General features: G+C 60.5%; 98 protein-coding genes and 1 tRNA gene (1 of these 99 only partly in view). 47 read left to right on the top strand and 52 right to left on the bottom strand.

Going from position 1 to position 115,343, the window contains the following annotated elements:
• Positions 1 to 669: the 5' portion of an EamA family transporter gene (locus QU606_RS05615; protein ID WP_168232169.1), read on the bottom strand. The gene continues 180 nt to the left of window position 1, outside the view; the window shows 669 of its 849 coding nt (coding positions 1-669); it begins with the start codon at positions 667 to 669; its stop codon lies beyond the left edge, outside the window.
• A 404-nt stretch (positions 670 to 1,073) separates the two neighbouring features.
• On the opposite strand from QU606_RS05615, the gene QU606_RS05610 reads away from it, so the two are divergent.
• The 12 genes from QU606_RS05610 (at position 1,074) to QU606_RS05555 (ending at position 15,675) form a co-directional block, all read left to right on the top strand.
• Positions 1,074 to 1,322 carry a hypothetical protein gene (locus QU606_RS05610; RefSeq protein ID WP_024072765.1) on the top strand — a complete coding sequence of 83 codons (249 nt, stop codon included), beginning with the start codon at positions 1,074 to 1,076 and terminating at the stop codon, positions 1,320 to 1,322.
• Between the two features lie 241 nt (positions 1,323 to 1,563).
• Complete coding sequence (locus QU606_RS05605; protein WP_024072766.1) at positions 1,564 to 2,145, top strand: alpha/beta hydrolase; 582 nt, start codon at positions 1,564 to 1,566, stop codon at positions 2,143 to 2,145.
• A gap of 49 nt (positions 2,146 to 2,194) precedes the next feature.
• On the top strand, positions 2,195 to 3,121 hold the full coding sequence (locus QU606_RS05600) for a sigma 54-interacting transcriptional regulator (protein WP_024072767.1): 927 nt from the start codon (positions 2,195 to 2,197) through the stop codon (positions 3,119 to 3,121).
• A gap of 126 nt (positions 3,122 to 3,247) precedes the next feature.
• Positions 3,248 to 4,030 (top strand): MetQ/NlpA family ABC transporter substrate-binding protein, encoded by a 783-nt coding sequence (locus QU606_RS05595; RefSeq protein WP_024072768.1) that lies wholly within the window; start codon positions 3,248 to 3,250, stop codon positions 4,028 to 4,030.
• A 492-nt stretch (positions 4,031 to 4,522) separates the two neighbouring features.
• Entirely contained in the window at positions 4,523 to 5,188 is a 666-nt protein-coding gene (locus QU606_RS05590) for an amino acid ABC transporter permease (RefSeq protein WP_024072769.1), read from the top strand.
• On the top strand, positions 5,169 to 5,828 hold the full coding sequence (locus QU606_RS05585) for an amino acid ABC transporter permease (RefSeq protein ID WP_024072770.1): 660 nt from the start codon (positions 5,169 to 5,171) through the stop codon (positions 5,826 to 5,828). The genes QU606_RS05590 and QU606_RS05585 overlap by 20 nt, the downstream gene beginning before the upstream one ends.
• Positions 5,825 to 6,601 carry an amino acid ABC transporter ATP-binding protein gene (locus QU606_RS05580; protein ID WP_024072771.1) on the top strand — a complete coding sequence of 259 codons (777 nt, stop codon included), beginning with the start codon at positions 5,825 to 5,827 and terminating at the stop codon, positions 6,599 to 6,601. The genes QU606_RS05585 and QU606_RS05580 overlap by 4 nt, the downstream gene beginning before the upstream one ends.
• Complete coding sequence (locus QU606_RS05575) at positions 6,598 to 7,449, top strand: transporter substrate-binding domain-containing protein (protein ID WP_102625447.1); 852 nt, start codon at positions 6,598 to 6,600, stop codon at positions 7,447 to 7,449. The genes QU606_RS05580 and QU606_RS05575 overlap by 4 nt, the downstream gene beginning before the upstream one ends.
• Positions 7,450 to 7,763: 314 nt before the next feature.
• On the top strand, positions 7,764 to 8,867 hold the full coding sequence (locus QU606_RS05570) for an efflux RND transporter periplasmic adaptor subunit (RefSeq protein ID WP_193690060.1): 1,104 nt from the start codon (positions 7,764 to 7,766) through the stop codon (positions 8,865 to 8,867).
• Positions 8,864 to 9,934 carry an efflux RND transporter periplasmic adaptor subunit gene (locus QU606_RS05565; RefSeq protein WP_193690061.1) on the top strand — a complete coding sequence of 357 codons (1,071 nt, stop codon included), beginning with the start codon at positions 8,864 to 8,866 and terminating at the stop codon, positions 9,932 to 9,934. Before QU606_RS05570 ends, QU606_RS05565 begins: the two co-directional genes overlap by 4 nt.
• Positions 9,931 to 12,975, top strand: coding sequence for an efflux RND transporter permease subunit (locus QU606_RS05560; RefSeq protein WP_150095504.1), 3,045 nt, complete (start codon positions 9,931 to 9,933; stop codon positions 12,973 to 12,975). Before QU606_RS05565 ends, QU606_RS05560 begins: the two co-directional genes overlap by 4 nt.
• Positions 12,976 to 13,500: 525 nt before the next feature.
• Positions 13,501 to 15,675, top strand: a complete 2,175-nt coding sequence (locus tag QU606_RS05555) for a glycoside hydrolase (protein ID WP_277378972.1) — start codon at positions 13,501 to 13,503, stop codon at positions 15,673 to 15,675.
• Between the two features lie 107 nt (positions 15,676 to 15,782).
• On the opposite strand, the gene QU606_RS05550 is transcribed toward QU606_RS05555, so the two are convergent.
• The 12 genes from QU606_RS05550 to QU606_RS05495 form a co-directional block, all read right to left on the bottom strand.
• A complete protein-coding gene (locus tag QU606_RS05550) occupies positions 15,783 to 16,409 on the bottom strand; it encodes a bifunctional 2-polyprenyl-6-hydroxyphenol methylase/3-demethylubiquinol 3-O-methyltransferase UbiG (RefSeq protein ID WP_102625442.1) in 627 nt (208 codons plus the stop codon).
• Between the two features lie 325 nt (positions 16,410 to 16,734).
• Positions 16,735 to 17,379, bottom strand: a complete 645-nt coding sequence (locus tag QU606_RS05545; RefSeq protein ID WP_102625441.1) for a methionine ABC transporter permease — start codon at positions 17,377 to 17,379, stop codon at positions 16,735 to 16,737.
• Positions 17,369 to 18,484, bottom strand: a complete 1,116-nt coding sequence (locus tag QU606_RS05540) for a methionine ABC transporter ATP-binding protein (RefSeq protein ID WP_304998189.1) — start codon at positions 18,482 to 18,484, stop codon at positions 17,369 to 17,371. Before QU606_RS05540 ends, QU606_RS05545 begins: the two co-directional genes overlap by 11 nt.
• Entirely contained in the window at positions 18,481 to 19,296 is an 816-nt protein-coding gene (locus QU606_RS05535; protein ID WP_150095396.1) for a MetQ/NlpA family ABC transporter substrate-binding protein, read from the bottom strand. The genes QU606_RS05540 and QU606_RS05535 overlap by 4 nt, the downstream gene beginning before the upstream one ends.
• Positions 19,297 to 19,309: 13 nt before the next feature.
• Positions 19,310 to 20,701 (bottom strand): LLM class flavin-dependent oxidoreductase, encoded by a 1,392-nt coding sequence (locus tag QU606_RS05530; protein ID WP_304998188.1) that lies wholly within the window; start codon positions 20,699 to 20,701, stop codon positions 19,310 to 19,312.
• Positions 20,701 to 21,894: an SfnB family sulfur acquisition oxidoreductase gene (locus tag QU606_RS05525; protein ID WP_069075023.1), complete on the bottom strand. Its 1,194-nt coding sequence runs from the start codon at positions 21,892 to 21,894 to the stop codon at positions 20,701 to 20,703. Before QU606_RS05525 ends, QU606_RS05530 begins: the two co-directional genes overlap by 1 nt.
• Before the next feature lie 24 nt (positions 21,895 to 21,918).
• Positions 21,919 to 23,160: an SfnB family sulfur acquisition oxidoreductase gene (locus tag QU606_RS05520; protein WP_024072783.1), complete on the bottom strand. Its 1,242-nt coding sequence runs from the start codon at positions 23,158 to 23,160 to the stop codon at positions 21,919 to 21,921.
• Between the two features lie 187 nt (positions 23,161 to 23,347).
• Complete coding sequence (locus QU606_RS05515) at positions 23,348 to 24,133, bottom strand: hypothetical protein (protein ID WP_024072784.1); 786 nt, start codon at positions 24,131 to 24,133, stop codon at positions 23,348 to 23,350.
• 377 nt (positions 24,134 to 24,510) lie between these two features.
• Positions 24,511 to 25,257, bottom strand: a complete 747-nt coding sequence (tcyN, locus tag QU606_RS05510) for an L-cystine ABC transporter ATP-binding protein TcyN (RefSeq protein ID WP_024072785.1) — start codon at positions 25,255 to 25,257, stop codon at positions 24,511 to 24,513.
• Positions 25,258 to 25,260: 3 nt separating this feature from the next.
• The gene (tcyL, locus tag QU606_RS05505) at positions 25,261 to 25,926 is read right to left on the bottom strand and encodes a cystine ABC transporter permease (protein ID WP_032884921.1); all 666 of its coding nucleotides are present in this window, start codon (positions 25,924 to 25,926) and stop codon (positions 25,261 to 25,263) included.
• Positions 25,926 to 26,720 (bottom strand): cystine ABC transporter substrate-binding protein, encoded by a 795-nt coding sequence (gene tcyJ, locus QU606_RS05500; RefSeq protein WP_024072787.1) that lies wholly within the window; start codon positions 26,718 to 26,720, stop codon positions 25,926 to 25,928. Before tcyJ ends, tcyL begins: the two co-directional genes overlap by 1 nt.
• 279 nt (positions 26,721 to 26,999) lie before the next feature.
• Positions 27,000 to 27,995, bottom strand: a complete 996-nt coding sequence (locus QU606_RS05495) for a D-cysteine desulfhydrase (protein WP_304998187.1) — start codon at positions 27,993 to 27,995, stop codon at positions 27,000 to 27,002.
• A gap of 166 nt (positions 27,996 to 28,161) precedes the next feature.
• Between QU606_RS05495 and epsC the strand changes: the two genes are divergently transcribed.
• The 4 genes from epsC to mgrA all read left to right on the top strand — a co-directional run bounded on the left by epsC (position 28,162) and on the right by mgrA (position 34,157).
• On the top strand, positions 28,162 to 29,088 hold the full coding sequence (epsC, locus tag QU606_RS05490; RefSeq protein WP_041160815.1) for a serine O-acetyltransferase EpsC: 927 nt from the start codon (positions 28,162 to 28,164) through the stop codon (positions 29,086 to 29,088).
• A 424-nt stretch (positions 29,089 to 29,512) separates the two neighbouring features.
• The gene (betT, locus tag QU606_RS05485; protein WP_172831369.1) at positions 29,513 to 31,474 is read left to right on the top strand and encodes a choline transporter BetT; all 1,962 of its coding nucleotides are present in this window, start codon (positions 29,513 to 29,515) and stop codon (positions 31,472 to 31,474) included.
• 187 nt (positions 31,475 to 31,661) lie between these two features.
• On the top strand, positions 31,662 to 33,011 hold the full coding sequence (locus QU606_RS05480; RefSeq protein ID WP_304998186.1) for an OprD family outer membrane porin: 1,350 nt from the start codon (positions 31,662 to 31,664) through the stop codon (positions 33,009 to 33,011).
• Between the two features lie 108 nt (positions 33,012 to 33,119).
• The gene (gene mgrA, locus QU606_RS05475) at positions 33,120 to 34,157 is read left to right on the top strand and encodes an L-glyceraldehyde 3-phosphate reductase (RefSeq protein WP_304998185.1); all 1,038 of its coding nucleotides are present in this window, start codon (positions 33,120 to 33,122) and stop codon (positions 34,155 to 34,157) included.
• A 61-nt stretch (positions 34,158 to 34,218) separates the two neighbouring features.
• Here mgrA and QU606_RS05470 read toward each other — a convergent pair whose 3' ends face one another.
• The 9 genes from QU606_RS05470 to QU606_RS05430 form a co-directional block, all read right to left on the bottom strand.
• The gene (locus QU606_RS05470) at positions 34,219 to 35,421 is read right to left on the bottom strand and encodes an ImmA/IrrE family metallo-endopeptidase (RefSeq protein ID WP_304998184.1); all 1,203 of its coding nucleotides are present in this window, start codon (positions 35,419 to 35,421) and stop codon (positions 34,219 to 34,221) included.
• 3 nt (positions 35,422 to 35,424) lie between these two features.
• A complete protein-coding gene (locus tag QU606_RS05465) occupies positions 35,425 to 36,102 on the bottom strand; it encodes a hypothetical protein (protein WP_304998183.1) in 678 nt (225 codons plus the stop codon).
• Between the two features lie 111 nt (positions 36,103 to 36,213).
• Positions 36,214 to 37,050: a taurine dioxygenase gene (gene tauD / locus QU606_RS05460; protein WP_150292030.1), complete on the bottom strand. Its 837-nt coding sequence runs from the start codon at positions 37,048 to 37,050 to the stop codon at positions 36,214 to 36,216.
• An 11-nt stretch (positions 37,051 to 37,061) separates the two neighbouring features.
• On the bottom strand, positions 37,062 to 37,898 hold the full coding sequence (tauC, locus tag QU606_RS05455; RefSeq protein WP_102625251.1) for a taurine ABC transporter permease TauC: 837 nt from the start codon (positions 37,896 to 37,898) through the stop codon (positions 37,062 to 37,064).
• On the bottom strand, positions 37,895 to 38,674 hold the full coding sequence (tauB, locus tag QU606_RS05450) for a taurine ABC transporter ATP-binding subunit (protein ID WP_304998182.1): 780 nt from the start codon (positions 38,672 to 38,674) through the stop codon (positions 37,895 to 37,897). Before tauB ends, tauC begins: the two co-directional genes overlap by 4 nt.
• Positions 38,675 to 38,692: 18 nt before the next feature.
• Positions 38,693 to 39,670: a taurine ABC transporter substrate-binding protein gene (tauA, locus tag QU606_RS05445; protein WP_024072796.1), complete on the bottom strand. Its 978-nt coding sequence runs from the start codon at positions 39,668 to 39,670 to the stop codon at positions 38,693 to 38,695.
• Between the two features lie 245 nt (positions 39,671 to 39,915).
• Complete coding sequence (gene gshA, locus QU606_RS05440; RefSeq protein WP_069075036.1) at positions 39,916 to 41,499, bottom strand: glutamate--cysteine ligase; 1,584 nt, start codon at positions 41,497 to 41,499, stop codon at positions 39,916 to 39,918.
• Between the two features lie 214 nt (positions 41,500 to 41,713).
• Entirely contained in the window at positions 41,714 to 42,097 is a 384-nt protein-coding gene (locus QU606_RS05435; RefSeq protein WP_024072798.1) for a PaaI family thioesterase, read from the bottom strand.
• Positions 42,097 to 44,421 (bottom strand): Tex family protein, encoded by a 2,325-nt coding sequence (locus QU606_RS05430; RefSeq protein WP_304998181.1) that lies wholly within the window; start codon positions 44,419 to 44,421, stop codon positions 42,097 to 42,099. Before QU606_RS05430 ends, QU606_RS05435 begins: the two co-directional genes overlap by 1 nt.
• Positions 44,422 to 44,779: 358 nt before the next feature.
• Between QU606_RS05430 and ompR the strand changes: the two genes are divergently transcribed.
• Together ompR and QU606_RS05420 are read left to right on the top strand one after the other, a co-directional pair.
• Positions 44,780 to 45,520, top strand: coding sequence for a two-component system response regulator OmpR (gene ompR / locus QU606_RS05425; protein WP_024072800.1), 741 nt, complete (start codon positions 44,780 to 44,782; stop codon positions 45,518 to 45,520).
• 117 nt (positions 45,521 to 45,637) lie between these two features.
• On the top strand, positions 45,638 to 46,951 hold the full coding sequence (locus QU606_RS05420; protein WP_024072801.1) for an ATP-binding protein: 1,314 nt from the start codon (positions 45,638 to 45,640) through the stop codon (positions 46,949 to 46,951).
• A gap of 91 nt (positions 46,952 to 47,042) precedes the next feature.
• Here the strand turns inward: QU606_RS05420 and rimK are convergent, their stop codons facing one another.
• The 3 genes from rimK to QU606_RS05405 are packed head-to-tail and all read right to left on the bottom strand — an operon-like array spanning position 47,043 to position 49,220.
• Positions 47,043 to 47,948, bottom strand: a complete 906-nt coding sequence (rimK, locus tag QU606_RS05415) for a 30S ribosomal protein S6--L-glutamate ligase (protein ID WP_024072802.1) — start codon at positions 47,946 to 47,948, stop codon at positions 47,043 to 47,045.
• A complete protein-coding gene (locus tag QU606_RS05410; RefSeq protein ID WP_172831368.1) occupies positions 47,945 to 48,409 on the bottom strand; it encodes an ATP-dependent zinc protease in 465 nt (154 codons plus the stop codon). The genes rimK and QU606_RS05410 overlap by 4 nt, the downstream gene beginning before the upstream one ends.
• A gap of 31 nt (positions 48,410 to 48,440) precedes the next feature.
• Complete coding sequence (locus QU606_RS05405; protein WP_304998180.1) at positions 48,441 to 49,220, bottom strand: EAL domain-containing protein; 780 nt, start codon at positions 49,218 to 49,220, stop codon at positions 48,441 to 48,443.
• Positions 49,221 to 49,336: 116 nt separating this feature from the next.
• On the opposite strand from QU606_RS05405, the gene QU606_RS05400 reads away from it, so the two are divergent.
• The gene (locus QU606_RS05400) at positions 49,337 to 49,744 is read left to right on the top strand and encodes an RNA-binding S4 domain-containing protein (RefSeq protein ID WP_024072805.1); all 408 of its coding nucleotides are present in this window, start codon (positions 49,337 to 49,339) and stop codon (positions 49,742 to 49,744) included.
• Positions 49,745 to 49,793: 49 nt separating this feature from the next.
• On the opposite strand, the gene QU606_RS05395 is transcribed toward QU606_RS05400, so the two are convergent.
• Complete coding sequence (locus QU606_RS05395; protein ID WP_024072806.1) at positions 49,794 to 50,597, bottom strand: phosphatase PAP2 family protein; 804 nt, start codon at positions 50,595 to 50,597, stop codon at positions 49,794 to 49,796.
• Positions 50,598 to 50,723: 126 nt separating this feature from the next.
• On the opposite strand from QU606_RS05395, the gene hslO reads away from it, so the two are divergent.
• On the top strand, positions 50,724 to 51,626 hold the full coding sequence (gene hslO / locus QU606_RS05390) for an Hsp33 family molecular chaperone HslO (protein ID WP_024072807.1): 903 nt from the start codon (positions 50,724 to 50,726) through the stop codon (positions 51,624 to 51,626).
• Between the two features lie 179 nt (positions 51,627 to 51,805).
• Positions 51,806 to 53,347, top strand: a complete 1,542-nt coding sequence (locus tag QU606_RS05385) for a phosphoenolpyruvate carboxykinase (protein ID WP_024072808.1) — start codon at positions 51,806 to 51,808, stop codon at positions 53,345 to 53,347.
• Positions 53,348 to 53,403: 56 nt separating this feature from the next.
• On the opposite strand, the gene QU606_RS05380 is transcribed toward QU606_RS05385, so the two are convergent.
• The 4 genes from QU606_RS05380 to QU606_RS05365 all read right to left on the bottom strand — a co-directional run bounded on the left by QU606_RS05380 (position 53,404) and on the right by QU606_RS05365 (position 56,276).
• A complete protein-coding gene (locus QU606_RS05380; RefSeq protein ID WP_304998608.1) occupies positions 53,404 to 54,255 on the bottom strand; it encodes a DMT family transporter in 852 nt (283 codons plus the stop codon).
• An 88-nt stretch (positions 54,256 to 54,343) separates the two neighbouring features.
• A complete protein-coding gene (locus QU606_RS05375) occupies positions 54,344 to 54,700 on the bottom strand; it encodes a DUF1493 family protein (RefSeq protein WP_017848567.1) in 357 nt (118 codons plus the stop codon).
• A gap of 806 nt (positions 54,701 to 55,506) precedes the next feature.
• Positions 55,507 to 56,106, bottom strand: a complete 600-nt coding sequence (locus tag QU606_RS05370; protein ID WP_024072811.1) for a putative adenosine monophosphate-protein transferase Fic — start codon at positions 56,104 to 56,106, stop codon at positions 55,507 to 55,509.
• Complete coding sequence (locus QU606_RS05365) at positions 56,106 to 56,276, bottom strand: YhfG family protein (protein ID WP_003236014.1); 171 nt, start codon at positions 56,274 to 56,276, stop codon at positions 56,106 to 56,108. The genes QU606_RS05370 and QU606_RS05365 overlap by 1 nt, the downstream gene beginning before the upstream one ends.
• Before the next feature lie 175 nt (positions 56,277 to 56,451).
• Between QU606_RS05365 and QU606_RS05360 the strand changes: the two genes are divergently transcribed.
• The 3 genes from QU606_RS05360 to QU606_RS05350 all read left to right on the top strand — a co-directional run bounded on the left by QU606_RS05360 (position 56,452) and on the right by QU606_RS05350 (position 60,305).
• Positions 56,452 to 57,627 (top strand): tetratricopeptide repeat protein, encoded by a 1,176-nt coding sequence (locus QU606_RS05360; protein ID WP_024072812.1) that lies wholly within the window; start codon positions 56,452 to 56,454, stop codon positions 57,625 to 57,627.
• A 285-nt stretch (positions 57,628 to 57,912) separates the two neighbouring features.
• Positions 57,913 to 59,850 (top strand): ATP-dependent DNA helicase RecQ, encoded by a 1,938-nt coding sequence (locus tag QU606_RS05355; RefSeq protein WP_304998179.1) that lies wholly within the window; start codon positions 57,913 to 57,915, stop codon positions 59,848 to 59,850.
• Positions 59,851 to 59,873: 23 nt separating this feature from the next.
• Complete coding sequence (locus QU606_RS05350; RefSeq protein WP_193690072.1) at positions 59,874 to 60,305, top strand: thioesterase family protein; 432 nt, start codon at positions 59,874 to 59,876, stop codon at positions 60,303 to 60,305.
• A gap of 127 nt (positions 60,306 to 60,432) precedes the next feature.
• On the opposite strand, the gene QU606_RS05345 is transcribed toward QU606_RS05350, so the two are convergent.
• The 4 genes from QU606_RS05345 to QU606_RS05330 all read right to left on the bottom strand — a co-directional run bounded on the left by QU606_RS05345 (position 60,433) and on the right by QU606_RS05330 (position 65,282).
• On the bottom strand, positions 60,433 to 60,909 hold the full coding sequence (locus QU606_RS05345) for a YMGG-like glycine zipper-containing protein (protein ID WP_017848563.1): 477 nt from the start codon (positions 60,907 to 60,909) through the stop codon (positions 60,433 to 60,435).
• 203 nt (positions 60,910 to 61,112) lie between these two features.
• A complete protein-coding gene (locus QU606_RS05340) occupies positions 61,113 to 63,461 on the bottom strand; it encodes an FdhF/YdeP family oxidoreductase (RefSeq protein WP_024072815.1) in 2,349 nt (782 codons plus the stop codon).
• Positions 63,458 to 64,297, bottom strand: coding sequence for a formate dehydrogenase accessory sulfurtransferase FdhD (fdhD, locus tag QU606_RS05335; RefSeq protein WP_024072816.1), 840 nt, complete (start codon positions 64,295 to 64,297; stop codon positions 63,458 to 63,460). Before fdhD ends, QU606_RS05340 begins: the two co-directional genes overlap by 4 nt.
• Positions 64,298 to 64,394: 97 nt before the next feature.
• Entirely contained in the window at positions 64,395 to 65,282 is an 888-nt protein-coding gene (locus QU606_RS05330) for a LysR family transcriptional regulator (RefSeq protein WP_024072817.1), read from the bottom strand.
• Positions 65,283 to 65,414: 132 nt separating this feature from the next.
• On the opposite strand from QU606_RS05330, the gene lysM reads away from it, so the two are divergent.
• Complete coding sequence (lysM, locus tag QU606_RS05325) at positions 65,415 to 65,855, top strand: peptidoglycan-binding protein LysM (RefSeq protein ID WP_024072818.1); 441 nt, start codon at positions 65,415 to 65,417, stop codon at positions 65,853 to 65,855.
• Positions 65,856 to 65,903: 48 nt separating this feature from the next.
• Here lysM and yrfG read toward each other — a convergent pair whose 3' ends face one another.
• The gene (yrfG, locus tag QU606_RS05320) at positions 65,904 to 66,566 is read right to left on the bottom strand and encodes a GMP/IMP nucleotidase (RefSeq protein ID WP_304998178.1); all 663 of its coding nucleotides are present in this window, start codon (positions 66,564 to 66,566) and stop codon (positions 65,904 to 65,906) included.
• 87 nt (positions 66,567 to 66,653) lie between these two features.
• On the opposite strand from yrfG, the gene nudE reads away from it, so the two are divergent.
• A complete protein-coding gene (gene nudE, locus QU606_RS05315) occupies positions 66,654 to 67,220 on the top strand; it encodes an ADP compounds hydrolase NudE (protein WP_024072820.1) in 567 nt (188 codons plus the stop codon).
• Positions 67,217 to 68,053, top strand: coding sequence for a 3'(2'),5'-bisphosphate nucleotidase CysQ (cysQ, locus tag QU606_RS05310; protein WP_024072821.1), 837 nt, complete (start codon positions 67,217 to 67,219; stop codon positions 68,051 to 68,053). The genes nudE and cysQ overlap by 4 nt, the downstream gene beginning before the upstream one ends.
• An 81-nt stretch (positions 68,054 to 68,134) precedes the next feature.
• Here cysQ and QU606_RS05305 read toward each other — a convergent pair whose 3' ends face one another.
• From QU606_RS05305 to rfbB, 7 genes are read right to left on the bottom strand one after another with little or no spacing between them, the layout of a single operon-like run.
• Entirely contained in the window at positions 68,135 to 68,590 is a 456-nt protein-coding gene (locus QU606_RS05305) for a YiiD C-terminal domain-containing protein (RefSeq protein ID WP_041161075.1), read from the bottom strand.
• 26 nt (positions 68,591 to 68,616) lie between these two features.
• Complete coding sequence (locus tag QU606_RS05300; RefSeq protein ID WP_024072823.1) at positions 68,617 to 70,002, bottom strand: sigma-54 dependent transcriptional regulator; 1,386 nt, start codon at positions 70,000 to 70,002, stop codon at positions 68,617 to 68,619.
• Positions 69,999 to 71,807 carry an ATP-binding protein gene (locus QU606_RS05295; protein ID WP_069075029.1) on the bottom strand — a complete coding sequence of 603 codons (1,809 nt, stop codon included), beginning with the start codon at positions 71,805 to 71,807 and terminating at the stop codon, positions 69,999 to 70,001. Before QU606_RS05295 ends, QU606_RS05300 begins: the two co-directional genes overlap by 4 nt.
• Positions 71,808 to 71,843: 36 nt before the next feature.
• A complete protein-coding gene (gene rfbD / locus QU606_RS05290; protein ID WP_304998177.1) occupies positions 71,844 to 72,725 on the bottom strand; it encodes a dTDP-4-dehydrorhamnose reductase in 882 nt (293 codons plus the stop codon).
• On the bottom strand, positions 72,722 to 73,267 hold the full coding sequence (gene rfbC / locus QU606_RS05285; RefSeq protein WP_069075027.1) for a dTDP-4-dehydrorhamnose 3,5-epimerase: 546 nt from the start codon (positions 73,265 to 73,267) through the stop codon (positions 72,722 to 72,724). The genes rfbD and rfbC overlap by 4 nt, the downstream gene beginning before the upstream one ends.
• Positions 73,264 to 74,139, bottom strand: a complete 876-nt coding sequence (rfbA, locus tag QU606_RS05280; RefSeq protein WP_069075026.1) for a glucose-1-phosphate thymidylyltransferase RfbA — start codon at positions 74,137 to 74,139, stop codon at positions 73,264 to 73,266. Before rfbA ends, rfbC begins: the two co-directional genes overlap by 4 nt.
• Positions 74,136 to 75,218: a dTDP-glucose 4,6-dehydratase gene (gene rfbB, locus QU606_RS05275; protein ID WP_193690075.1), complete on the bottom strand. Its 1,083-nt coding sequence runs from the start codon at positions 75,216 to 75,218 to the stop codon at positions 74,136 to 74,138. The genes rfbA and rfbB overlap by 4 nt, the downstream gene beginning before the upstream one ends.
• Before the next feature lie 151 nt (positions 75,219 to 75,369).
• Between rfbB and QU606_RS05270 the strand changes: the two genes are divergently transcribed.
• The 4 genes from QU606_RS05270 to QU606_RS05255 all read left to right on the top strand — a co-directional run bounded on the left by QU606_RS05270 (position 75,370) and on the right by QU606_RS05255 (position 82,125).
• Entirely contained in the window at positions 75,370 to 78,279 is a 2,910-nt protein-coding gene (locus QU606_RS05270) for an aminotransferase (RefSeq protein ID WP_304998176.1), read from the top strand.
• Positions 78,280 to 78,401: 122 nt separating this feature from the next.
• Positions 78,402 to 79,508 carry an agmatine deiminase gene (gene aguA / locus QU606_RS05265; protein WP_024072830.1) on the top strand — a complete coding sequence of 369 codons (1,107 nt, stop codon included), beginning with the start codon at positions 78,402 to 78,404 and terminating at the stop codon, positions 79,506 to 79,508.
• A 234-nt stretch (positions 79,509 to 79,742) separates the two neighbouring features.
• Positions 79,743 to 79,958 (top strand): hypothetical protein, encoded by a 216-nt coding sequence (locus QU606_RS05260; protein WP_024072831.1) that lies wholly within the window; start codon positions 79,743 to 79,745, stop codon positions 79,956 to 79,958.
• A gap of 880 nt (positions 79,959 to 80,838) precedes the next feature.
• Positions 80,839 to 82,125 (top strand): OprD family porin, encoded by a 1,287-nt coding sequence (locus QU606_RS05255; RefSeq protein ID WP_069075046.1) that lies wholly within the window; start codon positions 80,839 to 80,841, stop codon positions 82,123 to 82,125.
• Between the two features lie 73 nt (positions 82,126 to 82,198).
• Here the strand turns inward: QU606_RS05255 and QU606_RS05250 are convergent, their stop codons facing one another.
• Positions 82,199 to 84,328 (bottom strand): M48 family metallopeptidase, encoded by a 2,130-nt coding sequence (locus tag QU606_RS05250; RefSeq protein ID WP_102625649.1) that lies wholly within the window; start codon positions 84,326 to 84,328, stop codon positions 82,199 to 82,201.
• 1,062 nt (positions 84,329 to 85,390) lie between these two features.
• Between QU606_RS05250 and QU606_RS05245 the strand changes: the two genes are divergently transcribed.
• Complete coding sequence (locus QU606_RS05245; protein ID WP_304998175.1) at positions 85,391 to 86,689, top strand: hypothetical protein; 1,299 nt, start codon at positions 85,391 to 85,393, stop codon at positions 86,687 to 86,689.
• A gap of 3 nt (positions 86,690 to 86,692) precedes the next feature.
• Positions 86,693 to 87,277, top strand: coding sequence for a hypothetical protein (locus QU606_RS05240; RefSeq protein ID WP_304998174.1), 585 nt, complete (start codon positions 86,693 to 86,695; stop codon positions 87,275 to 87,277).
• Positions 87,278 to 87,358: 81 nt separating this feature from the next.
• Here the strand turns inward: QU606_RS05240 and QU606_RS05235 are convergent, their stop codons facing one another.
• Both QU606_RS05235 and QU606_RS05230 read right to left on the bottom strand, forming a co-directional pair.
• On the bottom strand, positions 87,359 to 87,634 hold the full coding sequence (locus QU606_RS05235; RefSeq protein WP_038998267.1) for a hypothetical protein: 276 nt from the start codon (positions 87,632 to 87,634) through the stop codon (positions 87,359 to 87,361).
• Positions 87,631 to 88,611 carry an integrase domain-containing protein gene (locus QU606_RS05230; RefSeq protein WP_304998173.1) on the bottom strand — a complete coding sequence of 327 codons (981 nt, stop codon included), beginning with the start codon at positions 88,609 to 88,611 and terminating at the stop codon, positions 87,631 to 87,633. The genes QU606_RS05235 and QU606_RS05230 overlap by 4 nt, the downstream gene beginning before the upstream one ends.
• A 1,127-nt stretch (positions 88,612 to 89,738) precedes the next feature.
• Here QU606_RS05230 and QU606_RS05225 point away from each other — a divergent pair.
• The 3 genes from QU606_RS05225 to QU606_RS05215 are packed head-to-tail and all read left to right on the top strand — an operon-like array spanning position 89,739 to position 92,177.
• Positions 89,739 to 91,217: a GNAT family N-acetyltransferase gene (locus QU606_RS05225; protein WP_200889127.1), complete on the top strand. Its 1,479-nt coding sequence runs from the start codon at positions 89,739 to 89,741 to the stop codon at positions 91,215 to 91,217.
• Complete coding sequence (locus QU606_RS05220; protein WP_065946692.1) at positions 91,177 to 91,644, top strand: ASCH domain-containing protein; 468 nt, start codon at positions 91,177 to 91,179, stop codon at positions 91,642 to 91,644. The genes QU606_RS05225 and QU606_RS05220 overlap by 41 nt, the downstream gene beginning before the upstream one ends.
• Positions 91,641 to 92,177, top strand: coding sequence for an ATP-binding protein (locus QU606_RS05215; RefSeq protein WP_065946691.1), 537 nt, complete (start codon positions 91,641 to 91,643; stop codon positions 92,175 to 92,177). The genes QU606_RS05220 and QU606_RS05215 overlap by 4 nt, the downstream gene beginning before the upstream one ends.
• Before the next feature lie 200 nt (positions 92,178 to 92,377).
• On the opposite strand, the gene QU606_RS05210 is transcribed toward QU606_RS05215, so the two are convergent.
• Together QU606_RS05210 and QU606_RS05205 are read right to left on the bottom strand one after the other, a co-directional pair.
• Complete coding sequence (locus QU606_RS05210; protein WP_304998170.1) at positions 92,378 to 93,700, bottom strand: integrase arm-type DNA-binding domain-containing protein; 1,323 nt, start codon at positions 93,698 to 93,700, stop codon at positions 92,378 to 92,380.
• A 172-nt stretch (positions 93,701 to 93,872) separates the two neighbouring features.
• Positions 93,873 to 93,948, bottom strand: a tRNA-Thr gene (locus QU606_RS05205).
• 164 nt (positions 93,949 to 94,112) lie between these two features.
• Here QU606_RS05205 and QU606_RS05200 point away from each other — a divergent pair.
• The 11 genes from QU606_RS05200 (at position 94,113) to bcsQ (QU606_RS05150) (ending at position 110,689) form a co-directional block, all read left to right on the top strand.
• Positions 94,113 to 94,508: a hypothetical protein gene (locus QU606_RS05200; protein WP_304998169.1), complete on the top strand. Its 396-nt coding sequence runs from the start codon at positions 94,113 to 94,115 to the stop codon at positions 94,506 to 94,508.
• A gap of 636 nt (positions 94,509 to 95,144) precedes the next feature.
• On the top strand, positions 95,145 to 96,167 hold the full coding sequence (gene bcsQ, locus QU606_RS05195; protein ID WP_370531088.1) for a cellulose biosynthesis protein BcsQ: 1,023 nt from the start codon (positions 95,145 to 95,147) through the stop codon (positions 96,165 to 96,167).
• Positions 96,164 to 98,383: a UDP-forming cellulose synthase catalytic subunit gene (gene bcsA, locus QU606_RS05190; protein WP_024072836.1), complete on the top strand. Its 2,220-nt coding sequence runs from the start codon at positions 96,164 to 96,166 to the stop codon at positions 98,381 to 98,383. Before bcsQ (QU606_RS05195) ends, bcsA begins: the two co-directional genes overlap by 4 nt.
• Entirely contained in the window at positions 98,380 to 100,647 is a 2,268-nt protein-coding gene (gene bcsB, locus QU606_RS05185; protein ID WP_024072837.1) for a cellulose biosynthesis cyclic di-GMP-binding regulatory protein BcsB, read from the top strand. The genes bcsA and bcsB overlap by 4 nt, the downstream gene beginning before the upstream one ends.
• Positions 100,644 to 101,840: a cellulose synthase complex periplasmic endoglucanase BcsZ gene (bcsZ, locus tag QU606_RS05180; protein ID WP_024072838.1), complete on the top strand. Its 1,197-nt coding sequence runs from the start codon at positions 100,644 to 100,646 to the stop codon at positions 101,838 to 101,840. The genes bcsB and bcsZ overlap by 4 nt, the downstream gene beginning before the upstream one ends.
• Positions 101,822 to 105,661 carry a cellulose biosynthesis protein BcsC gene (locus QU606_RS05175; protein ID WP_024072839.1) on the top strand — a complete coding sequence of 1,280 codons (3,840 nt, stop codon included), beginning with the start codon at positions 101,822 to 101,824 and terminating at the stop codon, positions 105,659 to 105,661. The genes bcsZ and QU606_RS05175 overlap by 19 nt, the downstream gene beginning before the upstream one ends.
• Positions 105,662 to 105,678: 17 nt before the next feature.
• Positions 105,679 to 106,344, top strand: coding sequence for an SGNH/GDSL hydrolase family protein (locus QU606_RS05170; RefSeq protein WP_024072840.1), 666 nt, complete (start codon positions 105,679 to 105,681; stop codon positions 106,342 to 106,344).
• Positions 106,344 to 107,009 (top strand): cell division protein FtsQ, encoded by a 666-nt coding sequence (locus QU606_RS05165; RefSeq protein ID WP_069075100.1) that lies wholly within the window; start codon positions 106,344 to 106,346, stop codon positions 107,007 to 107,009. The genes QU606_RS05170 and QU606_RS05165 overlap by 1 nt, the downstream gene beginning before the upstream one ends.
• 17 nt (positions 107,010 to 107,026) lie before the next feature.
• A complete protein-coding gene (locus QU606_RS05160; protein WP_024072842.1) occupies positions 107,027 to 108,442 on the top strand; it encodes an MBOAT family protein in 1,416 nt (471 codons plus the stop codon).
• A gap of 12 nt (positions 108,443 to 108,454) precedes the next feature.
• A complete protein-coding gene (locus QU606_RS05155) occupies positions 108,455 to 109,579 on the top strand; it encodes a cell division protein FtsQ (protein ID WP_304998168.1) in 1,125 nt (374 codons plus the stop codon).
• A 177-nt stretch (positions 109,580 to 109,756) separates the two neighbouring features.
• On the top strand, positions 109,757 to 110,689 hold the full coding sequence (gene bcsQ, locus QU606_RS05150; RefSeq protein ID WP_069075098.1) for a cellulose biosynthesis protein BcsQ: 933 nt from the start codon (positions 109,757 to 109,759) through the stop codon (positions 110,687 to 110,689).
• A 241-nt stretch (positions 110,690 to 110,930) separates the two neighbouring features.
• Here the strand turns inward: bcsQ (QU606_RS05150) and QU606_RS05145 are convergent, their stop codons facing one another.
• The 5 genes from QU606_RS05145 to QU606_RS05125 form a co-directional block, all read right to left on the bottom strand.
• Entirely contained in the window at positions 110,931 to 112,118 is a 1,188-nt protein-coding gene (locus tag QU606_RS05145; RefSeq protein ID WP_304998167.1) for a methyltransferase, read from the bottom strand.
• Positions 112,099 to 112,788 (bottom strand): ABC transporter permease, encoded by a 690-nt coding sequence (locus QU606_RS05140; protein ID WP_041161076.1) that lies wholly within the window; start codon positions 112,786 to 112,788, stop codon positions 112,099 to 112,101. Before QU606_RS05140 ends, QU606_RS05145 begins: the two co-directional genes overlap by 20 nt.
• 38 nt (positions 112,789 to 112,826) lie before the next feature.
• Positions 112,827 to 113,522, bottom strand: coding sequence for an ABC transporter permease (locus tag QU606_RS05135; protein ID WP_024072847.1), 696 nt, complete (start codon positions 113,520 to 113,522; stop codon positions 112,827 to 112,829).
• A 74-nt stretch (positions 113,523 to 113,596) separates the two neighbouring features.
• Positions 113,597 to 114,349 carry an ABC transporter substrate-binding protein gene (locus tag QU606_RS05130; protein WP_024072848.1) on the bottom strand — a complete coding sequence of 251 codons (753 nt, stop codon included), beginning with the start codon at positions 114,347 to 114,349 and terminating at the stop codon, positions 113,597 to 113,599.
• A gap of 13 nt (positions 114,350 to 114,362) precedes the next feature.
• The gene (locus QU606_RS05125) at positions 114,363 to 115,136 is read right to left on the bottom strand and encodes an ABC transporter ATP-binding protein (protein WP_024072849.1); all 774 of its coding nucleotides are present in this window, start codon (positions 115,134 to 115,136) and stop codon (positions 114,363 to 114,365) included.
• Between the last annotated feature and the right edge of the window lie 207 nt (positions 115,137 to 115,343).

Raw genomic sequence — 115,343 nt, 5'->3', positions numbered from 1 at the left:
GCCGTAGGAAGTGAGGTAAAAAACGCCGCCCATTACGCCGACTTTCCAATGGTTGCGAATGGCCTCTGCGAATTCCAGACGTTTCTTGAAAAACGCCAGCGCCGGAATCGGAATGCTCTGGAATACCGTCAGATAGATGATGTATTGCAGCACCGTCTCACTGGCTCTGACACCTTTGGCATCCACCACTGTGTAGGACGCGATGAAAGCACCTGCGCACACCGCCATCAGGATTGGTTTGAACATACGCGCGGACATCCTGCGCACGAATGTCAGGCTGATAATGCCTACGCAAATCAGCAACACCCCCGCCATGGCATGAAACGATAGCTGCTCGTGCAGCAGGAAATAGGAAAACAGCGCGACTAAAACCGGTGGCACCCCGCGCATGACCGGGTAGACCTGCCCAAAGTCGCCGGTTTCATACGCTTTGATCAGAAACAATCGATAGGCCGTGTTGAGCACCACGGAAACCAGCACGTAGCCCCACACCTGCAGGCTTGGCGCATTCACCAGCGGCAGTGCCGCCAGGCAGATCAGCAACGCCGTACCATCGACCATGGCCAAGGTCATGAAGCGACTGCTCCCCGCCCGGACGACCGCGTTCCAGGTGGCGTGCATGAAGGCGGAGATCAAAACAAGGGTGATCGCGATGTTGGAGTTGTCCATGGGGCTCGAGCGGGGGAGGAAATGAAGGCGGCTATTTAACGCAGTCATGTGCCATGGTCAGAAGCGAAAGCTCGTCAGTGCTGCCATTAAAAACCGTCATGGTTTGTAAAGGGCCAGCAAGCCGTGTCCCTTTAAATTGCAGGACGTTTCCGAGACAATCCCCGCCGCCTTGTGACTGTTGGAATGGATGGCTAGTCTTCGGCCCGTCGCTGGTTTTCAGCGATCGGGTTTAGCAGCCTGAGTTCAATAGGCACACGGTTCACATCCGCGTTTATGGTGGCTGTGCGTGGGGCACCCTCGGGTGCGCTGGTGTTCCTATTGGCCAGTCTGCTAACCCGCGTACAGCTGCCACCTATCGTTTAGCAGCGTTAGTGGTCGCTCCCGTGTTCAATAGGAGTTACACCATGACCAAAGCACTTCCCGACCCACCCGTTGACTGCCTTGTCGCCAACGAAAACCTCAGTTTCGAAGACGCCCAACTTTATATCGCTCACCTGATCCGCAGCGCCTCGGCCACCGTATGGGACTGTTGTGAGCACCTGCAGCCGCACGACCGCGCGAAAGTCCATGCGGTGTGGCATTTGCTGGAAATGGCCAAGACCGTGGTGGATCGCACCATCGACTGCATGCCTCGTACCAATCACGTCATCTAAAACCACTGCAAGTTGAATGTGAAATCGAGTCAATGTGGGAGGGGGCTTGCCCCCGATAGCGGTCCGTCAGCTAAAAATAGGTGGCTGACCCACTGCCATCGGGGGCAAGCCCCCTCCCACATTTTGATCTCATGCAGGCTTGGTTTTTTGGTTATTAATAAATAGCTTCTTATTCCTTAACGAATATAACCCTCGTCCCTATACTGTCCGACAACGTTAAACGCTGCAGGAGGGCACACCCATGCACAGCGAGTTGATTCGTTATCTGATCGTGCCGGGCTGGCAAGGATCGCCAGAAGATCATTGGCAAAGTCACTGGCAGAACAGCCTGCCCAACAGCGCACGCGTGGAGCAGGCCGATTGGCTCACGCCGCGCCGTGAAGACTGGGTCGCCGCGCTGGCCGAGGCGATTGCCGCCGACAGCACGCCGGTGATTCTGATCGCCCATAGCCTGGGCTGCATCACCGTGGCCCATTGGGCGGCCACTGCCCCGGTGCAGTTCCTGCGGCAGGTGCGCGGTGCCTTGCTGGTGGCCCCGGCGGACGTCGAACGTCCGGCGTGCTCGCCTGCCCTGCGCAACTTTGCGCCGATCCCGACCGACCTGTTGCCGTTTCCCAGCCAGGTGGTCAGTTCCGATAACGACAGCGCCGTCAGCGCCCCCCGGGCCCTGGAATTGGCCCGCAACTGGGGGGCCGAAGCCGGCATTCTCTCGGGGGCCGGGCATATCAATGTGAAGTCCGGTCACCAACGCTGGGAGCAAGGCTTCGCCTACCTGTATCGCTTGCAAAGCCGCCTCGAACATCACGCCCGGCGCACTGCCTGATATTTTTTAAACGCCCCGTCCCTGAGCGGATTTGGGGCGGGAGCCTGCCATGAGCCTGCATGAAACCTTCGGTCAGCCCCTGCTGACCTTCCCCGACGCCGAAAAAAGCCCGCTGAGCATCCGCGCCAAGGCGCTGGTGTTTGTCGACCCGCGTTCGCGGCAACTGCGCGAAGAGCTGGAAAACCTCGCCCCCCGTGCCTTGCCCGTATTGATTCGCGGCGAGACCGGTAGCGGTAAAGAGCTGCTGGCGCGGCATATCCATCGTGGTAGTGATCGTGCCGGGCTGTTTGTCTCGGTCAATTGCGGCGCCATCAGCCCGACCTACGCCGATGCCGAGTTGTTCGGCTACGCTGCCGGCGCTCACAGCGGCGCGGCGAGCAGCCGTGCCGGCTGGTTCGGGTCGGCCAATGGCGGCACCTTGTACCTGGATGAAATCGGCGATTTGCCGCTGCCGATCCAGGTCAAGTTGCTCGCCGCCCTGGAAAACCACGAAGTCACTCGCGTCGGTGCGCATCAGCCAAGCCCGGTGGATGTGCGCCTGGTAGCAGCCACCAGCATCGACCTGGCCCAAGCCGTGGCTGCCGGCAAGTTTCATGAGCGGCTGTTCCATTACCTGAGCGAAGGCCAGCTGGAATTGCCGGCATTGCGCGAGCGGGTCGGCGATATCCTGTCCCTGGCCGAGTACTTCCTCGGTATCTACAGCCAGCGCCTGGACCTGCCGGTGCCGTTGATCAGTGACGCCGCCCAGCGCGTATTGGAACACCACAGCTGGCCGGGCAATACCCGCGAGTTGGAGAACGTCATTCACTTTGCGCTGCTGGTCAGCAGCGGCGATGAGATTCTGCCGGAGCATCTGAATCTGCCCGTGGCCGGTTCGCCCCTTGAACAGGTGCAGCGAATATTCGATAACGCCAGCCCCGCCGAGCAGGAAACCTTGCGCCGCTTTCTACATGAACAAAATGGAATATCAACGTGAATAAAAGATATTGTTCGGGAATAAAAAATCTAGGTATTGTCGCTTGCATGCCGCGATAGCACTTCGCTGGCACTTCTCATCAAAACGGTCGTCAGAGACGCCCCGCAATTCCAATAAGGACACTGCATGAAAAAGGTTCTGTTGTTTACCGCACTGGCGGCTGCCCTGACTGCAAGCTTCGCCCAGGCCAACGAAAAACTGGTGGTGGCTGCCACTCCGATCCCGCACGCGGAGATCCTTGAGCTGGTCAAGCCGACCCTGGCCAAAGAAGGCGTGGACCTGGAAATCAAAGTCTTCACCGACTACGTTCAACCCAACACTCAAGTGGCCGAGAAGCGTCTGGACGCCAACTACTTCCAGACCCTGCCGTACCTGGAAAACTTCAACAAGGGCAAGGGCACCAACCTGGTCACCGTGATCGGTGTGCATGTTGAACCCATCGGTGGCTACTCGAAAAAGATCAAGAATATTTCCGAGCTCAAGGACGGCGCCACCGTTGCCATCCCGAACGAAGGCTCCAACAGCGGTCGTGCCCTGTTGCTGTTGCAAAAGAATGGTCTGATTACGCTCAAAGACCCGACCAACGCGCTGTCCACGCCGAAAGACATCAAGGACAACCCCAAGCACCTGAAATTCAAGGAGCTGGAATCGGCCCTGCTGCCACGTGTGCTGGACCAGGTCGACCTCGATGTGATCAACACCAACTACGCCCTGGAAGCTGGCCTCAACCCAGCGAAAGACGCGCTGATCATCGAAGACGCCAAGTCGCCTTACGTGAACTTCCTGGTGGCTCGCCCGGACAACAAGGACAGCGCCGCTATCCAGAAATTGGCCAAGGCGCTGACCAGCCCGGAAGTCAAAGCTTTCATCGAGAAGAAGTACAACGGCGCAGTCGTGCCAGCGTTCTGATGTAAGCCCAAACCCCTTCAAGGTTTCAACGCCGACGGCTACTACAGCGTCGGCGTTTTTTATGCCTGGAATTTGGAATGCAATAAAAACTGTGGGAGGGGGCTTGCCCCCGATGGCGGTATGTCAGTCACAGAGGCATTGACTGAACCACTGCTATCGGGGGCAAGCCTCCTCCCACATGGGATCTACGGTGTTTTAGAGATCCCGGCTATTGATCGCCCTGCGCAACGCCACCAACCATTTCACCAGCTCCTGCGGATCAATCGGCTTCGCTTTGTTCATTGTTCATTCCTTCGAAACACAGACCCCCCAACCATAGCCGTCACTTGGAAAACCCGCGAATCCGGCGGTTATCTTTTTGGGTGATATCAATATGCTATTTCGGTATTTAAATTTTATTTTTTATACCTTTAGAGTTCGCGCTACCCGGCGTTACCCACGCCGGCCTGGACGGCACTCGCTGCATTACCCCTGCGGCGTCATGGACTCAAGATGACCTTCGATTTCGCTTTTATCCTCAGCACCCTGCCGGCGTTTTTCAAAGCCGTGGGGGTGACGCTGCAAGTGGGCCTGATCGCCATTGCCACCTCGCTGTTGGTGGCGCTGATCAACGCCGCCTTGCTGGTGTTTCGCACGCCTTACCTGTCGCGCCTGGTTGGGCTCTATGTGGAGTTGGCGCGTAACACCCCGCTGCTGATCCAGCTGTTTTTTGTGTACTTCGCCCTGCCGGCCCTGGGCTTCAATATTTCCGGGTTTTGGGCGGCGATCATCACCATGACCTTCCTCGGCGGCGCCTACCTCACCGAAGTGCTGCGCGCGGGCGTGGAAGCGGTGCCGCTGGCGCAGGTCGAATCGGGCAAATCCATCGGTCTGTCCGACTGGCAGTTGCTGCGCCATGTGATCCTGCCCCAGGCCGGCATCCTCAGCCTGCCGGCGCTGTTCGCCAATTTCATCTTCCTGCTCAAGGAGACCACCGTGGTCTCTGCCGTGGCGGTGCCGGAGATTCTCTACACCACCAAGAGCTACATCGCTCTCTACTACAAGACTTACGAAATGCTCGCCGTGCTGACGCTGATTTGCGTGCTGCTGTTCCTGCCGTTGTCGCTGCTGCTCAGCCGCCTGGAAAGGAGGCTCCAGCATGGCCAGTTCGGGTCTTGAATTGTTGTGGGTGTCGCTGCCGCAACTGGGTAAGGGCGCTGCGCAAACCCTGTCGATTTCCTTTCTGAGCATCGCTTTCAGTACGGTCGGCGGGGTGCTGTACGGCGTGTTGCGCACGTTGAATCAAACGGTGATCAATGGGCTGCTGCGCATTTACCTGGAGCTGTTCCGTGCGATCCCGGTGCTGGTGTGGCTGTACCTGCTGTTTTTCGGCCTGCCGATTTTCTTCGGCCTGAGCATTCCGAGTTTCTGGTGCGCGGTGTTGGTGCTGTCGCTGTGGGGCGCCAGCGAGGTGGGCGAAGTGGTGCGCGGCGCTTTGCATTCGCTGCCCCGTGGCCAGCGCGAGGCGGGCTTGTCGATTGGCCTGTCCGCCCCGCAGCTTTACGGCTACGTGCTGCTGCCCCAGGCCCTCAAGCGCATGACGCCGCCGACCATCAACGTCTACACGCGCATCATCAAGACCAGCTCCCTGGCGGTGCTGATCGGTGTGGTGGACGTGATCAAGGTGGGCCAGCAAATCATCGAGCGCACCTATGAGTCGGTGTTGATCTACGGCGCGCTGTTCCTGTTTTTCTTCTTCATCTGCTACCCGTTGTCAGCCGCCTCCAAGCTGCTGGAACGGCGCTGGGGCCAAGCATGAGCGCACTGATCGAGTTCCGGGGTTTCAATAAGTTCTTCGGCGACCAGCAGGTGCTCAAGGGCATCGACCTGAGTGTGCAAAGCGGCGAAGTGGTGGTGATCCTCGGCCCCAGCGGCTGTGGCAAAAGCACGTTGCTGCGCTGCCTCAACGGCTTGGAAGCAGCCCATAGCGGCAGCCTGCGGTTTGCCGGCAAGGAGCTGCTGGCTAAACACACGGATTGGCGCCAGGTACGCCAGGATGTGGGCATGGTGTTCCAGAGCTACCACCTGTTCCCCCATATGAGCGTGCTCGACAACCTGCTGCTCGGCCCGCTGAAAGTGCAAAAGCGCGAGCCCCGCGAAGCGCGCGCCCAGGCAGAAAAACTGTTGGACCGCGTCGGCCTGGCCGACAAGCGCGACGCCTACCCGCGCCAGCTTTCCGGCGGCCAGCAGCAACGCATCGCTATCGTCCGTTCGTTGTGCATGAACCCCCAGGTCATGCTGTTTGACGAAGTCACCGCCGCCCTCGACCCGGAGATGGTCAAGGAAGTGCTGGAAGTGATCCAGGGCCTGGCCCGCGACGGCATGACCCTGCTGATCGTCACCCACGAAATGGCCTTCGCCCGCGCCGTGGCCGACCGCGTGGTGTTCATGGAGGCCGGTCGCATCCTCGAACACAACACCCCCGAAGAATTCTTTACGAACCCGCAAACCGCACGCGCGCAGCAGTTCCTGGAGAAGTTCTCCTTTGTTTCAACACTGCCCAAGAAAACCCAGGAACTGGAGCTGATATGAAAAAGTTACTGCTGCCACTGTTTGCCGTTGCCTTACTGGCCGGCTGCGATAAAAAGGCCGAAGAGCCCGCTAAACCTGCCGCCGCCGTGAGTTACATCGACAAGATCAAGGCGCGCGACAAACTCATCGTTGGCGTGTTCACCGACAAACCACCGTTCGGCTTTGTTAACGAAGCCGGGCGCTACGTCGGCTTCGATACCGACATCGGCCGCCGATTCGCCAAGGACTTGCTCGGCGATGAGAACAAAGTCGAATTCGTCGCCGTCGAGCCGGCCAGCCGTATTCCCTTCCTGCAAAGCGACAAGGTCGACCTGATCCTCGCCAACATGACCGTGACCCCGGAGCGTAGGGAAGCGGTGGACTTCACCAACCCCAACCTGAAAGTCGCGGTACAGGCCCTGGTGCCCAACGACAGCCCGGTCAAGAGCCTGGATGACCTGGCTACCCGTACCACCATCGTTACCACCGGCACCACGGCCGATATCTGGCTGACCAAGAACCACCCGGACTGGAAACTGCTCAAGTTCGAGAAAAACTCCGAGTCGTTGCAGGCGCTGTCGGCCGGGCGTGGCGATGCGTACGCGCAAGACAACCTGGTGCTGTTCAGCTGGGCCAAGCAGAACCCGGGCTACCGCGTGTTGGAACAGAAACTCGGCGACGAGGCCCCGATCGCGCCAGCGGTGAAGAAGGGCAATATCGAATTGCGTGACTGGGTGAATGCCGAGTTGGCGAAGCTGGGTGAGGAGAAGTTCTTGCTCAAGTTGTATGACCAATATGTGCGCAAAGAGCTGAGCGACGATACCAAGCCTGAGAGTGTGATTGTCGAAGGCGGGAAGTGGCAGGGGTGATGCTGCGCTGACTGTTTTACCGCTATCGCAGGCAAGCCCTAATGCCGTTCAGTCAGGGCTTTTTTGTAGGAGCGAGCTTGCTCGCGAAGAACTCACAGGCGCCGCGCTCATTCAGGAAATACGCGTTATCGTTGACGTTTTTCGCGAGCAAGAACTAGGCGTCCCCCTCGCTCCTACAGAAGGCGATGTGCGCTTAACTGACCGGCGTTAGGTCAAACCCCCTCAATACGCCTTCCCCATGCAGAAAAGGAACCCTGATCTAAGCTCACAGTCGCATACACACTGGCATATCGCATCGCGCACAAGGAGTCCGCATGGGCGGTCGTATTTCCATCTGTATGGTCGGCATGGGTTTGGCGGTGTTGCTGAGTGGTTGTGGTCAGGAAAAAACCGAACCCAAGCAGCATTCCCGGGTGTTTGTGCAAACCGTGCAACCCGCGGATTTCGCTGCGGCCGTCACGCTGACCGGTGATATCCAGGCCCGTGTGCAAACCGATTTGTCCTTCCGCGTGGGCGGCAAGATCATTCAGCGCATGGTGGACGTGGGCGACCGGGTCAGCGCCAAGCAAGTGCTGGCCAAGCTCGATCCCAAGGACTTGCAGACCAACGTCGATTCCGCCCAGGCCCAGGTCGTGGCCGAGCAGGCGCGGGTCAAGCAAGCCGCCGCGGCCTTCGTGCGCCAGGAAAAGCTCTTGCCCAAGGGCTACACCAGCCGCAGTGAATATGACAGCGCCCAGGCCGCGTTGCGCAGCAGCCAAAGCGCCTTGGCCGCTGCCCAGGCGCAGCTGGCCAACGCTCGCGAGCAATTGGGCTACACCGCCCTGGTCGCCGAAGCGCCTGGGGTGATTACCGCACGCCAGGCGGAAGTGGGCCAGGTGGTGCAGGCCACCGTACCGATCTTCAGCCTGGCCCGCGACGGCGAGCGTGACGCGGTGTTCGACGTGTATGAATCGTTGCTGGTGGAACCGGCCAATGATGACGTGATGACGGTCAAGTTGCTGGATAAACCGCACGTGCAGGCCACCGGTAGAATCCGCGAGACCACCCCCGCGGTGAACGCTGCCAGCGGTACCTTGCAGGTGAAGATTGCATTAAACACGTTGCCCCAGGGCATGGACCTGGGCGCCGTGGTCAGCACCACTCTCCATGCCCCGGCCAAGGCCAGTATCGAACTGCCATGGGCGGCGCTGACCAAAGACCTCAGCGAACCCGCCGTATGGCTGGTGGACGGCGACGGCAAGGCGCAGTTGCACAAAGTCAGTGTGGCGCGTTACCTCACCGGCAAGGTGATCATCAGCGACGGCCTCAAGGGTGGCGAAAAAGTCGTGGTGGCGGGCGGGCAATTGCTGCACCCCGGCATGCAGGTCGAGATCGCCCAGGCGCCGGACTCGGCGCAGGCCCAGGGCGTGCAACCATGAAGCACCTGACGGTTGTCCTCATCGCCGGCCTGCTGCTCGTGGGGTGCTCCAAGCAGGAACCGCCGCCCGAGCCGGTGCGCCCGGTGCTGTCCATGGAAGTGAAATCCGAAGACCAGGAAACCTTCGGCCGTTTCGCTGGCACCATCCAGGCGCGCTATGAAAGCAACCTCGGCTTTCGTGTTCCCGGTCGCATCGCCCGGCGCGCCGTGGATGTGGGCGCCGAAGTGGAGAAAGGTGCCGTGCTCGCCGTGCTCGACCCCACCGACCAACAAAACCAACTGCGCGCGGCCCAGGGCGACCTCGCGCGCGTCCAGGCGCAATTTATCAACGCCCAGGCCAATGCCCGGCGCCAGCAAGCGTTGTTCAACCGTGGCGTCGGCGCCCAAGCCCAATTGGATGCGGCCCAGACTGACCTGAAAACTACCCAGGCCAGCCTCGACCAGGCCCAGGCCACGGTCAACCAGGCCAAGGACCAGCTCAACTATGCCGAACTGCGCACCGACCATGGCGGCATTGTCACCGCCTGGAGCGCCGAAGCCGGCCAGGTGGTCAGCGCCGGCCAGCAAGTGGTGACCCTGGCCCGCCCGGACGTCAAGGAAGCGGTGATCGACCTGCCCGCCGGCCTTGCCGAGCGCCTGCCGCCGGACGTGGTGTTCCTGGTCGCCGGGCAGCTCGACCCCAGCATCAACACCACCGCCACCGTGCGCGAGATCGAGCCCCAGGCCCAGAGCGCCACGCGTACCCGTCGGGCGCGGCTGACCCTGGCCGAAACACCGCCCGCGTTCCGCCTTGGCACGGCGATCAGTGTGACCTTGAGTTCGACCATCGCCCCACGTATCGAGTTGCCCCTGAGCGCCTTGCAGGAAGTCGATGGCAAGACCCGCATTTGGCTGCTCGATACCCACAGCCAGACCGTGCAACCGCGCGACATCACCGTGCTTAGCCGTGACGCTGACAGCGCCTTGCTCAACGGCGGCGTCAACCCCGGCGAGCGTATCGTCACCGCCGGCGTGAACAGCCTGAAACCCGGGCAGAAAGTCAAAATCGACGAGGACAGCCCGCGATGAAAGGGAGCTTCAACTTATCCGACTGGGCCCTCAAGCATCAGTCCTTCGTCTGGTACCTGATGTTCGTCGCGCTGCTGATGGGCGTGTTCTCCTACCTGAACCTGGGCCGCGAGGAAGACCCTTCGTTCACCATCAAGACCATGGTGATCCAGACCCGCTGGCCGGGTGCGACCCAGGAAGAAACCCTCAAGCAGGTGACCGACCGCATCGAGAAAAAACTCGAAGAGATCGACTCTCTCGACTACGTGAAAAGCTACACCCGGCCTGGAGAGTCCACGGTGTTCGTGTTCCTCAAGGACACCACCAGCGCCAAGGCGATCCCCGAGATCTGGTACCAGGTGCGCAAGAAGCTCGACGATATTCGCGGCACCTTCCCCCAGGGCCTGCAAGGGCCGTCGTTCAACGATGAATTTGGTGATGTGTTCGGCTCGGTGTATGCGTTTACCGGCGATGGCCTGTCGATGCGCCAACTGCGCGATTACGTGGAGCAGGTGCGCGCCGAGATCCGCTCGGTGCCGGGGTTGGGCAAGGTCGAGATGATCGGCCAGCAGGATGAAGTGATTTACCTGAATTTCTCCACGCGCAAACTGGCGGCCCTGGGCATTGACCAGCGCCAGGTGGTGCAGAGCCTGCAATCGCAGAACGCCGTAACGCCCGCTGGGGTGATCGAGGCTGGGCCGGAGCGGATTTCCGTGCGCACCTCCGGGCAGTTTGCTTCGGAAAAAGACCTGGCCGACGTGAACCTGCGGCTCAATGATCGCTTCTATCGCCTGGCGGATATCGCCGAGATCACCCGCGGTTACGTCGACCCGGCGCGGCCGATGTTTCGCTTCAACGGCAAGCCGGCCATCGGCCTGGCTATCGCCATGCAGAAGGGCGGCAATATCCAATCGTTCGGTGAGGCCCTGCACACGCGCATGGACGAGCTGACCGCCGACTTGCCCGTGGGCGTCGGCGTGCACAAGGTCTCCGACCAGGCCGAAGTGGTGGAAGAGGCCGTCGGCGGCTTTACCAGTGCGCTGTTCGAAGCGGTGATCATTGTCTTGGTGGTGAGCTTTATCAGCCTCGGCCTGCGTGCCGGGCTGGTGGTGGCGTGTTCGATCCCGCTGGTGCTGGCGCTGGTGTTCGTGTTCATGGAATACAGCGGCATCACCATGCAGCGTGTGTCGCTGGGCGCGTTGATCATCGCCCTTGGCTTGTTGGTGGACGACGCGATGATCACCGTGGAAATGATGATCACACGCCTGGAAAAAGGCGAAACCAAGGAACAGGCGGCGACCTACGCGTACACGTCCACGGCATTCCCCATGCTCACCGGCACGCTGGTGACCGTGGCCGGCTTTGTCCCGATTGGCCTGAACGCCAGCTCGGCGGGGGAGTACACCTTCACCCTGTTCGCGGTCATTGCGGTAGCGATGCTGGTGTCGTGGGTGGTGGCGGTGCTGTTTGCGCCGGTGATTGGCGTGCATATCCTCAGTGCCAATGTGAAGCCCCATGGCAACGAACCGGGGCGCATCGGCCGCGCGTTCAATGGCGGTATGCTCTGGGCCATGCGCAACCGTTGGTGGGCGATCGGCATCACCGTGGCCCTGTTTGCCGCGTCGGTGTTTTCCATGCAGTTCGTGCAGAACCAGTTCTTCCCGTCGTCGGACCGCCCGGAAATCCTCGTCGACCTCAACCTGCCGCAAAACGCCTCGATCAATGAAACCCGCAAGGCGGTCGATCGCCTCGAAGCCATCATCAAGGACGACCCGGACATCGCGCGCTGGAGCACCTACATTGGCCAGGGCGCGATCCGTTTCTACCTGCCCCTCGACCAGCAACTGGAGAACCCGTATTACGCGCAGTTGGTGATTGTCAGTAAGGGCCTGGAAGAGCGCGGTGCGTTGATCACGCGTCTGCAAAAACGCCTGCGTGACGATTTTGTCGGTGTCGGCAGCTTTGTGCAGCCGCTGGAAATGGGCCCGCCGGTGGGGCGGCCGATCCAGTACCGTGTTTCCGGTAAAGACACCGACCAGGTGCGCAAGCACGCCATCGAATTGGCGACCTTGCTCGACAAGAACAGCCACCTGGGCGAGATCATTTACGACTGGAACGAGCCGGGCAAAGTGCTGAGGGTCGACATCGCCCAGGACAAGGCGCGGCAGTTGGGTTTGTCATCCGAAGACGTCGCGCAGTTGATGAACAGCGTGGTCAGCGGGGCCTCGGTGACCCAGGTGCATGACGATATCTACCTGATCAACGTGGTCGGCCGCGCCGTAGACGCCGAACGTGGCACGCCGGAAACCTTGCAGAACCTGCAGATCGTGACACCCAACGGCACCTCGATCCCGCTGCTGGCCTTCGCCACCGTGCGCTATGAGTTGGAGCAGCCGCTGGTGTGGCGCCGCGACCGCAAGCCGACCATCACCATCAAGGCGGCGGTGCGCGACGAGATGCAGCCCACTGACCTGGTCAAGCAGCTCAAGCCCGAGATCGACGCGTTCAGCGCCGGCCTGCCGGTGGGCTACACGGTCGCCACGGGCGGCACCGTGGAAGAAAGCGGCAAGGCCCAGGGCCCGATTGCCAGCGTGGTGCCGTTGATGCTGTTTTTGATGGCGACCTTCCTGATGATCCAACTGCACAGCGTGCAGAAGATGTTCCTGGTGGCCAGCGTCGCGCCGCTGGGACTGATCGGCGTGGTGCTGGCGCTGATCCCCACAGGCACGCCCATGGGCTTTGTGGCGATCCTCGGTATTCTCGCGCTGATCGGCATCATCATCCGCAACTCGGTGATCCTGGTGACGCAGATTCACGAATATGAAGTGGCCGGCCATTCGCCGTGGGATGCGGTGGTGCAAGCCACCGAGCACCGGCGCCGGCCGATCCTGCTCACGGCCGCGGCGGCCAGCCTGGGCATGATCCCGATTGCACGGGAAGTGTTCTGGGGGCCGATGGCCTACGCGATGATTGGCGGCATCATCATCGCCACCTTGCTGACGCTGTTATTCCTGCCGGCGCTGTATGTGGCCTGGTACAAGATCCGCGAACCCCAACAGTAACCTGTGGCGAGCGGGCTTGTTGTGATGAACGGGTTTGTTGTGGCGAGCGGGCTTGCCCCGCGTTGGGCTGCGAAGCAGCCCCAATAAGGCCGCCGCATTTCTTCTGGTAGAACCGGGAGACTGGTTTTAGGGCCGCTACGCGCCCCAACGCGGGGCAAGCCCTAATGCCGTTCAGTTAAGCGTACATCGCCTTCTGTAGGAGCGAGCTTGCTCGCGAAAAACGTCAACGATAACGCGTGTTTCCTGAATGAACGCGGCGCCTGTGAGTTCTTCGCGAGCAAGCTCGCTCCTACAAAAAAGCCTTAACTGAACGGCATTAGGGCAAGCCCGCTCGCCACAAAAAGCGGGTTCGCCACAGTTACAGTGTTGCTCCTTAACTGACTGGCATCCGGGCTTGCCCCCTCCCACAAGTTGATCTCGGCTGGGCATTTGAGCCGTGGGAAATTTCTGGAAGTGACGCTTGTTACCCTGGCCGACCGTTGAGTGATTTAACCTCCGGCCTCCACCTCTCAACGGTCGCCTGCCATGAACCGTATGCGTCATACCTTGCTGATGTGTTGCTGCTTGCTGTCGCCCGTGGCCTTTGCCAGCACTGTATTGGAAAACCCGTTGTGGCGAGTCGAACTCGACCCGGCCACCCTCACCATCCGCGTGACACCCAGCGGCCAGCCAGAGGTCCAGGCCTCCAACGGCGTAGCGGCCCGTGCCGTCAGTCAACTTGCACAACACGATCAACAGGCCAGTTGGCAATGGGATGACGGTGCCTATCGGGTAACTGCCAGCCTGGAGCAGCGCGACCTGGTGCTGTCGATCACGGCGCGGGAAGCCGGTGAGCTGCCGATGCTTTTGCAGCCGGCGAGCGCCATGGGCCGAGGGTTGATGTGGCCGCTGGCCGAAGGGCATTACGTGCCGGTCGGCAATACCACGTGGAACACTTTCCTGGTGGCCCAGGGCGACATCAACACCACCCAGGACCTCAGCCTGCCGCTGTGGGGTGTCGATCACGGCGCCTTCACCCTTAACTGGTTGCTGACCAATCCCTATAACAACCGCCTGCGCTGGCGGGGCCAGGCGTTGTCGTTGACCCATGAGTTCACCTCGCTCGCACCTGCCGCCCCCATGACCCTGTTGTTGCACCTGGGTGGAAGCGATCCGCTGGCCGGCGCCAGGCGCTATCGCCAATGGCTGGTTGAGCAGGGCCGCTATGAACCCCTGGCAGACAAGCTGCGGCAAACCCCTGGGGCTGAAAAGCTGCTGGGTGCCAGCCATGTTTACCTGTGGGGCAATGACCTGCTGGCGCCGGAGGATGTGCGTGATTGGCCGCTGTTGCTCAAGCGCTTGCGTGCTCATGAGCTCAAAGGCCTGTTGGACAAGGACTCCGCAAAGATCCTGGCGCAGCCCCGCGGGTTGAATCGCTACGAACAAAACGTGCTGTTGCGCGGCCTCAACGCCGCGATCAACAGGAAGGCCCGGCAGAGTTGGCAGGTGGACGAGCCCGATATGAGCCGTCTTGCCGCCCGCTACGGTGAATTGCGTCGCGAACTGGCCGTGGACTTTGCCGGTGCCCTCGGCGACAGTCCCGACACCTGGGGCAGCCAGGCGGTACAAACCCTGCGCGACGCCGGCTTGCCACGCTTGATGCTGACCCTTGGCGAAGGCTGGGAAGGCGGCCTTTGGCACCCCGAAACCATCCGCGCCGGCGTCGACGCCGGCTACCTGATGGCGCCCTACGATTCCTATCAAACCGCGTTGTCCGCCACCGAAAACCCCGACTGGACCACCGCCCACCTGGGCAACCGGGCCTACCGCGACTGCGCCATCGTGTTGAAGGACGGCAAACTCAAGACCGGCTTCCAGCAGTCCGGCCACTACACTGACCCGCGCTGTGTGCGGCCTCTGCTGGAAGCGCGGGTGAAAGCCGTGCAGGCCAGGGCCGGCTTCAATGCCTGGTTTCTCGATGCGTATGCCACCAGCATGGTGCTCGACAGTTACCGCGACAGCGCTCCGATGACCCAGGCGCAGAACGCTGAAGGCAATATCGATGCGTCCCGTTGGCTGAATACCACGCTGCAAATGCCGACAGGCTCCGAAGACGGCAACGCCATCACCGCCCAGGGCATTCTGTTCGCCCATGGCATGCAAACCCCGGTGCTGGGCTGGGGTGATCGCGACATGACCCAGGACAAGCAGTCGCCCTACTACGTGGGTAACTGGTACCCGCCGGAGCAACCGGCGGTGTTCTTCAAGTCGGTGCCGCTGAACGAGCCGTTTCGGACGCTCTACTTCGACCCGACGCTGCGCCTGCCGCTGTATCAGGCGGTGTTCCACGGCGCGGTGATCACCACCCATCACTGGCTGTTCGACAGCCTCAAACTGAGCAATGTGCGCGCCGAGAACGAGCTGGCCCAACTGCTCTACAACGTGCCGCCGCTGTATCACCTGAGTGCTGCGACGCTCAAGGCGCGGCTGCCGCTGATCCAGCGCCAGGACCGATTTTTTCGACCGTTGCATGAGCGCCTGGCCACCCAGGCGATGACCGGGTTTCGCTGGCTGACGGCGGATCGACAGGTGCAGGAAACCACGTTTGCCGATGGCACGCGGTTGGTGGCGAATTTTTCCACGGCGTCGAGAGAGGGGTTTGCGGCAAGGAGCGTGACAGCGGTGGTGGATGAGAAATCGGTGGTGTATCAGGTGCAGTAGTGGCGTCCATCAGTCCGTCATCGGGGGCAAGCCCCCTCCCACAGGGGCATGCATTTCAAATGTGGGAGGGGGGCTACACCCCGATGGCAGCCCAGGCAACCCCAGACTCAAGCCTTGCGCCAAACACTGGCCAGCCAAGGCTGCTGCTCCCGGGGTAATCCCGCCGGGCGGTAGTAATGCTCCAGCTCCACAAACCCGGCGGTGGTGAGCAGTGTTTGCCACGCATCGAGGTCGTGATAAGACCCATAGCGCGGCCCATTCCAGCCTTCCTGGTTTTCCCCCCGTGGATTGGAGCTGAACAACACTCCACCCGGTTTCAGCGCCCCATGCAGTTGCCTGAGCACACGCGGCAGTTCCTGCTTGGGGATATGAAACAGCACCGCATTGGCAAAGATGCCGTCAAAGCGTTCAGCGGGCAGTTCCAGCTTGAGGAAATCCTGCTGCAACACCTCACAGCCACTGTCTTCCCGCGCCATCTGCGCAAAGCGTTCCGAACCATCGAGCCCGACGGCGATATGCCCCATGCGCGTAAAGGTCTGCAAATCCCGCCCCGGCCCGCAGCCGAAGTCCAGCACGGTAAAGGGCGGCGTGCCCTGGATATGCCGCAGCAGCGCGTTGATGTTCTGGCTCACATCGTGGTCGCGGGTACCTTCACGGAAGTCCTCGGCCACCTTGTTGTAGTGGCCGAGGGTGGTGGACGTGATCTGGTCGAGGTCGTCGGGCTTGAGAGGCATGGTGATGAATACCGGGCGCTGAGATGGCCCGACTATACCCCATGTGTCGAGCGGGCTTGCCGTCACACCAGTCAGTTAAGGAGGAGCACTGTAACTGTGGCGAGCGGGCTTGCCCTAATGCCGTTCAGTTAAGCGTACATCGCCTTCTGTAGGAGCGAGGGGGACGCCTAGTTCTTGCTCGCGAAAAACGTCAACGATAACGCGTGTTTCCTGAATGAACGCGGCGCCTGTGAGTTTTTCGCGAGCAAGCTCGCTCCTACAAAAAAGCCTTAACTGAACGGCATTAGGGCTTGCCCCGCGTCGGGCTGCGCAGCAGCCCCAGCTTTCAGCGCTTATTCAGCCCCCGCGCCAACCGATCGCCACCCAACTGGATCGCCGCCACCAGGATCACCAGCAGCACAATCACCGTGAGCATGATCTGCGTATCGAAACGCTGGTAGCCGTAGCGGTAGGCAATGTCGCCCAAGCCACCGGCGCCGATTGCCCCGGCCATGGCCGACGAGTTGATCATGGTCACCAGGGTGATGGTGAACCCGCCGACAATCCCCGGCAGGGCTTCGGGCAACAGCACGTGCCAGATGATGTGCCAGCGCCGGCAGCCCATGGCCTGTGCGGCTTCGATCAGGCCGTGGTCGACCTCGCGCAGACTCACTTCGGCGATCCGCGCAAAGAACGGTGTAGCGGCGATAGTCAGCGGTACCACCGCCGCCCATACGCCATAGGTGGTGCCGACGATCAACCGCGTGAACGGGATCAGCGCCACCATCAGGATCAGGAACGGAATGGAGCGGAACAGGTTGACGAACGCCCCCAGCACCCGGTTCAACGCAGGCGCCTGGTAGATGCCGCCCTTGTCGCTGGTGACCAGGAACACCGCCAGCGGAATGCCCACCAGCAACGCGATCAGCGATGACACGCCGACCATCAACAAGGTGTCGAGGGCACCCTGTACTAAACGATCAAACCACATAGCCCACCACCTCCACCTGTTGTGCCCAACGCCCGGCGCGATTGCGCAGTGCTTCGGCGTTATGGGGCGAGCCGTTCACTGCCAGCAGCAGTTGCCCCAGGGCACGCCCCTGGATGCGTTCCACGCCGCCCTGCAGCAAGCGCACGCGCCCGCCAAGTGCGCCGAACAACGCGGCCAGGTCCGGTTCATCGGTAGCGCTGCCGGTGAACTGCAAGCGCAGCACCACGGCCGCGTCTGACGACGCGGGCGTGGCCTGCAAACGGCTTTGCAGTTCGTCCGGCAGCCCGTGTTGCAACGGTGCCAGCAGGGTCTTGCTGACCTCATGTTGCGGGTTGCCGAACACTTTCCACACCGGGCCTTGCTCGACGATGCGCCCGTGTTCCAGCACGACCACGCGGTCGCAGATTTCGCGGATCACCGCCATCTCGTGAGTGATCAACACGATGGTCAAACCCAGGCGCCGGTTGATCTCGCGCAACAGGCCGAGGATCGATTGGGTGGTCTCCGGGTCGAGGGCCGAGGTGGCCTCGTCGCATAACAGGATTTGTGGGTCGTGCACCAGCGAGCGGGCAATGCCCACACGCTGTTTCTGCCCGCCTGAGAGCTGCGCCGGGTAGGCCTTGTGCTTGTCCTGCAAACCCACCAGTTCCAGCAGCTCACGGACCTTTTGCTCGCGTTGCGGCTTGGGCACGCCGGCGACTTTGAGCGGCAATTCGACGTTCTGCCACACGGTCTTGGCCGACATCAGGTTGAAGTGCTGGAAGATCATGCCGATACGCCGACGCAGCGCCACCAGGCGGTCTTCGTCGTAGTCGCCGATGTCCACCTGATCGATCAGCACGCGCCCGCTGCTGGGTTGCTCCAGGCGGTTGATGGTGCGGATCAGCGATGACTTGCCGGCGCCGCTGCGGCCGATAATGCCGAACACTTCACCACGCTGGATCGCCAGGTCGATGCCTTGCAAGGCATGCACGCTGCCGTCGTAGGTCTTGCCCAGGTTGATAAAGCGCACGTGCGCGCGGTTCAGGTCCGGGTGCAGTTCGGTCTGCTCGGCGTCCCTGGGCGGTAAACCCAGGTCGCGCAGTTGAGAGTGGGCGGCGGTCATTTTTTGTCTTCCCAACCGACTTGGTACAACTTGCCAAGGGATTTATCCAACGCCGCGCGCACCACTGGCGAGTGCTGGTAGATGTCGACGAACTTGATCACGCGCGGGTCGGTTTTGCTTTTGGGCTGGATCACGAACTGGATCACGTATTCCGGGTGGTCGAGACCGTCGAACAGCAGCGCCGACTCGGCATCGAAGGTCTTCGACAGGCGGATATACGCCGGGTAGCCCTGCACCAGGTCCGCATCGTCATAGGCGCGCACCAGTTGCACGGCTTCGACTTGCAGGATCTTGATCTTCTTCGGGTTGCTCACGATGTCTTCTTCGGTCGCCTTGTAGCCCACGCCCGGCTTGAGGGTGATCAAGCCGGCCTTGGCCAGCAGTTGCAGGCCGCGACCGCTGTTGATCGGGTCGTTGGCAATCGCCACGCTGGCGCCTTGGGGCAGGTCGTTGATGCTTTTGTATTTTTTCGAATACAGCCCGACGTTGTTGATGATGCCCGGCGCGTACGGCACCAGGTCAAAACCAGCGGCGGCCTTGGCGTTTTCCAGGAACGGGATGTGCTGGAAGTAGTTCACGTCGATGTCACCGGCGGCCAGGCTGACGTTGGGCGCGATCCAGTCGGTGAATTCCACCAGCTCGACTTTCAAGCCTTGCTTGCCGGCTTCGGCGACGGCGGCTTCCAGGGGAATGGCGAAGGCGGCGGTGGTGCCGATTTTCAACGGTGCATCGGCGGCGAACACCGCCGCGCTGAACAACCCGAAGGCCAGGGCCAGTGCTTTGACTGGGTGGGAGAGCAGTGTTTTTTTCATGGTCGATTTCCAGTCATAAGGTATTTGTACAAACAGTGGAGATCCACTGTGGGAGGGGGCGGTAGGTAGATCCGTGGTGTTGTTCGGGTAAACGGGCTGTGCCGTGGAATACCTTTTCCCGTAGCGTGCCGTTCTCATATTCGGTCTTGTACGACCCACGCTTCTGCAACTCCGGCACCACCAGGTCGATAAAGTCCACGTAGCTTTCCGGCGTCACAATGCGCGTGAGGTTGAAGCCATCCAGGCCGGTTTCGCTGATCCAGGATTCCAGCTCGTCAGCGACCTGTTCGGGCGAGCCGACCAGGGTGATATAGCGCCCACCGAGGGCGTGCTGCTCGAGCAATTTGCGCCGGGTCCAGTCGTTGTTTTGCAGGTTCTTGGTGGCCGACTGGATCGCGTTGCTCTTCACGTACTGGATCGGTTCGTCGATTTCGTATTGGGAAAAATCAATCGCGGTGGACGCCGAGAAATGCGCCACGCCGGCCTCCGCGCTGGCGTAGCTCAAGTACTCGGCGTGCTTGGCCCACGCCAGTTCTTCGGTGGCGCCGACGATCACGTTGAGGCCCATGAACACCTTGATGTCGTCCGGGTTGCGCCCGGCCTCGACTGCGCTGGCGCGCACCTTGTCCACCTGCACCTTGGTCGCGGCCTTGTTTTGCCCGCTGATGAATACACACTCGGCATGCCGCCCGGCGAACAGCAAGCCACGCTCCGAACTGCCGGCCTGGAACAGCACGGGCGTACGCTGCGGCGACGGTTCGCACAGGTGGTAACCCTCCACCTGGTAGAACTCGCCGTGATGCTCGACCTTGTGCACCTTGCCCGGCTGCGCATACACCCGCGCTTGCGGATCGTTGAGCACCGCGTCGTCTTCCCAGCTGCCTTCCCAGAGCTTGTAGAGCACCTCCAGGTATTCATCGGCCTGGTCGTAGCGCCGGTCATGCTCGACCTGTTCGGACAGGCCCATGGCCTTGGCGGCGCTGTCGAGGTAGCCGGTGACGATGTTCCAGCCGACACGGCCACGGCTCAGGTGATCGAGGGTGGACATGCGCCGGGCGAACAGGTACGGCGGCTCATAAGTGAGGTTGGCGGTGAGGCCGAAGCCGAGGTTTCTGGTCACGGCGGCCATCGCCGAGACCAGCAGCAACGGGTCATTGACCGGCAGTTGGATCGACTCCTTGAGCGGCACATCAATCGAGCGCTGGTACACGTCGTACACGCCGACGATATCGGCGATGAACAAACCGTCGAACAACCCGCGCTCCAGGGTTTGCGCCAGGTCGGTCCAGTACTCGATGCTCTTATATTGGGTGGAGGTGTCCCTTGGGTGGGTCCACATACCGTGGTTGATATGCCCGATGCAGTTCATGTTGAAGGCATTGAGCAGGATCTTTTTCTTCGCCATCAGATGGTCCCCCGCAGTGGCGGGTTTTCAGCGTTGAGGTAGTAATTACCTACCGCGTGGTACTTCCAGCGCACCGGGTCGTGCAGGGTGTGCACGCGGGCGTTGCGCCAGTGGCGGTCGAGGCCGTGCTCGGCGAGGGTGGCCTGGCTGCCGGCCAGTTCGAACAGGGTGCTGCCGGCGGCCAGGGAAATCTCGGTGCTCAAGGCGCGCACTTCGGCCACGGCAATCGACGCCGCCGCCACGGTGTCGGCATTGCTGTCGGCCTGGGCGCGGTCGAGGTAAACACCGGCACGTTCCAGCAAGGCTTCGGCAGCGTGCAGGCGGATGCTCAGGTGGCCGAAACTCTTCAGGGTCAGCGGGTCTTCGGTGGCTTTGTCGTTGCCGGAATCGATCCACGGGCGGGTCTTGGTGCGCACAAAGTGCAGCGCGTCCTCGAAGGCGGCGCGGGCGATGCCGGTGTCGATGGCGGCGTGAAGGATCTGCGCCAACGGGCCTACGGTGGTGGGGCGCTCGAAGGCGCTCTGGAACGCAATCACGTCGTGCGCGGCGACCCACACATTGTCGAAGACGACGGAGCCGCTGCCGGTGGTGCGCTGGCCGAAGCCACTCCAGTCGTCGATCACGTTCAGGCCTTCGCTGTCGCGGGGCACGAAGGCCAGTTGCTGGATGCCGTGTTCATCCACCACCGAGGTGGGGATGCGTTGGGCATAGATCGCGCCGGTGGCGTAGAACTTGCGTCCGCTGATACGAAAGCCATCGCCATCGCGGGTGATGGCGGTCACGCGGTCGTGGGCGGTCTTGGTGCCCAGTTCCGCCAGGGCGTTGCCGAAGCGTCGGCCGGCGAGCACTTCGGCGTACAGGCGTTGTTGCTGTTCAGGGCTGCCATTCACGCGCAGCACTTCGAGGGCATAGAAATGGTTTTGCGGAATCTGGCCCAGCGAGGCGTCGGCCTGGGCGATCAGCGCAATGACTTTGGCGAGGGTCACGTTGGATACGCCGGCACCGCCGTATGCCTTGGGCACGCTGATACCCCACAGGCCGGAGCGCGAAAACACGTCCAGTTCGGGCAGCGGCAGGCGGCGTTCGCGGTCGCGCTGGGCGCTGTCGCGGCGCAAGTCTTCGGCCAGGTCGCTGGCGACAATAAGGGCTTGTTCGTCGCTGGTGATAACCGCGACACGGTGAGAAAGGGTCATGAGTTTCTCCAGAGGTCTGGTCGGTTAAATCCAGGAATGGCGAGCCGGCAATGTGCCGTTCAAGCGATAGGCGCCAACGGCGTGATACTTCCAGCGCACCGGGTCGTGCAGGGTGTGCACCCGCGCGTTGCGCCAGTGACGGTCGAGGTTGAATTCGGCGAGGGTGGCGCGGCTGCCGGCCAGTTCGAAGAGTTTTTCGCTGACCAGCAACGACACTTCAGTGGTGAGCACCTTCGCCTCGGCCACGGCAATCGACGCCCGCGCGGCGGACTGGGCGGTGATCGGCGCGGCGCTGACCTGGTCCAGCACCTGACCGGCCTTGCGCAGCAGCGCCTCGGCGGCGTGCAGTTCGATTTTCAGCTTGCCGATATCGGCGATCACATACAGGTCATCGCTGGCGCGTTCGACCTTGGCGTCGATCCACGGGCGCGAACGCTCGCGCACAAAGGCGATGGTGTCATCCAGCGCGCCACGGGCAATGCCGGCGTCGATGGCGGCCTGGATCAATTGCGAGACGGCGCCCTGGATATTCGGGCTTTCGCCGATGCGCCAGTTCTCGACCACCAGCTCTGCGTCGACCGGCACCTGGTCCAGCAGCACGGTGCCGCTGGCGGTGGTGCGTTGGCCAAAGCCGGACCAATCGTCGACGATGCGCAGCCCTTCGGTGCCACGGCGCACAAATGCCATGACCTGCTTGCCGTCATCGTTCAACGCTTTGACCGCCACCCAATGGGCAAACAGCGCACCGGTGGAATAAAACTTCTGGCCGCTGATCACATAACCATCGCCCTTGGCAGTGATGCGCGCCTTGAGTTCCAGGGTGTTCCTGGTGCCACGCTCCGGGCCGCCGTTACCAATGCGCCAGCCGTCGAGCACGCTTTGGAACAGCTGCTTTTTCTGGCGCTCGGTGGCGGCACCCTGCAACAGGTGCAGGATGCCGAAATGGTTCTGCGGGATCTGCCCGAGGGCCGGGTCTGCCGCGCTGATGATCGCGAACACATCGGCCAGGGTCACGAACGACACTTGTGGGCCGCCGTACTCACGGGGAATGGAAATACTGCCCAGCCCGCTGCGGGTGAATTGCTCGATCTGTGCCCACGGCAACTTGCGCTGCTGGTCGCGCTTGGCGGCTTGCAGGCGCGCAGCCTGGGCCAGCTCATGGGCCGCGCTCAACGCTTGGGCGTCGTTGCGCAGCACAGTGGCTGGCAACAGCAGGGGGGCTACGTCCAGATCACTCTGGGGGGGTGTTAGAGCCAAGTTAGACATCAGCGCCGCTCCTTGGCTGCACGTAATGCCCTGGCGTTGCGCACCGGGGTAATTCTGACCATACCGACCTCGCATTCAATGAAATGAAAACAAAACAATCAGGAATGTTCGGTGGTCCGGTGCATATACCCTAAGCGTGTTAAATCTTTAAATAAACTAACTTTTAGGAATATGCATAGAAGGTCCGTCACCCAGGTTCCAAGGGGGAACCGAGGCGACGCGGTTGATAGGGCAGCGCGTCCCTGGCCGCACGGGTCGGCGCCTGGGGCGCACAGGCGGCGATGCGCAAAGTGCGGGCGGGCGCCCAGCGTGAATTATTGCCAACCCGATCGAGGATGCAGTACGTCACGTCCAGCCGGCTGTCGTCGCCCGCTTCGAGAATCACCGCTGAAGGTACCCACACCTGGACCGCCAGGCCGACGCTGCGCGTCGTTATTTTCGGCAGGTCCAGGCGCACATCACCCCAGCGCAGGGTGATGGCGTCGCCGCTGGCCATGTTCAGGTAAGGCTCGATGGTCAGCGGAATACCGCGACGTACCTGGCTGCCGTTGACGCCGTAACGGCCGATCATCGCGGGTACCCTGATGGGGGCGAGGTTCTGGTTTTCGTCGCTGTACAGCGGCGAGGGCTGGCCGCCTGGGCCGTTGGTCTTGACGCGTACCTGCGTCACCGCCGAGCGGGCCGGGCTGCGGCCGACTTGCATGACCTGGTAGTGAACCTGTGCCAGGCCATCCTGCACGAAGCTTTCGGGCACCCGCAGGTGGGTGGGGGTGCCGACCTTGCACGCCGTTACCCGACGTGAGGCGGCGAAGCAGTTGTTCCAGAACAGTTCGATCAGGTCGCCTTCATCCATGCCCGGATAGGGGGCGATATCGACCTGCAGTTGGGTGGCGGCCAGGGCGTTGATGCCGTGCGGCAGGGCCTGGGGCAGGGTCGGGGCGGTGAGCATGGCCGGGGTTGCAGTGCGCGTCATAAGTCATCTCCTTGATGCAGCCAGCAGCAATCGTTCCGGACCTTGGGCGCAGGTGCGCAAACGGGACCGAAAGGAACGATTCAGTGAGTAGCCGGGATAGGATCCAATCCTCTGGGTGCTAGATAAGAGGGTTGGCCAGGGAGCGTCAATGGCGGCAAAAGGCTAAACGGCGGGTTCGGGAAGATTCAGAAGGGTCTGACTGGGCGGGGGATTTTAAGAGGGGGTGGTGGGGCGATTTACTGGCTGGAACGAAGCATTCCTGTAGGAGCTGGCTTGCCAGCGAAGACCGTCCAGACGACACGGTTAATCCGGTTAAACGCGTTATCGTTGACGATTTTCGCTGGCAAGCCAGCTCCTACAGGGTTACAGGGTGGGTCTCAGTGGGCCAGGAATTTGCTCAGGAACTGCCGGGTCCGTTCTTCCTTGGGGTTGGCGAACAGCGCCTTGGCTTCACCCTGTTCGACGATCACGCCCTTGTCGAAGAAGATCACCCGGTTGGCCACATCACGGGCAAAGCTCATCTCGTGGGTGACGATGACCATGGTGCGGTTTTCTTCGGCCAGGCTGCGAATGGTCGCCAGCACTTCACCCACCAACTCCGGGTCGAGTGCCGAGGTGGGTTCGTCAAACAGGATCACCTCCGGCTCCATGGCCAAGGCGCGGGCAATCGCCACGCGCTGTTGCTGGCCGCCGGACAGGCGCCGTGGGTAGGACGCTTCCTTGCCCGCCAGGCCGACCTTGGCCAACAAACTGCGACCCAGGGTAACCGCCGCTTCGCGGGGCATCTTCTTGACCACGATCGGGCCTTCGATGACGTTTTCCAGTGCGGTGCGGTGGGGGAACAGGTTGAAGTTCTGGAACACAAAGCCCACGTGCTGGCGCAGACGCCGCACCAGGCCCTGTTGCTGGTTGAGCGGCTTGCTGCCGTCGATCTCGATGTCACCCACCTTGATGCGGCCGCTGGTGGGTTCTTCGAGGAAGTTCAGGCAGCGCAGGAAGGTGGTCTTGCCGGAACCGCTGGGGCCGATGATGGCGACGACTTCGCCTTCCTTGACCTCAAGGTCGATACCGTTGAGCACCACCTGGCCGTTGAATTGTTTGGTCAGTTTTTCAACCACGATCATGCTTCAAGACTCCAGGTCATGCCGGTTGACCCGGTCTTCCAGGCGGTTTTGGAAGTGCGCCAGGATGCTTGCCAGCACCCAGTAGATCAGGGCGGCGGACAAATACATGGTGAAAATCTCGAAGGTGCGCGCCGACACCAGTTGAGCCTGGCGGAATAGCTCCGGCACCTGGATGGTGGCGGCCAGCGCGGTGTCCTTGACCAGCGAAATAAAGCTGTTGCCCAAAGGTGGCAAGGCGGTGCGCATCGCCTGCGGCAGGATGGCCCGGCGCAGGGTCTGCGCACGGGTCATGCCGATACTGGCGGCGGCTTCCCACTGGCCACGCTCGATGGAAGCGATGGCGGCCCGCAGGATTTCACAGGCGTAGGCGGCCATGTTCAGCGAGAAGCCGATCATCGCCGCCGGGATCGGATCCAGCTCGATGCCCACTTGCGGCAAGCCGTAGTAGATCAGGAACAGCTGTACCAGCAAGGGCGTGCCGCGAAAGAACGACACGTAGACGCGGGCTGTCCAGCTCAGCAGCTTGAAGCGCGACAGCCGCATCAAGGCCAGGCCGAAGCCCAGCAGCAAACCGAAAAACATCCCGCCAAGGCTGAGAATCACCGTGTAATACGCGCCCTTGAGCAGAAAGGGCGCGGAGTCCAGCGCGAGTTGGAAACCTGCTTCCATTATTGAGTGACGTCAGCGTTGAAGTACTTCTCGGACAGCTTCTTCAAGGTACCGTCGGCGCGCAGCTTGTCGAGGGCCTTGTTCACCGCTTCAAGCAACTCGGGCTCGCCTTTGCGCAGGGCGATACCGGCTTCCTGGCGGGAGAAGGCGTCGCCGGCAGCGGCGGTGTCCGGGGCTTTCTTGGCGTATTCCAGGGCCGCCAGGCGGTCGATCAGGATGGCGTCGATACGGCCGATGCGCAGGTCCTGGAACTTGGTCGGGTCATCGTTGTAGGTCTTGATAATGGCTTTGGGTTGGTTGTCCTTGAGCCATTGTTCGTAGTTGGTGCCCAGGCCTACCCCGACTTTCTTGCCGGCCAGGTCGTTGGCGGTCTTGATGGTGTCGAGGTTCTTTTTCAGTACCAGCGCCTGGATACCGGAAACGGTGTAAGGCGTGGAGAAGTCGTACTTCTTCTTGCGCTCTTCGGAGATGGTGACTTGGTTGACGACGGCATCCAGGCGCTTGGATTCCAGGGCGGCGAGAATGCCGTCCCATGGCGTGGCCTGGAGCTTGACCTTGACGCCCAGCTCTTTGGCCAGGGCTTCGGACAGTTCGACTTCGAAACCGCTGAGCTTGCCGCTTTCATCGACGAAGCTGAACGGCGGGTAGGTGCCTTCCAGGCCGATTTTGATCTCGCCGGCCTTTTTGATATTGCCCAGTTGCTCGCCGGCAACTGCCTGGCCCAGCCAACCAGCCCCGAGAGCCAGCCCCAATGTGCCGACCAGCAAGGTGCGACGGAATACGGAAATAGTCATGAAGAGCCCCTGTGTTTTTTATGTTGAGCGAAGCAGGTGACGCGGTAGTCGTATCCTGCCTTAAAGCGCGAAGCGCGTCTTCGCCTTCGGCGCGATGATAAAGCCGGGTTTTAAGACTTGAAAATAATATAAATCAATTCGTTTATGCTTATCTGGAATATGTAGCGACCCTAATGTGGGAGGGGGCTTGCCCCCGATAGCGGTGTATCAGTAACAAGTGAGCTGGCTGCCACTCCGCTATCGGGGGCAAGCCCCCTCCCATATTCAGCCCGCGTTTATTCAGCTGAAAACCGAGTCATAGGCAAACAACGCCGGTGCCCCGCCGGTATGCAGGAAAATAATCGGGCCATCTTCAAAGCGCTGGCGCCCGATACCGTCCAGCAAGCCGGCCATGGCCTTGCCAGTGTAGACCGGGTCCAGCAGCAGGCCTTCCTGGCTTGCCAATAGCTTGACCGCCGAAAGGGTGCCGGCGTTCGGTTCGCCATAGCGAGGGCCGAAATATTCGTCCCACAGAATCACCTTGAACGCGTCGGGGATGTCCACGCCGAGCAACTCGGCCGTGCGTTCGGCCAGGCCCTGCACTTTCGGCAACTGCGCTTCCTCGGTGCGCGACACCGTAACGCCGATTACCGGCAACTTCGGCAGCACTTCGCTCAAGGCCAGTGCCAGGCCGCTGTGGGTACCGGCGCTGCCGGAGGCCAGCACCACGGCGGCAAACTCGATCCCGCTGGCCTCGATCTGCCCGGCCAGTTCCAGGCCGGCGCGCACGTAGCCCAGGGCGCCGAGTGCATTGGAGCCGCCGATGGGGACGAGGTAAGGCTTCTTGCCGTTGCTGCGCAGGCGGTCGGCGAGGGCGTTGAGTTGCTCGTCGACGTTGTCGAGGTTCTCCACCAACTCGACCTTGGCGTCGAACAGCTCCAGCAGCAGGCGGTTGCCGTTGCCCAGGTAGTTGGGGTCTTCGGTGCCGGTGGGGTTTTCCAGCAGGGCGACGCAGCCCAGGCCGAGCTTGGCGGCGAGCGCGGCGGTCTGGCGTACGTGGTTGGATTGGATGGCGCCAGCGGTCACCAGGGTGTCGGCCCCCTGGGCGAGGGCATCGGCGGCCAGGTATTCGAGTTTGCGCAGCTTGTTGCCGCCCATGGCCAGCGGCGTGGTGTCATCGCGTTTGACGTAGATATCGCGTCCCAGCCAGGTCGACAGCCGCTCGAGTTTTTCCAGGGCGGTGGCACCGCCCAGCAGTTCCAGACGGTTAAAGCGTTCGAGCTGTTGTTTGATCATGGCTACGCACGGTTGCTAAGTGATGGAGGGACTATAGGCAGGCACTTTTCATCGGGCAACCGTCAATCGCATATGCCGGAAGGTTCTTAGCATCACACCATTGGTTCTTAAGGGCGGCCGGGGTGCATACCGTAAAGTGATGGCCATTTCGTCAGGAGTGAATACCGTGAGTGAGCGTTCCAGTCATTGGCAATTACAGACCATCGTCAGCCAGCTGCGCGGCGCCCGTGACCAGTGGCGTGCGCGCAATGGCCGTTTGAGCGGCGAGCACGGCGGGCGTGAGCTGCCCTCGCGCGAAGCCGTGGCGCAGATTCTTGAAGCGCTGTGTGGTGCGCTGTTCCCGATGCGCCTGGGGCCGGTGGACCTGCGTGAAGAGAGTGAAGATTTCTACGTCGGGCATACCCTCGATGTTGCCCTCAACGCTTTGCTCGCTCAGGCGCGCCTGGAACTGCGCTATGCCGCCCGGCAAAGCGGCCAGGACGACAGCGACGTCGACGCCCTTGCCATCCGCCTGATCCAGGACTTCGCCCTGGCCTTGCCGTCCCTGCGCAGCCTGCTCGACACCGACGTGCTGGCCGCTTACCACGGCGACCCTGCCGCGCGCAGCGTGGACGAAGTGCTGCTGTGCTATCCGGGGATCCTGGCGGTGATTCACCATCGCCTGGCGCACCATCTGTACCGGGCCGGCCTGCCGCTTTTGGCGCGGATCAGCGCGGAAATCGCCCACTCGGCCACGGGCATCGACATTCACCCCGGCGCGCAGATTGGCCCAAGCTTCTTTATCGACCATGGGACCGGCGTGGTGATCGGCGAAACCGCGATCATCGGTGAGCGGGTGCGCATCTACCAGGCCGTGACCCTTGGCGCCAAGCGTTTCCCGGCAGATGAAGATGGGCAGTTGCAGAAGGGCCATCCGCGCCATCCGATTGTCGAGGATGACGTGGTGATCTATGCCGGGGCGACGATCCTCGGGCGGATCACCATCGGCAAGGGTTCGACCATTGGCGGCAACGTATGGCTGACCCGCAGTGTGCCGGCGGGGGCGAATATTACGCAGGCGAATTTGCAGCATGATGATGGGGCGCAGAAATAGCGCCGGTCTTGAAAATCACACACAACCCTGTGGGAGGGGGCTTGCCCCCGATATAGGTGGTTCAGTCAATGCATCTGTGACTGACACACCGCTATCGGGGGCAAGCCCCCTCCCACATTTTGTGAATGCATTGCAAAGTTGAGCTGTATTTCAGTCAGTAATCGCTGAACGATTTGCCTCTCCCACCCGTCATACCAATCCTTGAGCTGATGTAGGAATCCCCTACCACTCGGCCCTGCGATTAGTCCCAGACTGCCTATCCATGTTTAACTTGAATGCTCGTTCAAGTTAAACCGGTGGTTCGCTGCCCGCTCACAACAGGAGGCTTACCTTTGCTGAGTCCGTTATTCACAGCCACATCCTTCACCCTCGGGGTGCATCGTTCATGAGTGCATCGTCCACCCCAGCCAGCGGCCTGGTGCGCATGAATGCGCCCGTCTTCTACTTTGCCGCGACCTTCATCCTGCTGTTCGGCATCACTGTCATCGCTATCCCGCAACAGGCTGGTGCCTGGCTGCTGGCGGCGCAAAACTGGGCGGCCAATACGGTCGGCTGGTACTACATGCTGGCGATGACCCTGTATCTGGTCTTCGTGGTGGTCACCGCGTTATCGGGCTACGGCAAGATAAAACTCGGTGCCGACCACGACGAGCCCGAATTCAGTTACTTGTCCTGGGCCGGTATGCTGTTCGCCGCCGGCATCAGCATCACGCTGTTTTTCTTCTGCGTTTCCGAGCCGCTGACCCACCTGGTGCAACCGCCCCAGGGCGAAGCGATGAATGCCGATGCCGCGCGCCAGGCCATGCAGATTCTCTTCCTGCACTGGGGCCTGCATGGTTGGGGGGTGTTTGCCTTTGTCGGCATGGCCCTGGCGTACTTCGCCTACCGGCATAACCTGCCGCTGGCCCTGCGCTCGGCGCTGTACCCGCTGATCGGCAAACGCATCAATGGCCCTATCGGCTATGCGGTGGACGGCTTCGGCATCATCGCCACGGTGTTTGGCCTGGGTGCCGACATGGGCTTTGGCGTGCTGCACCTCAACTCCGGCCTCGACTACCTGTTCGGGGTTGCCCACACGCAGTGGATCCAGGTCGGCTTGATCACCTTGATGATGGGCGCGGCGATCCTCGTCGCCGTGGCCGGCGTCGACAAGGGTGTGCGGGTGATGTCCGACATCAACATGCTGCTGGCCTGCGCGCTGCTGCTGTTCGTGTTGTTTGCCGGCCCCACCCAGCACTTGCTCAACACCCTGATCCAGAACATCGGTGATTACCTGGGTGCGCTGCCGACCAAGAGTTTCGATGTGTACGCTTACGACAAACCGAGCGACTGGCTGGGCGGCTGGACGGTGTTCTACTGGGCCTGGTGGATCGCATGGTCGCCGTTCGTGGGCCTGTTTATCGCACGGATTTCCCGTGGCCGGACCATCCGCGAATTCGTGTTCGGCGTGCTGCTGATCCCGCTGGGTTTCACCCTGGCGTGGATGTCGATTTTCGGCAACAGCGCTATCGACCAGGTGCTCAACCACGGGATGACCGCGCTCGGTCAGTCGGCCATCGATGACCCCTCGATGAGCCTCTACCTGCTGCTGGAAACCTACCCGTGGAGCAAAACCGTCATCGCGGTCACGGTGTTTATCAGCTTCGTGTTCTTCGTCACGTCGGCCGACTCCGGCACGGTGGTGCTCTCGACCCTGTCGTCCAAGGGCGGCAACGCCGATGAAGACGGGCCGAAATGGCTGCGGGTGTTCTGGGGCGCCATGACCGCGCTGGTCACCAGTGCGTTGTTGTTTGCCGGCAGCATCGACTCGCTGAAGTCGGCCGTGGTGCTGACCTCATTGCCGTTCTCGCTGATCCTCTTGCTGATGATGTGGGGGCTGCACAAGGCCTTCTACCTCGAATCGCAAAAGCGCATCGCCCAGTTGCATTCGCTGGCGCCGGTGTCGGCCTCGCGCAAAGGCAAGGGCGGTTGGCGCCAGCGCCTGAGCCAGGCGGTGCACTTCCCATCGCGGGACGAGGTGTACCGCTTCCTCGAATCGACCGTGCGCCCGGCGATCGAAGAAGTGACAGCGGTGTTTGTCGAGAAGGGGCTCTCGGTCGTGACTCAGCCCGATCCTTCCAACGACAGCGTCAGCCTGGAAATCGGCCACGGCGAGGAGCACCCGTTCATCTACCAGGTGCAGATGCGCGGCTACTTCACGCCGTCGTTTGCCCGTGGCGGCATGGGTTCCAAAGAGATCAACAACCGCCGCTACTACCGCGCGGAAGTGCACTTGAGCGAGGGCAGCCAGGACTACGACCTGGTGGGCTACACCAAGGAGCAGATCATCAACGACATCCTCGACCAGTACGAGCGGCACCTGCAGTTTTTACACTTGGTTCGCTAGCCGTTTGTGGGAGGGGGCTGGCCCCCTCCCACAAAAAACCGCGCAAGGCCCTGAATTCACGGGCTTTCTTAAATTTAATTTCATCCGCCTGCGCGCCGTTTTGACGCGTAACTGTCATCTGGCCACTGCGTAATTGTGTGAAGCGTTTGACGCTTTCATTTCAGAACAGTGACGGAGACCGGTACCCATGAAGACGTTTTTAAGCCCTGTGGTGGGAGCCGCCATGGCGAGCTTTATGCTGTCTGCCCATGCCGATTTTATCGAGGACAGCCACGCCGACGTGACCCTGCTCAACCGCTACCTCAACCAGCAGGGGCGTGACGTGGTTGGCAGCAATGCCAAGGCCCACAGCATTCGGGATTGGGGCCAGGGGTTCGAGTTCAACTTCAAATCGGGCTACACCGAGGGGCCGGTTGGCTTTGGCTTGGACCTGCAAGCGTTCTACGGCTTGAAGCTGGATTCCGGCGGCGACCTCAACGACAAGGACCACCAGGGCCGCTACCCTGGCAGCATGTTCCCGCTGGACAACGGCAAGTCCGCCGACCAATTCGGTGTGCTCAGCCCGACCTTCAAGATGCGCTTTGCCAAGGATGAGTTGCGCGTTGGCACGCTGTACGGCAACAACCCGGTGCTGGCCAACACCGACGGGCGTCTGTACCAGCAGACCAACACCGGTGTGCAACTGGTGTCCAAGGACCTCAGTGACTTTACCTTCACCGGCGGCGATATTTTCAAGACCAAGATCCGCAACGAAACCGGCGACCAGGGCATGATCACCGCTGGCGGGACCAAAGAAAGTGACCGCTTCCTGTTCGGCGGTGCGGACTACAGCGGCATACAGAACACCACTGTCAGCTTGTGGTACTCCAACCTTGAGGATTACTACCAGCAGTTCTTCCTCGGCGCCAAGCGCCATGACGCCTTGTCAGTCGGTGCGATCGACACCGATGTACGCGTGTTCCGCAGCCTGGGGGTAGGCGGTAACGCCGATGGCGACAAAGACTTTGCCGGCGCCGGTTTATATGGCGATGGCAGCACCAAGGGGCGCATCAACCAGTCCACCGTCAGCCTGCTGGAAAGCTACAGCCTGGAGGGCCATACCGTCGGCCTGGGTATCCAGAAAAACAGTGGCGACAGCGACTTCCCATACCTGGATTCCGGCCTGAACAGCGGCGATAACCGTCAAGGGCCTGGCTCGGGTGCCGACACTCCGGCGTTGACCAACATGCAGTTGAACAAATTCCAGCACGCGGGTGAGCGCACCTGGCTGGCGCAATACAAATATGACTTCGGCAAGCTTGGCCTCAACGGCCTGACGTTCTCCGCTGCCTATGCCCACGGCGATGACATCCGCACTGCCCAAGGCACCACCAGCGAATGGGAACGTAACGTGGCCGTGGCCTATCAAGTGCCGACCGGGACCCTCAAGGGCCTTGGTGTCACATGGAAAAACGCGCACGCCAGCCCGGACATTACCGGCGCCACGGTGCAGGACGAAAACCGCTTCTATGTCAGCTATGTCGTTCCCCTCTGGTAGGCAATTGCTGTAAAACGGAAAGGCAGACTTAAGCGATTCAGCTGGTTAAAAGGCCTGGGAATATCGTTATTCCCAGGCCTTATTTGCCTACGTCCAAGAGAGGATTCGATGACTTACATTGCTGCCGAAAACCGCTATGAATCTATCCCGTATCGCCGCGTAGGCCGCAGTGGACTGGTGCTGCCGGCACTGTCCCTGGGCCTGTGGCACAACTTTGGCGACAGCACCCCGATCGACACACAACGCGCCCTGTTGCGCACCGCGTTCGACCTTGGGATCAACCACTTCGACCTGGCCAACAACTACGGCCCACCCTACGGCAGCGCCGAGATCAACTTCGGCCGTTTGCTGCGCGAAGACTTCAAGCACTACCGCGACGAATTGATCATCTCCAGCAAAGCCGGTTGGGACATGTGGCCGGGCCCTTACGGCCAGGGCGGCGGCTCGCGCAAATATGTGCTGGCAAGCCTGGACCAGAGCCTGCAACGCCTGGGCGTCGACTACGTGGATATTTTCTACTCCCACCGCTTCGACGCCGACACCCCCCTGGAAGAAACCGCCAGCGCCCTCGCCACCGCCGTGCAGCAGGGCAAGGCGCTGTACATCGGTATCTCTTCTTACTCCGGTGTGAAAACCCGCGAAATCGCCGCCCTGCTCAAAGAGTGGAAAGTGCCGCTGCTGATCCACCAACCGGCCTATAACCTGCTTAACCGCTGGGTGGAAAAAGACCTGCTGGACACCACCGAAGAACTCGGCGCCGGGGTGATCGCATTCACGCCGCTGGCCCAGGGCCTGCTCACCGACAAGTACCTCAACGGCGTGCCGGCCGACGCCCGGGTCAACCGTCCGGGTGGCGGTTCGTTGCAGGCCAAGCACCTGTCTGAAACCAACATCGCCCACGTACGTGCACTGAACGAAATCGCCCAGCGCCGTGGCCAAAGCCTGGCGCAACTGGCGCTGGCCTGGACCTTGCGTGACCCTCGGGTGACCAGCGCGCTGATCGGTGCAAGCCGGCCGGAGCAGATCATCGAGAACGTCGGGGCGTTGAAGAACTTGAGCTTCACCGCCGAGGAACTGGCGGAGATCGATCGGTTTGCGCAGGAAGGCGGGATCAACTTGTGGGAAAAGCCGTCCACCGCTGAATAACATTGAAAGCAAGCCCTTCCTGTAGAGGGGGGCTTGCCAGTAGAAATGGCTGCTGATTTTTTTACTTTTTGTTCGGGAAGCCGAGTATTTCTGCGGTTTCGTTGAAAAAAGTTTCGCGTGCAGGTCGCTTTCTCAGCTGCATATCTACTACCTGCGACTTGTCCGGGAGGTTGAAATAACCTTCGTCCAAGCTACAAAGGTTTTCTAGTGTGTGTAGCGGCAACCCGAGCACCTGCCTTAGCTGAGATCGCGAAAGCACGTTGTTTTCAACAAGCATTTTCACTCCGCGCGCGATCAACTGGGGCTTTTCGAAGTCAAAATCGCTGTCCATAGGCTCTCCCTTTACCCATCCTCTGGCAGATCTGGCCTTCCATAGTCTGGTGGTTGTGGTGTCGTTGATTATTTCTAGATCTAAACAACGCCTCACCATTGCGGCTACTGAGACTTTCCAGCGTGGTTTCAGAGCTAGCAACGTATCCAGTGTCGGCCAACGAACCTCTCGCAGAAAGCTTTCTGGGGGCAGTAAAAAGGCGCTTGCAAATCGATGAGCTTGAGTTTCAAGAAGTGCGTAATTCGCGTCGTACTGCTCTTTGGATATGTACCTATGCAGAACGATATGTCCGAGTTCATGGGCCGCATCAAAGCGATTTCTGATCCCGTTTGCCTTATCGGCGACAAGTAAAACATATGGCCGTTGGTCCAACTCGTACCAATTCGAAACGCCATCCATTTTCAGGTGCCCGAGTGTGGTCCGAGCACATACAATACCTGCACTCTCCAATACGTGAACGAGATTGGAGATCGGAGCTATCCCTAGTCCCCAGGTTTGACGACATTTACTGGCCATCTGTTCGATTTCTTCGTCAGAAATCAGCTCGCAATTACGCTCTTCTAAATGCGGCACGTTGACTTCAATAAATTCAAGGCTTTCTTGCAGTTTGTAAGAGATTTCTTGAAGCCACTCCAAGCGTACTTCCGCTATTTCCCGTGCGCTGGTCGTGGTGCTGACCTGCGATCGAAAGAAAAATGGAGTGTTCTCGCCAGTTGTGAACTGTTCCTCAAGTAACCAGTTTTCACTGACCCCGAAAACTTCGCATAAGCGCTGGAAGGCGTCGGCCTCTGGGACCTGAAGCCCATTCTCCCATTTTGAAACGTTGCCAGAGGCTCGCCCCACCATCTCTGCGAGAGTGGTTTGCGTCATCCCAAACGCAAGGCGCAACTGCTTGAGGCGCTCTGACTGAAAGCCCGCGACTCCCGTTCTCATGGTCTACCTCTTGGCGTTTTGCTCATCATCAGCTTGGTCTTTGGTTTCTTCGGCGCGGCGCATCTTATCTCGCAATTTCACCAACTCAACTGGTTTCTGCTGAACCGCCTCATTATCAGAGTAGCTTTGAAGCAAATCCTCAAATGTGCAATTCATGTGGAAGCCCTTACCGTTGAAGTACGGGACGGCCATCATGATTGCGCGTGGCTCTGACTGATCCTCTGAGCGAGTTGGAGGTGCATGGACTACGACAAGCGCATGAATCAATTGTTCGGCTACGGTATGTTTGAGCCCATCGATCCAGTCCATTTGGGTGTCTGCAAGGGATTCATTTAACGTTTTGAGTTCGCTTCGGTGTTTTGCATCGCGGATTTCTTTCTGCCAAGGAAGCACCACCGCCGTGATTCTCAGTGAGCCGAGCTCAAGCAGCACATAATTGTGCCCCTTCGGATCTGTTGACTTGATTATTGGATTCCACCGCTTCATTCCGGCCAGGGACTCCTGGACTAGCGAATGCCGTAAGTGCCCTCGCAAATCTTCATGGGGGGTATGAATCAGCAGCTCTTGAGTTTCTTTCAAGGCTTTTTGGAAGGTTTGAGGAAGTAAAACTCCAAGCTCCTCGAAAAATTCTTTATTTACCTGTGCACGAATGAACCCTTGGATTTCTTGTTTTGTGACCACGTAATCACCACTCACTATTCGGTAAGCGGATTTTTACTCCATATTTATTCGTTATGGAAGTGAGGTACTGGTTTTTTATCCAGCCGCTGATCGTTTTCTAGAGGTTGGGTATTAGAACGGCACATCCCCAAGAATCGTCGCCCGATGCATCACCCGCCGTTGCGGCCGGTAGTCATCCACCGCGTAATGCTGGGTTACGCGGTTATCCCAGAACGCCACGTCATTTTCCTGCCAGCGCCAGCGAATGGTGAACTCCGGGCGGGTCGCATGGGCGAACAACAGCTTGAGGATCGCCTCGCTTTCAGCAGGCTCAAGCTCATTGATCCTGGTGGTGAACCCCTCACTGACGAACAGCGACTTGCGCCCACTCACCGGATGCGTGCGCACCACAGGGTGTGACAGCGGTGGGTTCTTCTTGCGGGTTTCTTCCCAGCGCGCCAGGTCTTCGGCGGTGTTGCCGAAGCGCTCCAGCGGGAAGGATTTGATGAAGTCATGGGTTGCCGTCAGCCCGTTGAGCAGCACTTTCAACGGCTCCGACAACGCCTCGTAGGCGGCAATGCCACTGGCCCACAACGTGTCGCCACCAAACGCGGGCAGCTGCTTGGCACTCAACACCGCGCCGAGGGCAGGGGTGGGCAGGAAGGTCACGTCGGTGTGCCATACGGCATTGTCGCGTACGTCGGTGACGGCGGTGTCGAGGATCAGCACTTCGGGCTGTTCCGGCACGTTGGGGTAGATCGGGTGGATGTGCAGGTCGCCGAAATTCGCCGCAAACCGCGCCTGTTGCTGCGGCGTGATCGGCTGGTCGCGGAAGAACAGCACGGAGTGGGTGAGCAACGCCTGTTCGATGGCGTCGCGTTGTTCGATGTTCAGCGGTTGGGTGATATCCACGCCACTGATCTGGGCGCCCAGGGCGGTGCTTAATGGGGTAACGGTCAGGCTGCTCATGCTGTTCTCACTTAATGTGCCTGGCCGTGCCATGGCACTAATTTACGCTGCAGGGCGCGCAGGCCCATTTCCATGGCGAAGGCGATCAGTGCGATCACCAGAATGCCAAGCACCACCACATCGGTGACCAGGAATTGCGCCGCTGACTGCACCATGAAACCCAGGCCGCTGGTGGCGGCGATCAACTCGGCGGCGACCAGGGTCGACCAGCCCACCCCTAAACCAATGCGCACGCCGGTGAGAATGTCCGGCAGCGCGCTGGGCAGGATCACATGGCGGATCAACTGCGCGCGGGTGGCGCCCAATGATTGCGCGGCGCGCAGCTTGGCCGGGTCGACGGTGCGCACACCGGTCGCGGTGGCGATGGCGATCGGCGCAAAGATCGCCAGGTAAATCAGCAACACCTTGGACAGCTCGCCGATACCACACCAGATCACGATCAACGGCAGGTAGGCCAGGGGCGGAATCGGCCGGTAGAACTCGATCAGCGGGTCGAGAATGCCGCGGGCAATGCGGTTGGAACCGATGGCAATACCCACGGGCACGGCGGTCAACACCGCAAAGCCCAAGCCCAGGCCGATACGGCTGAGGCTCGCGCCCAGGTGCTGCCACAGAGTGGAATCCATGTAGCCGGAGGTCGCCAGCAACCAGCCCTTTTGCAGCACGGCGGATGGCGGCGGCAGGAACAGCGGTTCGATCAAGCCCGTGGCGGTCACCGCCCACCAGATCGCAAGCAAGGCGACCAGGGTCAGCAGGCTGATCCAGCGTGTGCTCAAGCTGCGACGCGCGGGGATAACCACGTGCGCTACCGGCTTTGCAGCGGTGGCGGGGAGTTCGTAGCTGCTCATGCGGACACCTGCCGTTGCGAGAACACTTTGCCCAGCACGTGTTCGCGGGTTTCGATAAAGCGTGGGTCGGACTTGATCGCACGCGCCGATTCACCGGCCGCGTAGCGCTGGCCGAAGTCCAGGTGCAGGCGCTCGACGATCTGACCTGGGTTGGGCGCCAGCAGGATCAGGTCGGTGGCAAGGAACACGGCCTCTTCGATGTCATGGGTAATCAGGAAGGTCGGCTTGGCCGTGCGCTTCCAGACTTGCAGCAACAGCTCCTGCATCTGCTCGCGGGTGAAGGCATCGAGGGCGCCGAAGGGTTCGTCCATCAGCAATACGCGAGGATCTGCCGCCAGGGCGCGAGCCAGTCCCACGCGCTGTTTCTGCCCGCCTGACAGTTGCCAGATGCGGCGGCTGTCAAAACCGGCCAGGTCCACCAGCGCGAGCATTTCCCGCGCACGGGCTTCGCGTTGCGCCTTGGGCACGCCGGCCAGCTCAAGGCCGAAACCGACGTTGGCCAGCACGTCCTGCCAGGGCAGCAGGGCGTCGTCCTGGAACACCACGCCGCGTTCGGCGCTGGGGCCTTTGACCGGTATGCCATCGAGGGTGATGCGCCCGGCAGAAGGTTCGACAAAGCCGGCGATCAGGTTCAACAGCGAAGTCTTGCCACTGCCGGACGGGCCGAGGGCCACCAGCAATTGCTGAGGCCCAAGGTTCAGTGAAATGTCAGACAGTACCGGTTCTGTGGCGCCTGGGTACTGTGCGCTGATGCGCTCCAGTTGTAGCAAGGCCATCGCGATGAACTCCTTGAATCAGTGGGTGATGAACTTGGCGCTGACGTAAGGGGCGTAGTCCGGCAGCACGGCCTCGACCTTGCCTTGTTCCTTGAGGAACGCGGCGGTGTCGGTCACCGCTTTGGTGGTCGGTGCGCCCAGCAAGGTCACCTGGTCAGCGGCCAGCGGGTAGACGTTGCCTTGCAGCAGCAACGGGATGTCGCTGGCCTTGGCGCCGGAGAGTTTCACCAGCTTGTCGACGTTGCCTTTGTCGGCCAGCCAGGCTTGTGGGTCTTTGCGGTACTCGGCGTAGGCATCGAGCGTGACTTTGGCGAACGCGCTGACGATTTCCGGGTGTTTCTCGGCAAAGTCCTTACGCACGATCCACGCATCGAAGGTGGGCGCACCGAACTTGGCCAGTTCGCCGGAGGTGATCAGCACCTTGCCGTTTTCCTTGGCTACGCCCAGGGCTGGGTCCCACACGTAGGTGGCGTCGATATCACCGCGCTTCCAGGCGGCGATGATTGCCGGTGGTGCGAGGTTGAGGATGGTGACTTTCGACGGGTCGATATTCCAATGCTTCAGCGCGGCCAACAGGCTGTAGTGGCCGGTGGATACGAACGGTACCGCGACTTTCTTGCCGATCAGGTCCTGGGGGCCGTTGATCCCGGAACCGTTGCGCGCCACCAGGGCTTCGGCACCGCCGATCTGGGTGGCGACGAGGAAGGTTTCCACTGGCACTTTGCGGGTGATCGCAGCGGTCAGTGGGCTGGAACCGAGGTAGCCGATTTGCACATCGCCGGAGGCGATGGCGGCGATGATATCGGCGCCATTGTCGAATTTGCGCCAGTCGATCTTGGCGTGGGTGGCTTTTTCATAAGCACCGTCGGCCTGGGCGACTTTGGCCGGGTCCACGGTGGTCTGGTAGGCGATGGTCACATCCGCCGCCTGGGCAAACAGGCTGGCACCGGCCAGGGACAACGCCGCCAAGAGGCGCAGAGGGGTAAGCAGTTTCAAGGGGAAGCTCCTCAATCAAGCGGCCGAGGGTCGGCATGTGAGGAGACTAAATGATCTAAGAATCCGAAAATAAATAACATTTTCGAATTAGCTTATGTGGAGAAAAGTTGAGGCTGATCTTGAGATTGAAGAAGGCAAATGTGGGAGGGGGCAAGCCCGAATGCCAGTCAGTTAAGGCTTTTTGGTAGGAGCGATTTACGCTGGCATTAGGGCAAGCCCCCTGCCACAGGGGACCGAGTAGGTTCTTAGTTGCTGATGGCGAGGATGCTCGCCTGGTACGACCCGACAAACACATCAAAGTCGCCCACTTCGTTCTGCTCCAGTTCCGCCTGTTGTGCCAGCGACGTGCGCGCCAGCTCTTCAAAGCGCGCCTGCTCAGCAGCTGGCAGTGGCTCCTGGCGGAAATGCTCGGCATGCACCTCGCTTTGGTGCAGGGAGAACTGCGCGAAGCTTTCCTTGCGTTCGGCCATCGCCGCCAGCACTTGGGCCGAGGGGGTCAGCGACGGGTCGTTGACCTTGGCCAACTGAGCGTCCAGCGCCTGGCTGTGCTCGGTGATGCCGTGGCTTTCATCAAGCAGGGCTGCCAGGGGCGCGATCTGCTCCAGCAACTCGGTGGCCCATTCCTTCATGTCCACGGCCTGGCCCTTGCGCTGCAATTGCAGGCCGGGGCGGCGGCCTTCCTTGACCACGCTGAGGAAGTTGGAGGTGGCGTTGCCGCACTCGTTGTTGGCGAACAACGGGCTGTCGTTCAGCGCGCAATACAACAGGAAGGCGTCGAGGAAGCGCGACTCCGGCAGGTCGATGCCCATCGGCAGGAACGGGTTGATGTCCAGGCAACGCACTTCGATGTACTGGATGCCGCGCGCCATCAGGGCCTGGATCGGCCGCTCGCCGGTGTAGGTCACGCGCTTGGGGCGGATGTTGGAGTAGTACTCGTTTTCGATCTGCAGGATGTTGGTGTTGAGCTGAACCCATTCACCATCCTTGTGGGTGCCGATTTCGACGTAGGGCGCGTAGGGCGTTGCGACTGCCTTGCGCAGGCTGTCGGTGTAGCTGGCGAGGTCGTTGTAGCACGGCGTCAGGCCGGCTTGGGCGTTGCTCTGGTAACCCAGGTCGCTCATGCGCAGGCTGGTGGCGTACGGCAGGTACAGGGTGTCGGCATCCAGCACTTCCAACTGGTGCGAGCGCCCGCGCAGGAAGCCGGCGTCCAGGGCCGGCGAGGCGCCGAACAGGTACATCAGCAGCCAGCTGTAGCGGCGGAAGTTACGGATCAGCGCGATATAGGCGTCGGACTGGTAGTCGCGGTCGGTGCCAACAAAACCTTCGGTTTCCTTGAGCAGTGGCCACAGCTGTTCCGGCAACGAGAAGTTGTAGTGAATCCCGGCGATGCATTGCATGGTCTTGCCGTAACGCAAGGCCAGGCCCTTGCGGTACACATACTTGAGCTGGCCGATATTGGAGGTGCCGTAGTAGGCAATCGGAATATCTTCCTCGGCCGGCAACGGGCACGGCATCGAGGGGCTCCACAGGTATTCGCTGCCGAGCTTGGAATAAGCGAAGCGATGGATCTTGTCCAGGCTGCTCAGGGTATCGGCCGGGTTGGGCAGGGCTGGTGTAATGAACTCCAGCAGCGATTCCGAGTAGTCGGTGGTGATCTGCTCATGGGTCAACGCGGCGCCCAGGGCTTCGGGGTGCGGGGTTTGCGCCAGGCGTCCCTCACTGGTGACACGCAGGCATTCGCGCTCGATGCCATGCAGGCAATGCTCTAGCAGGGAGAGGTGTTCGCGCTTGCCGAGCAGGGCCAGGCGGCGGTTGAGAAGTTCGCTCAAGTTGGATTCCTTCACGCGTCAGTCGCCCCAATATGGGGGTGGGCAGGACGGTCTACAAGGGTGAAGTTAAAACTGGCGTTATCGCCTGGTTTTGAGTCGATTTGACTCGCTTTGAAAAAGCCTACTTCACTCCATGAATTGGGCTATAGCGCAGCAAGAAAATTCCGACGCCGTTATCGCAGCGCCGAAATTAACTCAAATCGAGGGTGGGGAGCTATAGGACAGCGAAGGTGCCTTGCGCTTTTGCGACAAGTCTTTCGTCCTGGTACACGTCAGCCTCGACCACCAGCGTGCGACGGCCTGCGTGGATCACTCGGGAGGTGCACAGCACATCACCGTCTTCCACGGCGCGGATGTAGTTGATCTTGCACTCGATGGTCGCGCTCTGCTGGTCGAACCCATGGGAGCTGGAGCACGCCAGCCCCATGGTGATGTCCACCAGGCTGAAAATCGCCCCGCCATGGAGCTTGCCTGCGCGGTTGCGCAAGTGCGGCTCCAGGGTCAGGGCCACCTCGGCAACGCCTGGCTCCAGGCGTTGCAGGCGGCAGCCGATCAGCTCGCTGAACGCGCTCTGGGTCAAGCCGGCTGGGATCTCCATCAGCGCTTCTTCAACTGCTTGGCATTGGCGAACAGCGAAGCCATGGCGTTGTTGGCCGGGGCGGCGGTCGCGGTTTCCTTGCGCGGCGCGTTGTTCTGCGACGGCCGGGGGGCCGAGCCTGGGCGTGCGCCACGTGCGCCGTCGATTTTCTCGCCGGGGGTGTCGCTCATGCGCATCGACAGGCCGACGCGTTTGCGCGGGATGTCGACTTCCATGACCTTGACCTTGACCACATCACCGGCTTTCACCGCTTCGCGCGGGTCCTTGATGAACTTCTCCGAAAGTGCAGAGATATGCACCAAGCCGTCCTGATGCACGCCGATGTCCACGAAGGCACCGAAGTTGGTCACGTTGGTCACCACGCCTTCGAGGATCATGCCCAGTTGCAGGTCCTTGAGGTCTTCGACGCCGTCCTGGAACTCGGCGGTCTTGAACTCGGGACGCGGGTCGCGGCCAGGTTTCTCCAACTCTTGCAGGATGTCGGTGATGGTCGGTACGCCGAAGGTTTCATCGGTGTACTTCTTAGGGTCCAGGCGCTTGAGGAATGCGGCATCGCCGATCAGCGAACGGATATCGCGGTCGGTCTCGGCGGCAATGCGCTGGACCAGCGGGTAGGCTTCCGGGTGGACCGCCGAGGCGTCCAGTGGGTTGTCGCCGTTCATGACGCGCAGGAAGCCGGCGGCCTGTTCGAAGGTTTTTTCACCCAGGCGGGCGACTTTTTTCAGCGCGGCGCGGGTCTTGAACGCACCGTTTTCGTCGCGATGGGTCACGATGTTCTGTGCCAGGGTGGCGTTGAGCCCGGAGATACGCGCCAGCAGTGCGACGGAGGCGGTGTTCACGTCCACGCCCACGGCGTTCACGCAGTCTTCCACGACCGCATCCAGGCCGCGCGCCAGTTTCAGCTGCGACACGTCGTGCTGGTACTGGCCGACGCCGATGGATTTAGGGTCGATCTTCACCAGCTCGGCCAATGGATCCTGCAGGCGACGGGCGATGGACACGGCGCCACGGATCGACACATCGAGGTCCGGGAATTCCTTGGACGCCAGCTCCGACGCCGAATACACCGACGCACCGGCTTCGGAAACCATCACCTTGGTCATCTTCATTGCTGGGTATTTTTTGATCAGTTCGGCGGCCAGCTTGTCGGTTTCACGGCTGGCGGTGCCGTTGCCGATGGCGATCAGGTCCACGGCGTGCTTGGCGCACAGGGCGGCCAGGATCGCGAGGGTCTGGTCCCACTTGTTGTGCGGTACGTGGGGGTACACGGTGGCGTGGTCCAGCAACTTGCCGGTGGCGTCGACCACGGCGACCTTGCAGCCGGTGCGCAGGCCCGGGTCGAGGCCCAGTGTGGCGCGCGGGCCGGCCGGGGCGGCCAGCAGCAGGTCATGCAGGTTGTGGGCGAATACGTTGATCGCCTCGGTTTCGGCACCGTCGCGCAGCTCGCCGAGCAGGTCGGTTTCCAGGTGGGTGTAGAGCTTGACCTTCCAGGTCCAGCGCACCACTTCACCGAGCCACTTGTCGGCAGGACGGTTCTGGTTCTGGATGCCGAATTGCTGGCCGATCATGCCTTCGCACGGGTGCATGGTACCGGGCAGTTCGTCGCCGACTTTCAGCGCGGAGCTGAGAATGCCTTCGTTGCGGCCGCGGAAAATCGCCAGGGCGCGGTGGGACGGCATGCTTTTCAGCGGTTCGTCGTGTTCGAAATAGTCGCGGAACTTGGCGCCTTCTTCCTCTTTGCCGGCGATGACGCGGGCGCTGAGGGTGGCTTCCTGTTTCAGGTAATTGCGCAGTTTTTCCAGCAGGTTGGCGTCTTCGGCGAAACGCTCCATCAGGATGTACTTAGCGCCTTCGAGGGCGGCCTTCACATCGGCGACGCCTTTTTCGGCGTTGATGAAGCGCGCGGCTTCGGTCTCCGGGGTCAGCGACGGGTCGTTGAACAGGCCGTCGGCCAGCTCGCCCAGGCCGGCCTCCAGGGCGATCTGGCCCTTGGTGCGTCGCTTCTGTTTGTAGGGCAGGTAAAGGTCTTCGAGGCGGGTCTTGGTGTCGGCGAGCTTGATGTCGCGTTCCAATTGCGGGGTCAACTTGCCCTTTTCCTCGATGCTGGCGAGGATACTGATGCGCCGTTCGTCGAGTTCTCGCAGGTAGCGCAGGCGTTCTTCCAAGTGTCGCAACTGGATGTCGTCGAGGCTGCCGGTCACTTCTTTTCGGTAACGGGCGATGAAGGGCACCGTGGAGCCTTCATCCAGTAGAGCGACGGCCGCTTCGACCTGTTGTGGGCGTACGCCGAGTTCTTCGGCGATGCGGCTGTTGATGCTGTCCATAAAACCACCTGAAATTCTTAGAAGCAGCTCGCAGGCCCGGAAAACAAGGCCTTGCGAGGCTGGTTGAGCGGCCCGACTGGCGCCGCTACCTGGGTCAAGAGGCTGCCTATTGACCCTCGAAATCGAAAAAATCACGACAAGCGGGTGAAAAAAGCCCGGCAGTAAGCGGTAACGATCTGACGTTGCCCTGCACGAAGGCGCCGCATTATAACCAGCGTTCTGCCCTTGGGGGGTACTGCGCCAAATGTGAGGCAGGGCACGGGTTCGCTGGCGGTAGAGGAAAAATCTGCTAACAATGCACACGGTGCGTATAACGGCAGCTACGCCATAATGCGCGCCGAGATAAGAGGAGCATCCAATGAGCAGCACTGCACAAACTGCTGAAGGCGAAAAAATTCTCATCGTTGACGACGATCCGGGGCTGAGCAGCCTGCTGGAGCGCTTTTTCAACTCCAAGGGCTATCGTGCCCGCGCGGTACCGAATACCGAGCAGATGGACCGCCTGCTGGGGCGTGAAGTGTTCAACCTGGTCGTACTCGACCTGATGTTGCCTGGCGAAGACGGCCTCACCGCCTGCAAACGCCTGCGCAGCGCAAACAACCAGATTCCCATCATCATGCTGACTGCCAAGGGTGATGAGCTGAGCCGCATCAAGGGCCTGGAACTGGGCGCTGATGACTATCTGGCCAAACCGTTCAACCCTGACGAGTTGATGCTGCGGGTCAAGGCCGTATTGCGTCGCCAGGCACCTTCGGTACCGGGTGCTCCGGGCAGTGAAGACGAAAGCGTCACCTTTGGCGACTACGAGCTGTCCCTGGCCACCCGTGAACTCAAGCGTGGTGACGAAGTTCACATGCTGACTACCGGTGAATTCGCCGTGCTCAAGGCCCTGGTGATGAACGCGCGCCAGCCGCTGACCCGCGACAAGCTGATGAACCTGGCCCGTGGCCGTGAGTGGGATGCCCTGGAACGCTCCATCGACGTGCAGATTTCCCGTCTGCGCCGGATGATCGAGCCGGACCCATCCAAGCCGCGGTATATCCAGACGGTATGGGGTGTGGGTTACGTGTTCGTGCCGGATGGCACCGCAACCAAGTGACCAATGATTTGCAGGGGCGGGTATCCTGGCGATTGGCCCGATGAGGGTCGACGGGATACCCGGCGTCTGCAATTCTGCGAGCGCTGCTCGTTCCTGCAAGGTGTCTAGCTGTCTTCTATGAAAACCCCGCTGTGGTTCCCCCAAAGTTTTTTCTCCCGCACCCTTTGGCTGGTGCTGATCGTCGTTCTGTTCTCCAAGGCACTGACGCTGGTTTATCTATTGATGAACGAGGACGTGCTGGTGGATCGACAATACAGCCACGGCGTTGCACTGACATTGCGCGCCTATTGGGCCGCCGATCCCGAGAACCGCGAGAAGATCGCCAAGGCGGCCACCCTGGTGCGCGTCGCCGGCGCGGGTGTGCCGGAGGGAGAACAGCATTGGCCCTACAGTGAAATCTACCAGCGCCAGATGCAGGCGGAGCTGGGTGAAGACACCGAGGTTCGGTTGCGTATGCACGTTTCTCCAGCGTTGTGGGTGCGCGCGCCGAGCCTGGGTGAAGACTGGTTGAAAGTTCCACTGTACCCGCACCCACTGCGGGGACAGAAGATCTGGAACGTGTTGGGCTGGTTCCTGGCCATCGGCCTGCTCTCGACGGCGTCGGCGTGGATCTTTGTGCGTCAGCTCAACCAGCCTCTTAAACGCCTGGTATTTGCCGCCCGCCAGCTGGGGCAGGGGCGCAGCGTGCGCCTGCCGGTCAGCGATACCCCCAGCGAGATGACCGAGGTGTATGGCGCGTTCAACCAGATGGCGGAGGACGTCGAACAGGCCGGGCGCGAACGCGAGCTTATGCTGGCGGGGGTGTCCCATGACTTGCGTACGCCGCTGACGCGATTGCGCTTGTCCCTGGAGCTGATGGGCAACCATACCGACCTGACCGATGACATGGTGCGCGATATCGAGGATATGGACGCGATTCTCGACCAGTTCCTGGCGTTTATCCGTGATGGCCGTGATGAAGTCGTGGAAGAAGTCGACCTCACCGATCTGGTGCGCGAGGTGGTGGCGCCCTACAACCAGAATGGCGAACAGGTGCGTATGCGTCTGGAGCCGATCCAGCCGTTTGCGTTGCGTCGGGTTTCCATGAAGCGCCTGTTGAACAACCTGATCGGAAACGCCTTGCACCACGCCGGTTCCGATGTGGAAGTCGCGGCATATGTGTCCGGCGACAGCGCAGCGCCTTATGTGGTGCTGAGCGTGATGGACCGAGGAGCGGGTATCGATCCTGCGGAGCTGGAAGGCATTTTCAACCCGTTCACCCGTGGCGACCGTGCCCGGGGTGGCAAGGGCACCGGTTTAGGCTTGGCGATTGTGCGGCGGATTGCGTCGATGCATGGCGGTAACGTCGAACTGCGTAACCGTGAGGGCGGCGGTCTGGAGGCGCGGGTGCGCTTGCCGCTGGGGCTGATGTTGCCCAGGGACGCTGTCTAGCAAACAACCCAGAGCAAAATAGGGGAGGGGCAGTGCGCTGTCGCACCGCCCCTCCCGCATTGGGTTATAGGTTGTGTCAGGGGCGGTGGTGCTAGCCCTTGCCTTTGGTCCTGGTCATATTCGGCCCGCCACTCTTCTCCAAGTGCTGAATGATGATCCCCGCCACATCCTTGCCGGTGGTAGTCTCGATCCCTTCCAGGCCCGGCGATGAGTTCACTTCCATCACCAGCGGCCCGTGATTGGAACGCAAGATATCCACCCCCGCCACGCTCAACCCCATGACCTTGGCCGCCCGTAGCGCGGTCATGCGCTCTTCCGGGGTGATCTTGATCAGGCTGGCGCTGCCGCCCCGGTGCAAGTTGGAGCGGAACTCACCCGGCTTGGCCTGGCGCTTCATTGCTGCAATCACCTTGTCGCCCACCACGAAGCAGCGGATATCCGCACCGCCGGCTTCCTTGATGTACTCCTGCACCATGATGTTCTGCTTGAGGCCCATGAAGGCCTCGATCACCGACTCGGCCGCCGTCGCGGTTTCGCACAGCACCACACCGATACCCTGGGTACCTTCGAGCACCTTGATCACCAGCGGCGCACCGTTGACCATTTCGATCAGGTCGGGGATATCGTCGGGGGAGTGGGCAAACCCGGTGACCGGCAGGCCGATTCCGCGACGCGAAAGCAGTTGCAGGGAACGCAGCTTGTCCCGCGAGCGCGCGATGGCGACCGATTCATTGAGCGGGTACACCCCCATCATTTCAAACTGGCGCAACACGGCGCAGCCATAGAACGTTACCGAGGCGCCAATACGTGGGATCACCGCATCGAATCCCTCCAGCGGCTTGCCGCGGTAGTGAATCTGCGGCTTGTGGCTGGCAATGTTCATGTAGGCACGCAACGTGTCGATCACCACCATTTCATGGCCACGCTCGGTGCCGGCCTCGACCAGGCGGCGGGTGGAATACAGACGCGGGTTTCGCGACAGCACAGCAATCTTCATGCAGCACCTGGGGTAGAAATTGTAGAGACCGGGAACACCGGCTTGTCTTGAACGTACTTGACGCCGGGATTGACCACCAGGTGGCCGTCAATCAGCGCCTTGGAGCCCAGCAGCAGGCGGTAACGCATGGCCTTGCGGCAGGCCAGGGTGAACTCAACTCGCCACACCCGATCACCCAATGCCAAGGTGGTGCTGATCACGTAGCGCACCTGCGCATGGCCGTTGGAGCTCTTGATGGTTTTCATCGTCACCAGGGGCGCTTCGCAGCGGCGGTGGCGCAGTTGTACAACGCTGCCCAGGTGCGCGGTAAAGCGCACCCACTTCTCACCGTCACGCTCAAAAGGCTCGATGTCGGTGGCGTGCAGGCTTGAGGTGCTGGCACCGGTGTCGATCTTGGCGCGCAGGCCAGCCACTCCCAGGTCGGGAAGTGCTACCCACTCACGCAGACCCACAACGGTCAAATGGTCAAATGTCTTCAATATGGGTAACCGGTTAATTCGCCCAAGCCTTCGGTGTAACCTCGGCCAGGGCTTTGAATGCGGGTTTGGCGAACCAGTATCCCTGCATCAGAAATATTCCGCAGTCGGACAGGAAGTCACGCTCCCCGGCACTTTCGATGCCTTCGGCGATGACAGTAACCCCCAACTGCTCACAGATTGTGACAATCCCCTGGACGATGACCTGCCGGACACGATCCTGATCGACATTGCGAATCAGCGCCATGTCGAGTTTGATCAGGTCAGGTTGGAAATCAGCCAGCAGATTCAGCCCCGAATAGCCCGCGCCGAAATCGTCGATGGCGGTCATGAAGCCGAATTCGCGGTATTCACGCAGAATATTGGTCAAATGGCGATAGTTATCTACATGCTCGCTTTCCAGTGTCTCGAAAATCAGCTGGTTCAGTGGAAAGTTATGTGCCCGGGCTGCCTCCAGGGTGCTGCGAATGCACAGCTCGGGCCGATAGACGGCATTGGGCATGAAGTTGATGGACAGTCGGGTTTGCATGCCCAGTGCCGCGGCACCGGCAATCGCCAGGGTGCGGCAGCGCTGGTCGAAACGGTAGCGGTTGCTATCGTTGATCTGCTCCAGCACTGACAGCGCCCCTTCGCCATGGGTGCCGCGCACCAGGGCCTCGTGGGCAAAGATCGAATGGTCACGCAGGTCTACGATAGGCTGGTAGGCGAAAGCGAAATCAAAGCCCAGGGGTTCGCTTTGCTGGCACCCCACGCAGCGTTGATCAGGCGAGGTGAGTGAAGTCGGGAATTCGGTCACAGGATATCCTCGCGTAAACAAGTTACTACCTGGCGTATCTTAGGTGAGCCTGGGGGTTTATGCGTCGAAGGGTTTCAACGGTAAAGTTGCGACATTTTTCAGAGCGAGGAATTCAAGTGGCTCAAAAGCAGGAAGAGGAAGAAAAAGTCCGTCTGGACAAATGGTTGTGGGCGGCGCGTTTCTTTAAAACGCGTGCCCTGGCCAAGGCCGCCATCGAGAGCGGCAAGGTGCATCATCGCGGCGAGCGCTGCAAACCGGGCAAGGAGCCGCGGATCGGCGATGAGTTGCAGGTTCGTATAGGTTTTGAAGAAAAGACCGTCGTGGTCCAGGCCCTTTCCACCGTTCGCCGTGGTGCACCCGAAGCGCAAGCGCTGTATGTCGAAACGGAAGCCAGCATCGCCAAGCGCGAAAATGCGGCGGCCATGCGCAAGGCAGGTGCCACCGGCATGACCACCGATGGGAAGCCGAGCAAGAAGCAGCGCCGCGACCTGTTCAAGTTTCGCGGCAGTGGCAATGATGATTAACCTTGTCGAACGGTGGCGGGCTTGTTGTGGCAAGCCCGCTCGCCGCAGGCTAATGCGTTGCCCTTACGACACTGAGTCGACCGATCAGCGGCACTCGCTGAAACAGGCCGAACAGCGGCGCCGTCACGTGTAGCAAAGCGCCCGACACCTTCGCCGCAAACGGCGTGTAATACCCCCACCCCAGCGCCAGCAACGCCAGCAGCACGCCGCCGATGTAATCGTCCTGGCCCCAGTGCGCCCCCGCCACCAGGCGCGGCATCATGAACAAAAGCGCCAGGCCCCAGATCACCAGTACCTGGCCAACCCGCCTGGCGAACACGGTCATGAACATCCCCCAGATCAGCAACACCGAAGCATGGTCCCCCGGGAAGCTCTGGCTCGAACGGTCTTTCAGCTCCCAGGCCTTCTCCAGGCCAGGGAAAAAGTCACTCATTTGAATGGCGCCGCTGATGACCATCGACGGGCTGCTGTGTTGCCAGCCCATCTGTGCCGCGAGTTTGGAAAACAGCATGCGGATGAACAGCAACAGCAGCAGAATGCCGACAAATCCTAACGTCGCCTGGCGCACCTGCGCGGCCTTGAATACCCAGTCACCGCGAATCAGCAACGTCAGCAAGATAACCCCGACCACCGCATCAAACGGCCGCAGACTGGCTACGGCCCACGTGTGCAGCCAGGTCGGGCTGGTCGCCAGCGGGTCATTGAGCAGGTGAAACAGCCACTCGTCGAAAATCACACACAGCATCTGGCCCGTGGGCCACAGCCAAAAAACCAGCAGTCCGATAGCGAGTAGATTGCAAAGAGCCCATCGCCGGAGGTTCCACTTGGCTTGGAACAAACCCGGATTGTTCATAAACTGTCCCTCTTCGCTCTATATAAGCTCTCTGTTGCCAGGAGAAAACCGCACCAATTTGGTGCTAAAGCGTTTAATTTTATAAACCTTGTCATCAATTTGTCATCAATTCAGATACCCAGACCTATGACTGATTTACCGGATACCGACTTCACCCAACGCTTCATCTTCGACGAAATCGACGCCCGCGGCGAACTGGTCTCGCTGGAGCGCAGCTATGCCGAAGTCCTTGCCAAGCACCCCTATCCGGAGCCGGTCGCGCAACTGCTCGGTGAGTTGATGGCGGCGGCTTCGCTGCTGGTAGGCACCATGAAATTCGATGGTTTGCTGATTCTTCAGGCGCGGTCCGAAGGCCCTGTTCCGATGCTGATGATCGAATGTTCCAGCGAGCGGGAAATCCGTGGCCTGGCCCGTTACGACGCCGACTTGATCGCCCCGGACGCGACCCTGTCCGACCTGATGGCCAACGGCGTGCTGGCAATTACCGTTGACCCCACCGAAGGCCAGCGCTACCAGGGCATCGTCGACCTCGACGGCGAAACCCTGTCGGATTGCTTCACCAACTATTTCGTGATGTCCCAGCAAGTCGGCACCAAGTTCTGGCTCAACGCCGACGGCATGTGTGCCCGTGGCCTGTTGTTGCAACAATTGCCGGCCGACCGCATCAAGGACGACGATGAGCGCACCGACAGCTGGCGCAAGCTGACCGCCCTGGCGGGCACCCTCACCGCTGAAGAGCTGCTGGCCCTGGATAACGAAACCATCCTGCATCGCCTCTACCACGAAGAGGCTGTACGCCTGTTCGATGCACAGTCCCTGCGCTTCAATTGCAGCTGCTCGCGCGAGCGTTCGGCCAATGCGCTGGTCAGCCTGGGCCTGGAAGATGCGCAGGCATTGGTGGTGGAGCACGGTGGAAATATCGAGATCGATTGCCAGTTCTGCAACGAGCGCTACCTGTTCGATGCTGCCGATGTGGCTCAATTGTTCGCCGGGGCGGGCATTGATACCCCTTCCGATACCCGCCACTAAAACGTTTAAGTACAGGTAAATCACCTGACAAATGCCGGATTAGCGCTGTTCTGACGGGAGGGCCCTACTTTTTTTGGGCTTTTCTGGCATAATCCGGCCCACTTTTTTCGCGGTAGTAGTGCGCAACTTTCTACTACAAAACGTTTGGAGCACTCGGCCATAGGCCGACGGGGAACCTCATGACGCAAGCCAATAACGCCGTATACACCGATCTGAGTGTTGACGATCTGGTCAAAGAAGCCCTGCAGCGCGGTGAAGGCGTGCTTGCCGATACTGGCGCGCTGGTCGTAGAAACCGGTCACCGTACCGGCCGTTCGCCAGTCGACCGTTTCATCGTTGAAGAGCCTTCCACCCAGGACGCCATTGCCTGGGGCCCGATCAACCGCAAGTTTCCGGCCGACAAGTTCGACGCCCTGTGGGCGCGTGTCGAGGCGTTCAACAACGCGCAAGAGCATTTCGTTTCCCACGTGCATGTAGGGGCTTCCGAAGACCACTACCTGGCCGTGAAGATGACCACCCAGACTGCCTGGCAGAACCTGTTCGGTCGTTGCCTGTTCATCAACCCGGCCAAGTACAACCCGGCCGGCCGTGACGAGTGGCAAGTGCTCAACGTGGCCAACTTCGAATGCGTGCCAGAGCGTGACGGCACCAACTCCGACGGTTGCGTGATCCTCAATTTCGCCCAGAAAAAAGTGCTGATCGCCGGCATGCGCTACGCCGGTGAGATGAAAAAAGCCATGTTCTCGGTACAGAACTTCCTGCTGCCGGCTGCCGACGTTTTGCCGATGCACTGCGCCGCCAACATTGGCGAAGCAGGCGACGTGACCCTGTTCTTCGGCCTGTCCGGCACCGGCAAGACCACTCTGTCTGCCGACGAAAGCCGTTACCTGATCGGTGACGACGAACACGGCTGGGGCGAAGGCGTGGTGTTCAACATCGAAGGCGGCTGCTATGCCAAGTGCATCGACCTGTCCGAGAAGAACGAGCCGGTTATCTGGAAAGCCATCAAGCATGGCGCCGTGCTGGAAAACGTCGTCATCGACGAGGCCGGGCACGCCGACTACTCCGATGTCAGCCTGACCCAGAACAGCCGCGCGGCCTACCCGCTTGAGCACGTGGCCAAGCGTTCCGAGAAGAACCTTGGTGGCGAGCCTAACGCGGTGATCTTCCTGACCTGCGACCTGACCGGCGTACTGCCGCCAGTGTCCATCCTCAGCGAAGAACAAGCGGCCTACCACTTCCTGTCCGGCTACACCGCACTGGTGGGCTCGACCGAAATGGGTTCCGGCAGCGGCATCAAGTCGACCTTCTCCACCTGCTTTGGCGCGCCGTTCTTCCCACGCCCTGCCGGTGAGTACGCTGAGCTGCTGATCAAACGCATCCGCGGCTTCGGTTCCAAGGTCTACCTGGTCAACACCGGCTGGACCGGCGGCGGCTACGGCGTCGGCAAGCGCTTCAACATCCCGACCACTCGCGGCGTGATCGCAGCGATCCAGAGCGGCGCGCTGATCGGCGTTGAAACCGAGCACCTCGACACCATCAACCTGGACGTGCCGTTGGCGGTACCGGGTGTTGAGACTGGCCTGTTGAACCCACGTAACACCTGGGCTGACAAGGCGGCTTACGACGAGGCAGCGAAGGCGCTGGCCGGCCTGTTCATCGAGAACTTCAAGAAGTTTGAAGTGAGTGATGCGATCAAGGCTGCGGGTCCGAAGTTGTAAGAGTCAGCCGCTGTTAAAAAGCCGCCCCCAGTGGGCGGCTTTTTTGTGGGCGCTGATCATTGCGCAAGGTGCAGGACTACGGCCCCGACCAGTACCAGCACAACCCCCAGCACCTGCACCGCCGACAAGCGTTCCTTGAAAAACACAACCCCCAGGATCGCCGCAATCCCGCCTGATAACGTACTGATGACCGTCACTACTGACACCGACCCTGCCATCGCCCCCCACGAAAACGCCGAGAAACCACCCAGGTTCATCACACTCGCGCCGGTCAGCGCCGCGCAGTTTTTCAACGGCGGGATCTTCAGGCCATCCTTGATCTTCAGCACCATCACCACCAGCACGCATAGGCCCACCAGGTAGCCGAGCCAGAGCATGGTGATCGCTCCCAGCGTCGGTAGCGTGTAGCGGCCTTGCAACCAGAAACTGGTGCCGTACAGCATCGCCGCGAGCATGGCGTAGGCGATGGAGCGGTTTGACGTGCTGTGGGGGACGCCGTTGTCCTTGTGAATGCTGGAGAGGATTACACCGATGACGCACAGGACAATGCAGCTGAGCTGGATCAGGCTGATGTGTTCGCCGCTCGCCCAGGACAGCAGGGTAGTGACGACGCCGTAGGACGTCACCAGCGGCGCGACGATGGCGGCTTTGCCCAAGGCGAAAGCCTTGGACAGGGCGAGGGCGCCGGAGACGGTGAACAGCGCGGCAGCAATGCCCAGCAGCCAGGTGCTCAGGGAGGCGTTCAGGGCCTTGAGAAGCAAGGCCGGGAAGATCACCAGCAGCAGGGTCATGATCAGGAAGCCAAGGGCTTGGCCGAAGTACACCGCGCGTTTAACGCCCACGGCCCGGGCGTTAAGGCCCACGAGAAAGTCTGTGCCACCCCAGAGCAGGGCGGCCAGCAGGCCCATTGTTACATCCATGTAAGGTCCTTGTTGTTTTGAGCGCGGCTCGCCAGGTTAGCGCAGATCCAATGGTGTGCCTGGAGTCGACGGTCGCTCAGCTCAGGTTTTCCAGCGTCTGCGTATCCCAGCTGTGGGTTTTGATCGCCAGGTAGAGCATGCCGATGGTCAGCGGGACCTTTTCGCCACGCCCCTTGGCTCGACGCTTGAGGAACACGTCAAAGACCGGTGGGTTGAAGTAACGATAAGTGTCGTAGTCGCCCAGGTCGAGGGCAAATTCCTGCTCCAGTGCTTCCATGAGTTGCTTGGCTTCACTGCCGTCACAGCCCAGGTCGAAATTGAGTGAGGTTTGCAGGCGGATGGTCTTGTGTTTCGGCAGGCCGATTTCTTCGTGCAGCAGTTGCAGGAGCTGCTGCATCACGGGGTCTTCGGGGAAGTTGGGGGCGAGGTTCATGGTGGGGGCACGCAGGAGTGGGTGAGGGGGAGGGTTGCGTTGGAGGCGGTAACTGTTTCGAGTGACCAGCAAGCGAATGCCGTAGCTAAAAGCGAGCACCGGAATGCTGTCGAATTGTAGCTCGGTTACCCAGCGCGTGGCGCCAAACAGAAGTGTTGGGCTTGTCACTATCAGGGCGAACCCAAGCCACGTTCTGAGGGCAGGACGCTTCATCTTTCTGTCGAGCAATACGGCGAGTAAGACGAGGGTGATGAGGAAGATCCAAAAAGAGTATTCGGTCATCGTTTCACCCACCTTGGTATTGTCGGACGAAGGTAGAGAGTGATCGCTCAGGGCCGACCAGGACATGGCTATTGCCAGGCACCTCTGCAAAGCGCATCACGGTGAAGATGACCCCGTAGTGGCCGATGTGTTGAGTCCTTTCGATGTTCACGGGTTTCTGCCGAAACAGTTGAGAGGGCGTTATTTTCATTCAGCTACGGGTAACTTCTGTAGAGGGTTGAACGGGTATTTGAAGCAGTTTGGGAAGAGGATGTCGCGGTGTTTGGAGGTTTCCTACAACCGTTTCTGGCACTGGTGACTTAGCAATGCTTCAACAGGCCAAGCTGCTCAATTGTAGGTGCGAGCGGCACGCGAAGAACTCAACGCTGCCGCGTTTCTTCTGGTTTACCGTGTCATCGTTGATCAGACCGTTCCCGCGCTCCCGCGTGGGAATGCATCCACCCCTGCCGAGGGTTCAAGCCGTGCGCGGATGGCGGGACGCAGAGCGTCACAGGCGGCGCTCCCATGCTGAGTGTGTGGAACGATCATTGCCCTGCAGGCCTGCTGATACACCGCTCGAAAATCGCCTCCAAGCCCCGATAATCACACGCCACCGCGTCAATATTCGCCGGTATCCATGCCGCGTGCTTGACCAGCCACCAGTTCACCGAATATCCCGCGTTCACGATGATCTGTTCAAACAAAATCCGCTGCGCCCGGCCGTTGCCCTCGCGGAAGGGGTGGATGACGTTGAGGTCGCCATAGGCCTCGGCGACCTTGCTCACCAACTCGGTTTGGCTCTCGCCGATAAACCAGTTTGCCTCGGCCATCTGCCGGATGATCTTCGCGGCTTCTGGTGGGATGCGTTCCGGGGTGCAGAACAGGGTGTCGCCTTTCTGGATGTTGACGCTGCGCAGTTCACCGGCCCAGTCGTAGATGTCGCCGAACAGGGTGCGATGGATGTGTTGCAGCCGTTCAAGATCGTAGGGCGGCGGGAAGAGTGGGAGGCCGCCTACGGCGATTTCGGATAATTCCCGCTCGGCCTGGTGCAGGCGCGCTTCATCGTGCAAATCGAGGCGGTTGCGCAGGACGCTGCTACCGGGGTAGCAGTACGGATCCTGGCCCACCCCGTATTTGTCGAGCATCAGCGTGGGGTGTTGCGGTACTTGGCGAGGACAGCTTCACGGGTCGGCAGGGGTTTGTCGACATCGGCGGGTTGGGTGTCGAACCCTTCCAGGCGCAGGCTGGCCAGGTAATTGGAACGGCGGATCTTGTGATAGTGATCCTGTTTTTGCTCAAACGTCAGTTCGCTCATCGCAGCGTACTCCTGGGTAGCAAGGTTTGATTGTAGCGCAATGCGTCAGCGGGCAGGCGGGATAAAAACCACGTCACATTTTGTATAAAAAGTCCGCCGGCGTGCTGAATTCAGCGTATGTTTCACCGCAAAATCTTGTAGGACGATTCCGTCCACTACTTAAAGGGAGTTAAGCATGGGTTTGCTTCGTGTCGCTTCGGCGATGTCTTTGTGCGCAGTGGCGTTTTCGATCCAGGCCGAGCAGTTGCCGATCGAGGTGCTCAGCGCAGTGGTCAAGGATCAGAAAATCGCCGACGCCGAAGTGTTGCTGCAACGCAACGGCGCGCAGAACGTGGTAGGCCGTACCAACGCCCAGGGCCAGGTGACCCTCACCAGCGAAGCCGCTGATGATGCCAGCAACCTGTTGATCATCAAGAAGCCCGGCTACTCAAACCTGGTGGTGAAGTGCCCGTGCAAAGGCATGACCTACGCCATCAGCCCAGTGATGGAAAACCTCGACGGCCTGCGTGTGGTGCTGACCTGGGGCAAGACCCCGGAAGACCTCGACTCCCATATGATCTTCCCTGGCAACAATATCTATTTCGAGAATCAGAAAGGTACCGATGCCGAGCTGGACGTGGATGACGTCGACAGCTACGGCCCGGAAACCATCACCCTGCAGAAAAAACACTACGGCGAAAGCTACGTATATGCCGTGCATGACTTCACCAACATCGCCAACCCGGGTTCGCGCCAACTCTCCAACAGCGAAGCCAAGGTGTTCGTGTATATGGGCCAGTCCCTGGTGCGCACCTACTACGTGCCGAAAAACCGCAGTGGCAACCTGTGGACCGTGTTCCGCATGACGGGCAGCGGTGACTTCCAGGACATCAACACCTTCAGCGGTGTGAATGTGGACGCCAAGGATGTGCTCAACGAAGTCAAGCCGTTGCTGGATGACAGCGTCGCGGTGGCAGCCGTGGCTGTCAGCTCTTCCGCACAAACGGATGCGAAGCGTCTGAACCTGCAAGGGGAGGCGGCCTACCAGGCGGGCAAGCTGGATGAAGCCATCGACCTGTTCCGTCAGGCCATCGAGCTGGACAACGGCTTCGGCAAAGCCTACGGCAACCTGGGCCTGGCGTATCAGAAAGCCGGCAACACCGCCGAGTCGATCTGGGCCAACCGCAAGGCCATCGCCCTGGCGAGCGGCGCCAATGCCGCAACCGTGCGGGCCGGTGCCTACTACAACATCGCGCGGATCTACGAAGCGGCGGGGCAGTTCGCGGATGCGTTGCGTCATTACCAGTTGGCCAAGGAGCAGAAGGCCAATCCAGTGTATGACACGGCCATCGAGCGGGTGCAAAACCGCTGATCCAGCCGTAGCGCAGCTCTAAAAATGTGGGAGGGGGCTTGCCCCCGATAGCGGTGGATCGGTTACTCATAACTGACGGATCTACTGCCATCGGGAGCAAGCCCTCTCCCACATTTGGTTTGTGGCGTTCCTGCAGACCCAGTCGAACTTGTCGCATTTGGCCCAAGGCGATTGCTGCACCCTGTGTATCATCCTGTCTCTTTTTTCCTCACGACCTTTCTCGATTCGCTGAATATCCCAGGCTCTGTTTTTGAGCCACCTTCAGCGGTCAATGGAGTGACAGCTATGCACGACACCCTCCAGCAGGTCTTTGGTTATCCACAGTTTCGTTCGGGCCAGGAAGAAACCGTCAGCGCCGTACTGGCCGGGCGTTCGGCCGCGGCGATTTTCCCTACCGGGTCGGGAAAGTCCCTGTGTTACCAGCTGTCGGCGGTATTGCTGCCGCACCTGACGTTGGTAGTGTCGCCGTTGCTGGCGCTGATGCAGGACCAGTTGGGGTTCCTGCAACGCCATGGCATTTCGGCCGGCAGTATCGATTCGGCCCAGAGCCGCGATGACGCCAACGACGTGATGGCGCGTGCGCGTTCGGGCGAGTTGAAAATCCTGATGATTTCCGTGGAGCGTTTGAAGAACGAGCGCTTTCGCAACTTTCTGCAAAGCGTGCCGATCTCGTTGCTGGTGGTGGACGAAGCGCACTGTATTTCCGAATGGGGTCACAACTTTCGTCCGGACTATCTGAAGCTGCCGGACTACCAGCGCCAGTTCAATATCCCACAAGCGCTGCTGTTGACTGCCACGGCCACGCCCAAGGTGATTGCCGACATGCAGGCCAAGTTCGCCATTGCCCCAGGCGACGTGGTCACCACAGGCTTCTACCGGCCCAACCTCAACCTGCTGGTGGAGCCGGTAGCGGGCGCAGACAAGCGTCGGCGGTTGGTGCAGTGGATGGGCGAACGCGCCAACCAGCCGAGCATCGTCTACGTCACCTTGCAGAAAACCGCCGAGCAGATTGCCGAGCACCTGAACCGCAACGGCATCCAGGCCGAGGCGTATCACGCGGGTTTGCCCCACGATAAGCGCGAGGGCATCCAACAGCGCTTCATGGAGGGGCGCTCCAATTGCATCGTCGCCACTATTGCGTTTGGCATGGGAATCGACAAGAGCGACATTCGCAATGTGGTGCACTTCGACCTGCCCAAGTCCATCGAGAACTACAGCCAGGAAATCGGCCGTGCGGGGCGCGATGGGCAGCCGTCCGATTGCCTGGTACTGGCCAACCGCGACAGCCTCAATGTGCTGGAGAACTTTGTGTATGGCGACACGCCCGAGCAGGAAGGGATTCGCCGTGTACTGGAAGAGTTGCAGGCGGTGCGCAGCGATGGGCAGTGGGAGTTCCTGCTGCGTTCACTGTCGGACCACAGCAACATCCGCGAGCTGCCGCTCAAGACGTTGCTGGTCCAGCTGGAGCTCAAGGGCGTGATCGCCCCGCGCTATGCGTTTTATGCCGAGTACCGCTTCAAGTACCTGATAGAGCCCGACGCCTTGCTGGCGCGTTTTTCCGGCGAGCGCCAGCAGTTTGTCGCGGCGATCGTCCAGGTGTGCAAACGTGCGAAAACCTGGGCGACGGTGGATTTCGACGCGCTGTATCAACAGCACAATGCCGAGCGCAATCGGGTGGTGAAGGCGCTGGATTACTTCCAGGAACAGGGCCTGATCGAGCTGGAAAGCAAGCAGATGACTGAGGTCTATAGCCTGCTCAATACCGACTTTGATCCACAGGCACTGAGTGCTGAGTTATACACAGGCTTCAAGCAGCACGAGGTGGGAGAAGTTGCACGGATTCACGCCATGCTCGACCTGTTTGCCACCGATCATTGCCTGGGGCAACGCCTCGCCCAGTATTTTGGTGATGAGAATGCGCCGCAGCGTTGCGGGCATTGTTCGGTGTGCCACGGTCATGTCGCGCATTTGCCGGCGCCGCCGAGCCTGCCGCCGCTTGTGGATAAAAACTTCATGGGACTGTGCGGTGATTTTATCCACAGGCATCATGAGCACACCGGTCACTTGCCTGGTGCGGAGCGGCTGACGCGCTTCCTGGGCGGTATCAGCGTGCCGTTGTTCACCAAGTTGAAGGCACGGGGCATTCCGGGGTTTGCAGCGCTGGAAGACTACCCCTACGCCGAAGTGCGCGAATGGGCAGCAGCCCATTTGAATGATCTGTAAACCCACTTTCATGAGGTGTGCCCATGCCCGACTCAACGCCCCAACGCGTCGATTACCGTCACTTCCAGCCGATCATCACGCGCTGGCACGACAACGACGTGTATGGCCATGTGAACAACGTGACCTACTACAGCTTCTTTGACACGGCGGTGAATACCTACCTGATCGAGCAGGGCGGGTTGGATATTCACGATGGCGAAGTGGTGGGGTTCGTGGTGAGTTCGGCGTGTGACTACTTTGCGTCGATCGCTTTTCCCGACCGTATAGAAATCGGCCTGCGGGTAGGCAAGTTGGGCAACAGTTCAGTGCAGTATGAGTTGGCGGTGTTCAAGGCGGGCGAAGAGGAGGCCTGTGCGGCGGGACGCTTCGTGCATGTGTTCGTGGATCGTGGGTCGAACCAGCCGGTGACGATTCCGGGGCGATTACGCGAAGCGTTGCAGGGGTTGGTGGCCTGACTTTGCATAGAGTGGAAGGGGGCTTGCTCCCGATGGCGGTGTATCAGTCAGAAATTAATCGACTGAATCCTCGCCATCGGGGGCAAGCCCCCTCCCACAGTGTTTTTTCAATGTTCTCTAGACCTGATCAATCACGGTAGTGATGTTTGTTCTTGCGATGCCCATAGGCATGGCCACGGCCAGGATGACCATCCCGGTAGTAGCGACGGTCGTCACGGCCACGATAACGGCGGTCGTCGTCATCGCTCTTGTTGCCCATGTAGTTGCCCAGTGCGCCACCCGCGCCGCCGCCGGCAGCTGCGCCGATCAGGCTGCCGGTGGTGCCGCCCATGCTGCGGCCTACCACGTTGCCGCCGGCTGCGCCCAGAGCGCCGCCAATAGCGGCTTCGCCGCGGCTGCGTTTGTCGGCGCCCACCGCGCTGCCGCCCGCACCGCCCAGGGCTGCGCCAATGGCCGAACCGGTGTTACCGCCGACCTGCTGGCCCACAACCGAACCGAGTACCCCGCCCAATGCGCCGCCCACACCGGCTTCGGTGGTGCCACCGGCCATGGCTGCGCCACTGACCAGGCCAAGGGACAACAAGAGAATCGAGGAGAACTTCATAGAGAGACCTCAAGAGGATGACGGCGCGATCCTGAGGCTGTATCGACATTGTGACAATAGAAATCCGACCAGTAACACGAGTTGTGCACAATTCCATAAGTTACTGTTTTAGCAGGGGAACTTAAGTAATTTTTGTGGGTCTTTAGCTACTTCGGAACGGCCGCTTTTATGCAAAAGCGGCCTTTTTTGTGTCCGGATTCTCGTCAGGCCGAGCGGGCCATGATCAGCCCACTGTCACTTGCCGCTTCCAAACGAATCGCCACGAACTTCGACGTTGGCGTATGGCTGCCATCCCCCGTGCTTTCCAGCGGCACCAGCGGGTTCACTTCCGGGTAGTAGGCAGCTGCCTGCCCCGCCGGAATATCAAACGCCAGCAAGGTAAAGCCTTTCACCCTGCGCTCCCGACCGTCCTCCCACAACGACACGATGTCAGCCTTCTGCCCCGGCTTGAAACCCAGGCGGATGATGTCGGCTTCGTTGACGAACAGCACGTCACGCTGGCCTTTCACCCCGCGATAGCGGTCATCCAGGCCATATATGGTGGTGTTGTACTGATCGTGGGAACGCATGGATTGCATGATCAGGTCTGGCACGCGACCGGTGGCGTGGGTGCGTTCGTGGATCAGGTCTGCGGGCAGGATATTCGGGCGGAAGTTGGCGCGACCCGACGGTGTGTTCCAGCGACGCGCACCGGCGGAATTACCGAGGTAGAAGCCACCCGGGTGCTTGAGGCGTTCGTTGAAGTCCTTGAAGCCTGGGATAGTGTCGGCGATCAGGTCGCGAATGCGGCTGTAGTCGCCCACCAGCCAGTTCCAGTCCACCGGCTTGCTGCCCAGGGTGGCGGCGGCGATGCCGGCGAGGATGGCCGGCTCGGATTTCATCAGTTTCGACAGCGGCTGCAATTGGCCGTTGGAGTCGTGGACCATGCTGAACGAGTCTTCCACGGTCACGGCCTGCGGGCCTTCGGCCTGGATATCGATGTCGGTACGGCCCAGGCACGGCAGGATCAGTGCGTCTTTGCCGTGGGTCAGGTGGCTGCGGTTGAGCTTGGTGCTGATCTGTACGGTCAGGTCGCAATTGCGCAGTGCTTCGAAGGTGCGCGGGCTGTCCGGCGTGGCTTGGGCGAAGTTGCCGCCCAGGCCGATGAACACCTTGGAGCGACCTTCGAGCATGGCGTGAATCGCTTCCACCACGTTGTGGCCGTTGGTACGTGGCACCTGAAACTGGAAGCGGCGTTCCAGGGCGTCGAGGAACGCCACCGGTGGGCGTTCGTTGATGCCCATGGTGCGGTCGCCCTGCACGTTGCTGTGACCGCGCACCGGGCACAGGCCGGCGCCTGGGCGGCCAATGTTGCCGCGCAACAGCATCAGGTTGGCGATCTCCTGGATGGTCGGCACCGAATGGCGGTGCTGGGTAATGCCCATCGCCCAGCACATGATCACGTTCTTGCCTTTGGCGTACATGCGCGCCGCTTGCTCGATCTCGACCAGGGGCAAGCCGGACTGCGCGACGATTTCATCCCAGGAGGTGTCGTCGATCTGGCCCAGGTAATCGAGCACGTTGGTCGTGTGCTCGTTGAGGAAGTCGTGGTCGAACACCGCTTCCTTGCCTTCAGCCTGGGCCTGGCGCTCCCACAGCAGCAGGAATTTGGCCATGCCACGCAGGATGGCCATGTCGCCCCCCAGCGCCGGGCGGAAGTAGGCGGTATTGGTTGGCTTGTCGCCGTTGGTGAGCATTTCCAGCGGGTGCTGCGGATGCTGGAAGCGTTCCAGGCCGCGCTCTTTCAGCGGGTTGATGCACACCACCTGGGCGCCGCGTTTCACGGCCTCACGCAGCGGTTCGAGCATGCGTGGGTGGTTGGTGCCGGGGTTCTGGCCCCAGACGAAAATCGCGTCGGCATGTTCAAAGTCGTCAAAGGTCACGGTGCCTTTGCCGACGCCTACACTTTGCGCCAAGGCCACGCCGCTGGCTTCGTGGCACATGTTCGAGCAGTCCGGGAAGTTGTTGGTGCCGTAGGCGCGTACAAACAATTGATACAGGTACGCCGCTTCGTTGCTGGCACGGCCGGAAGTATAAAACTCGGCCATATCAGGGCTGGGCAGTGCGTTGAGGTGCTTGCCGATCAGGTCGAACGCTGCGTCCCAACTGATGGGTTTGTAGCGGTCGGTCTCGGCGTCATAGCGCACCGGTTCGGTCAAGCGGCCCTGATATTCCAGCCAATAGTCGCTTTGTTCCAGCAGCGCGGTGACGCTGTGCTTGGCGAAGAATGCAGCGTCGACACGGCGCTTGGTGGCTTCCCAGTTGACGGCCTTGGCGCCGTTTTCGCAGAACTTGACCATGCCGCTTTCCGGCGAGTCGCCCCAGGCGCAGCCCGGGCAGTCGAAGCCGCCGTTCTGGTTGGTCTTGAGCATCATGCGGATGTTTTTCAGCGCGTTGTCGCTGGTCAGCCACGCCTGCGCCACGCTGATCAACGCGCCCCAGCCACCCGCCGGGCCTTTGTAGGGCTTGTAGCGCGGGGTTGGGGTTTGGTCGGCTTGGTGGTGATTGCTCATGGCTGGTACTCCATCGCAGGGCTGTAGACCCGCGGCGCACTTTTCTGCGGCAGGTGGATGAGGTTGAGGTTGTGCCGGCGCGCCCATTGCAAGGCCAGGCCGGTGGGCGACGACAGGCTGACCAGGGTCTGGATGCCCGCGCGCAGGACTTTCTGGATCAATTCGAGGCTGCAACGGCTGGTGACAATTGCCAGGCCACCCGCTGTCGGGATCTTTTGGCGGATCAGGGCGCCGATCAACTTATCCAGGGCGTTATGCCGGCCAATGTCTTCGCGGCCCAGCAACAGTTCGCCCTGATTGTTCATAAACACGGCCGCGTGCACGGCGCCACTGTATTGGCCCAAAGGCTGGAAGGCGCTGATGCGTTGGCGCAGGCCGTCGAGCCATGCGGCGGGCGGCAAGGGGGCGCCGGGCAGCACTTGGAGGTCTGGCAGTGCCTGTTCCACGGCTTCCACGCCACACAAACCGCAGCCGCTGGTGCCCGCCAATTGGCGACGCTGCTGCTTGAGGTTCCAAAACGCGCGGCTGGAGATTTGGACTTGAGCGTATTGAGTGGCGCCCGAGCCGCTGAGTTTCAGGTCATAAATGTCGCCAACGTCGGTAATAATGCCGCTACCCATGCTGAACCCGACAATAAAGTCTTCCAGATCAGTGGGCGTCACCAGCATGACTGCCTGGCTGATGTCGTTATAGGCAATTGCCAGCGCCACTTCTTCCGCCAATGCCGTGCTGGCGGCCTCTGTGTGTTCGAGGTTGCAGAACTGGTAGCTCTGGCTGGCGGCGGGCGCGGACGTTTCAGGGGCGGGCGCCGCGCAGACTGGGCGCTTGGCGTTCATGGGGCAGTACCACCGGCGGATTGATCAGTGTCTAGACTAGGCGCGACAAAGCGTCGCGTCTAATTGCCAGTACTGATCTGCCGATAGATGACGTCGATCAATGCTCTGCCAGCAATTTCTGGTACAGCGCAAAACAGGCTTCCGCCAGCGCCGAACGGGGCGCGCTGCGACGCATGATCAGCCCCAGGCGCGCGAGGGTGTGGGCGTCTTCGATCGGTTGCAGGCGCAAGTGCTCGGTGAGCGCATCCAGGCCACCGTCCAAGGGCATTACCGCGCAGCACAGCCCGCCGTGTACCGCTTGTAACAACTGATGGACGGCATCGGTTTGCAACAGCGGCTGCGGGTGCAGGCCCCGGCTGTGGAAGTTGTGGTCGATGGACTGGCGAAAGTGCATGCCGCTGGTGAGCATGCCCAGGGGCAGTTCGATCAACGCTTCCCAGCTCAGCGGTGTGTCGCCGAAGCTGAAATAGCGCTGGTCGTAGAGCAGGCCCATGCGGGTTTCGCCGAGCGCCAGGGAGTCGAAGCGTTCATTGTCCAGGCGCTCCAGGTACGACACGCCGAGGTCCAGGCGATTGCTCGCCAGTTGTTCCAGAATCTGTTCGGAGCTTAGGGCCGAAAGCTCAAAGCGCAGGCTCGGGTGTTCCTTATGCAGTTGCTGCATCAACGCCAACGGATCGAAGCTCGACAGCGGCACCACCCCCAGGCGCAACGTACCGACGAGGTTGCCACGACAGGCCGCCGCTTCGGCCTGCAAGCCGTCATACGCTGCCAGCACCGTGCGCGCCCAGGCCAGTACTCGCTCGCCGGGGGCGGTAAAGCCCTCGAAGCGCTGGCCACGATTGACCAGCGGCAGGTCGAGTTCTTCTTCCAGGCTGCGCAGGCGCATCGACAGGGTCGGCTGGGTGATATGGCAACGCGCTGCTGCCTGGCCGAAGTGACGGGTCTCGTCGAGGGCGATGAGGAATTTCAGCTGCTTGATGTCCATCTTCGCTCCAGGGCTTATTCCAATGGCGGGGGGATTCTAGCGCGTTTGGGTCTTTGGTCGGGCTGGAACCCAAGTCTTCGGGGCTGGTCTAGTCTTGGGCATCTGGAAATCAACTATCAAGGAGAGCGCACTATGAGTCTTTTTAGCTTTGTTAAGGAAGCCGGCGAGAAGTTGGTCAAGCTGTTGACGCCGGGCAACGCCAATGCCAGTGATGATCTGAAAAAGCACATTGAAGAAGTCGGGCTGGGTAATCCGGATGTTCACGCCACTGTCGAGGGTGACAAGGTCACGCTTACAGGGACCGTGGCCAGTCAGGAAGAGAAAGAAAAAATCATTCTGGCGGCCGGCAACATTGCCGGTGTGGCCAGTGTGGATGACCAGATCACCGTAACCGGCCCGGTAGTTGCCGCCGCCCGTTTCGTCGTGGTGAAAAAGGGCGACACCCTCAGCGCGATTTCCCTGGCGGTTTACGGCAAGGCCAGCCGGTACAACGATATCTTCGAGGCCAACAAGCCGCTGTTGTCTCATCCAGACAAGATTTACCCAGGGCAGACGCTGCGTATTCCTGAGTAATTCACAAAGTAAAAATGTGGGAGGGGGCTTGCTCCCTCCCACAAGGGGTCAAAGTCCGACAATAAGGTCCCGGTAATTCTCGACTGCGGCAAATTCCCCGGTGTCCTTGGGCCCTTTTTGGCTGTCCGGCTCTTTCACCGCCAGCAAATGCCCCACGCCAAATTTCTGGGCGCTGCGCAGGATCGGCAACGTGTCGTCGATAAACAGGCTGCGCGCCGGGTCGAACCGGATATCGGCTTGCAAGGCATTCCAGAACTGCGGGTTTTCCTTGGCGAAACCGTAGTCGTGGGAGCTGATCAATCGCTCGAAATACGGCGCCAACTCTATGCGTTCCAACTTCAATGACAGCGAGTCACGATGAGCGTTGGTGATCAGGATCACCCGTTTTCCGGCCTGTTTGATCGCCGCCAGAAAGGTATCGGCACCCGGGCGCAGGGCGATCAGGTGGGCGGTTTCCAGCTTGAGCTCGCGCACCGGAATGTTCAGTTCGGTGCTCCAGAAATCCAGGCAATACCATTGCAACTGTCCGGCGTTACGCTCGAACAGCGGCTGCAACTCCATCTCGGCCATGGCCCGACTCACACCATGCAACTGGGCGTAGCGCTGAGGCAGGTGTTCCATCCAGAAATGGTTGTCGTAATGCAGGTCGAGCAGGGTGCCGTCCATGTCCAGCAGGACAGTGTCGATGGCGTGCCAGGGCAAAGAGGGCATGGGGCGGTCTCATGTAAGTAAAGATATCCGACACAGACAATCGGAAAAGCCACGGTATAGTAACCCGATCACGCCAAGGAGCCGCTTATGCGCCAGAAACCCACCGTCCTCGCCCGCGAAATAGTCGCCAGTAGCCGTTTGTTCCGCGTGGAGGAAGTGCAATTGCGCTTTTCCAATGGCGTTGAACGCACCTACGAGCGCCTGGTGGGACGTGGTGCCGGGTACGGCGCGGTGATGATCGTGGCAATGATCGACGCCGACCATGCGCTGCTGGTGGAAGAGTACTGCGGTGGCACCGACGAATACGAGCTGTCCTTGCCCAAGGGGCTGATCGAGCCCGGCGAGGACGTGCTGGCGGCGGCGGACCGCGAGCTCAAGGAGGAAGCCGGTTATGGCGCCCGCCAGTTGGAGCACCTCACTGAGCTGTCACTGTCCCCCGGCTATATGAGCCAGAAAATCCAGGTGGTGCTGGCCACCGACCTCTATGAAGAACGCCTGGAAGGTGATGAACCTGAACCGATGCGCGTGGACAGGGTCAACCTGCGCGAGTTGTCGCAACTGGCGCAAAATGAGCAGTTCAGCGAAGGCCGCGCGCTGGCTGCGTTGTATCTGGTACGAGACCTGTTGACCCAGCGAGGAGCGTTTAGCGCATGAGCGAACTGTTTTTAGGCCACCCGTTTATCGCCCCTGTGATCGAACTGGCTCGCCAGGCGGGTGAAGTCATCCTGCCGTACTGGCGCGCCGAAGTGGCGGTGACGTCCAAGGCTGACGATTCGCCGGTGACGGCCGCGGACCTGGCCGCCCATCACCTGATTCTCGCCGGTTTGACAGCCCTGGACCCGAGTATCCCGGTGTTGTCCGAAGAAGACGCCGATATCGACCAGAGCGTACGCGCCGGCTGGCAGCGGTGGTGGCTGGTGGACCCGCTGGATGGCACCAAGGAATTTATCGCCGGCAGTGAAGAATTTACCGTCAACATTGCGTTGATCGAACAGGGCCGTGTGATATTTGGCGTGGTATCCATGCCCACCAACGGCCGGTGCTACTTCGGCGGCGCAGGGCTTGGCGCGTGGCGTTCGGACGTGAATGAAGCGCCCAGGCAGATCCAGGTACGCGAGACTCCGGCGGCGGGTGAAGCCTTCACCGTGGTTGCCAGCCGTCGGCATACCAGCCCAGAGCAGGAGCGTTTGCTCAATGGCTTGAGCGAAGGGGTGGGGGAGTTGAAGCTGGCGAATATCGGCAGTTCGTTGAAATTCTGCCTATTGGCCGAAGGCAGCGCCGATTGCTATCCGCGCCTGGCGCCGACCTCGCAGTGGGATACCGCTGCGGCGCAGGGTGTATTGGAAGGGGCGGGCGGCGAGGTACTGGAGTTGAGTGGCGAGCCGTTCAGCTACCCGGCGCGGGCATCGTTGTTGAACCCCTTCTTCCTGGCGTTACCGGCGAAGGCGGCGTGGCGTGAACGCTTGCTGACTTTGGCAAGATCTTAAAACCAGCGCAGATCAAAATGTGGGAGGGGCGGTGCGACGATTCGACTTGCCCCCTCCCACATTGGTTTTGTGTGATGGCTTTCAGCGGTGCAGGACGTACTGGCCGGTGAAAGTCACTGCCAGCTCTTCACTGCCCTCATTTACGATCCACGTGTCCAACGTCAACCGCGCCCGGCCATAGCGCTTGTAGGTGGCTAAAAAGCGCTTCCACACCTTCTCCTCCGGCGCCGCGCAAATGGCGGTCGCGTCTTGCGTCACGGGCAGCGGATAGCTGATCTGCCCTTCCTGAATCACGATATGCCCGTCTTCAATCCCTTCCTCGCGCAGTTGCAGGTGCAGCCAGCCCCAACCCGCCAGCACCGCGCCGCAATAGAGGCTGCCACCGAACATGGTGCTCTTGTGGTTGATATTGGCTTGCAAGGGCAGGTGCAATCGCAGTTGGCCGTGTTGCCAGTCGAGCACCTTGAGGCCCATTTCACGGGTCAGGGGGATGTCGTGGTGGAGGATGGATTCCAGGTAACGGCTGTCGCGGCTCATGGCGGCCTCTTGGTGAGTGGGCAGGGTCATTCGTCGTCAGCGCCTTGGTTGCTGCTGTCGGCGAAGTTCAGGCCGTGCTTGCGAAGTTTGTCGTGCAAGGTCTTGCGCGGTACGCCCAAGGCTTCGGCGAGGCTGCGCAGGGAACTGTGGGGGCGGGTCAGTTCGGCGGCGATCAGGCTTTTTTCGAACTGCTCGACCTGTTCGCTCAAGCCGCCCGGGGTCGAGGTCAGCACGCCGGTTACCGGATTGTCCGGGGTGTTATCCAGCGCTAACTCCAGGCCCAGGGCAAAGCGCTCTGCGGCGTTCTGCAGTTCGCGCACATTGCCCGGCCAGTTGTGGCGCAACAGCAACGCACGTTGGCCTGGTTGCAGCTCGTGCAGTGGCAGGCCGTGGCGGCTGCTGGCTTCGTCGGCAAAGTGCTGGAACAGCATCAGTGCGTCTTCGCCCCGTTCGCGCAGCGGCGGAATGCGCAACGGTGCGACGTTGAGGCGGTAGTACAAGTCGGCACGGAAGCGGCCCTGGTCGGCGGCCTGGCGCAAGTCTTCCTTGGTGGCCGCGATGATGCGGATATCCAGCGGGATCAACTGATTGCCGCCAAGGCGTTCGACCACGCGTTCCTGTAACAGGCGCAGCAGTTTGACCTGCACATCCAGGCTCATGCTTTCGATTTCATCAAGGAACAGCGTGCCGCCATTGGCGAATTCGAACTTGCCGATTCGGCGCTTCTGCGCCCCGGTAAACGCGCCGGGTTCATGGCCAAACAGTTCGCTTTCCACCACCGACTCCGCCAGCGCCCCGGCGTTGATCGCCACGAATGGCCCGCTGCGCCGGTTCGACAGGTCGTGCAGAGCACGGGCCACCACTTCCTTGCCGGCCCCGGTTTCACCCAGGATCAGTACATCGGCGCGGGTCGCTGCCAGTGCGCCGATCTGTTCGCGCAGGCGCAGCATTTGGGGCGAGTGCCCGACCAGGCGTGTGCTCAGTTGCTGGCGATCGCTGAGGGCCAGGCGCAGGCTGCGGTTGTCCAGGACCAGGCGACGCAGGGCCAGGGCGCGGCGCACGCTGTCGAGCAGGGCGTCGCTGGCGAAGGGTTTTTCGAGGAAGTCGTAGGCACCCGCGCGCATGGCTTGCACCGCCAACGGCACGTCGCCGTGGCCGGTGATCAGCAGCACCGGCAGCTCCGGGTCCTGGCCGTGCAGTTCGGCGAGCAGCTCCAGGCCGTCCATGCCGGGCATGCGGATATCGCTGACCACGACCCCCGGCCAATCCCGCGACAAACGCGCGGTGAGGCCGGTGGCTTCGCCCAGGGGCAGGACCTTCAGCCCGGCCAGGTCCAGGGTCTGGCACAGGGCCTGACGCAAGTGTGGATCGTCGTCGATCAACACCACCTGAATCTGGTTATCGATACTCATACACTGCGGTCCTCGGACGGTTGCAGACTGACGCCCGGCGAGCCGGCACGCAATTTCAAGGTTAACAGCGCGCCGCCTTCCTTGTGGTTGGCAAACAGCAGCTCGCCGCCAAAGGCGCGCATCAGCGTGTCACAGATGGCCAGGCCCAACCCCAGGCCCTGGGTGCGGGTCTTGGTGGTGTAGAACGGCTCGCTGGCGCGGCCCAGTGCTTCCATGCAAAAGCCTGGGCCATTATCGCGAATGTACAGGTTGACGCCCTGTTCGGTGGTTTGGGCACTCAGCCAGAGTTTGCGCGGCGGGCCTTTTTCGGTCAGGGCGTCGAGGGCGTTGGCCAGCAGGTTGCCCAGCACCTGGCGCAGGCGCGTTTCGCCGGCTTCTACCCACAAGGTTGCCTCGGGCAAATCGCGGATCAGTTCGACTTCCATCGAGCGCCGCCGCTTGGCCAACAACGCCAAGGCGTCGTCCAGCGCCGGTTGCAGGGCGACGCTTTCCGGCGCATGCCGATCGCGGCGGGCGAACGCACGCAGGTGGGCGATGATCGAGGCCATGCGCCCGGTCAGTTCGCTGATCAGCTTGAGATTGCCGCGCGCATCGTTGGTGCGTTCATGGTCGAGGAGGATTTCGGCGTTTTCGGCATAGCTGCGAATCGCCGCCAGGGGTTGGTTGAGTTCGTGGCTGATACTCGCCGACATGGTGCCCAGTGCCGACAGTTTGCCCGCTTGCACCAAGTCATCCTGGGCGCGCACCAGTTCCTGCTGGGCGTGTTCGCGTTCCAGTACCTCCTGTTTCAGGCGGCGGTTGAGCCCTTCCAGGTCGCTGGTCCTCTCGACCACGCGCATCTCCAGCTCGCGACGGGCCTTGGCTTCAAAGGCGATGCGCTCCAGGTAATGACGGCGGCGCTGCATCATCAGCCCCAGCAGCAACATCAATACCAGCAGCGTGGCGCCACCTACGGCCACTACCGTGCGCACCGGGCGGTTGATCAATGAGCGTGGCGCGAGGATTTCCACGTTCCAGCCGGTCTCGGCGATCGCAGTGGATTGGCGCAACCATGCCGTGGAACTCAGGGTCAGCGGTTGCGGGTCGCGGGTCGGGTAGGGCTGGATGGCGATGATGGCCTGGCGCTCTTCATCGGTCAGCGGCCGGGTGGCGCGGAATCGCCATTGCGGACGCGACGTGAGGATCACCACGCCGTTATGGTCGGTTACCAATAGTTGTTCGGGGGTGTTGCCCCACAGGCTTTCGGTGTGGTCCAGGTCGACCTTGACCACCAGCACGCCGATGATTTTTTCGCCATTGCGCACGGCGGCGGCGAAGAAGTAACCGCGCTTGGCCGAGGTGGTACCCAGGCCGAAGAACCGCCCCAGCCGCCCGGCCATGGCTTCGCTGAAATACGGGCGGAACGAAAAGTTGCGCCCGACGAAGCTGTCCTGCTTGTCCCAATTGGACGCGGCAAGGGTCTTGCCGGTGGTGTCCATCAGGTACATCACTTCCACCCCGGCCTGGGCGGCGACGTCCTTGAGCAGCAGGTTGGCGTTGACCAGGTTGGTGCTGACGTCCGGTGCCTCCAGCGCGGTGCGCAAGGCCGGCAAGTCACCGAGGATTTGCGGCAGCACCTCGTAGCGGTGCAGCGTGCCCAGCAGGTTGGCGACGTAGAGGTCGAGGGTCTGGCGGTTCTGCCCGGCCAGTTCGCTGCGGTAATAACGCTCGGCCAGGTGCTCCAGCGGCCACAGCAGCGGCGCCAGGCACAGCGCCAGCAGGGCGAGGCTGCGCCAGCGGGGTCTTCGCGGGAGAGGTGGAGTCATGGGTGTCGTGCGCCTGTGGGTACAGGCTCATTATGCCTAGTGCTGCTCGGCAAGACACTCGCGCAATGCGTCTTGCCACTGTGGCTGGCCAACCTGCCACTGCTGGCGCAGGCGGCTGCAATCGAGGCGCGAGTTCAGGGGGCGCTTGGCCGGCGTCGGGTAGGCGCTGGAAGGGATCGCTTCCAGCTCGGCGCAGGGTTTGCCCGCAGCACGCAGATGCTCGCCAATCGCCTGGGCGAAGCCGAACCATGACGTCTCGCCCTGGGCGGTCAGGTGATAGATGCCCCAATCGCCCGCCTGGCCGGCCTGCCAGCGCTCGATCAACGTGCGGGTGCTGTTGGCGATGGTACCGGCCCAGGTCGGAGCGCCGATCTGGTCGGCGACGATGCGCATCTGCGGTTTCTCTTGCAGCAGGCGTTGCATGGTCAGCAGGAAGTTCTTGCCGTGGCTGGAATAGACCCAACTGGTGCGCAGGATCAGGTATTGGCCACCCACGGCGGCGATCGCCCGCTCACCGGCCAGCTTGCTTTGGCCATACACACCCAGTGGGTTCGGCACATCGGCTTCGGTGTAGGGCGCAGGTTTACTGCCGTCGAACACGTAGTCGGTGGAGTAATGGATCAGCGGGATGCCCAGGGCCTTGGCTTCCTCGGCGAGGATGCCGGGAGCGATGGCGTTGATGGCGAAAGCCGCGTCCGGTTCGCTTTCGGCCTGATCGACCGCGGTGTGCGCTGCGGCGTTGATGATCAGGCCGGGGCGATGGGCACGTACCTGCTGTCGAATCTGCTCGACGTTGGCCAGGTCAAGCTGGTCGCGGCCCAGCACGATGAGTTCGCCCAGGCCCTGGAGCTTTTGTTGCAGCGCCAGGGAGACTTGGCCGTGTTGGCCGGTGATAAGGATTTTTAAAGGGAGGGTCATGGGAACAGGTCGGCCTCCATCAACAGTTTGCCCGCCTGGTCTTTGGCGGACAGTTGCGGCGGTTCAGTCAATTCCCAGTCGATGGCCAACGTCGGGTCATTCCACAGGATGCTGCGCTCGGCGCTCGGCTGGTAGTAGTCGGTGGTCTTGTAGAGGAACTCTGCATGCTCGCTCAGCACCACGAACCCATGGGCGAAGCCTTCCGGCACCCACAGTTGGCGATTGTTCTGTGCCGACAGTCGCACGCCGACCCACTGGCCGAAGTGCGGCGAGCTGCGGCGAATATCCACCGCCACGTCCAGCACTTCGCCGGCGATGACGCGCACCAGTTTGCCTTGGGTGTGTTCGAGCTGGTAGTGCAGGCCCCGCAGCACGCCTTTTTGTGAGCGTGAGTGGTTGTCCTGTACGAAATCACGCTTGAGCCCGGTAGCCGCCTCGAACGCGCGGGCGTTGAAGCTTTCGTAGAAAAAACCGCGCTCATCGCCGAACACTTTCGGTTCAAGGATCAGCACGTCGGGCAGGCAGGTCTGCACTACATTCACGCGCGTTCTCCTGCCAACATGTACAGGTATTGGCCATAGCCGGTCTTGCCGAAATACTGCGCACGCTCCAGCAGGTAATCGCGGTCGATCCAGCCATTTTCGTAGGCGATTTCTTCCAGGCACGCTACTTTCAGCCCCTGGCGATGCTCGATGGTCTGCACATAGGTCGACGCTTCGAGCAGGCTGTCATGGGTCCCTGTGTCGAGCCAGGCAAAGCCACGGCCGAAGCGCTCGACATGCAGGTCGCCGCGCTTGAGGTAGGCGTTGTTGATGTCGGTAATCTCCAGCTCGCCACGGGGTGAAGGCTTGACCGCCTTGGCGATGCTGATCACGTCGTTGTCATAGAAATACAGGCCGGTCACCGCGTACGGCGATTTGGGCTTGGCCGGTTTTTCTTCGATGGACAGGGCGCGGCCGTCTTTGTCGAAGTCGATCACCCCGAAACGCTCCGGGTCCTTGACCCAGTAGCCGAATACGGTAGCCCCGGAGGGGCGCTCGGCCGCGGTACGCAGCTGGTCACTGAAGTGCTGGCCATGGAAGATGTTGTCACCCAGGATCAGGCAGACCGGATCATCGCCGATGAACTCTTCACCGATGATGAACGCTTGGGCCAGGCCATCTGGCGAGGGTTGCTCCGCATAGCTGAAGCGCACGCCAAACTGGCTGCCATCCCCCAGCAGGTTGCGGTATTGGGGCAAGTCGAGCGGTGTGGAAATCACCAGGATGTCCTTGATTCCCGCCAGCATCAGCACCGAGATCGGGTAGTAGATCATCGGTTTGTCATACACCGGCAACAGCTGCTTGGACACCCCCAGGGTAATGGGGTGCAAACGGGTGCCGGAGCCCCCGGCCAATACGATTCCCTTCATCATGCAATCAGATCCTTAAAGTCGGTGTTGCCCAATCGTTCGCCCTGATAACTGCCGTCCTGGACCCTGCGGCACCACTCTAGGTTGTCGAGGTACCACTGCACGGTCTTGCGCAGCCCGGTTTCAAAGGTTTCCTGTGGGACCCAGCCCAGTTCGCGCTCGATCTTGCTGGCGTCGATCGCATAGCGCTGGTCGTGGCCGGGGCGATCCTTGACGAAGGTGATCAGGTCGGTGAATTGCTCGACACCGGCCGGGCGCTGCGGCGCCAGCTCTTCGAGCAGGGCGCAGATGCCGCGCACCACGTCGATGTTTTTCTGCTCGTTATGCCCGCCAATGTTGTAGGTCTCGCCGACCACACCTTCGGTCACCACCTTGAGCAATGCGCGGGCGTGGTCTTCTACGAACAGCCAGTCGCGCACCTGCAAGCCATCGCCATAGACCGGCAACGGCTTGCCCGCCAGGGCATTGAGGATCACCAGCGGGATCAGCTTTTCAGGGAAGTGGAACGGCCCGTAGTTGTTCGAACAATTGGTTAGCAGCACCGGCAGCCCATAGGTACGCTGCCAGGCGCGTACCAGATGGTCGGACGCGGCCTTGCTGGCCGAGTAGGGCGAGCTGGGCGCATAGGGCGTGGTTTCGGTGAACAGGTCGTCCACGCCATGCAGGTCGCCATACACTTCATCGGTGGAGATGTGATGGAAGCGGAACGCGCGCTTGGCGGGCTCGTCGAGCTTTTGCCAATAGGCTCGGGCGGCCTCCAGCAGGCTGTAGGTGCCGACGATATTGGTCTGGATAAAATCCGACGGGCCATCGATGGAGCGGTCGACATGGGACTCGGCCGCCAGGTGCATGATCGCCTGCGGCTCGAAGCGCGCGAGCACGGCGCTGACGGTGGCCTGGTCGACGATATCGGCCTGTACGAACTCATAGCGGCTGTTGGACGCGATGCTGGTCAGCGACTCCAGGTTGCCGGCGTAGGTGAGTTTGTCCAGGTTGAGCACTTCGTGCTCGGTGTGCTGGATCAGGTGGCGGATCAGGGCGGAGCCGATAAAACCAGCGCCGCCGGTGATGAGAATGCGCATGTCGGAGGGCCTTTTCCTTAGACGGACATTAAGCAAATGGAGCATAGCTTGAGTGGTGGAGCAGGTCGGCGCAAGCGTGCCGTGTGCTGGGGGTTGCGTTAGCCCCGTAACAATGGCGATATAGACGCCTAAAAAAACCGAGGTCGTCACAATGTTGCTCGCCACGTTGATCCATCGCGCCAGCCTACCTTGCCCGCAAGTGGACCCCGATCAGGCGGCACACCTGCTTGAGCAGCATTACGGCCTCACCGGCACCCTGCAGGCGCTGGGCAGCCAGCAAGACCTCAATTACAAGGTCGACAGCGACCGTGGCCGCTTTGTTCTGAAAATCTGCCGGGGTGACTACGCTGCCGTTGAGTTGCAGGCCCAGCACGCGGCCCTCAACAACCTGCAGGCCCATGTGCAGATGCAGGTACCTCAGGTCATCAAGGCGCGCACCGGTGAAGAGTTGCTCACCGTCGCGGTGGATGGACAGAACCTGCACCTGCGGTTGCTGGACTACATCGACGGACAGCCCCTGACCCATCTCCCCCATCTGGGCCGCGATGTCATTGCAGGCTTCGGCGCGTTGTGCGGGCGAATGAGCCTGGCCCTGGCCGATTTCCAGCACCCAGGCCTGGACCGCACCTTGCAATGGGACCCGCGCCACGCCCAGGAGCTGATCACCCACCTGTTGGCAACCCTGCAAAACCTGCCCCATCGCGCCCTCTTGGAGCAGGTGGCCGAACAGGTTGACGCGCGCCTGCGCGACCTGGCCGATCACCTGCCCTGGCAAGCGGTGCACATGGACATCACCGATGACAACGTCATGTGGCAACGTGACGCCCAGCGGCACTGGCAGATCCAGGGGGTGATCGACTTCGGCGACCTGGTGCACACCTGGCGCATCGCCGATTTGTCGGTGACGTGTGCCGCGCTGCTGCACCATGCTGAAAGCGATCCCTTTGCCATCCTCCCGGCCATCCGTGCGTTCCATGCGGTCAACCCCTTACAGCGCGAAGAACTGCAGGCCCTGTGGCCACTGATCGTCGCCCGCGCGGCGGTGCTGGTGCTGAGCAGCGAACAGCAGCAACGCCTGGATCCGAATAACAGCTACCTGCTGAAAAACGCCGAACATGAGTGGGAAATCTTCCATGTGGCAATGTCGGTGCCCTTTGAACTAATGGAAGCGGCGATTCTGAGCAGTGTCGGGGAGACGCCGGCGCCGTTGGCCGACCAGAACTTCGCCCCTTTGTTGCCAGGGTTGGTGGGCCAGGAATTCGCGCTGATTGACCTGGGTGTGCTCAGCCCGCATTTCGAAGCGGGCAATTGGGAACAGCCCGGCATCGATCGCCGATTACTGGATGAAGCGGCCACCGTGCACGGGTTGGCCGCCAGCCGCTATGGGCAATATCGGCTGTCGCGCACCCGTCCCGACAGCGCCGTTGAGCCCGAGACGTTCCCGCTGCATGTTGAACTGCACTTGCCCCATGGCACCGTGTTGGAGGCGCCCTTTGGCGGCACGTTGCGCAAGGGCGCCGACGGTCTGCTGAGCCTGCATGACGGTCCGCTGAGCCTGCGTCTGTGGGGGGTGAAAACCGCATTGAACCCCGGCGCGGTGCTGGTGGAAGGGCAGATAATCGGCGAAGTCCATGCCCCGCTGGTGGTGCAGGTATGCCGCGCGGACATCGAACCACCGCTGTTCTGCGCGCCCTCCCGGGTACCGGCGTGGCAAGCGCTTTGCCCGTCACCGGCGACGCTGCTTGGCCTGGCCTGTGACGCTGAGCCGGAACTGGACCCCGAGGTCCTGCTGGCCCGGCGCGACGCCAGTTTCGCCCGTTCGCAGAAGCATTATTACGTCGACCCACCGCGCATCGAACGCGGCTGGCGCAACCATCTGATCGACATGCAGGGCCGTTCCTACCTCGACATGCTCAACAACGTGGCCGTGCTCGGCCACGGCCACCCCCGTATGGCGGCCGTGGCGGCTCGGCAATGGTCATTGCTCAACACCAACTCGCGCTTCCACTACGCGGCGATTGCCGAGTTTTCCGAGCGCTTGCTGGCGCTGGCGCCGGAGGGTATGGACCGGGTGTTCCTGGTCAACAGCGGCACCGAGGCCAATGACCTGGCCATTCGCCTGGCCTGGGCCTACAGCGGCGGGCGCGACATGCTCAGCGTGCTGGAGGCTTACCACGGGTGGTCGGTGGCGGCGGATGCGGTGTCCACCTCGATCGCTGACAACCCCAAGGCCCTGAGCAGCCGCCCGGATTGGGTACATCCGGTGACTGCGCCGAATACCTATCGCGGTGAGTTCCGCGGGCCAGACAGTGCGCCGGATTATGTCCGCAGTGTGGAGCACAACCTGGCGAAAATCGCCGCGAGCCAGCGCCAGCTGGCCGGGTTCATTTGTGAGCCGGTGTACGGCAATGCCGGCGGTATTTCCCTGCCTCCGGGCTATCTGCAGCAGGTGTATGCGCGGGTGCGTGCCCAGGGCGGCGTATGCATTGCCGATGAAGTGCAGGTGGGCTATGGGCGCATGGGGCATTTCTTCTGGGGCTTTGAAGAGCAGGGTGTTGTGCCGGACATCATCACCATGGCCAAGGGCATGGGGAACGGCCAGCCCTTGGGGGCGGTGATCACTCGGCGCGAGATTGCCGAAGCACTGGAAGCCGAGGGGTATTTCTTTTCGTCCTCGGGGGGCAGCCCGGTCAGTTGCCGGATCGGCATGGCGGTGCTGGATGTGATGGAAGAAGAAAAGCTGTGGGAAAACGCCCAGGTCGTGGGCGGGCATTTCAAGGCGCGGCTGCAAGCACTGATCGACCGTCATCCGTTGGTCGGCGCCGTGCATGGCTCCGGTTTCTACTTGGGGCTGGAGCTGGTGCGGGATCGACACACCCTGGAGCCCGCCACCGAAGAGACCGCGCTGTTGTGCGAGCGTCTGCGGGAACTTGGGATTTTCATGCAGCCGACCGGTGACTACCTGAACATCCTCAAGATCAAGCCGCCGATGGTCACCTCCAAACGCAGCGTGGACTTCTTTGTCGACATGCTGTCGAAGGCGTTGAATGAACAAGCGTAAATAATCGATTGTTATCGGTTATTTGCTGTCATATTTATCGCCTATGATTGCAGGCCGCTGTTAAAGCCGATTTTTATCCGTTATAAAGTCGGCCTTCCCCCCCATTCGGAGCCCTGATTGCCATGACCACCCTGCACAGCACACCTCGCGCCGATGGCTTTTATATGCCCGCCGAATGGGCGCCCCAGACCCAAACCTGGATGATCTGGCCCGAACGCCCGGACAACTGGCGCCTGGGTGGCAAACCGGCGCAGGCCGCTCATGTGGCGGTGGCCAAGGCTATCGCGCGGTTTGAACCGGTGACGGTCGCGGTGTCTGCCGGCCAGTACGAAAACGCCCGCGCCCGCCTGGACGTGCCGAATATCCGCGTGGTGGAAATGTCCAGTGACGACGCCTGGGTGCGCGACACCGGCCCGACGTTTGTGATCAACAACACCGGCGAAGTGCGTGGCGTGAACTGGGATTTCAACGCCTGGGGTGGTTTTGATGGTGGCCTGTATGCGCCGTGGAACCGTGACTCGCAGGTGGGCGGCAAGATCCTCGAGATCGAACGCGCGCCGCGTTACCGCACCGAAGGGTTCGTGCTGGAAGGCGGTTCGATCCACGTCGACGGCGAAGGCACTCTGATCACCACCGAAGAATGCCTGCTCAACCGCAATCGCAATCCGCACCTCGACCGTGCGGCTATCGAAGCGGTGCTCAGTGCCAACCTGGCGGTGGATAAGATCATCTGGTTGCCGGATGGCCTGTTCAATGACGAAACCGACGGCCATGTGGATAACTTCTGTTGCTATGTGCGCCCGGGCGAAGTGTTGCTGGCTTGGACCGACGACCCGCAAGACCCGAACTACGCCCGTTGCCACGCAGCCATGGACGTCCTGCAAAGCAGCACTGACGCCCAGGGCCGCTCGTTCACAGTGCACAAAATGCCGATTCCGGGCCCGCTGTATGCCACCGAGGAAGAGTGTGCCGGCGTGGACCCGGTGGATGGCACCCAGGAGCGTAATCCGAGCGTGCGGTTGGCCGGTTCCTATGTCAACTTCCTGATCGTCAACGGCGGCATCATCGCCCCGAGCTTTGACGACCCGTTGGACAGCCAGGCCAAGGCCATCCTGCAGAGCCTGTTCCCGCAGCACGAAGTGGTGATGGTGCCGGGCCGCGAACTGTTACTGGGTGGCGGTAATATCCATTGCCTGACCCAACAACAGCCGGCCCCGCACAAAAACTGAGTGCAGTTGTAACAGCGCCTCAACGGCGACCGGGCACTACTCGGTTCCAGCGCTCGCAGCAAGCCCGCGGCCCCGCAAGGCCGTGGGCTTTTTTGTGTCTGAATACCTATAAATCCGGGACATTGGCATAGCTCTTGTATTGGTGTTGTCACAGTAGCCAAGGCTGATGACTGCGCAGTTCTGTCATAAACCTTGAGTAAGTTAGCCGCTCACGCAGTAGGAGAGAGCGCTGAAATGAATGCCAACATCAACCCAATGAATACGCGCACGTTTCACCCCTTGCGGGTCAACGGTGACGCCATCCATGCGCTGGCGCTCTGGTTGAAGGCAAACGGTTCGCGACAGCTCAGGCAGCAGCCGGATTTGCACAGTGTGATGAGTGAACGCTACCCGGCGGGGTTGTTCAGTGACGATGAGATGCAGGTGTTGTGCGAGTTACTGAATAACTGACGTGCCCGCCTTCAACATGTGGACGCGGGCTGTTGTGGCGAGCGGGCCTGTTGTGGCGAGCGGGCTTGCCCCGCGTTGGGCTGCGCAGCAGCCCCAAACCCTCCCCCGGAACTGACTGACACACTGCAGCGTTCTCATTAGGGCTCCTGCGCAGCCCAACGCGGGGCAAGCCCTAATGCCGTTCAGTTAAGAGTACATCGCCTTCTGTAGGAGCGAGCTTGCTCGCGAAAAACTCACAGGCGCCGCGTTGATTCAGGAAACACGCGTTATCGTTGACGTTTTTCGCGAGCAAGCTCGCTCCTACAAAAAAGCCTTAACTGAACGGCATTAGGGCAAGCCCGCTCGCCACAGCGGCTCCAGTTTGCTGCGCGACAGCGCCAAGTCAGAGATTTAGTGGAACCCCCATTTAAAGCCTGTTCAGCCCTATAAAGGGTGGGTGCCTGTAAGCACCACGACGGCTCAGTGCCGCGCACCTATCCCAGGCCTTCTGCCGAAAAACCGCTATGCATCCCCACCACCCTGGCCTGGCGCCACCACGTCTGCTATCAGCAAACGTACCGTTTCCGAAGTGTATTGCGAAATGTGTTTCTGACGTCGTAAGAGAAGGAATTGGGTCGTTTTTAGAACCGATGTAGGGCGTTGCTTAGAATTATTTCGCCTAAATACAGACGATTCGCGAAATTGACACATAGTTCAACGCGGGACTAGGATTGCGCCCAACGCCTGTGGCTAACCGCCATGACTCATCCAATAAAAAAAGGCCTGCGGCAGTTCAGTCGTCCGCGGGCCTTCTTTTTTCCGGGAAAAGTCGACGCCAGAAAAAGCAGAACGGAGCCTGGTGTCACAGCGCGTACTCAACCAGTAATAAGGAATACAAAAAATGTTGAAGCAACGGATGGGTCTGATTGCTCTGGGGATTTTGAGCGCCACTCAGGCCATGGCAAACGACCAGGAGCAATCCAAGGGTTTCGTAGACGACAGCCACCTGAACATCGCGGCACGCAACGCCTATATCAGCCGTGACTACAAGAATGGCAAGCAAGACAAAGCCGAATGGGGCCAAGGCTTTATCGGCAAGTTCGAGTCCGGCTTCACCCAAGGCACCGTCGGTGTAGGTGTGGACGTGATCGGCCAATACGCTATCCGTCTGGACGGTGGTAAAGGTCGCAGCGGCGCGGGCGGTATCGACTTCTTCAAACAAGGCGACAGCGGCGAAGCCGCCAACGACCTGGCCAAGGGCGGCGCAGCCGTCAAGGCGCGCATCTCCAACACCGTGATCAAATACGGTCAGCAGATGCCAGCCGTGCCGGTTCTGGAATACGACAACTCGCGCCTGCTGTCGGAAACCTACGAAGGCACCTCGATCGTTTCCAAAGAGATCGCCGGTCTGCAACTGGACGCCGGTCACTTCACCAAAGAAGCCCGCAAGAGCGCCGAAGGCAGCGACAGCGGCCGCCTGAAAAGCATCGACTACATCGGTGGTAGCTACAAATTCACCGAAAGCCTGTCCGCTGCGCTGTACGCTTCCGACATGCAAGACGTGCTGAAAAAGCAATACGTCAACGTCAACTACGTGCTGGCCCTGCCAGAGCAACAGTCGCTGACCTTTGACTTCAATGGCTACAAAACCAAGCTGGACCGCAGCTTCGCCCTGGAGAACCAAGGTGACGCCGACGCCCGCGACAACAAAATCTGGAGCCTGGGCGCCACGTGGGCCGTTGGCCCGCACAGCTTCACCGTCGCTCACCAGCGCAGCACCGGCGACACGGGCTACCTGTACGGCGGCTACCGCAACGCCGGCGGCGTCGGCGATGGCGGCAACACCATCCTGCTGGCCAACTCCTACTGGTCCGACTTCAACGGCAAGGATGAGCGCTCCTGGCAAGTCGGCTACGGCCTGGACTTCAGCACCTTCGGTGTGCCTGGCCTGACCTACAACGTGGCCTACGTGCGTGGTACCAACATTGACGACGGCTCCAACCGTGGCAATGGCACCGAGCGCGAAATCTTCAACCAGTTCAAATACGTCGTCCAGAGCGGCCCGGCCAAAGACTTGAGCCTGCGTGCTCGTGCGTCCTGGTTGCGTGTTTCCAACAACGCCGACCAGTACAACGTCGGCGGTAACGAAGTCCGTCTGTTCGCCGACTACCCGATCAACGTTTTCTAATTGATCTGGCGTCGCGCCTGATTCCAGGCGATAAAAAACCCCGACTGGTTCGGGGTTTTTTTATGTGCGCCGATCAGTCCTCGCGGTGCTGCAAAATCTTGCGGGCGAGGGAGGCATTTACGTAGTCGAGCATCAGTGACAAGCCCTCATAGGGTTCGAGCTTCTGGTTGTCGATGCACAACTGCGCCATCTGTAACAGCACCTGACGTTTCTTCTTGTTGATGCGCGCGCCCGGCACGCCGAATGCGGTTTTGCGCCGTTCAGGCAAGGGCGCTTCCGGCATCAGCTCCACGGTCACCCAGATACCCTGCATAAATTGCAAGGTGACACCGGCGATGTGCTCAATCGGCAACGGCTGTGCCAGGTTGGCGAACACAAAATGCTCCGGCGTCAGGCGCAACGCGACCTGCGGTGCGCGCTTGAAACGGCGCACACCCAGCCACAAAAAGATCAACGCGATAACGGCGATTGCCGCCCCGGCGCCGATCGCCGACAACGTGTTGCTTTTCAAACGTTCCGGGGTCAGCCAGGGCTGGCTCATGATGGCCAAGCCGAGCCCCACAAAAGGCACGGCGCACACCGCCATCAACACGCCGCGCCAACGCCCTCCCTCATGCAGTTCACGTTCGCCGTCGGTCGATGTGGCCAGGGTTTCCAGCAACGCCGTGTGCGCGGTGTTTTCGGTGACCGCCACGTCGATCAGGTCGCGCGATAACTGCTCACGCAGCGTGCGCGGCGCACTGAAATAAGCGTCGATTTGCCCATCCGCGGCGTGGGCATCCACGAACCGTGTGGCGCTGTGCAGGGCGTCATCCGGCGACACGGCAAGCGCCTGCAGGCGTTCGCCATTCGACGGGTGCGAATCGGTCGGGTGAGGCTGATGAATCTCCAACGCTTCTGGCGGCACCTGCAGTTCACGGCCTTGCAGCGCGGCCAGGGCGGCGGTGGGCAGATCCTCTTCCGAGGCTGAGTCACACAAGGCCAACAGCGCGTTCTCGATAAGCGGCTGCAACACCGACACGCGCAACAGCGCTGAAGCCGCCGCGTCATTGCCGACCAGGCGCGCACCTGCGGCGTCCGCCAGCAACTCGCGCTCGCGGCTCCAATGGTTGACCGCGTGATCAAAGCGCTGCATGAAAAACACGCCGAACAGGAATGACGGCCGCATCAGCCACTCCTGGATCAGGTCACTGGCCAGCAGGGTATCCAGCAGCACCGCCAGGCTGCGATTGACCCCATCGTAGATCGGCAAGAAGCGCAGGCTGTATTCGGTGTCTTCCCCTGCAAAGTGTGCGAGCTCATGGCCGATCACCGCGCCGATTTCGTCGCGGCTCAGCAGGCCGAGGTACAGCAGCGGCACATGCAAGGTGCGTCCATGCAGCGTGGTATGCGCCGGTTGCACGTGGGCCTCGCTGGAGGTCACGTAAAAACCTTGGGTCAGGCTCACCACGATATGGTCCGGTGACAGCGCGCCGAGCTTGCCGGCCAACGTATTCACGTCGCGCCACAGCTCCGGCGCCTGTGCGTGCGTCACCACCGCCCCGAACATCTCCAGCGGCTCGGGTTTGAACATACCCAGCATGTGTCGCGATTGTTTGAGCAGCAGCCAGATCGAATACAGGCAGAACGCCGCAATCACCGCCAGCACGGCCATCAGCTTGAACTCGCCGCGACCCAATCGACCGATGTGCCACATCGCCAAGCCTTCGAAACTCAAGGCCAGCGCCACCGTCGTCGCCATCGCCACCACATGGCTCACCAGCACATAGGGCAACAAGCGGCTGCCGAGGGCGAACGCCTGCAACAGTTTTTCCCGCGACTGCCGCGCACGCCGCCCCGCCCACTGTGTGCCGGCCAGCGCCGCCACACCGATCAACGCCGCCAGCAGGCCCAGCCCCATCACCCACGGCGCCAGGGTGCGCATGCCGCTATTGATACGTTGAGCGGTGGGCAGTTCGGCCGTGATTTTATCCAGCCGCTCGAGCGCCGGCTGGATGCCGATTTTTTCCTCGCCCAGGTCGATAAGGGCCGTAGGGTTTTGCGTCGCCAAGGTCTGCAGGGTTTGCCGAGTGGCGCTGACATCGGCCTGGTAGTTGATCAACCACGCGGCAGCCTCACCCGCCCGCTCACGCTCCCAACCGCCCAGAGCGGCGAGCAGCAGCGGGACAATCACCAGCAAACAGATCAGTTTCAGGGCGTTCATGGGCATCCGTTCGCAACGCTTAGTCTTGACGGCGTTATACAGAAAAACCGCCCAGCAGGGCACCAAAAAGCCCCGGCCTGACCAGGCTGGGGATCGGTAAAACTCCTCTATCGAGTGAGAGCTGTCACGTTCGTAATCACTGCGAATGGGGGGCGTAGTTAGCGCCTGCATCAAGTCGGGTTCTCAGGCTCGGCCGCTGGGTTTGCAGCCGGGGGAGTGGGGAGCGATTGGGAAGATAGCTGGGTTGGTGGGATTAGGTGTTTTTATGGGTTAGCCATAATTATTGCCAGTTCATAATTCAGCATAAAGCTTGGAAATTGAATCTTGGGTATAGAGGTGGGGGATTTTCGAGGGGGTGTAGAGGTGTGGAGAAAGGCGGGCGGGCATCAGCTAAATACAAACACCCCAGAAACAACAAAGCCCCTGCATTTCTGCAGGGGCTTTGTTTTGTATGGTGCGGCACCAGGAGTCGAAAACCTGCATAACTATATGACATATAATTATTTTATTTTTAGGGGTACCTTGTTCTATCTCAAAAACTATCCTCAGGCACTTCCCTCATAGTTCGCAGGAGCAAGAAAACACCACACCAGGATCGTAAAAAACGCCTTACCCTCGATGTATTGCAGCGTCTTGTGCTCGGCATCAGCCAGCATTCGCAGCGCTGCATTTCCACGCCGCCGCTATATCCAACTTCAGGCTTAAGCATAAGCGCTATGCCCAAGAGAGTCTCTCGAACACCGGTATTGCGGTCCATCACCAACGCTTGCCTATCGAATTGCCAATGGAATATGCATTTCAGCACTTATATAATTATCGCTTATAACTAGCTTTGGGAGTTTTTTATAAGACTGGTTTTGGTATTGAGTTCATATTGCAATGCATCGGGATGTTCGACTGCATACTATCTAGTACAAAACCTTGGTCGCCAGCGCACAGTGAAATTTTTAGGCATTGAATTCGTCGTTAAGGGTGGGGTGATTCTCAGGGATTTGTGTTGCATTTTTTGTTGTATGAAAATTATACTGCGCCATCATTGTGACATTGCAGAGGGAATTGACGGTGCTGCCGAAAGTCTTTGTGTACCCTGAAGGACAGCGCATATGGTTGGTTAGGGCTTCCGGCGGAAAGCATTTTCAGAATTTCCTGAAGCATGGCGTTGTTGCAATAGCTCATATCGACAAGCTGATCAAAAAACATGCGCTTAAAGAGATTCCTTCGAGGGAGGTTTTGCGCGGGTATCTCGAAGCCGAGTCTGATAATTTTTTTGACTCCCAATTAGCAGCGCTAAAGAAGCTCGATGATACGAGTCCTGATCTTGAGCCGGATGTTGAGCTAGCCGAGGAAGAGTACTTCGAAAGTAAAATGTCTCTAGCCAATCGCGAATCGCAAGTTAATAAATTTGCGCAAGAAATGCGCGTAGGCGATCTGGTTGTAACTCTATGTAAGAGTCATATAGCTATTGGTCAGTTCACGTCAGAGTCTTATATCGACGAAACTGTGCTGAAAAATACAATATATCGAGGTGCGAAAGAGTCAAAGGTTGAGTATTTGGACTCTAAGTTGCGTAGGAATGTGGCTTGGGGGAAACCAATTTCGCGTGAGCTTCTTAGCGCCGGTCTGAAGAAGCCTCTTTTAGCCAGAAATACAGTATCTAGTTTGGATGAGTATTGGGATAAAATTTATTCCTTGATTTATCCTGTTTTTGTGCGTCACGACGTTGTTTATTTTTCAAATCGCGTTGCAAGAAGTGGCCCCGTCGGCACTCGTAATATGTGTAGGTTGCTTGACTTTGTAGTTTGCACGCAGCTGGCTACCGACGCTCTATTAAAACCAACGTTGCCAGGATTTGACTTGGCAAAACTGCTAGAGGAAAGCTTGCTTGGGGCTGACTTCCAAGAGAGGTTAACCTCTCAAGCTGAAGTAATGTCGCCAGGGTATTTTCACCACGCGGTTAGGGTGTTGAATGGTGTAAGGCCTGAAGTCTATGCTCGGATTTTAGCTGCTTTGCTAGCTTTTGGATTGACTGGATGTCAAGGCGGGTCCGACGCGCTGAATAGTCTTTCTGAAGAAATAGTTTCTACTCTTCAACAAGAAGATATGTCCCAGGAGCGAACAGCAAAACCTGCTAACAGGGATAAAATGGATAAAATGCTTGAGGAGTATAAGCAGATCATGGACAAGAAAGGAGTTTCAAGTTTGACCTCTAGCCTTGATCTAAAATTAGCTAATGTTGATAGCGCATTACCATCTATCTCGTTTTCGCCTCAGATAAATATCCAAGGGTCAGCAGAATCATCCCCGCAGCTCAAGGACCAGCTTGGCGGAGCGGGTGAACAATTTCGCCTAGACTTGAAATAGGTAATGCCAGTGAGAAATGGAATCTTAGAGTTTGTAGGTGGGGCATTCATCCTTACAGCAATTACATATGCTTCAGGAAGGGGCTATTTCAATGGCTACTTTCGAAGCATGAATGTTGATCCTGCGTTTGTTGATGTTGCTGTCGATCAAATTTTCTTTGAGGGCGGCAGAGAGATAATTAAGGTTATAAGTCCTGTTGTATATCCGCTTCTGTTTTTTGTTGTTCTCTATGTGTTATTAGCACTCTTGGGGACTATGTATTTGAAGCGAGTTGCATCGGAACGATCTGAGAATTTGCTGCTGGCGTGCTCGCAGTTGAAGGGTGTGCTATTGCTGGTGTCCATCGTTTGGTTCTCAAATTATTTATTTAACTCGGCAATGAAAAGCGGTGGAGAGGTTGCTGCTTCCAATGGGTGCAATTTTGTGATTGTTCATGTGAGCGATAAGGAGAGTCAGGCGGGGTGCCTGATTTATAAGAGCGTGGACAATATTTGGGTGCGGTATAAAGTTGACGGTTTCGAATATGTATCTGTGTTCCCTAGAGATAATTTTTATCGGGCGGACATGAAGGTACGAACTGGATTTTAATTCAATAGTCAGAATTTTTGGTTCTGTGGTGTTGTTTTAATCTTAGAGTTTTTATGGCGTTTATCAAAACCAGATCCTCGATCAGAGGATGAGTACCCATGGTTTCTCTAAACGACGAGCGAGCAATCGTATGGTCAGCAAATAGTAATACCGCGTCAGCTCGCTGCGCCGATTTAGGCGATGCTCAAGAAACCAAACCACATGCTTTCTCTGCCAAGCCCAAGGAGTCTGTCGCTGCCAGCGCTCAGAGATTTCAGCTTGGATGATTTTCGCCTGCCGCAAATGGCGTTGCCGCGTCGCGTGTGACCCGGTCAGCATCCCAGCCAAGAACAGTTCCATATCGAATGGCTTACTCATGTTCTCCCCCCAATGTAAGCAGCGACCACGTCGAGTCGCCCGTGTCCAAGCTCATAGCTGATCTGCCTTCGAGCCTCACAATCAAGGCGTTTATCTATCTTGCAACATTCACCACCGTTGATAGGTGCGTAGTGCTCGGTGATTTGCTCATAGCGCTCACACGCGAACGCTGCCCTTAGCTCATGAAAGCCTTTGAGGTTATGTGCATGAAGAACGTCCCGGGCAGGGCGAACGACTTCCCGCAGAACGTTCAGGTAGCTTTCTTTCGGTGCAATCAGGTTGCGGCTACCTTCAGGCGATACCTGCTGCGCAAATCCAAGCGCGCCTCGAATGTGGTCATTCACCGTAATCCAACGTGGCGCCGATGCACCGGCGCGGCCACCTTTGGTACCGTCCTGAATGTTCACCCTGCCAAAGTCCTTGGCCTCAAGGCTTAGCCGTGGCAGGTCAGCCAAAATGGCCTCACGCAAACGCATGCCGGTGGCTCGCGCCAACTGTACAATCGCTGCGGCCCGCAACTGATCACGACTACAGAGCGCATCGATTATTTGCTTAACCTGTTCTCGATCTTGGCCTTGGGGCATCGAGTGACGCCCCCCTGTGCGCTGCATATCCAACGCCTTGCTCGGACTCGGCAATCTCACACATTGATCACCGCGAAGCGCCGCCATAGTCCTGTTAACGCTGGATAGCCGATTTTGCGCGGTGCTGATGGCTAGGTCACCGCGCCCAACCAGGTCGCGGAGATACGCCGCATAGTTGGCCAATACCTTCCGATCAACCTGCCGCGCATCATTGATACCGGGCCCCTGTTCGGATCGGCACCACTTCACAAATGCCTGCCACCGATCAGAATGCGCTTTGACTGTGCCGTAGTGGCCGCCGCCGAACATGTCTTTCAATGCCTGCGGTCCTGCGTAGCTCAATTGCCGGCCATAGCCAAAATTCCGCCCATCACGTCTGCCTACCAATGCCATGATTAAACGCCTCTCGAAGCCAAACTTTTAAAACCATCCCCACGTCATCCCGCCAAGAATGCTGAGTGTTATCAGGGATCAAGGCCCCTGCGACCTGTGAGGGTTGTCCACTGACGCGGGACTGACGGCTCTTTACGACCGGGAGCTTGGGCACCTCATGACCTGGTCTCCTGAACACTTCCGAAGAAGTGGGCGGGTGGAGACTGCACTGGCTGACGAGACCGGCGCCGCGAGATCCTGAGTCGGGTGAAGGCAGTGAAGCGATGACCGGGGCGTGCCTGACTGTCAGTCAGGTGCAGTCCATTCCGTGGGCTGCGGCACCATCATCTGCATCGCTGTTGCTGGTGACTTTTCGGTGTTTGTCACGCCGATTGTCACGAGGGGAAATGCCGCAAAGCCTCGTACGAGTTGGGCTGCAGCAGCGGTAGGAGCGCCCGTCTCTTTCCAGGAGAAAGAGACGGGCGTAGGTTGGCGCAATGAAATGGCCAAGCGGATAGGTTGCTGCAGGGCAGCTATGAAAGGGTATGAGTTGCCGCAGTGGGCACGCTGGTAAAGTAGGCATCCATCACATCGCTGTGACCGTGCGAGCCGCCGGACGCTAATCGCACTTTGGGAGAACCACCACCGTGTGGCGTAGCCTTAAAGGTTCTGGCTACCTGGGTTGCTGTCAACGACAGCGCTTTACCCGATCTTTTCTACGCCTGTGGATAATTTGGGTCAAGGCTCGAATTTTCGGGAGTTCTGCGGCTGTGGATGAAATTATCCACCGGTGGAAATCTGTGGTTTTCCACAGACAGTTTGCATGCGCTTTAGATTTTTTAAGTGAGGTCCATCCAAGCAGGGCGGCTTTGCAGCCCTGTTTGGATGGACCCGCGACGACAAGCGGATCATCTAGATTTCGAACGCTGCGTTATCCCGCCCCATCTGACCGACTGCTTGTATTTTCTCTATTCAGGGCTCGGCAGCGATGTGCGTTGCGGTTTACCGGCTGTCTGCCTAGACTCCGTGGCTAAATAACATCAGTCCATCAGCAATGTCTTGGGTTGAGTGGCGAGAGTAGTCAACGGGCGTAACCTCGTGTTCGACAGCTAATGTCGTGCATTAGACTGCGCCACCTGGAGGCATCCTTGGCATTGCGTCTTCGTTTCTTGTTAGACACCAACATCCTGATCCCGCTTCAGGATTCCATGGTGGTACTGCAGCCCAGTCTTACAAACTTCGTTAGGTTGTGCAGTGCGCACGGCTACCAACTGCTTTACCACCCTGCGTCAGCCGCGGACATCAGGCGTGACACTGATGAGGCTCGGCGCGAGCGCACCTTGGCCAGGCTCGGTCAGTACACTCAACTGCAGGCTGGGCCGGCTTGTCCATGGAACTCGCCTGAAACTTCGGTAAACGACGCTTGTGACAATGAAATTCTCTACGCGTTAGAGAATGATGCAGCGCACGTTTTGGTGACCGAGGATCAGGGGTTGCACCGTAAGGCGCGGGCACGCGGACTGAGTAGCCGCGTGTACTTCATCCAGACTGCGGACGACTGGCTGCGCCGGCTCCATGAGCCTGGTGAGGTGCGGCTCCCCCACATTGAAGACGTTGAAATCCATACGTTGACCCACCAACTGGCTGGGCCATTCTTCGACAGTATCCGTGCGGGCTACGATGGTTTTAACGATTGGTTTCGTCGGAAGGCCATGGAAGGGCGTCGTGCTTGGGTCTATCGCGAAGACGCTCATCAGGCTATAGCGGCTATCTGTATTTACGCTGTTCAGGCCGACCAGGCTGTAACGGACGATGGTGAGGTGCTTGTCGGCAGGGCATTGAAGCTTTGTACGTTCAAGGTCGGCGAAACCGTTCGTGGAAGGAAGCTCGGAGAGTTGTTTCTCCGGGCTGCCTTCAAGTACGCGACAAACCACCAATGTGAGTCGATTTTTCTGCACGCTAACAACGTTCAGCAGTCACAACTGATCACATTGATTGAAGACTTCGGTTTTCGCTACGAGGGGCTTTACCAAGGGGACGCAGTTTACGTAAAAGCGCATCCTGTCGCCCCGCCTCCGCTGCAGATGGACCCGTTCCAGTACGTCCAGCGCTATTATCCGCATTACATGGGCGGTGATGATGTCCATAAATTTATAGTGCCAATTCAGCCTCAGTACCATGACATTTTGTTCCCGGACTATCAGCGTCCAGGGCATGCATTGCCTGATAACCATCCGCAAAGGCATGTCAGCAATGCGATCAAACTCGCATACCTTTGTCACACCCCCAGCAAACAGCCGCGTCCAGGCGATGTCGTAATGTTCTATCGCAGTCGCGACATGCGTGCGCTGACGACACTGGGTGTTGTTGAGCGATACGAGTGGTCGGAAGCGGCTGACGATATCGCACAGATTGTGAGCCGTAGAACCGTGTACTCTGATGAACAAATAGAGGAAATGGCCAGGACTGAGACCAAGGTGATGCTATTCCGTCTGATATGTCACTTCGAGCCCCCCCTAGAGTATGCGGACCTTAAGCGCTCGCGGATCGTCAGGGGCCCCATTCAATCGATCACGAAAATATCTGATGAGTCTTTTTCCCGAATCATTCGAGCAACCGAGCGGTAGGGCTGTCCTACTTTCGATAAAGCCAAAATACGCCGACCTGATCCTTGCAGGGACGAAGCGCGTCGAGTTACGTCGAAGCTGGCCGTCCAACGATATTGGCGTCATGGTGTTGTACTCGTCAGCACCAAAGCAGAGGCTGGTAGGAGTAGCCTTTATCGATCGGATTGAGGAGTGCGACTTTGAGAGTCTGTGGACCTTGGCAGATGCCAACGGGGGCGGCGTGACCTATGACGAACTCAAGGCTTATGTCAAAGGGAAGAAGACTGCGTTCGGTGTGATGATCCAGCGCATAAAGATCGCCGAAGTCCAGGTCGATCCGAAGGATCTTTTCGCGAACTTCACACCACCTCAGTCCTTTCTCTATTTGGGTCCGAACGATTTCCCACGCGTAATGCGCGCCATGTTTCCATCGGAGGGATCTGTATGAACATATTCGTGGCAGGTGTACACGGTGTCGGTAAGACTTTCCTCGCCTCTCAACTTCCTAAGGCCTTAGGCCTAATGCAAACCTCAGCCAGTAAGCTGATCAAGGAGGAGCGCGCGTTACCGGACTGGGGGACGGACAAGCGGGTCGGTGATGTGGACGCCAATCAGATAGCACTGGCGAATGCTGTCACTCGCCACAATGAGGCCGGCACTAGGTTGCTGCTGGACGGACATTTTGTGTTGCTGGATGCTCAGGGTGAGTTTTCACCTTTGGCCGCGAACGTCTTTAAGGCTCTTCGCCTTGATGGAGTTTTACTGCTGGAAGCGGACGCTAATACAATTGCGACTCGCATACGAGAACGTGATAGCCGGGAAGTGGATATTGACCATACGATCCAATTCTTAGCCGCGGAGCGCGCTCAGGCGGAGTTAGTTTGCAATGAGCTCGGAATACCGCTTCACATTCTAGAGGCATGTGACCGTGATACCTTCGCTGCAGCGGTCGCAACAATAACTTTTAAAGCCGGACAGTAAGCAATTCTCCCCAAGTGATTAGGTCGGACGGCGTGGACGGTCCGGTCTATGTTGTGGGAATGCGTACGTCGGCTTCACTTCGACCGGTTAAGGGCGAATGCAGCCAGTCGTCAAAGGCCTTGCTATTCGACGTGCATTCAAGCCGTAATCAATAAAAAACCATATTCCTTTTCCGGAGCTGTGGCCTGTAGGTCGAGCGCTTACTCGGTTGCGCCACGTTTTGCTTTTAGGCGAGTGACGTTCGCTCCGGTCTGGTTCGCGAATTCGTGTGGAGTGACATGCTCCTCCCGGTTGGCCTCCAGGTACCGGCTCCACCAGTTCATGATCAGCCTGCGCTCCTCGATGAACTCGGCCTTGTGGATGTAAGCGGCGCGGACGTTGTTGCGCTCCTTGTGGCTCATCTGCCGTTCAATGGCTGTCTCCGACCACAATCCTGACTCGATCAGTGCGCTGCAGGCCATCGAACGAAATCCATGCCCGCAGATATCGGTTTTGGTGTCGTATCCCATCGTCCGAAGCGCGCTGTTCACGGTATTTTCGGACATGGGCTTCCAGGGTTTGGCATCCCCCGCGAAGACCAATGCGAATTTGCCTGTGAGTGCATAGATTTTTTCGAGTAGCGCCACTGCTTGCGGCGATAAGGGTACTAAATGGATATCCCCTGCCATCTTCGTACCCCTTGTGGAAAAGGGTACTCCCTCCAACGCGGGTCGAGTGTCCGGTATCTCCCAGGTGCCGCGCTTGAGGTCGAACTCGCTCCAGCGTGCGAAACGCAGTTCGCTGGAGCGTACAAACACATGCAGTGACAGCATCACCGTCAGACGGGTAAGTGCCCGGCCTTTATAGGTGTCGATCCGCTCCTGCAGTTCCGGCAGTCGCGATAAGGGTAGAGCGGGGTGGTGGACAACTCGCAAGGCTTTGATCGAGCCTTCGAGATCGTAAGCAGGGTTTATGGTGATAAGCCGGAGGCGCTTTGCCTCACGCATGATGCTCTGCAGGTAGTTTTGTACCCTTAAAGCAACGTCGATCGTTCCGCGCTTCTTGATCGCTTCCAAAGGCTGCATAAGGTCATGGGTGTCGAGATCAACAATGGCGCGTGCGCCGATCAGCGGAAATACGTGGGTTTTGAGGCGGCTCATTACTGTCTTGGAATGGCCTGGTGCCCACTTAGCCGACATTTCCGTATGCCAGTCGAGCGCAACGCTTTCAAAGGTTCTGCCTTTGATTACGGCTTCCGCCTTGGCTTGGTGTTTGGTCTCTATAGGATCAACGCCATCCGCCAGCATTCGCTTGACTTCCAAGCGCTTGCGGCGTGCTTCGGCGAGGCCAATGACGGGGTAGTTGCCAAACGAGGTCAGTCCTTCGCGTCCGTCAGGTTTGACGTAACGGAGTCGCCAGCCTTTGCGGCCATTGGGTTGGACTAGGAGGTAGAGGCCATCGCCGTCGAAAAGCTTGTAGGCGCGGTCTGTAGGTTTTGCCAGGCGGCAAGCTGCGTCGGAGAGCGGAGCTGTGGTGCGCGACATAAGGGTACTCCCTTTTATCGAAGTGACCTGTACCCCAAACTCTACCCTTAAAACGGTTGGAATCCACCAGTTTCTGACGGAAACCGATGGAACGCTAAAACGAAAAAACCCGCCAGAAGGCGGGTTTTTCGGGGGTTCCAGAGACTTTGAAAGCTTTCTATGGAACCTTATATGGTGCCGGCACCAGGAGTCGAACCCGGGACCTACTGATTACAAGTCAGTTGCTCTACCAACTGAGCTATACCGGCGTGTTAGGGCGACGATTATAGCGATTGGCAAGCATCTGTAAACCCCTGAATTCTGACTATTTTTACAAACCTTGCCGCGATCCCTTTTTCTTCCCCATGTCAGTAGGATTCATCTCCACTGCCAGGCGCAGTCGCAAGCCTTTCCACCTAAAAGGAAGCTCCACATGAAACGGACCCTCATCCTCCTCACCATCGCACTCGGCGCCTGTTCAACTCAGAAGCCCGCCAATGACCCGGCCCTGGTTGGTACTTGGAAGGGCTTGCGCACGCAAACCGATAAATGCCAGTTCCTGTCGTGGACCACCCACCTCAAGCCTGATGGGCGTTTCACCATTACTTTCTTCCGCGATGTACAGCAGACGCAGGCGATTCAGACAGAGCAGGGCACGTGGTCGGCGGTGAATGGCAAGAATGAGTTGCGCACGGATGGGGTGCGTATGCCGGATGTGTACACCTATCAGCTGGTGGACGCGGATACGGTGCGTTACGTGAGTGTGGCGGCGGGGCCTTCCGGGGATTGTCAGGAGGATTACGCGTTTACGGAGCGGCGGCTGCGTTAACCGCTGCGGCTTGCGCTAAAGGCGGGCGCGCCGTTATCGCGGTTGCACTGGGGTGGGCCGTTTTGGGCGTGCTGCTCGGGGTGAATAAAGGCAGGGCTGATTGACTGCCCGGCCGATGGCGGTTGTGGGGCTGGCGGCGCGGGTTTTGCTTCGCTGTGTGTCGGCGCTGGGGGCATCTGTGCAGGGGTACGGGGGCTGCGACTTTGCCAGCGACCGCCCGGCGGGTTTTGCCTTGAATCCGGCAGGGGTTTGAGTATTCTGTCGCGCGATATGAACGGTGGGTTTAATTACTTAACCGTGTAGGCAAATTTTCGAGACAGTGTGAGGCAACTGATTAATTGTTGAAGGCTATGTCAGATTTGTGCCGTTCTTGACCGGTCGGACAACAAGAAACCGGATAAATCAGTGCAAGTTCATGTTCTTACAGATAATACGTTTTTATCCGGTAAATCGTCATAAAAATGGCGCCACGCCGTTCGTCGGATAATTATGAGCAAAAAGCATCAAAATACTGACACCATCAATGTGATATCACAGAATGCGCCTCACACCACATAACTAGAAAAATACAAGGTCAGCTCTTTGCTGACCTTTTTATCGCCTTTAAAGCGCAAATCAGGTGGGGAGGGGCAGTGAGTGAGTCGAGCAGATGACATTTCAAAACTATTCAACAAGCTGGGTGCCAACCCAAATGGCTACCGCGAAATCGAATTTGTCCATGAGTTCATTGAGGACGATGTAGAGGTCCTGGAAAGCCCGGCGCTTGTTAAGCCCCTGCCTGTCGCTGCGGCGCTTGTGGATGAAGCCCCGTCGGCGCCGCTGCTGCGCCTGCTGGAAGAGCTGAACCACGGCGAAGCCGACCATCTGCGCCCTGAAGTGTCTTCGGCGCAGCCCACACCGAAAGTCGTGGTGGTGGTCTCGGTCAAAGGCGGTGTCGGCCGTAGCACCTTGGCCGCGGCGCTTGCCAGCAGTTTGCAGCGCCAGGGGCGGCCGGCGCTGGCCCTGGACCTGGACCCGCAAAACGCCCTGCGTCATCACCTGTGCCTGGGTCTCGACATGCCTGGCGTGGGCGCCACCAGCCTGCATAACCAAAGCTGGGAAGCCTTGCCGGAATTCGGTTTTGCCGGTTGCCGCCTGGTGGCGTTCGGGGGCACTGACTACGAACAACAGCAGAGCCTGAATCGCTGGCTGGGCCAGGATGAGCAGTGGCTGAGCCAACGCTTGGCCGGTCTTAAGTTGAGCGGCCAGGACATCGTGGTTATCGACGTCCCTGCCGGCAACACGGTGTACTTCAGCCAGGCTCTGTCGGTCGCCGACGCGGTGCTGGTGGTGGTGCAGCCGGATGTGGCGTCGTTCAGCACCCTGGCGCAGATGGACGCGATGCTCGCGCCCTACCTCCAGCGCGAGAAGCCGCCACAGTCCTTTTATGTGATCAACCAGTTGGACGCTGCCCACCGTTTCAGCGTGGACATGGTCGAGGTGTTCAAGACGCGCCTGGGCAATGCCCTGCTGGGCACGGTGCATCGTGATCTGTCGTTCAGCGAAGCCCAGGCCTACGGGCGTGATCCCCTCGACCCAACCGTCAACAGTATCGGCAGCCAGGACGCCCACGCTCTGTGCCGCGCCTTGCTCGAACGCATCGACTCGGACCTTCCATGACCGACAATACGCTCTCCACGCCCTTCGTCGAAGGGCGCGCTGAACAGCGCCTAAATGGCGCCATCGCGCGCTTCAATCGCTGGCCTGCGGCGCTGCGCACGGTACTGGTCGTTACCAGTTGCGTGCTCGGCGCCTTGTTGTTGCTGAGCATTATCAGCGCGCCGCTGGACCTCTACAGCCAATGCCTGTTCGCCGCCGTGTGCTTCGTCGTGGTGCTGGTGCTGCGCAAGATCCCGGGGCGCCTGGCGATCCTGGCTTTGGTGGTGCTGTCGTTGGTGGCGTCGCTGCGCTACATGTTCTGGCGCCTGACCTCCACCCTGGGTTTTGAAACCTGGCTCGACATGTTCTTCGGCTACGGCCTGGTCGCGGCCGAGTTCTACGCGCTGATCGTGCTGATCTTCGGCTACGTGCAAACCGCCTGGCCGCTGCGCCGCACGCCGGTATGGTTGACCACCGAGCCGGAAGAGTGGCCGACGGTCGACGTGTTTATCCCCACCTATAATGAAGCCCTGAGCATCGTCAAGCTGACCATCTTCGCCGCCCAGGCGATGGACTGGCCCAAGGACAAGCTGCGCGTCCACGTGCTCGATGACGGCCGCCGTGATGAGTTCCGCGACTTCTGCCGCAAGGTCGGTGTGAACTACATCCGCCGCGACAATAACTTCCACGCCAAGGCCGGTAACCTCAACGAAGCGCTGAAGGTCACCGACGGCGAATACGTCGCTCTGTTCGACGCCGACCACGTGCCGACACGTTCCTTCCTGCAAGTGAGCCTGGGCTGGTTCCTTAAAGATCCGAAGCTGGCGATGCTGCAAACGCCGCACTTCTTCTTCTCGCCGGACCCGTTCGAAAAGAACCTCGACACCTTCCGCGCCGTGCCTAACGAGGGTGAGCTGTTCTACGGCCTGGTGCAGGACGGCAACGACCTGTGGAACGCCACCTTCTTTTGCGGCTCGTGTGCGGTGATTCGCCGTAAGCCGCTCCTGGAAATCGGCGGAGTGGCGGTCGAGACCGTGACCGAAGACGCCCACACCGCGCTCAAGCTCAACCGCCTGGGCTACAACACCGCTTACCTGGCGATCCCGCAGGCCGCGGGCCTGGCCACCGAGAGCCTGTCGCGCCACATCAACCAGCGGATTCGCTGGGCACGGGGCATGGCGCAGATTTTCCGCACCGACAACCCGCTGCTGGGCAAGGGCCTCAAGTGGGGCCAGCGCATCTGCTACGCCAACGCCATGCTGCACTTCTTTTATGGCCTGCCGCGCCTGGTGTTCCTCACCGCGCCGCTGGCCTATTTGATTTTCGGCGCGGAAATCTTCCACGCCTCGGCGCTGATGATCGTCGCCTACGTGTTGCCGCACTTGGTGCATTCCAGCCTGACCAACTCACGTATCCAGGGGCGTTTCCGTCACTCGTTCTGGAACGAGGTGTACGAGACCGTACTGGCCTGGTACATCCTGCCGCCGGTGCTGGTGGCGCTGGTCAACCCCAAGGCCGGTGGTTTCAACGTCACCGACAAGGGCGGCATCATCGATAAGCAGTTCTTCGACTGGAAACTCGCCCGGCCCTACCTGGTGCTGTTGGCGGTGAACCTGATCGGCCTGGGCTTCGGTATCCATCAGTTGGTCTGGGGCGATGCGTCCACGGCCGTGACGGTGGCGATCAACCTGACTTGGACCCTCTACAACCTGATCATCACCAGCGCCGCCGTGGCTGTAGCGTCCGAGGCGCGCCAAGTGCGTTCCGAGCCGCGCGTCAGCGCCAAGCTGCCGGTGAGCATCATTTGCGCCGATGGCCGCGTGCTCGATGGCGTCACCCAGGACTTTTCGCAAAATGGCTTCGGCCTGATGCTCAGCGACGGCCACTCGATCACCCAGGGTGAGCGCGTGCAACTGGTGTTGTCGCGCAACGGCCAAGACAGCCTGTTTGAAGCGCGGGTGGTGTTCAGCAAGGGCGCGCAGATCGGTGCCCAGTTCGAACCCCTCAGCCTGCGCCAGCAAAGCGAACTGGTGCGCCTGACATTCTCGCGTGCCGACACCTGGGCCGCCAGTTGGGGAGCCGGCCAGCCCGACACCCCGCTGGCAGCCCTGCGCGAAGTCGGCGCCATTGGCATCGGCGGCCTGTTCACCCTCGGCCGCGCCACCCTGCACGAATTGCGTCTGGCCTTGCGCCGCACCCCTACACAACCGCTCGATACGCTGATGGACAAGCCATGACCTCGAATATGTTCTCTCGTCCTCATCCGCGCCGTGCACTCGCGCTGATGATCGCCTCGCTGATGGGCCTGAATTCGCTGGCGCAAGCTGCCGAGCAAGCCGTCACCACGGTACCGGTACAAAGCACCGACACCGGCTACAGCCTGACGCTCAAGCAACTGGGCCGTCGCGACACCATGAACCTGCAAGGCGTGGAGTCGTCCGACAGCGTCAACTTCGACATCCGTGCCGATGAAGTGGTGAAGGGCGCGCAGTTGTTGCTCAAGTACAGCTACTCGCCGGCACTGTTGGCGGACCTGTCGCAGATCAACGTGCTGGTCAACGGCGAAGTCGCCGCCAGCCTGCCGTTGCCTAAAGAAGGCGCGGGCACCCAGCAAGAACAATTGGTGCAGATCCCGCCGAAGTTGATCACCGAGTTCAACCGTCTGAGCCTGCAGTTCATCGGCCACTACACGATGTCCTGCGAAGACCCCTTGCACAGCAGCCTGTGGGCAAAAATCAGCAACAGCAGTGAGTTGAAGGTGCAGGTCGAGCCGATCGTGCTCAAGGACGACCTGGCTGTATTGCCGCTGCCGTTCTTCGACAAACGTGATGCGCGCCAGGTCAGCCTGCCGTTCGTGTTCGCGACCACCCCGGACAGCGCCGCGCTGGAAGCTGCCGGCACCTTGTCCTCGTGGATTGGCGGCCTCGCCAGCTACCGTGGCGCGACCTTCCCCACCACCCTCGGCGACCTGCCGGCTAAGGGCAACGCGATCGTGCTGGTGCAAACCACCGATGCAATGGATGTACACGGTATCGCCGTGGCCAAGCCGACCGGCCCGACCCTGACCCTGCTCGCCAACCCCAACGATGCCAACGGCAAGCTGCTGATCGTGACCGGTCGCGATGGCGCAGAGCTCAAGCGCGCCGCCACGGCGGTCGCCTTGGGCAACCCGGTATTGGCCGGCAACAGCGTGGTCATCACCAAGCTCGACAGCCTCGCGCCACGCCGTCCGTACGACGCGCCGAACTGGCTGCCGAGCAACCGCCCGGTGCGCTTGGGCGAGTTGGTCGAGCAGCAGAAGCTCAGCGTGTCGGGCTACAACCCCGGCGCCATCAGCGTCGACCTGCGCCTGCCGCCAGACCTGTTCAACTGGCGTGAAGAGGGCGTGCCGCTCAAGGTCAAATACCGCTACACGCCGCAGCAGGTGTCGACCAACTCGTCGCTGCTGATCGGCCTGAATGACCAGTTCATGAAGTCCGTGGCCTTGCCGTCAGTGAGCAACCTCGGCGGTGGTCAAACCCTGCTCGACCAGCTGAAGAAAGACGAAAGCCTGCCGCGTGAAGTGACGACCCTGTTGCCGATCAGCTCGGCGTCGCCCAAGTCCAAGCTGCAATTGCGCTTTATGTACGACTACATCAAAGAAGGCGAATGCCGCGACATCATCGTCGACAACATGCGCGGTTCCATCGACCCGGATTCCACCCTCGATGTCACCGGCTACCAGCACTTTATCGCCATGCCGAACCTGGGCGTGTTCAACGACTCCGGCTTCCCGTTCACCCGCCTGGCTGACTTGTCGGAATCGGCTGTGGTCATGCCCGACAACTACGGCACCGACGAACTCACCGCGTACCTGACCGTGCTCGGCCGCTTCGGCGAAGCCACCGGTTACCCGGCGACCGCCGTCAAAGTGGTGCAGGCCAAGGACGTGCAAAGCGTTGCCGACAAAGACTTGCTGGTACTCGCCACCGCAGGCAACCAACCGTTGCTCAAGCAGTGGCAGCAATACCTGCCGGCAACCAGCGATGGCGAGCAACACCAGTTCCTGCTGTCTGACCTGCCGCGTTATGTGCGCAGCTGGGTCAGCCCGGACCCTGCGGCTAACACCCACACCGCCAATACCGGGATCACCTTCAACAGCTTGAGCAGCAGCACCTGGCTGGCGGGTTTCCAATCGCCGCTCAAGGCTGGCCGCAGCGTGGTGCTGATCGCCAGCAACCAGCCTCAGGGCCTGCTGGAAGCCACCTCCGCGTTGATCGGCGGTGACAACTACAAAGACTCGATCCAGGGCAGCCTGGCGGTGGTACAAGGCACGCAAATCAGCTCGCTGGTGGCGGACGAGCAGTACTACGTCGGCAAGCTCAACTACTTCAAGTTCATGCAGTGGCAACTCTCGCAGAACCTGGGCTGGATGCTGTTGATCACCTTCCTCGGCCTCGCCGTGGTGACCAGCCTGATCTACCTGTCGCTGCGTGCCCGTGCAAAACGGCGGTTGGCATGAGCCCGCTGCGTAGCATGGCCCTGATAGCGCTGGGCTCGGTGATGTTTGCAGGCGCTGCGCAAGCGCAGACCTGCGACTGGCCGCTGTGGCAGAACTACGCCAAACGCTTCGTGCAGGATGACGGTCGCGTGCTGAACTCGTCGATGAAACCCACCGAGAGCAGTTCGGAAGGGCAGTCGTACGCGATGTTCTTCGCCCTCGTCGGTAACGACCGCGCAGGCTTTGACAAGCTCTGGACCTGGACCAAGGCCAACATGTCGGGGGCCGATATCGGTCAGAACCTGCCGGGTTGGTTATGGGGCAAAAAGCCTGATAGCACCTGGGGCATCATCGACCCTAACTCCGCCAGCGACGCTGACCTGTGGATGGCCTACTCGCTGCTCGAAGCGGCCCGCGTATGGAATGCCCCGCAGTACCGCGCAGACGCGCAATTGTTGCTGGCCAACGTCGAACGCAACCTGATCGTGCGCGTGCCGGGCCTGGGCAAGATGCTGTTGCCAGGGCCGGTCGGCTACGTGCATGGCGGTGGCCTGTGGCGTTTCAACCCGAGCTACCAGGTGCTGGCGCAACTGCGTCGCTTCCATAAAGAGCGCCCGAACGCCGGCTGGAACGAAGTGGCCGAAAGCAACGCGCGGATGCTCGCCGATACCGCCAGCAACCCCCATGGCCTGGCGGCTAACTGGGTCGGCTACCGCGCCACCAGCGCCAACACCGGGCTGTTTGTGGTCGACCCGTTCTCCGATGACCTGGGCAGCTACGATGCGATCCGCACCTACATGTGGGCCGGCATGACCGCCAAGAGCGATCCACTGGCGGCGGGCATGCTCAAGTCCCTGGGCGGTATGTCCCGGGCGACGGCTGCGGCGGCCACCGGCTTCCCGCCGGAGAAAATCCACGTCACCACCGGCGAAGTGGAGAAGAACAACGGCTACTCGCCGCTCAGCTTCTCGGCATCGACCATTGCCTTCTTCCAGGCCCGTGGCGAAACCGCCCTGGCACAACTGCAAAAGGCCAAGGTCGACGACGCGCTCAACAAAGCCCTGGCCCCGTCGGCACCTGACAGCGCGCAGCCAATCTACTACGACTACATGCTCAGCCTGTTCAGCCAGGGCTTTGCCGATCAGAAGTACCGTTTTGAACAAGACGGTACGGTCAAACTATCCTGGGAGGCAGCATGCGCCGTCACACGCTAGCCATTGCGATTCTCGCCGCCCTGGCCTCCAGTGCCAGCCTGGCCGAAACCAGCGACCCCCAGTCCCTGCTGATCGAGCAGGGCTACTACTGGCAGTCGAAGAAAAACCCTGAGCGCGCCCTTGAGACGTGGCAAAAACTGCTGAGCCTGAGCCCGGACCAGCCGGATGCGCTTTACGGCATCGGCCTGATCCAGGTGCAACAGAACCGCCCGGCCGAGGCGCAGAAATACCTGGCCCGCTTGCAAGCGCTGAGCCCGGTGCCGCGCCAGGCATTGCAGTTAGAGCAAGACATCACCGTCAACAAGCCCGACAACGCGAAGTTGCTGGAGCAGGCCCGTGAACTGGGTGAGCCCGATGACGAGCGCGAAAAGGCTGTGGCCTTGTACCGCCAGATTTTCCAGGGCCGCCAGCCCCAGGGCCTGATTGCCCGCGAGTACTACAACACCCTGGGCTTCACCGCCAAGGGCACCAATGAAGCGATCGCCGGCCTGCAGCGCTTGTCCCGTGAGCGGCCGAACGACCCGATCGTCGCGCTGTTCCTGGCCAAGCACCTGGCGCGTAACCCGGCCACCCGTGCCGACGGTATTCGCGCGCTGGCCAAGTTGGCACCGAACAACGACGTGGGCGGTAACGCCGATGAAACCTGGCGCTTCGCGCTGATCTGGCTCGGCCCGCCCAAGCCCGACCAGGTGGCGTTGTTCCAGCAGTTTCTCACTGCGCACCCGGATGACACCGAGATCCGCGCGCTGATGAACAAAGGCATTGCCCAAGGCAAAAATGGCGGTACCTGGCAGCGCGATCCGCAGATGACCAAGGCGTTCAAGGCCCTGGACGCTGGCGACCTGAAAACCGCCGAGCCGCTGCTGGCCGCGCGCTTGGCCGAGAAGTCCAATGACGTCGATGCCCTCGGTGGCATGGGCGTGTTGCGTCAACAGCAAGAGCGTTACAGCGAAGCGGAAAACTACCTGGTACAGGCCACCCGTTTACCGGGTGGTGCGGCGTGGCAAACGGCGCTCAATGACGTGCGTTACTGGAACCTGATCAGCCAGAGCCGCGACGCCCAGCGCGCCGGCCGTGGCGCCCAGGCCCGTGACCTGGTGGCCCAGGCCGAACGCCTGAACCCCGGCCAACCCGGCGCCGCCGTCGCCCTGGCGGGTTTCCAGGCCCAGGACAATCAGTTCGACGCCGCCGAAGCCGGCTACCGCAAGGTGCTGGCCCGTCACCCTGGCGACCCGGATGCACTGAGTGGCTTGATCAACGTACTGTCCCAATCGGGCCAGCCGGACGAAGCCTTGAAGCTGATCGACTCGGTGTCGCCCGCCCAGCGCGCCAAGTTCGCGCCAAGCGTGAAAATCAACGCACTTCGCGCTACCCAGGTCGGCAAGCTGGCCGAACAGCGCGGCGATGTGAAGGCCGCGCAGGCCGCCTACCGCCAGGCCCTCGATGCCGACCCGGAAAACCCCTGGACCCGCTTTGCCCTGGCCCGCATGTACCTGCGCGACGGCCAGATCCGCAACGCCCGTGCCTTGATCGACGGTCTGCTCAAGACCCAGCCCAACCAGCCGGACGCGCTGTACACCAGCACCTTGTTGTCGGCCGAGTTGAGCGAGTGGAAGCAAGCCGAGACCACCTTGGGCCGTATCCCGACCGCCCAACGCACCGCTGACATGAACGAGCTGGCGATCGATATCGCGCTGCACCAGCAGACCGACATCGCCATCGAAACCGCTCGCCGTGGCCAGCGCCCCGAAGCCCTGGCGCTGCTCGGTCGCTCCGAACCGCTGACGCGGCAAAAGCCTGAGCGCGTGGCCGTGCTGGCCGCCGCTTATGTGGAAGTCGGTGCCGCGCAGTACGGCCTGGACATGATGCAGAAGGTGGTGGAGAACAACCCCAACCCGACGGTCGACCAGAAACTGCTGTACGCCAATGTGCTGCTCAAGGCCAACAAGTACAGCGAGGCGGGCGAGATCCTGCGCGAAGTGCAAGGCCAGCCATTGACCGAGATCGGTCGCCAGCGCTACGACGATTTGATCTACCTGTACCGGGTCAAGCAGGCCGATGCCCTGCGCGAGAAGAACGACCTGGTGGCGGCCTACGACATGCTCTCGCCGGCCCTGGCCCAGCGTCCCAACGACGCCTTGGGCGTCGGCGCCCTGGCGCGCATGTATGCCGCCAGCGGCAACGGCAAGAAGGCCATGGAGCTGTATGCGCCGCTGATCCAGCAGAACCCGAACAATGCGCGCCTGCAAATGGGCCTGGCGGATATTGCCTTGAAAGGCAACGACCGTGACTTGGCGCAATCGGCCAGCAACAAGGCCCTGGCGTTGGAACCGGCCAACCCGGAGATCCTCACCTCCGCCGCGCGTATCTACCAGGGCCTGGGCAAGAACAGCGAAGCCGCTGAACTGCTGCGCAAGGCCCTGGCGATTGAAAACGCTATGAAGGCCAAGACCCAGGTGGCCCAGGCCGACACTCAAAGCAAGTCGTATAACCCCTTCGTGGGCCTGCCGGGCCAGCGTCGCCAGGTCACCGACCTGACTGTCGCCGGCGCTGTACCGCCGCCGATCGATGCGCCGACCAAGACCGTGACGTCCAGCGCGTTTGCCAGCGCGACGTCCAACGACTTGAGCGAGCCGTTTGTGCCGCCTTCGAATATCGCCTCCATCGACAGCCCTGAGCTGAGCCCGGCGCGGCGCGCGTTGGATACGATCCTGCGTGACCGTACCGGTTATGTGGTGCAGGGCTTGAGCGTGCGCAGCAACAACGGTGAGAAAGGCTTGAGCAAGATCACCGATGTGGAAGCGCCGTTTGAGGCGCGGATGCCGGTGGGTGACAACACCGTGGCGTTGCGCGTGACGCCGGTGCACGTGAGTGCGGGTAGCGTCGGTAGCGATGCGTTGTCGCGCTTCGGCAAAGGCTCCACGACCCCGGCGGGTTCCCAGAGCGACAGCGGTGTAGGCCTGGCCGTGGCATTTGAAAACCCGGATGAAGGCGTTAAGGCTGATGTCGGTGTGAGCCCGTTGGGCTTCCTCTACAACACCCTCGTGGGTGGCGTGAGTGTGTCGCGTCCGTTTGAAGCCAATCCGAACTTCCGCTATGGCGCGAACATTTCGCGGCGTCCGGTCACTGACAGTGTCACCTCCTTTGCCGGTTCCGAAGACGGTGAGGGCAACAAGTGGGGCGGCGTCACCGCCAACGGCGGCCGTGGCGAGTTGAGCTACGACAACCAGAAGCTGGGCGTCTACGGTTACGCGTCGCTGCATGAACTGCTGGGCAATAACGTCGAAGACAACACCCGCCTGGAACTGGGCAGCGGTATCTACTGGTACCTGCGCAACAACCCGCGGGATACGTTGACCCTGGGGATCAGCGGCTCGGCGATGACCTTCAAGGAAAACCAGGACTTCTACACCTACGGCAACGGCGGTTACTTCAGCCCGCAGCGTTTCTTCTCCTTGGGTGTGCCGATTCGTTGGGCGCAAAGCTTTGACCGCTTCAGCTACCAGGTAAAAAGTTCGGTGGGCTTGCAGCATATCGCGCAAGATGGCACGGATTATTTCCCTGGCGACAGCACACTTCAGGCGTCCAGGGGTAATCCCAAGTACGAAAGCTCCAGCAAAACCGGCGTCGGCTACAGCTTCAACGCTGCTGCCGAATATCGTCTGAGCTCGCGGTTCTACCTGGGTGGCGAAATCGGTCTCGATAACGCCCAGGACTACCGCCAGTACGCCGGTAATGCTTACTTGCGCTACTTGTTCGAGGACCTGAGCGGGCCGATGCCATTGCCGGTCAGCCCGTACCGTTCCCCCTATTCCAACTGATTAAATCGGAGTCATTCATGCCTGTTTCTGCGATTGCCGGCCTAACCATGCTGGTACTGGGCGAAAGTCATATGAGCTTTCCCGATTCGTTGCTCAACCCGCTGCAAGACAACCTGACCAAGCAAGGCGCGGTGGTTCACTCCATCGGCGCCTGTGGCGCGGGTGCGGCGGATTGGGTCGTGCCGAAAAAAGTCGAGTGCGGCGGCGAACGCATGCCCACCGGCAAAGCGGTGATCTACGGCAAGAACGCCATGAGCACCACGCCGATCAAAGACCTGATCGCCAAGGACAAACCCGATGTGGTGGTGCTGATCATCGGCGACACCATGGGTTCCTACACCAACCCGGTGTTCCCCAAAGCCTGGGCCTGGAAAAGCGTGACCTCGCTGACCAAGGCGATCACCGAGACTGGCACCAAGTGCGTGTGGGTCGGCCCGCCATGGGGCAAGGTCGGTTCCCAGTACAAGAAGGACGACACCCGCACCAAGCTGATGTCGTCGTTCCTGGCCAGTAACGTGGCGCCGTGCACCTACATCGACTCGTTGACCTTCTCCAAGCCGGGCGAGTGGATCACCACCGACGGCCAGCACTTCACCATCGACGGTTACCAGAAGTGGGCCAAGGCTATTGGTACTGCGTTGGGTGACCTGCCGCCATCGGCCTACGGTAAAGGAAGCAAATAATGAAACGGATGACCCTGGGTCTGGCGGCCTTGCTCGCCAGCGTCAGCGCCTACAGCGCCGACATCCCGTTGTATCCCACCGGCCCGGAGCAAGACGCAGCGTTCCTGCGGTTTGCCAACGGCACCGGCAGCGAACTGAAGCTGGTGGCCGCCGGCTCCAAGGCCAGCCTGGTGTTGAATGGCGACAAGTTGGTCTCGTCCTTCCTGCCGGTGGTGGGCGGTGACAAGCCGATCAAGGGCGTGTTGAGCCGCGATGGCAAGGACGCCGACCTGTCGGTGACCGTCGCCCCAGGCGAATTCGCCACCGTGGTGGCGCTGGTCGACGCCAAGGGCGCCACGCGCCAATTGGTGGTGCGCGAACAGCCGGACGACTTCAACGCGCTCAAGGCCTCCCTGGCCTTTATCAACGCCGACGCCACGTGCGCCGACGCGAGCCTGGAAGCCGTGGCGCAAAAAGCCGAGCTGTTCAAGCAGGTCGCCGAAGGTTCGTTGCAGCGGCGCATGATCAACCCGGTGGAACTGTCGGTGCAACTCAAATGCGCCGGCGCGCCGGTTGGCCAGCCGTTGTCGTTCACCCTCAAGGCTGGCGAGCGCTATAGCGTGCTGGCTGTTCCTTCGGCTGCAGGTTCGAAGTTGCTGTTCGCCTCTGACGCACTCGCTAACTGATCGGGCCCGACACCACCATGGTCTTTGCCTCACTCGAATTCCTCACGCTGTTCCTGCCGGCCTTCCTGTTGATTTATGCCCTGGCTCGTCCGAGCTGGCGCAACGTCATCCTGTTGATCGGCAGCTGGCTGTTCTACGGCTGGTTGAGCCCGCTGTTCCTGTTCCTGCACATGGTCTTGACCGTGGTGGCATGGGTCGGCGGCTTGCTGGTGGACCGCTCCCGCGAGGATGGCAAAGGCCGGGTGCGCCTGTTGATCGCGTTGATCGTGTTCAACACGGCGGTGCTGTGTTGGTACAAGTACGCCAACATCGTGGCGGGCACCGTGAGTGAGGTGATCACTTGGTACGGCGCCATGCCACTGGACTGGCAGCGCGTGGCGTTGCCAGCCGGCTTGTCGTTCATCGTATTGCAGGCGATTTCATACCTGGTGGACGTACACCGGCATACGGTGCCGGTGGAGCGCAGCTTCATCAATTACGCCACCTATATCTCGATGTTCGGCCACTCGATTGCCGGCCCGATCATTCGTTACGACTGGGTCCGTCGCGAGCTGAACCAGCGGTATTTCAACTGGCCGAATTTCTCCCTCGGCGCGCGGCGCTTCATGATCGGCATGGGCATGAAAGTGCTGGTGGCCGACACCTTGTCGCCGTTGGTGGACATTGCCTTCCACCTGGAAAACCCGAGCCTGGTGGATGCGTGGATCGGTTGCCTGGCCTATTCGCTGCAACTGTTCTTCGATTTCGCCGGCTACAGCGCCATGGCCATCGGCCTGGGCCTGATGCTGGGTTTCCACTTCCCGGAAAACTTTAACCGGCCCTATCTGGCCAGCAGCATCCAGGACTTCTGGCGCCGTTGGCACCTGTCGTTGTCCAGCTGGTTGCGCGACTACCTGTACATCGCCCTGGGCGGTAACCGTGACGGCGTGTGGCGTACGTATCGCAACCTGTTCCTGACCATGGCGATTGCCGGTTTGTGGCACGGCGGCGATAGCTGGAACTACCTGCTGTGGGGTTCGGCCCACGGGGTGGCGCTGTGCGTGGACCGCGCCTGGTCGCGTTCGAGCTTGCCGAGTATTCCGCCGGTGTTGTCCCACGTCCTGACGTTGCTGTTTGTGTGCCTGGCCTGGACCTTGTTCCGCGCGCCGGACTTCCATTCGGCACTGACCATGTATGCCGGCCAGTTCGGCATGCACGGCATGGCCCTGGGTGACGCAATGGCGGTCGCCCTGCGCCCGGCCCATGGCATGGCGGCCTTGCTGGGCCTGGTATGCATCATTGCGCCGATCTGGCAGGTGCGCTGCGAGCAACGCTTTGGTACTCAGCCGTGGTTTTTGGTGGCGGCTTCGCTGTGGCCGGTGGCCGGGTTTGTGTTGTCGTTCGCGCTGATTGCCAGCCGCGACGCCGTACCGTTTCTGTACTTTCAGTTCTAAGGAAGCCCGACCATGCCCGCTCCTACCGCACCGACTCCACCGAGCGAATTGGCCGTTCGTACCAGCCCCCTGGCGGCCTGGGTGCTGGTGCCCTTCCTGGCGGCGGGGCTTCTGTCTTGCGCCTGGCTGATGGTGAAGGGCCCGATCAGCTTCGTGCCGGCCAAGGTGGACACCGACATGCTGCTGCATGGCGACGTGACCCACCGTTTCGCCAAGGAACTGGCCAAGGCACCGATGGCGATCCAGGCCGCCAACCTGGAGCGTGGCTCCAGCTGGCTGGCCTTCGGCGATACCGGGCCGCGCGTGCGCCAGGGATGCCCGGGCTGGTTGTTTATCAGCGATGAGCTGCGCATCAACCGCCATGCCGACGCCAATGCACAGACCAAGGCCCAGGCCGTGATCGACCTGCAACAGCAACTGGGCAAAAAAGGGATCGACCTGCAAGTGGTGGTGGTGCCGGACAAGAGCCGCATCGCGGCCGCACAGCGTTGCGGCCTGTACCGCCCAGCCGTGCTCGATGGCCGTGTCCAGGCCTGGACTGCCGCGTTGCAGGCTGCCGGCGTCTCCGCGCTGGACCTGACTGACACACTCAAGCCACTGGGCCCGCAGGCCTACCTGCGCACCGACACCCACTGGAGCGAAATCGGCGCCAACGCAGGGGCCCAGGCCCTGGCCCAGCGCATTCAACAGCGCGGTATCAAGGCCACGCCGGAACAAACCTTCACGATCACCCAGGCACCGCTCGCCGTGCGCCCGGGTGACCTGGTGCGCCTGGCCGGCCTCGACTGGCTGCCGCCGAAATTGCAGCCACCGGGCGAGTCGGTCGCGGCCAGTTCCGCCCATGAAAGCGGTGGCGCCATCAGCAATGCCGACGACCTGTTCGGCGATGCCAGCCTGCCGAATGTGGCGCTGATCGGCACCTCGTTCTCGCGCAACTCCAACTTTGTGGGCTTCCTGCAAAAGGCCCTGAATGCGCCGGTAGGCAACTTCAGCAAGGACGGTGGCGAATTCTCCGGTGCGGCCAAGGCGTATTTCGACAGCCCGGCGTTTAAGCAAACCCCGCCCAAGTTGCTGATTTGGGAGATCCCGGAGCGCGACCTGCAGACGCCGTACGACCCGGTGACGATTAGTCAGTAAATTGACTTTTTGCCACTTGTCTAAAAAATAGCCAGCTCCTCCAGCAAAATAATGACACTGTTGCTGGCTTGAAGCAGACTGCGGGCACTAAGGCGACGACAAAAAGACCTGCGGTAAGCAGTCGTATCAGCTGACCTTTTTCACGTCTTTAAGCTTCGCCGTGAGGAGGAATGTGCGATGAGCTTCACCGACAGTCTTCTCGTTCTTCTCGGCCAGGACGTGAGCCGAGACCCCCAAGGGCAGCATGCGCGGCTGCACTTTTTCGGCAGCATCCCGGTCGATGACGGCACACCGTTCTCCGGCCAGTCTCCCCGCGCCAATGAACAAACCCAGGCGGTAGCCGGCGCGGCGCCGCGCCCGAGCGTGGTGGCGCTGGTATCGGTGAATGGGGGGGTGGGCCGCAGCACCCTGGCCACCGCCTTGAGCAGTGGCCTGCAGCGCCACGGCGAACCGGTGGTCGCGCTGGACCTGGACCCGCAAAACGCCCTGCGGCTTCACTTCGGGGTCAGCCCGACTGCGCCGGGCATCGGTGTGGCCAGCCTGCAACATGCGCAGTGGGAGACTCTCCAGCAGCCGGGTTTTGCCGGTAGTCGAGTCATTCCCTTTGGCGACAGCGATACACAGCAACAGGAAAAGCTGCAGCGCTGGCTCAAGGATGAACCCGACTGGCTGGCGCAACACCTCGCCCCCCTGGACCTGAGCGCACGCCATACGGTGGTCATCGATACCCCTGCCGGAAATAACGTGTACGTGCACCAGGCGCTGAACGTGGCCGATGTGGTGTTGGTCATCGCCCAGGCTGACGCGGCATCTTTGGGAACACTGGATCAATTGCAGGCGCTGTTGGCGCCGCACCTGGAGCGTGAGCGCCCGCCGCAGGTGCACTTCGTGATCAACCAGCTCGATGAAGACAACGCGTTCAGCCTGGACATGGTCGAGGCGTTCAAGCAACGGTTGAACAAGGCGCCGTGGGAGGTGCATCGCGACATGGCGATCAGCGAAGCCCTGGCCTTCGGCGCAGACCCGTTGGACAGCCTGGCGGCGGGCCTGGCGAGCGACGATATCAACGACCTTTGCCGGTGGTTGATCGCCTGCAGAAAGCTGCGGTAAAGCGCGGTTTATACGCCTATCACCAGATGCTTATGCACAATTGGGCAGTGGCCGCTGTCACCCAATACACGTTTTGTGGAGCCGTTCTCATCACGCTGCAACTGCCTGTTTTGCGGGTGGTTTATGCCGTGGGTAAAAAATGAGCAGCATGGCTTTTTGCCGGTAGCGTTGTTGGCTACAGCTTCTGTAAAGATTCCATCAACAGAGTTATCCACAGGCTGGGGTGCGACAATTTTGCCCTTTAATCGCGCTCGGCAAGCACCATCAGGTTGCGCGGCGTCAGTGTCGATTCGCAGAAGCTGCCTACCTCGACCCTGTAGCCTTTCTCGGCCAGAAACAATGCCCGATCCAGTACCAGCCAGAGCTCCAGCGGGCGCCGAAACAGACCACGCAGCAATTCCAGGTTCCTGACCTCGGCCAGGCGTCGCCAACCGTCGGCCTCCAGTGCGGGCCAATCCTGCTCGCCTGTGGATAACCCTTTGAGACTCGCCAGTTCCCGGCAGTAGTCGGCGAAAGGTTGGTCGAGCCAGCTGGCGGGCAGCGAGGGCGTGGGCAAATACTCGTCGCAGCCGCGTAATTGACGTTGCAACTGATCGAACCCCAGGCGCCGGGCCATCGACGTATCCCGTTGCGCGCGCACGCGGGCGCCGGCGGTGACGGTTTCGCTCAGCGGCAGGCCAAGGTCCTCGACCGACAGTTGCAGCCGCGACGCACGGCCGGCGGCGGACAGCGCCTGGTAGCGCTCGGCGTTGATGCGGTTATAACAACACGGTGCCAGCGCCAGTTGCTTGCAGCCGGCGGCGCTGGCCGCGTGCAGCAGGCGCACATGCAGGTCGCCACAGGCGTGCAGGGCGACGGGGGTGTGGTCGGGGTTGATCGCTACGGTTGCCATTACGTCTTGCTGGCGATGGGTGACCGGCAACCGATGGCGATCGCTCAAGGCTTGGCCGGAGGCGATCAACGCCGGATCGTATTCCAGGCAGGTCAGCTGTTGGCCAGGTTGCAGCAGGCGGCGCCCGAGATGGCCTTTGCCGGCGCACCAGTCCAGCCAATGGGTCGGCGTCTGCACAAAGTGCAGCGCGGCGCCGAACGCTTCGATCTGCTGCCATTTACGCCCGGGGACGTCGACATTCAAGCGATGGCGCGCGGCTGCCAGGGGCTGGGTCGGTAACTTATCCACAGCACTGAGGCGCAGGGCTTGCGCGGCCAGCTGTGGAAAAGGTGCGGGGGCGGGCAGGTCGTGGGGCTGGTTATGGCTGCTTTCGGCATCGGCCAACGAGCGCTGGCGCAACCATTGGGCGAGTTGCGGATGCTGGGTTTCCCAGGGTAGCCGGGAGTGCGTGAAGGGCCGTGGTCGCCACAGCCCTTGGTGCTCGACCAGGAACGCATCCAGCGCCTGGAAGCGTGTCTCAACGTCCCTGGCAGGCATCGACGCGCAGCCAGCGTTCCAGCAGTTTGAAGCCGCGTACCAGGAGGTAGGCCATCAACAGGTAGAACAGTCCGGCCGCGAAGAAGATCTCAACCGGCAGGTAGGTGCGCGCGATGATGGTACGCGCCATGCCGGTCAGTTCCAGCAAGGTGACGGTACTGGCCAGGGCGCTGGCCTTGAGCATCAGGATCACTTCGTTGCTGTAGGCCGGCAGGCCGATGCGCGAGGCGCGGGGCAGGATGATGTAGAACAGCGTCTTGGGCTTGGACATGCCCAGGGCGCGCGCGGCTTCGATCTCGCCTGGCGGGATGGCCTGGATCGCACCGCGCAGGATCTCGGCGATATAGGCGGCGGTGTGCAGGGTCATGGTGGCGGTGGCACACCAGAACGGATCGCGCAGGTAAGGCCACATGAAGCTGTTGCGCACGGCATCGAACTGCGCCAGGCCGTAGTAGACCAGAAACAATTGCACCAGCAGCGGCGTACCGCGGAAGAAGAAAATGTAGCAATAGGGCAGGGTGCGCACGTACCAGCGCCGCGAGGAACGGGCAATGCCCAAAGGGATCGCCAGCAGCAGGCCGGCGATCACCGCGATGGCCACCAGCTCCAGGGTCAGGGTCGCGCCCTGGGCCAGTTTGGGCAGCCATTTGATGATCACGGCCCAGTTCAGGCCCAGGTCGAAATGGGACAGCCAGCTGTAGTCGCCGCTCATTGGGTGCTCCTTGTAAAGCCACGGCTGGCGCGTTTTTCCAGGAAGTGCATGCCGGTCATGGCCAGTACGGTGAGGCCCAGGTACATGAAGGCGGCGACCATGAAGAAGGTGAACGGCTGCTTGGTGACGGTCACGCCGATCTGCGCGTGGCGCATGATTTCTTCAAGGCCGATGACCGAGACCAACGCAGTGTCTTTCATCAGGATCATGAACAGGTTGCCCAGGCCCGGCAGGGCGATGCGCCACATTTGCGGCATGATCAAGCGGGTGAAGATGCGAAATTTCGACAGCCCCAGGGCGACACCGGCTTCACGATGGCCCTTGGGAATGGCAAGGATCGCGCCGCGGAACACTTCCGTGGCATACGCGCCAAAGCACAGGCCCAGGGCGATGACCCCGGCGGCAAAGGCGCTGAGGGACAGGTCGGGGTTACCCAGCATCTCCCCGAGGGCGCGCATCAGGTTGACTGTGCCGAAATAAATCAGCAGTACCCACAGCAGTTCGGGAATACCGCGGACGATGGTTGAGTACGCACCGCCCAGCCATTGCAGCGACTTGTAGGGGGAGGTCTTGGCCAAGGCACCGGCCAGGCCGAGCACCAACCCCAGGCACAGGGCCGTGAGCGCCAACTTGACGGTCATCAGCGCCCCGGCGGCGAGGGCGGGGCCGAATCCGTAGAGATCGAAATTCATGGTGTTTTCATATCGCGGCAGGCAAAGCTGAAAGCCGGCGCGCTCAAAGGCGCGCGCCGGGCAGGCCGATCAGATCATTCGATGCTGAACGGGAAGTACTTGTCGTTGATCTTCTTGTAGGTGCCGTCTGCCTTGATCTCTGCCAGGGCTTTGTTCAGGCGTTCGCGCAGTGGGTCACCCTTGCGTACGGCGATACCGATCTTGTCGCTTTCTACAACCGGGTCGCCCTTGAACTCATAGGCCGAACCGTCTTTGCTCTTGAGCCATTCGTACTGCACGTACTTGTCGGCGAGGATCCCGTCCAGGCGGCCGGAGGTCAGGTCGAGGTAGGCGTTTTCCTGGGTGTCGTAGAGCTTGGCGGTGGTGTCAGGCAGCTTGTCTTCCAGGTAGCTACCGGCCAACGTCGCGCGTTGTGCGCCGATGATCTTGCCTTTGAGGTAGGCCGCGTCGGTCTTGAAGTCTGCCGTGGCTTTAGGAGCAATGAACTGCAGCTTGTTGGAGTAGTACGGGTCGGTGAAGTCGACGGCCTGCTTGCGTTCATCGGTGATCGACAGCGAGGACACCAGGAAGTCGAATTTCTTGGCGTTCAGGGCCGGGATGATGCCGTCCCAGTCGGAGACATACACTTCGCACTTCTCGACTTTCATCTTGGCGCACAGGGCATCGCCGATGTCTTTGTCGAAGCCCACGACGTTGCCGCTGGCGTCTTTATTGTTGAACGGCGGGTAGGCCGCTTCGATCCCCATTTTCAAGGTTTCTGCCATGGCCGTGGCGCTGAACGCCATCGAAACGGCCGCGGCCAGAAGGAATTTTTTATAGTTCTGCATGCAGGTTGCTCCGTTAACGGTTGCTGGACATGAATTGTTTGCAGCGCGCCGAAAGCGGGTTATCAAACACCTGCTGTGGCGATCCTTGCTCTTCGACCAGGCCCTGGTGCAGGAATACCACTTCACTGGACACCTGGCGGGCAAAGCCCATTTCATGGGTGACCAGCAGCATGGTGCGGCCCTCTTCGGCCAGCGCGCGGATCACATTAAGTACTTCCTGGACCATTTCCGGGTCAAGGGCCGACGTGGGCTCATCGAACAGGATGACCTTGGGCTGCATGGCCAGGGTGCGGGCGATGGCCGCCCGTTGTTGCTGGCCGCCGGACAGTTGCGCGGGGTAGGCGTGGCGTTTGTCACCGATGCCGACCTTGGCCAGCAGCGCTTCGGCGACTTCGATGGCTTCGGCCTTGCTCTGGCCGAGCACACGGCGAGGGGCCTCGATGATGTTGTCGAGGATGCTCATGTGTGGCCACAGGTTAAAGTTTTGAAACACAAAACCGATTTCGCTGCGCAGGCGGTTGATCTGCTTGCCGTCGGCGGCCATCAGCTCGCCGTTTTTCGCGGCCTTGAGCTTGAGTTCTTCGCCAGCCACCAGGATCTGCCCCTGATGCGGGTTCTCCAGCAGGTTGATGCAGCGCAGGAATGTGGACTTGCCGGAACCGGAGGAACCCAGGATCGAGATCACATCGCCGTCGCGAGCGGTCAGCGAGATACCTTTGAGTACCTCCAGCTCACCATAGCGTTTATGCAAGTTGCGGATTTCAAGCGCGGGCGTGGCCTCAGCCATGTGCGGTCCTCATTGTGTTCATTGCGTTCGACGCTGTTGGGCCGCCTTCCTGGCGAGGCGCCAAGCTAGCATAGCGTCTGGATGACAGCCAACAGCCCTGCGGACGGTTAACCGGGGCTCTGCGGCAGGGTGTCGCATCGGCACAGCAGCGTGTCGCGCCATCAACAACCGAACAACCGTTTGATCCCGAAAATCCACAGGCTTTAC

This window comes from Pseudomonas sp. OVF7 (assembly GCF_030644265.1).
GTDB lineage: Bacteria > Pseudomonadota > Gammaproteobacteria > Pseudomonadales > Pseudomonadaceae > Aquipseudomonas > Aquipseudomonas gorinensis.
Note: the sequence above shows the minus strand (reverse complement) of the source record. Positions and strands in the feature narration are given on the sequence as shown.

What these genes read in the sequence shown, in the direction of transcription:
- QU606_RS05470 (WP_304998184.1), bottom strand. Translation starts at nt 35,421, where the DNA reads ATGAGAACGGGAGTCGCGGGCTTTCAGTCAGAGCGCCTCAAGCAGTTG.
- QU606_RS05240 (WP_304998174.1), top strand. Translation starts at nt 86,693, where the DNA reads ATGCCAGTGAGAAATGGAATCTTAGAGTTTGTAGGTGGGGCATTCATC.
- rfbB (WP_193690075.1), bottom strand. Translation starts at nt 75,218, where the DNA reads ATGCGCATTCTCATCACCGGCGGCGCTGGTTTTATCGGCTCCGCCCTG.
- QU606_RS05540 (WP_304998189.1), bottom strand. Translation starts at nt 18,484, where the DNA reads ATGACCGCCGCCCACTCTCAACTGCGCGACCTGGGTTTACCGCCCAGG.
- QU606_RS05200 (WP_304998169.1), top strand. Translation starts at nt 94,113, where the DNA reads ATGAAACGGACCCTCATCCTCCTCACCATCGCACTCGGCGCCTGTTCA.
- QU606_RS05295 (WP_069075029.1), bottom strand. Translation starts at nt 71,807, where the DNA reads ATGACTCCACCTCTCCCGCGAAGACCCCGCTGGCGCAGCCTCGCCCTG.
- hslO (WP_024072807.1), top strand. Translation starts at nt 50,724, where the DNA reads ATGACTGATTTACCGGATACCGACTTCACCCAACGCTTCATCTTCGAC.
- lysM (WP_024072818.1), top strand. Translation starts at nt 65,415, where the DNA reads ATGAGTCTTTTTAGCTTTGTTAAGGAAGCCGGCGAGAAGTTGGTCAAG.
- bcsA (WP_024072836.1), top strand. Translation starts at nt 96,164, where the DNA reads ATGACCGACAATACGCTCTCCACGCCCTTCGTCGAAGGGCGCGCTGAA.
- bcsZ (WP_024072838.1), top strand. Translation starts at nt 100,644, where the DNA reads ATGAGCCCGCTGCGTAGCATGGCCCTGATAGCGCTGGGCTCGGTGATG.
- mgrA (WP_304998185.1), top strand. Translation starts at nt 33,120, where the DNA reads ATGACTTACATTGCTGCCGAAAACCGCTATGAATCTATCCCGTATCGC.
- QU606_RS05560 (WP_150095504.1), top strand. Translation starts at nt 9,931, where the DNA reads ATGAAAGGGAGCTTCAACTTATCCGACTGGGCCCTCAAGCATCAGTCC.
- QU606_RS05570 (WP_193690060.1), top strand. Translation starts at nt 7,764, where the DNA reads ATGGGCGGTCGTATTTCCATCTGTATGGTCGGCATGGGTTTGGCGGTG.
- QU606_RS05545 (WP_102625441.1), bottom strand. Translation starts at nt 17,379, where the DNA reads ATGTGGTTTGATCGTTTAGTACAGGGTGCCCTCGACACCTTGTTGATG.
- QU606_RS05170 (WP_024072840.1), top strand. Translation starts at nt 105,679, where the DNA reads ATGCCTGTTTCTGCGATTGCCGGCCTAACCATGCTGGTACTGGGCGAA.
- QU606_RS05575 (WP_102625447.1), top strand. Translation starts at nt 6,598, where the DNA reads ATGAAAAAGTTACTGCTGCCACTGTTTGCCGTTGCCTTACTGGCCGGC.
- fdhD (WP_024072816.1), bottom strand. Translation starts at nt 64,297, where the DNA reads ATGAACGCCAAGCGCCCAGTCTGCGCGGCGCCCGCCCCTGAAACGTCC.
- QU606_RS05520 (WP_024072783.1), bottom strand. Translation starts at nt 23,160, where the DNA reads ATGTCTAACTTGGCTCTAACACCCCCCCAGAGTGATCTGGACGTAGCC.
- QU606_RS05380 (WP_304998608.1), bottom strand. Translation starts at nt 54,255, where the DNA reads ATGGGCCTGCTGGCCGCCCTGCTCTGGGGTGGCACAGACTTTCTCGTG.
- yrfG (WP_304998178.1), bottom strand. Translation starts at nt 66,566, where the DNA reads ATGCCCTCTTTGCCCTGGCACGCCATCGACACTGTCCTGCTGGACATG.
- QU606_RS05300 (WP_024072823.1), bottom strand. Translation starts at nt 70,002, where the DNA reads ATGAGTATCGATAACCAGATTCAGGTGGTGTTGATCGACGACGATCCA.
- QU606_RS05340 (WP_024072815.1), bottom strand. Translation starts at nt 63,461, where the DNA reads ATGAGCAATCACCACCAAGCCGACCAAACCCCAACCCCGCGCTACAAG.
- cysQ (WP_024072821.1), top strand. Translation starts at nt 67,217, where the DNA reads ATGAGCGAACTGTTTTTAGGCCACCCGTTTATCGCCCCTGTGATCGAA.
- tcyJ (WP_024072787.1), bottom strand. Translation starts at nt 26,720, where the DNA reads ATGACTATTTCCGTATTCCGTCGCACCTTGCTGGTCGGCACATTGGGG.
- QU606_RS05145 (WP_304998167.1), bottom strand. Translation starts at nt 112,118, where the DNA reads ATGCCTGCCAGGGACGTTGAGACACGCTTCCAGGCGCTGGATGCGTTC.
- QU606_RS05530 (WP_304998188.1), bottom strand. Translation starts at nt 20,701, where the DNA reads ATGGCGAAGAAAAAGATCCTGCTCAATGCCTTCAACATGAACTGCATC.
- QU606_RS05370 (WP_024072811.1), bottom strand. Translation starts at nt 56,106, where the DNA reads ATGCTCGACAAATACGGGGTGGGCCAGGATCCGTACTGCTACCCCGGT.
- QU606_RS05360 (WP_024072812.1), top strand. Translation starts at nt 56,452, where the DNA reads ATGGGTTTGCTTCGTGTCGCTTCGGCGATGTCTTTGTGCGCAGTGGCG.
- QU606_RS05395 (WP_024072806.1), bottom strand. Translation starts at nt 50,597, where the DNA reads ATGAACAATCCGGGTTTGTTCCAAGCCAAGTGGAACCTCCGGCGATGG.
- QU606_RS05375 (WP_017848567.1), bottom strand. Translation starts at nt 54,700, where the DNA reads ATGAACCTCGCCCCCAACTTCCCCGAAGACCCCGTGATGCAGCAGCTC.
- QU606_RS05495 (WP_304998187.1), bottom strand. Translation starts at nt 27,995, where the DNA reads ATGATCAAACAACAGCTCGAACGCTTTAACCGTCTGGAACTGCTGGGC.
- QU606_RS05525 (WP_069075023.1), bottom strand. Translation starts at nt 21,894, where the DNA reads ATGACCCTTTCTCACCGTGTCGCGGTTATCACCAGCGACGAACAAGCC.
- QU606_RS05610 (WP_024072765.1), top strand. Translation starts at nt 1,074, where the DNA reads ATGACCAAAGCACTTCCCGACCCACCCGTTGACTGCCTTGTCGCCAAC.
- betT (WP_172831369.1), top strand. Translation starts at nt 29,513, where the DNA reads ATGAATGCGCCCGTCTTCTACTTTGCCGCGACCTTCATCCTGCTGTTC.
- QU606_RS05165 (WP_069075100.1), top strand. Translation starts at nt 106,344, where the DNA reads ATGAAACGGATGACCCTGGGTCTGGCGGCCTTGCTCGCCAGCGTCAGC.
- QU606_RS05155 (WP_304998168.1), top strand. Translation starts at nt 108,455, where the DNA reads ATGCCCGCTCCTACCGCACCGACTCCACCGAGCGAATTGGCCGTTCGT.
- tauC (WP_102625251.1), bottom strand. Translation starts at nt 37,898, where the DNA reads ATGAGCAGCTACGAACTCCCCGCCACCGCTGCAAAGCCGGTAGCGCAC.
- QU606_RS05350 (WP_193690072.1), top strand. Translation starts at nt 59,874, where the DNA reads ATGCCCGACTCAACGCCCCAACGCGTCGATTACCGTCACTTCCAGCCG.
- rimK (WP_024072802.1), bottom strand. Translation starts at nt 47,948, where the DNA reads ATGAAGATTGCTGTGCTGTCGCGAAACCCGCGTCTGTATTCCACCCGC.
- aguA (WP_024072830.1), top strand. Translation starts at nt 78,402, where the DNA reads ATGACCACCCTGCACAGCACACCTCGCGCCGATGGCTTTTATATGCCC.
- QU606_RS05330 (WP_024072817.1), bottom strand. Translation starts at nt 65,282, where the DNA reads ATGGACATCAAGCAGCTGAAATTCCTCATCGCCCTCGACGAGACCCGT.
- rfbD (WP_304998177.1), bottom strand. Translation starts at nt 72,725, where the DNA reads ATGACCCTCCCTTTAAAAATCCTTATCACCGGCCAACACGGCCAAGTC.
- QU606_RS05210 (WP_304998170.1), bottom strand. Translation starts at nt 93,700, where the DNA reads ATGTCGCGCACCACAGCTCCGCTCTCCGACGCAGCTTGCCGCCTGGCA.
- QU606_RS05270 (WP_304998176.1), top strand. Translation starts at nt 75,370, where the DNA reads ATGTTGCTCGCCACGTTGATCCATCGCGCCAGCCTACCTTGCCCGCAA.
- QU606_RS05305 (WP_041161075.1), bottom strand. Translation starts at nt 68,590, where the DNA reads ATGAGCCGCGACAGCCGTTACCTGGAATCCATCCTCCACCACGACATC.
- tcyN (WP_024072785.1), bottom strand. Translation starts at nt 25,257, where the DNA reads ATGATCGTGGTTGAAAAACTGACCAAACAATTCAACGGCCAGGTGGTG.
- bcsQ (WP_069075098.1), top strand. Translation starts at nt 109,757, where the DNA reads ATGAGCTTCACCGACAGTCTTCTCGTTCTTCTCGGCCAGGACGTGAGC.
- QU606_RS05550 (WP_102625442.1), bottom strand. Translation starts at nt 16,409, where the DNA reads ATGCCTCTCAAGCCCGACGACCTCGACCAGATCACGTCCACCACCCTC.
- QU606_RS05230 (WP_304998173.1), bottom strand. Translation starts at nt 88,611, where the DNA reads ATGGCATTGGTAGGCAGACGTGATGGGCGGAATTTTGGCTATGGCCGG.
- QU606_RS05235 (WP_038998267.1), bottom strand. Translation starts at nt 87,634, where the DNA reads ATGAGTAAGCCATTCGATATGGAACTGTTCTTGGCTGGGATGCTGACC.
- rfbA (WP_069075026.1), bottom strand. Translation starts at nt 74,139, where the DNA reads ATGATGAAGGGAATCGTATTGGCCGGGGGCTCCGGCACCCGTTTGCAC.
- bcsB (WP_024072837.1), top strand. Translation starts at nt 98,380, where the DNA reads ATGACCTCGAATATGTTCTCTCGTCCTCATCCGCGCCGTGCACTCGCG.
- QU606_RS05260 (WP_024072831.1), top strand. Translation starts at nt 79,743, where the DNA reads ATGAATGCCAACATCAACCCAATGAATACGCGCACGTTTCACCCCTTG.
- QU606_RS05585 (WP_024072770.1), top strand. Translation starts at nt 5,169, where the DNA reads ATGGCCAGTTCGGGTCTTGAATTGTTGTGGGTGTCGCTGCCGCAACTG.
- QU606_RS05125 (WP_024072849.1), bottom strand. Translation starts at nt 115,136, where the DNA reads ATGGCTGAGGCCACGCCCGCGCTTGAAATCCGCAACTTGCATAAACGC.
- tauB (WP_304998182.1), bottom strand. Translation starts at nt 38,674, where the DNA reads ATGGCCTTGCTACAACTGGAGCGCATCAGCGCACAGTACCCAGGCGCC.
- QU606_RS05130 (WP_024072848.1), bottom strand. Translation starts at nt 114,349, where the DNA reads ATGCAGAACTATAAAAAATTCCTTCTGGCCGCGGCCGTTTCGATGGCG.
- QU606_RS05480 (WP_304998186.1), top strand. Translation starts at nt 31,662, where the DNA reads ATGAAGACGTTTTTAAGCCCTGTGGTGGGAGCCGCCATGGCGAGCTTT.
- QU606_RS05385 (WP_024072808.1), top strand. Translation starts at nt 51,806, where the DNA reads ATGACGCAAGCCAATAACGCCGTATACACCGATCTGAGTGTTGACGAT.
- QU606_RS05250 (WP_102625649.1), bottom strand. Translation starts at nt 84,328, where the DNA reads ATGAACGCCCTGAAACTGATCTGTTTGCTGGTGATTGTCCCGCTGCTG.
- QU606_RS05255 (WP_069075046.1), top strand. Translation starts at nt 80,839, where the DNA reads ATGTTGAAGCAACGGATGGGTCTGATTGCTCTGGGGATTTTGAGCGCC.
- QU606_RS05355 (WP_304998179.1), top strand. Translation starts at nt 57,913, where the DNA reads ATGCACGACACCCTCCAGCAGGTCTTTGGTTATCCACAGTTTCGTTCG.
- QU606_RS05215 (WP_065946691.1), top strand. Translation starts at nt 91,641, where the DNA reads ATGAACATATTCGTGGCAGGTGTACACGGTGTCGGTAAGACTTTCCTC.
- QU606_RS05600 (WP_024072767.1), top strand. Translation starts at nt 2,195, where the DNA reads ATGAGCCTGCATGAAACCTTCGGTCAGCCCCTGCTGACCTTCCCCGAC.
- nudE (WP_024072820.1), top strand. Translation starts at nt 66,654, where the DNA reads ATGCGCCAGAAACCCACCGTCCTCGCCCGCGAAATAGTCGCCAGTAGC.
- QU606_RS05515 (WP_024072784.1), bottom strand. Translation starts at nt 24,133, where the DNA reads ATGACGCGCACTGCAACCCCGGCCATGCTCACCGCCCCGACCCTGCCC.
- QU606_RS05160 (WP_024072842.1), top strand. Translation starts at nt 107,027, where the DNA reads ATGGTCTTTGCCTCACTCGAATTCCTCACGCTGTTCCTGCCGGCCTTC.
- QU606_RS05365 (WP_003236014.1), bottom strand. Translation starts at nt 56,276, where the DNA reads ATGAGCGAACTGACGTTTGAGCAAAAACAGGATCACTATCACAAGATC.
- tauD (WP_150292030.1), bottom strand. Translation starts at nt 37,050, where the DNA reads ATGAGCAGCCTGACCGTTACCCCATTAAGCACCGCCCTGGGCGCCCAG.
- QU606_RS05555 (WP_277378972.1), top strand. Translation starts at nt 13,501, where the DNA reads ATGAACCGTATGCGTCATACCTTGCTGATGTGTTGCTGCTTGCTGTCG.
- QU606_RS05435 (WP_024072798.1), bottom strand. Translation starts at nt 42,097, where the DNA reads ATGGAGATCCCAGCCGGCTTGACCCAGAGCGCGTTCAGCGAGCTGATC.
- QU606_RS05595 (WP_024072768.1), top strand. Translation starts at nt 3,248, where the DNA reads ATGAAAAAGGTTCTGTTGTTTACCGCACTGGCGGCTGCCCTGACTGCA.
- QU606_RS05220 (WP_065946692.1), top strand. Translation starts at nt 91,177, where the DNA reads ATGAGTCTTTTTCCCGAATCATTCGAGCAACCGAGCGGTAGGGCTGTC.
- QU606_RS05535 (WP_150095396.1), bottom strand. Translation starts at nt 19,296, where the DNA reads ATGAAAAAAACACTGCTCTCCCACCCAGTCAAAGCACTGGCCCTGGCC.
- QU606_RS05590 (WP_024072769.1), top strand. Translation starts at nt 4,523, where the DNA reads ATGACCTTCGATTTCGCTTTTATCCTCAGCACCCTGCCGGCGTTTTTC.
- QU606_RS05135 (WP_024072847.1), bottom strand. Translation starts at nt 113,522, where the DNA reads ATGAATTTCGATCTCTACGGATTCGGCCCCGCCCTCGCCGCCGGGGCG.
- QU606_RS05565 (WP_193690061.1), top strand. Translation starts at nt 8,864, where the DNA reads ATGAAGCACCTGACGGTTGTCCTCATCGCCGGCCTGCTGCTCGTGGGG.
- QU606_RS05345 (WP_017848563.1), bottom strand. Translation starts at nt 60,909, where the DNA reads ATGAAGTTCTCCTCGATTCTCTTGTTGTCCCTTGGCCTGGTCAGTGGC.
- QU606_RS05580 (WP_024072771.1), top strand. Translation starts at nt 5,825, where the DNA reads ATGAGCGCACTGATCGAGTTCCGGGGTTTCAATAAGTTCTTCGGCGAC.
- QU606_RS05605 (WP_024072766.1), top strand. Translation starts at nt 1,564, where the DNA reads ATGCACAGCGAGTTGATTCGTTATCTGATCGTGCCGGGCTGGCAAGGA.
- QU606_RS05420 (WP_024072801.1), top strand. Translation starts at nt 45,638, where the DNA reads ATGAAAACCCCGCTGTGGTTCCCCCAAAGTTTTTTCTCCCGCACCCTT.
- QU606_RS05430 (WP_304998181.1), bottom strand. Translation starts at nt 44,421, where the DNA reads ATGGACAGCATCAACAGCCGCATCGCCGAAGAACTCGGCGTACGCCCA.
- tcyL (WP_032884921.1), bottom strand. Translation starts at nt 25,926, where the DNA reads ATGGAAGCAGGTTTCCAACTCGCGCTGGACTCCGCGCCCTTTCTGCTC.
- ompR (WP_024072800.1), top strand. Translation starts at nt 44,780, where the DNA reads ATGAGCAGCACTGCACAAACTGCTGAAGGCGAAAAAATTCTCATCGTT.
- QU606_RS05175 (WP_024072839.1), top strand. Translation starts at nt 101,822, where the DNA reads ATGCGCCGTCACACGCTAGCCATTGCGATTCTCGCCGCCCTGGCCTCC.